Source organism: Alkalispirochaeta americana (genome assembly GCF_900156105.1).
In the GTDB taxonomy this organism is placed as follows: Bacteria; Spirochaetota; Spirochaetia; order DSM-27196; family Alkalispirochaetaceae; genus Alkalispirochaeta; species Alkalispirochaeta americana.
Genome location: NZ_FTMS01000004.1, coordinates 57672 through 173014 on the forward strand (window position 1 = coordinate 57672; position 115343 = coordinate 173014).

Here is a 115343-nt window from a genome sequence, read left to right on the forward strand (position 1 = left end):
ACATTCGGCTTGACAAAGCTTGGTCCGGCATCAACTGCATGGCGAAGGGCCGCCCCGCTGGTGTCGAGTGCCGTACGACAGCCCTGGTCGCGCGCAATTCGCACGATATCGGCGTAGATCGTTTCCGGCACTCCCGGTGGAATGCTTCCGGTGACTACAATCCATTCACAACTCCGAACAATTTCACGTACGACTCCATGAAACTCATCGAGTTCCCTGAGTTCGGGGGTGAGGCCGGGGTAGTTTATGTCTGTTGTTGTTCCGGCGACGGAGTCCACAATCTTGATTCCCCTCCGGGTGCTTCCAGGAATCCGAAGGAAGTGATCCTCGATCCCCTTGGTACTCATGAGAGTGCGAAAGATCGCATCGTTCTCGGTCCCCAAGAAACCGGTGGCGCAAACGGACACTCCATAATCGGCCAGTGCCGCTGCAACGTTCACACCCTTGCCCCCGGCATGGCTCAGGCAGGTGTTAACCCGATTAACCGCATCCGGCCTGAAGCCGGGAATCTCTACCGTTTCATCGATCGCTGGGTTGATGGTGACGGTTGCTATCATGACGTACCTCCTGGGGTGGGACTCACTCGCTAATCTCCGATACCGGCCACTCGACAATAGGCGACCATGCTAGAACCAGACCTGATGCGCTGTCAAGCACCCTCCGACGACAAAAACCGGTTCTTCCGGGTATCGAGAAACCAGGACTGACCTGGTTTTCCCGAGAACCAGGGGATATTCTTCTAGCACGGTTTGTCGAGAAAGATGAGGAGTATTCAATCCAATCGGCCAGGGCGTCCCCTTCGCCTGACCTGGCCGTATCCCAAAAAAGCTTGACATATCGAGTTCCGGGGGGAAGACTGATATGGAAGGGAAGATAAAAATGGTTCGATCTACGTTACTCCTGGTCTTTGCACTGGGAGTGTGCCTTGCCGCCTTTGGCGAGGCCCCCGAATGGACGCGGAGAACACCCTTCTCCGACGATGCCTACTACGGAAAAGGCCGGGGATCCTCCCGGGAAGAGGCCCTGGAATCGGCCCGGCAGGAGATTCTCCGCCAGTTGCGTGGCCAGGTCAGAACGGGAGCCACCGTAATCGGCGCAACAGATCCCCGTCTGCTCGAGACTCTGACCCTGATGTCCTCCTTCTTTGAGGAAAACACCCTCCGGGGAGCCGTGGAAACAGAGATCCTCTCCCTGGGCGAGACCACCTGGGTCCTTCTGGAGTACCCCAAACCCTACGGTCTTCATTTGATCCACGCTGCAGCAGTACGCTACGCCCGGGAAAGCCAATACAACCCGGAGGATCTTCTTCGGACCATTCAGAGCCGGGACGTGGTTGAAGCCCTTCGGTTCCAGTGGCGGCTGAGCGAGCTCAACCTGGAAAATTACGACGGCGACAACATTCAGGTGGTCCAAACCCCCGAAATGATGCATATCACGATCTTCCAGTTTCTGCCCGAGACGGCTCAGCTCTCGCGAGCACACCAGGTAGCGCTCCGGTCCCTGAGCACTACACTCTTTCAGGAGCTCCAGACCTTGTCCTACCGGGCCGTGGATGTTCTGGGTCACGCCAACCCCACGGGAGCACCCGGGGAAGAGGCAGAGCTGCAGGAGCTCTCCCTGCGGCGGGCGCGCATCATGGCCGACAACCTGCGTGCGTCGGGTCTTGAAATTACCACTCTTGCAGGAGCCGGAGGGGATCAGCCCCTGGCCGACGGATCAACCCCCGAGGGGGGAGGGAGAAATCGCCGTGTTGAAATATCGATCCACTTTGAATAAGCACTTCTCACCCGGGGTTGCACTCCGGGCGTGGCCCGGGCCACGATCTTTCGTGACCGCCCTTCTGGCCGGAGCAGTTCTCCTTCTGGGGGCTTGCGCCACCGCTCCGGAAGCCCCGGAAGAGCCCCCTTCAGAAGCACAACTGGCCCGGGTTGCCCATGAGAGCTATCCCTCCTGGGTCGATACTCCGCCCCGGGACGATTCACCGGCCGAAAAATCGTATTTCTTCGGCCTGGGATCCGGCTCCACCCGGGCGGCAGCCGAGGAGCGGGCCAGCCGGGATATCGGTCTGCAGGTGAGCAGAGCAATCCGGGCACATCTCAGCCTTCAGACCCGGGATCCTCACAGATTTTTTCTGGACATCGCCGAACACTTTCAGAGTCCCCACCTCTATACCACTGAAATCCGGGAACACCACCAGGACAGCGCCGGCAACCACTGGGTTCTGGCTGCCGCCCGGACCGACGGCCTTCTCGATGTTGCCGAGGCAGTTCTCCGGAGCTATCGCCGTCCCTTCGGGTTGTCCCATCAGGGCATAAACAGAGCCGTAAGCGGCCTGGAGGAGACGCTGATTCACCGTGACCAGTGGGTTCTTGCGGCGGAGCAACCCTGGATCAGCCCGCTGGGTTTTTCCTTCAGGGAGGTTCCCGCCGGTACCTTTCTCCGGGACGAAACACCTTCCGGGGAGATCCATATCGAGCGATCCTTTCTCATTGGCACTGTTCCCGTAACACAGGATCAATTTTCCCTGATCATGGGGGTAAACCCCAGCCATTTCGCCGATGCACCGGAAGCCGGAGAGCACCCCGTGGATCAGGTGAGCTGGTACGATGCGATCGCCTTTGCCAACAAGCTCAGCCTTGCCGAAGGCCGCAGTCCCCTCTACCACGTAGAGGGAGTAGACTTCGAGACCCTGACCTACCAGGATATTCCTGTCGACCCCCACGAGGCTTGGGATAATCCCACCGTGGACTGGTCCGGCGACGGCTACCGCCTGCCGACAGAAATGGAGTGGATGTGGGCTGCCCTGGGGGCCGATGCCCTGAATCCCCGGGAAGTGAATAGCCAGGGGTATCGCCAGCGCTTCGCCGGTGAGGCGGGAGCGCCGGAAGACGCCGGGGGAATGGCCGATTACGCCTGGTTCAGCAGTACCAGCGGAAGAACAACCCGTCCCGCAGGAACCAAACTGCCCAACCAGCTGGGCCTCTACGATATGAGCGGGAACGTCTGGGAATGGAGCTACGATTTCTGGGAACCTCTCCCCTCGGCCTTCCGAACGCTCCGAGGCGGCGGGTGGATGAGTCTCTCCACAAACCTGGCCGTAACAAACCGGAGCGAGGGGGTTCCCCACTACCGCTATTACGGCTATGGCTTTCGCTTGGTGAAACCCTAGGGGCTTCATTCCCTGAATGGTTCTGTTGGCGGGCGGTGGTGAAACAAAAGCCGATTGTGTTATTCTGGGGGGCACACACTGTACCAGGAGATACGCACCATGACCGCCGACACGAATCTGCCCAATGCGGCCCATTTTTTCGCCCGTGCCCTTACAGAGTCCCCGGAGTACCAGGAGTACCTGGCCGCAGCCGGGGCGTACCAGAACGATCCCGACGCCCAGCACCTGCTGAACCAGCTTCGGGCAGTCCAGCAGGGTAGTTGCGCCAGCGCCGGGAGTTGCAGCTCCTCCAGCTGCGGCGAAGCGCCTCCTTCCCTGGAAGCGGAAACCCTCCAGGAGGAAGTTGACGCCAATCCCACCCTCTCCCGCTTTTTCACATCCCAGGAGCAGCTGGTTGCCCTTGTCCGTTCCGCCAATGCACGCCTGACCGAGCGCCTGGGTTTTGACCTGGCGGATCTTACCAAACAGACCGGCGGCTGCTGCTGACCCTCCACAGAAAGGATACACCCCATGAACCAGACCATGACCCACGAACTGGACCAGGCAACGGAAGCCCTGGCCGAAGCACTGGAGCAAGAGGCCCTCGTCCTGGAATACCAGAAAGCATCCCGGGAGTTCGAGACAAACCAGGACCTTCAGGCTCTGCGCCAGAAGTATACCCGGCTTGCCCAGGACCTCCACAGCAAACAGATCGATGGGACCCTGACGCAGGAGGACATCACCGGAATTCGTTCGCTCCAGTCAGAAATGCAGAACCATCCGGCCATGAAATCCTTTCTTGAGGTTCGGGAAAAGACGGTGGAGCTTCTCTCTGCCACAACCCACACCATAAGCCAGGTGGTGGGCTTTGACTTTTCGGCAACCGCAGCTCCCCCTTCGTCCTGCTGCGGATAACGCTGTCGACACCCTTCAGGCACAGGAGGCACGCAGAATGCACACCCTTATCAAGAAAGAACAGCTTTCGGAGCAGGTCTACCGCTTCGAGCTCCAGGCTCCCCTGATCGCCCAGGGGAGAAAACCGGGCCAGTTTGTTCTGGTTCAAACAGACCTGGAGTTTGGCGAACGAATTCCCCTGACCATCGCCGATGCGAACCCCGAGGCGGGCACAATCACCCTGATCTTCCAGGCTGTGGGCGCCACCACGCAAAAATTGGCAACCCTCCAGGAAGGTCAGGCTATCCCGGCTATTCTGGGACCTTTGGGCCAGCCCTCGCATATCGAACGGGTGGGCCATGTGGTCTGCGTCTGCGGAGGGATCGGTGCCGCCCCCATGTACCCCATCGCCCAGGAGCTGCGGCGTCTGGGGAATCGCCTCACTGTGATTGTCGGAGCCCGTTCTGCAGAGCTCCTTATCCTGGAGGATGAACTCCGGGCCCTGGCGGATGATCTTCTGGTGGTAACCGACGACGGAAGCGCCGGGCGAAAAGCTCTGGTAACAGAACCGCTTGAAGAGTTGTGCCGGGAAAGCACGCCCCCCGTGGATCAGGTCTTTGTGATCGGCCCCCCCATCATGATGAAATTTGCCGCCGAGACAACCCGTCCCTTCGCGATTCCCACCGTGGTGAGCCTGAACACCATCATGGTGGACGGTACCGGCATGTGCGGCGGGTGCCGCGTTACCATCGGGGAGGAGACCCGCTTTGTCTGCGTGGACGGCCCCGAGTTCGACGGCCACCTGGTCGATTTCGATAACATGATGAAACGCCTCCAGAGCTACAAACATCAGGAGGCGAACGCCCGCGATATCTGCCGCCAGGGAGGCACCCCATGAGCCACAAACCCTCTGAAGAACTTCATAACCTGGCCCGCACCCAGTGGGCAGCGCTTCAGGAAACACTCCAGGAACGCTCCCTGAAGCCAAAGGAACGCCTGGCCTTGCCCCAGCAGGAAATGCCCTCCCAGGATCCTCTGGAACGGCGATGCAACATGCACGAGGTTGCCCTGGGATACACCGAAGAGCAGGCCCGGATCGAGGCCGAGCGCTGTCTCCAGTGCCCCACCGCGCCGTGCGTTGCCGGGTGCCCCGTAGCGATCGATATTCCCCGGTTTATCCGCGAGATAACCGAAGGCAACTATCAGAAAGCCCTGGGGGTTATCCAGGAAACAAGCCTTCTCCCCTCGATCTGCGGCCGCGTCTGCCCTCAGGAGGTGCAATGTCAGGCCCCCTGCACCGTAGGAAAGGCCCTGAAGGATACCTTTGCCTCGGTCTCAATCGGCCGTCTGGAGCGATTTGTGGCAGACCGGGCCGCAGGCAGCTCCCCGGCTCCCCAGGTAAAACCCGAGACGGGGCGCCGCGTGGCGATCATCGGCAGCGGTCCCGCCAGCATCACCGCTGCCGCCGATATCCGGCGCGAGGGCCACGCCGTTACCATCTTCGAAGCCTTCCACAAACCGGGGGGGGTTCTGGTCTACGGCATCCCCGAGTTTCGGCTCCCCAAGCGGATCGTTCAGGACGAGCTGGCAACCCTGGAAGCAATGGGCGTCTCGATCGTCCCCAATTTTCTGGTAGGACGCACCCGCACCCTGAAGCAACTTCTGGAAGAGGACAGCTTCGACGCGATCTTTATCGGGAGTGGCGCGGGTCTGCCCAAGTTCATGCACATCGAGGGGGAGAACCTGGTGGGTGTCTTCTCGGCCAACGAGTTTCTCACCCGAAGCAACCTCATGAAAGCCTACAACCGGGATGAGGCGGCTACGCCGATCTTCGAAGCGCCCGTCGTGGCCGTTCTCGGAGGAGGAAACGTCGCCATGGATGCCGCCCGCACGGCGGTACGGCTCGGTGCTCAGGAGGTGCATCTCTTCTACCGTCGAACCCGGGCAGAGATGCCCGCCCGGGCCGAGGAGGTAGACCACGCCGAGGAGGAAGGCGTGATCTTTCACTTTCTCCGGAGCCCCACGCGCATCCTGGGCGACCAGGACGACCGGGTCCAGGCGATCGAAGTCCTGGAGTACGAGCTGGGAGAACCCGACGAATCGGGCCGACGCCGCCCCGTGGCAGTTCCCGGCAGCGAATATACCGTCCCCGTGAACGCCGTGATCGTCTCTATCGGCAATGATTCGAACCCCCTTCTGACAGCCACAACCCCGGAACTGGAAACGAACCGCTGGGGAAACATCGTCGCCGACGAAAGCGGACAGACCAGTATGGACCGGGTCTTTGCCGGGGGTGATATCGTCCTGGGAGCAGCCACGGTTATTCTGGCCATGGGTCAGGGACGAGCCGCAGCGCAATCTATCAACACCATGCTCTGCGAAAACCACCAGACCTGACGCCCGGGGCACAGCCGAAGCGCTGCCCCTTCTGCCGAGCCCACCTGCCGGCCAACCTCCAATCTGCGCCGTGTGTTTGACCTTTTTCCAAAAGAGGCCTACACTCGGCGCAGGAAACCTTTGGCATGGAACCATTCAACAATCCTGCCTTTTTTTATCAACTCTTCCAGGGAATATCCGAGGCCGCCGCAGTTCTGGACGGCCAGGACAGGATCATAACGGTAAATCGCCGTTTCGAAAGCTTCTACGGATACCACCGCGACGCGATAACAGGACGCTACATAAACGATCTCATCGTCCCCGATGCGCAGGCCCGGGAAGCTGAAGCCTATTCCCGAATCGTCCTCTCCGGAACCCCCCTCTCGGTGAACGCCATCCGGCGTCACGCCGACGGCACCCCCCTGGAAGTTTCCATCTCGGCCCAACCCATCTTCCTGGAAGGGAAACAGGAGGCGCTCTTTGTCATGTACCGGGATATCACCGATCAGGTGATCCTCCTGGACAGCATAGATATCCACATCTGGTATCTTGCCCGTCCCGATACCTACGGGGCCGTCAACGATGCCCACGCACGCTTTCTGGGACGTTCCAAAGGGGAGATCCAGCACCAGCCCATCGAACAGCCCCTCTTTCGTGAAGGAAACCGGGAAGTCTTCTCTTCGGGCACGGAAACCACGGAAGAACGCTGGGCCGAGAGAGCCGATGGCGCCCGGCGGCTCCTGAAAATAACCAAGAAACCCCGGTTTGACCGGGAGGGACGCATAAAATACGTGGTGTGCACCGCCCGGGACACCACCGAGGAACGGGACCAGGAAAACTCCCTGCGGCTTCTCTCGTCCATGGTAGAGCGAAGCGCCGACCCCATGGTCCGAACCGATGTGAACCACCGTATCACCTACATGAACCCCGCTGCAGAAACTCACTTTGGCTGGACCACCCGGGAGGTAGCGGGAAAGAGCCCGGCCATCTTCAATGCCGAAGAACAGGCCGAGGCGATCCAGCAGGAAATTCTCGAGACGATCAAGTCGGGGCAGACCTACCAGGGGCGGCTGCGAAACCGCCGCAAGGACGGCAGCACCTTCATGGCCCACATCAAGATCTCTCCCATCACCGATCGCCAGGGGGAGATCATCGGCTTCGTGGATATACAACGCGATATCTCGGCCGATCAGGAAGAGCTGGAGACCAGGGACCTCCTGCTCAAGGAGGTACAACACCGGGTCAAGAATAATCTGGCCACCGTGGTGAGCCTTCTTTCGCTCCAGGCAACACAGCAGGACGATTCCTCCGTCACCGGTGCCCTGGAAGACGCACGCCGCCGGATCGAGGCGGTTCTCACAGTCTACGAATCGCTCCACCAAAACCCGTCGACAGAGACGGTGCACCTTCCTTCCTATCTGGAACAGATTATCCAGAAGCTGAAGGAGTCTTTTGCTTCACCCCTGTCTTTCTGCTTCCGCTGGGACGAACAGGACGTGATCGTAGACAGCAGCACCGCTATCGCCCTGGGAATGATCGTGAACGAACTTCTGACAAACGCTGTGAAACACGCCTTTCCCCGGCAAAACCAGAACAACCACACCGGCGCCGTGGAGGTCTCCCTGGAAACACCCCCGCCCGGCACCAGGCATCTCCTGCGGGTAAGCAATAACGGAGACCCTCTGCCGGATCACCTGGAGCCAGGCGGCCCCGGTTGCGGCCTGGGCCTTACCCTGGTCCATAGCCTTGCGCAGAAAGTCCGGGGGGTTCTCTCGATCCACCGGGAGGAAGAGACCTCTTTCTCCGTGGCCTTTCCGGCCCAACCTCCCGGAACCTCTCAGGCCCCCCTTCGCCAGGGGCGATCGTAGGGGTCCAGAGGGTATTCCCGGGCAAGCTCCCGGTACTCATCCTCTCCAAAACAACCCTCCCGGGCCAGAGGGTTCGGGCGGAGCACATCCCGGGGCAGATCAAAGACCTCCCGGACCATGCCGCCCGTGATCGCCTCGAACCGCTCCGGTGACACCAGACCCCGCAGGAGCTCCTCGGCAACACGGCGAAACCCGGGAATCCCCGGAAGGCCCGCTGCTCCCCCGGCCTTGTCACGGGCCGTGTGAGGCGCATGGTCGCTTTCGAGCCAGGCCAGATCCCCCCGCACCAGAGACTGCACCAGCTCGCTCCGGGCCTTCTCGCTGCGCAGGGGAGGGTTCACAATCTGCCGGTCCTCCCGGGTAAGCATCAGATGGTGCGGTGTGGCTGCCCCGGTGAGACGGAAGGGCAGCCCCCGTCCTTCGGACGCGATAATCCGGGCCGTTTCAGGAAGGGTCACGTGAGCAATATGAAGCGTTCCCCGAAAACCAGCTGCCTCGGCCAGGGCGATCTGGGTCTGCACCGAGGCGATCTCGGCTATGCCAGGCCGCGCGTCGGACCAGGTTTCAGGCTGATCCCGGCTGAACCGCTCTGGTTCAAGCAGATCTTCCCGTTCGGCATGAACCACCACTACCCCCCGATATCCTCCACGGGCCAGAGTTTTCCAGACCAGCCACTGCTCGGCCACGGTGATTACCCCCATCCGGCCCGTGCTGTGGCCCGCAAAGAGTTTCAGCCCCACCATCCGGGGAAAAAGCTCATCCCGGGCCGCTGCAATATGCCGCACCTGGTCGGGGTCCGCCGTGATTCCACCGTAGATCCCGTGAAAGAGCCCCCCGCCCTCGGCGCTATCCAGCGATTCCAGGGCCCGATCGGCGTCGGCGATACGCCTCTGCACGGTCTCCCGGGTGGTCATGGCCGGGTTGGTGTTGGGCATCTCGAAGACTGCCGACAGGCCTGCCCGCCAGGCTACACGAAATCCGTGAACCAGGGTCTCTTTCTGCGACTGCTCCCAGTCGCGAAGATGCACATGGGGGTCGATCACGGCGATGCTCCTTCCCGATATTCCCCGTATTGCCCGCATTCCCCGTATTCCCAGTATTGCCGGGCCGTTACAAAGGTACCGTACATACAGGTGAGCGCTCCCCCGCACTGACACGCCCCGCAGAGACCTACCCCGCAAAGCATGGTCTGCTCCAGCGACAGCCAGACCCTGTCGGGCGATATCCCTGCCCCCTCTGCCTCCCGGGCGGCCGCTTCCATAAAGGGCTCGGGTCCCACCACGTAGCAGGATAGCCCCTCCGCTCCACCCAGGGAGGACACCTCCCGCCCCACGTCCCGGAGCACCCTGGCCTGCTCTCCCTCGTCCCGGACGATCCGCAGATCATCCTTGCCGGAAAGAATGGCCTGGAAGGTCTCGGACAAAGGTTTCTGCGTATCATCCCGGCGAAGCCCCACGAGGATTCGCAGAGGAACCTTCCGATCTGCCAGCTCCCGTGCCAGAGCAGGCAGCACAGCCGTGCCGCTGCCGGCACCTATCAGAAGCGCCGCCCGGGGAGTCTCCCGGGGAAGTCCCTCGCCGTAGGGACCGCGAAGATATACCGTATCTCCCGCCTCAACCTGCCCCAAAGCCCTCGAAAAAGGCCCCCGGCGATGCACCAGAAACCGCAACGGATCGGCATCGGCCGGCGAGAACGGCTTCTCTCCCACCCCGGGAAGCCACAGAAAACAGACCTGCCCGGCCCGATACGACAGGGACCCTTCCAGGGTTATCTCGCAGAGAGCATCGTCCAGATCCTTCCGGTGAGCCACCGTGAAGGGAGTAAAGGCCATCCCCGCTGCTTCTTTTCCGGGGGGAAGCTCCGCCCCCGGGACCCCTGCAAGGGACCGGAAAAGCTCCGGCCAGTCCCGCTGGTGATACCGGGCCAGAACACTGCCAACTCCCACGGCAGTGGCCCCCAGGGACATCAGGGCACAGACGTCCTCATGAGTTTCCACCCCGCCCATACCGATAAGCGGGACCTCCGGCCCCAGGGCGCGACGGATCTCGGCCACGCACTCCCGGGCACGCTCGCGAATCCAGCGGCCACTCTTTCCTCCCCGTCCTCCCAGAGGGTTCGAGAGGATCGACGCCCCCGAGTGGGGCTCGCGGTAGGCCTGGGGGTCTGCCGTATTAATCGCCACAATTCCCCGGGCGCCCCCCTCCACCGCCGCCCGGGCGATCCTGCCCGGATCGGGCGCATCGGGGGTCAGCTTGGCGTAGACGGGCACCGAACCCGCCTCGGCGCAGACCGCCGCCGTATATTCCCGCACCAGGGCCGGGTCGCTCCCGATAGCTGCACCGTAGCTCCCGCGTGCGTGGGGACAGGAGAAGTTCAGCTCCAGCATGTCTGCAAAAGGTGCCAACTCACGGGCCAGCAGGGCAAACTCTTCGGCAGAACCTCCCGCCAGGGATATATTGAGGCGACACCTGGCAGGCCAGCTTTTCCGGCGCGGTGCCAACTCCTGCAGTTCCCTCACCGTCTCGGCCAGCCCGGGGTTTCGGAGCCCCACGGCGTTGCCGAAGGATCCCGGCTCGGGCTCGGTCAGGATCGGCTCCCGGTTGCCCGGGTTGGGTTCCACCTGGATACTCTTGGTCGTGAGGATCGACACGACGGTGTTCCGGGCAAACCAGTCGAGCATGGCGGGGTTCGTTGAGGCCACGCCGCTCACCGTGGCCAGAGGCACTTCCCGGGGACTCACTGCAGGGCCTCGCCGTCCCGGAGCGCCAGGGCCTGGTGCATCGATCGATACGCTTCAGCCAGGGCATCCCGCCGTTCCCTTCGGCCCCGGGGCGCCTCGGCAGGAACCCAGGGAAAGAGTATTCCCCGCGATGCGTTCACCCGAACCAGCTCCAGAGGGTAACCGACAGAGCGAAGCACCTCCAGGGTCGCCTCGGCGGAGCCGCCCTGTTTTCCCACACCGGGAATCAGGAGTGGCACCGGAGCTGATGCCAGGTACGCCACAATCTCGCCCAACTCCTCCAGAGCCGTGGCACCAACAACAATCCCCACACCAGGGAAGGTCCTGCTCCATTCCTGAACAACCCGGACCACCTCGCGGAACAGCGGGGTTTCTCCCCGGGAAGTTACAACCGGAAGGTTCTGGAACCGCGCCGCTCCGGGGTTGCTTGTCCGGGCCAGGGCGTAGACTCCCCGGCCCTCCATGAAAAAGGGGGTCACCGAATCGTCGCCCATCCAGGGCGAGACCGTCACCGCCTGGGCACCCCAGACCTGAAAGGCCTCACTGGCGTAGTTTTCGCTGGATCGGGCAATATCGCCGCGCTTGCTGTCCAGAATCACCGGAATTCCCCGTTGCCGCTCCTGAAGAAGATCAAGAATCTTTGCCAGCGTGCGCGACCCCTGGTATTCCCCCTGACGGGGACGATCCAGGGCATGAAAATATCCCAAATTCGGCTTGTACGCTCCCGGCAGAAGCCCCGAGTGATCCACCACATCGAGGAAATCCTGTAGATGCTCCAGGATCACCTCTTCCGGCGATGGCCCTCCCAGCTGAGGTTCCTCCCGGCCGTAGCCAAGCCAGTCCATAACAGGGTCTATCCCCACACACAGAAGAGATCCAGCCCGCACCGCCGATTCCCGGAGGGTATCACGATAATTGTTCATCGCCCTTCTCCCCACCCGAAAGGATCCTGTCGCCACCGGCGAATCGTCTCCATATCCTCCTGGCTCAAACCGCCCTGTTCAGCCGCAACGCCCAGAAGACACTCCAGATCAAAGATCGTCCAGAGCGGACAGGGCGTGGCGAGGCGCGAGAAAGCCCGGGGAGCCTCATCGAAACCGTAGGAAAAAATGGCTCCGCACCCCACAAGATCAGCCCCCGCCTCCAGGAGCGCCTCGGCCGCCGCCACAGCGCTCCCACCGGTGGAGATCAGATCTTCCACCAGAAGAATGCGGCGACCAGCCAGCGGCTTGGCAAGAAGCCCCTCTTCCCTGCTGAGACCCTCGATCTTTCGGGCCAGACCATGACCTTTCACGCTGGAACGAACGTAGTAAAAATCGGTACCCAAGGCCTCGGCCAGAACCGCCGCAGGAGCAATTCCGGCGCTGGCCGTCCCGGCCACACCCTGAATATCACCGGCCTCACCCAGTCCGGAATGCCCGAGAAAACCAGCCCGCACCAGGGCCCGGCCCCGGGGGTACCGCATGAGCAACCGGTTGTCGTTGTAAATCGGCATGCGATACCCCGACGCCCAGGTGAAGGGATCCTCCGGGGAGAGCCGCACTGCCCCGATTTCCAGGGCAAAGGCAGCAGCCTCGCGCCCCACCGTTTCAGCATTTTGCTCCGGTTCACTGTGATCACATCTCATTCTTTCGTCTCCCTCGTTGTGTCCGCCCCTTCTGCGGATAGATCATTTCCATATTTCCTGAAAGCTGTGGGTTTTGCTGCAATAGGCGCAGGCATACCGGTCCGTGCCGGTACGCCGAAACCGGGGAATAATGTGCTCTCCATTGGCAGGATGGGTAATACACGCCTCGTTCCGGCAGACCAGTTCGGGCAGCTCCTCGATACGCGGGGGAAAGCCCAGGCGAATCTTCCGCTGTACCTCGCCCCGGTGAATCACGTTCACCGTAGCACCCGGAATAACGGCGGCCAGTTTGCGAACCGTCGTCTCGTCAGGATCGGGATACCCCGGGCGGAAGAGGATTCCCTTGGTCCCACTCTGCTCTCCCGTGGAGACCCACTCTCCTCCCGTGCCGTGAAGTTCCATCACCCGAATCAGCGTTGCCAGATGCTCCCTGATCGCCGGGGCCGAATCTCCGGCGCAGATGTGATCCAGCACCAGGCCATCCCGAATTGGACGGATACCCTCGGAGTAGCGCTTGGGGCCGGAACCTGCCAGAGGAAGCTCGGTAACGCAGTCCTCATCGTCCTGTGGAACAGAACCCAGGGGTCCCTGGTAATCATCACCGATCTTTCCTCCCAGCATGGCCAAGAGAACGATTCGCACAATCCAGCCGTTGGAGGATTGCCGTTCCCAGCCGTTCCATTCGGTATCGTCCAGCGCCACAGGAATCGTGGGATGTTCCCGGTGCCTCGGCAGGGGGTGATAAAAGCGTGTCCCCCGAGGCAGTTTTACCGTATCCGCCGGGTCAAAGGTGATCGCCGCCCGGAGTTCGCCCTGACGCCGCAGAATCCTGTCTCCCATTCTTTCCAGCTGGGGCCGCGTGAAATACCACTGGGGAGCCACTCCGCCGGGATCGCACCCCAGGGAGAGATACTCTTCAATTGACCGGTACTCGCGCACCTGGAAGCCCTGGCTGCGCATCTCCTCCACGTAATGCGCGGGCATGGAGAGTTCCCGGGGCGCAACCAGATCAACCTGGACCTTCTGAAAAAGCCCCAGACCGCGTACCTTGGAGTGAACCGTCCGACCGTGATAGAGGTCTCCCACCAGAGCAAGGTGGATTTTTTCGTGCGACCAATTCAGATCCTCAAGGAAGGTAAACTCGTCCAGCAACTCCTGGGTGGGATGCTCGTGACGGCCATCACCGGCGTTGATAAAGGAAACCGGCCAGGACAAGCCATGGCGTCGCCGGTATTCCTGCAATCGCTCCTCCAGATGCCTGCACACCCCCTCGAGTTTGGTGCGCACCACAAAAATACGGTTGCCGTAGCCCACCAGGTTTGAGAAAGTATCAACATAGCTCTCGGATTTGTTGAAAGACGAACTCTCGGCGTTAAACTCGGAAAACTTCATGCGGTGAAAATGGGCTGCGTTCTTGAAGGACTCCCGGGTACGGGTGCTGTCCTCCAGAAAGACTTCATAAAACCCGAAGTCCGGATCATTTATTCTGAAGCGGTCCAGTTCCGCTTTATTCCCCGTAGCCATTGCCTCTTTCAATCGCCGGGCTTGCCCGTAGAGGTAGAGCCGTTCCTGGTGGTTCAGGTCTTCAATAACAGCCAGGGTCCGCCCGAGAAAGGGTGCCTCTCTGCTCATTGATCACCCCCTCTGGCCAGCGCCGCCTTCGGCCAGACCCGAAAACCCTCCGGGAAAAAGCGCAAAAAAAATGGCACCGGAAATTCCGGTGCCACCATTTCAATAGGAACAGCGAGGTCGCCTTTGGACCGCCGCCGTTCCGAACAATACTCTGCATACCAACCCCGCCAGGGATTTTCAATCGTTGTCATATTGAGACCTGAGGCTACCCGGGCTTCATGGGGCTGTCAAGCCCTCACAATCCCTCGTTGCCCACCTCGGTCTCGTCTTCGGGATTCTGGGGCTTGTTACTGCTGACAAGTGCCGCCAGGGGATCATCCGTTGCCAGAATCTCCCGGATGCGGAAAAACCGCATATTTTCCCGATCCTGCTGTTCTTCAGGAGAAGCCCGCAGGTAATCCTGGTAGTTTTGCAACTCGCCGTAGAGGCGTGAGAACCGATCATGCCAGGTAAGGGCTGCTTGCTGGTGGCGGGCCAGGTAATTCAGAAGTTCTGCCCGGTCCACCTCCTGGAGCCGCGCCTCGGCCTCCTGGGGCGTGTCATAGACTCCCACCAGCAGAGTGTGCCAGAGGGAGAACCAGACAAACTGGGGTTTTCGGTGATCGGATCCTGCGCAACCCGGACAGTACAACTCTTCCCGGATTACACCGCTGAGAATGGGCGATCCCTGCACGAGATCCCCCACGTGATACTCCCGAAGCCCCGGCTCAAAAACCTTGGTCTGAACCTCGGTGATAGCGGTTTCGCAATTTGCGCATGCCCGGGGAGGGTCAAACCGCACGGTGTCAAAAATACCCATGCCTCTATGGTAGTACGCCTTCGTCAGGACCGCAAGATCCCTTTGGCGTGTCCCCTTCTTCTGCCCCCGGGATCACCCCGTCGGTCCCGCATCCAGCCCCGGTTTCAGTCTCTTGTAAAGAGATCCCTGGTGTAGACCTTTTCCCGCACATCTTCGAGTTCCGGATGCATCCGGTTCGAGACAATCACGTCGGAGATCGCCTTGAATTCCTCGAAATCTTTCACCACAGGACTGTTATAGAATTCCTCTTCCTGCAAGGCCGGTTCATAAACCACAACGGGAACACCCTTGGCCTTAATCCGTTTCATGATACCCTGAACTGCGCTGGCCCGGAAATTATCGCTGTCGGTCTTCATGGTAAGTCGATAGACCCCAACTGTTTTTGGTCCTTTGGCCAGAATCCGATCGGCCACATAATCTTTCCGCGTCCTGTTGGCATCGACAATGGCCTTGATGATGTTATTGGGCACAGCATCGTAGTTTGCCAGGAGCTGTTTGGTATCCTTGGGCAGACAGTAGCCCCCATAGCCAAAACTGGGATTGTTGTAATGATCCCCGATCCGCGGATCAAGCCCCACCCCCTCGATAATCTGCCTCGCATCAAGACCATGGGCCTCGGCGTAGCTGTCCAGCTCGTTAAAATAGGCAACCCGCAATGCCAGATAGGTGTTGGAAAAGAGCTTCACCGCCTCAGCCTCGGTGGAATTGGTAAAGAGGATGGATATATCCTGCTTTGCTGCCCCCTGGGCAAGAAGATTCGCAAACCTTCGGGCCCGGTCGGAATCCTCGCCCACTATTATTCTGCTGGGGTAAAGATTATCGTAGAGCGCCCGGCCCTCCCGCAAAAACTCCGGGGAAAAGATAATATTCGTCGTTCCAAAACGCTCGCATACATCCCGGGTATAGCCCACAGGAACGGTGGATTTGATCACCATGACCGCTTCCGGATTTATATCCAGAACATCCTGAATCACGGCCTCCACCGTGGAGGTGTTAAAGTAGTTTGTTCCGGGATCGTAATCGGTGGGCGTGGCGATAATAACGTACTCCGCACCGGTATAGGCGGCTTTTTTATCCGTCGTGGCCGTGAGGTCCAGCTCCTTCTCCGCCAGGTACGCCTCAATTTCTGCATCGACAATGGGCGAACGCCGGGTATTAATCAGCCGCACCTTTTCTTCAAGAATATCCAGGGCAACCACCGTATTATGCTGCGCCAAAAGCACCGCATTGGAGAGACCTACATAGCCGGTCCCGGCAACTGCTATTTTCACTGCTTTACTCCTTGGAAAAATCTCCTGCCCCGCAACCTGAGCACTCATCAAAGCTGGAGGCTATCTCTCCAAAGCCTAGCGCGAACGCCAAAAGAAGTCTATCGATATTCTTTTATCATTCCTGGCAGGAAGGACCCTTTCATACTCCCCTGATCCTGGTATAGTCTGTTCCCATGAGCTTTCAGGAACTGGTTCAGCTGCGACGCAGCCTTCGATCCTACTCATCCCGACCGGTCCCGACCGAGGCAATCCAGACGTGTCTTGAAGCAGCGCGCCTGGCTCCCTCGGCCTGCAACGCCCAGCCCTGGCATTACCTGGTGGTCACCGAGCCCGAGAGGGTGCGCACTCTGGCCCTGCTCACCCGCGCCCCCGGAGGAAAACTGAACAATTTTGTCGAGCAAGCCCCGGTGATCGTGGCAGTAGTGGCAGAGCGGCCCAACATCAGCTCCCGCGTTGGGGCCTTTCTCAAACGAAAACCCTTTTATCTCCTGGACATCGGCATATCGGCTGAGCATTTTTGCCTTCAGGCAGAGGAACTGGGGCTGGGAACCTGCATGATCGGCTGGTTCCAGGAACGGGCGGCAGCCCGGCTCCTGGGTGTGCCCCGGTCACGACGAATCGCGCTCCTGATCACCCTGGGCTATTCTGGCGGTGACCCCTCACCCGAGGGCAATCCCCCGGGGATCAGACCACCAAAGAAGCGCAAACCCCTGGGGCAGATTGCCAGCTCCAACAACTACGGAACCCCCTGGCAGGAGCATGCTATAATTGCCGCCCCCTGAAGACAGGGTACAGTTATCCGGACTTCATCGTTCTCACCCGCCAGAATCGGCAGGATCTGTTGATCGGGAACAATTTCAGCACGGCTAATCCTGAATTTCCCCCGTGGACGCAGTGTAATTGTCAGGTCGTGCAGAGGAACCACATCTTCGATCACATCCAGAGAACGGCCGCGCCTCTCTGGAACATAATAAAGAAGATGTACCAGGAGACATCGCTTTTCCGGATGATACCGAACGGTACTGATCAAACCTGAAGGGCCATCGTGACTGCACACATCCTGACCGATCAGTTCCTCCACAGCGTTTCGAACCAGCAATTTTACCCATCGGGGGCTCCGTTCACAGTAGGTGGTGAATAGGGGGTGGGCAAAGTACAAAGACCGGTCCGTGGATATCACCGCAGGTAACCCCGTGCGGGACCTATCGGGGGGACTCTGCTGATGCGAGCAGTATCGTCGGGGTGAGCGGTCAAAGAAAGACGGTGTGATCGAAAGCTCCACCCGCCCCTTCTCTCCGGGAATTACCTCCCGGCCCCTCAGGTACATCACATGGGGCGTTTCAGGCAGATCCCTTCCAAGAGGCCCCAGAGGTACAAGATAATCAGCAAAATCATTCCTCTCATAGACCCTTCCGTGAGGATCCTCCCCTGTACCATCGCAAAGATGCTGCGGTGCAGAAACAACACCAAGTGTTGGAAACGTAGCATCGAACGTTGCCAGCACCCGTCCGCCACCCGCCAAAAATGAATCAACAAACTCCTTGGTCCGGGACGTCACCGGAACTTTATCGGGAAAAATCAGCAACTCGTAGGGCGTCGTATCCGATGCAAGATCGATCACGGAAAACTGAAACCCACACTCCTGGAGAATCCGCACAGCACCAATCATTTCCAAAGGCTGTTCTGACTGTGACCATTCTTCTGTCGTGACCAGGGCAATTCTGCCAAGCGGCCTGGTTCCCCGCACCCAGGGTTCCACCGCCTGGACCCGTTGGAACACATCCCCGATGAGCTCATAGGCATGCATATCGAGCTTTCCCGAGGGAACCAGTTGATCCCCCACAGAGCAACCCGCCCCGTGGGCAAGCATTTGAAAACACTCAAACTCCAGGGCTGCTTTATTTTTGTATGAGTGAAAATCACCCCAGTAGGTATGAAATCTACCGGTCATGCCAATCATTTCTTTCCCCAGCCCCTGGGCGTAGCGGACAACATAGGGGAAATGGGTGTACCCCCACCCTCCCGAGGGAAGAGACTCAATCTCCAGATGAGAAAAGCTTTCGAGAGACGAGCGAAGTCTCGGCGCCACGTGAGAGGCATTGTAAAAAACGGCGCACTCAGGATTCGTCCTCCTGATCATTTCGGACATCTCCAGCCGAAACCGGTCCGCCACGTGCCGTGCAAAAATCATTCTGTCTTCTTCATTCCAGGGGTCCAACCCTTCTTGTTCCATTCCTGAGAGACACCAGGGACACAGGCACGGAACATCCCTCACGATATCAAAAAACAGACCCTGGGGGGCGAACCGTTCCAGAAGCTCCCGGGTATGGTCAAAGAGAAAATCCCGGTAGGGGGTGTTCACACAGAGCGTCGCATAGAACCCCGCCTCCAGCGGTCTTTGCCCGTGCCATCCTCCGTGCTCATCCTGACAACACCATTCGGGATGCTCTCGCATCATCCATCCATCCCACTGCACCGTGGTATAGAGAGGAACCCTTATTCCCCGCTCGCGAAGGGCGTGAATCTGTTCGTCCAGAAGATTGGTCCGTTCCAGATGCGGATGGATAAGATGCGGATGTTTTTCCGATTGATAGTAAAGATATCCGTGATGGCACCGGGCAAAACAGGTGATCGAATCAACATGGGCCGTCGCCAGTCTCTCGGCAAATTCCTCGGGATCAAAGTCTGCACCGACCCCTCCGATATGACCGCTTGTATGAAAGTCCAGGTGAACCTGGCGAAACGACAGATGGCTCTGTCCAGGATTACTGTAGGTCTGATCTGTCATGGCCTTTACTCCTTCAGGGCGCCCGCCGCCAAACCATGCTCAATTCGTTCCTGAAAGAGCATATAAATTACAATCATGGGTATGATCGCCACCGTCACCGCAGCAAAGACAGGTCCCAGCTCAATGTGCCAGGATCCCTGGAATCGCAAAAGCGCCAGGGAGATCGTATTCATTCTGGGGCGATTTATAAAAAGCAAGGCAAAAATCAAATCGTTGTAGATCCCCCGAAAGGTAATGATTCCCGCTGTGGCAAGAGCCGGTGTACTCAGGGGAAGTACAATCCGAAAGAGCACATGCCCTGGCCTGGCTCCGTCGATAATCGCGCTCTCCTCCAGCTGCGCCGGGATTCCCCGCATAAACCCGGTGATGATTAACACCGCCAGGGGAACACTGAACCCGCTGTAGAGAACAATCAACGAAGAATAGCGATTTGCCAGGCCTGCCCGGTTAATCATGCGAACCAGGGGTATCAGGGTTGAATGGATCGGAATCATGATTCCCAACGCAAAGAAGAGAAACACCCAGGGCAGATATCGCAATCGGTACCGCGCCAGAGCAAAGGCGGCCATACTTGCCGTCACCAGCACCAAGGCGGTTGCTCCTATTCCGAAAAACAGACTATTCCCGATTGCCAGAACCATGTTGTGGCGGCCAAAGGCAGCAGCATAATTTCCAATCCGCCAAATCTGCGGCAAAGCAAAAGGGTTATAATAGATCTCGTCGGTGGATTTGAAGGACGAGAGAATGGAAAAGACCAGGGGATACAGGGTGAGCAATGCCCATATTCCGGCAAAGCAGTACCCGCCCAGACGTCCTGCCGAGAGAAATCTCCTGGAGCCACAGGTCTGAACGATCATAGATCCTCCCTGGGGGCGAATAATTTCTGAAGCACACCCGTCGCAAGCAGACTCAGGAGTAACACGATAACTCCGATAGCGCTTCCAACACCAAAACGGGAATAATTAAAGGCCTGATAATAGAGCATCGTCACAGGGACATCGGATGCGCCATTTGGCCCCCCACCGGTCATCACGAAAATCATGTCGAAAACCTTCAGTGAGCCCGTCACCATCAGGATGAAATAGAGGCGGAAGCTTTCCCGCATCAGGGGAACCGTAATGTGAAACAGCGCGCCCAGATATCCCACTCCGTCAATGGCGCCGGCCTGGTATAACTCGTCGGGAATTGAAACCAGACCTGCCGAAAATATGATCATGTTCAGCCCCGCAAAAACCCAGGCGCTCACGAAGGCCACCGAAAAAATTGCCATCTGGGGATCTCCGAGCCAGTTTTGAGCAAGACCGGAGAATCCCGCAGTCCGAAAGAAGGTGTTTATGGCCCCCGTGGCTGGATTCATGATGTGTTTCCACAGGATGCCCACGGCCGTAACCGGAAGAACCACGGGCAGGAAATACGCAACCTTGAACAATCGGGCACCCCGAAGCGTCGACGTAACAACCAGCGCCAGGACAAAAGCAAGAGGCCCCTGAAAGAGAACTCCCTGCAATAGAAAGACCCCCACGTTTCGCAGGGCCACCCGGAACTCCTGACTCTCCAAAACGAACCGGTAATTATCAAACCCCCGAAACTCCAAAGGAGAAACGGGAATACCGTTCCAGGTATGGAAACTCAAATGAATCGCATCAACTATTGGGTAGACCATGCAACCCACGTACAAAAGCACCGCCGGCATCAGAAAACAGAGGGTGGAAAAAACCGGCCTGGCCGACCTGGACTCCATCATCGGGGACCTCCTCGCTCAAGCCCTTGACTTACCGGCCACCCCGGTCCACTTCCTGCTGAATCTCCCGGGCAGCTTCTCGGGGGGTCTGTCCTGCAAACATCCCCTGAATGCTGTTCCTGAGACGATCAGTCATCTGCGGAAGAGAATCGTAGGAATCCAGATCGGTTCGAAGAGCCTGGGCGTCTGCAAGTGCCTGCGCATGCTCCGCTGTCAGCCGGTCTACGGCGTCAGAATCCACCTCCAGACGAACCGGGTAAACTCCACCACCCACAGCCTCCTGAATCGTGGCAAAAGCCTCGGGAGAAGTCAGGAACTTCAACAGGGAAATAACAATCTCCTGCCGTTCAGGCGACATGGTCCCTGAAAGAGAAAGACCCCCGGCAGCACCTCCCATCCAGACCCTTCGGTGCTGAGGATAGTCAGCAAAGGAAGGAAAAGGAATAAACCCTATATGCTCAGCCAGAGGCGAAGCATTCGCAGAACCGATGTACCAACTTCCGTCCATATGCATGGCAGTATCACCACCATGAAAAAGCGCTACTTCTTCGTTGTGAGAGGCCGTCACCACGTTGTCCCCAAAAAACCCCCGCCTGTGCCAGTTATCAATCAGGTCAAGCACCTCGAGCACCTCGGGACCATCCCACCGAATCGATCGATCGGCCAGACCGTGGGCAATCTCCGCTCCATGGCGCTTGAGCATCAGATTTGTAAAGAGATGACCGCCCCGCCAGATCGCATGGTTTCCAATCGCCATGGGAACAATCCCTTTTTCCATGAGGGCCTCGGCCACTATCTCGAAATCTTCAACTGTCCTCGGAGGTTCAAGTCCCAGGTCCCGGAAGATCTGCCTGTTATAGAATATTCCCACCCCATATGATTCGTAGGGAACACCATATACTCCCTCCAGATCTTGAAACTGCCAGTTTTCAAAAAGGGGAAGAAAGAAATCCTGCCATTCCGGATCTTCCGTCAAAAAAGGTTCCAGATTCAGATAGACCCCGTTTTCTGCGTATTGCCGAAAAGCAGCCCCTCCCAAGGTATAGACCACGTCAGGAGTATTCCCGGTAGCAATCGCCGTTCGCAGCCGATCGTTGAAAGAGATCTCATTTCCCACCGATTCATCGACGACTCTCACATTCTCGTGAAGATCATCGAAATCCCGTAACAGTTGCTGAAACGCGGCCTCATGGGGAGCATCACTGGCCCAACGGGTTTGAACACGAATCTCCTGGCGGCCTCCCTTTCGTTCTCCAGTACCGCCAGCACGGACATCACCGGAAACACCGCAAAAAAAGAGAGAAACCATTACAACAGCAATCCCGGTCCGAATTATTCGCATACCAACTCCTTTCGTAATTCCAGATCGCGGCATGCATCTGGCCTGCTGGTATTGTCCACCGCCTTTTTCGTACCGTGAATGGATTCTTATTGGAAGATTTCGGATTTATTTTGTCTTTTGTCGAAATCGCCGGAGAACGACCGAGGGAGCTTCGCCGTAGTGACGCTTAAAGCAACGGCTAAAGTAGTAAGGATCCTGGTACCCACAGGCCGAGGCAACTTCCCCCAGGTCAGAAGCACCCTCACGCATAACCGTAAGCGCGTGTTCCAGCCTTCGAGCGGTAAGATACTCTGTCACAGATTGCCCCGTTTGTTGCTTGAACAGCGTGGAAAGGTAACTTGGATTCGCCGCAGCTCCCTGAGCTATCTCATTCAGGGACAAACGGGAATCGGCAAAGCGTTCTTCCATAACCTGCCGCGCAGCATCGACATGGCGCAAAGCGGGCGAGCAAGGAGAAGATAACCGGGAAAACTCTCCAGTCAGTCGTTGTACAAGCTGACACCGGGCATCTTCCAGATCACGGGAGTTTCCGAGAATCTCGGCAACCTCCCGAGGAAGAACCCTATCCCTTCCCCGGGTATCGTACGCAAAAACATACAAAAACAGATCGGCCAGAACATGTTCCAGAACACGATACGACGGGAGCCGTTCCCCCAGCAGGGTAAAAAGTTTTTCCAGAAACTCTCCAACCAGGTGAGCATCGCGCTGCATCAAGGCGGCAAAGATCTGAACCTGAATTCCCCGAATCATATCAGGTTCAACCGCACCAGCAGACCCAACAGCTTCAGCCGAACACGATTGCTCCAGGGGAGCATCCGGAAAAAACCGTCTCGTCAACGCCCTCTCTTTTGCCAAGGTAGCCCAGATCTGAGCCGCAGAACGGTCGAAATCCTCCGTTTCAACCTCGCCCAGAACAACACCGGCACACAGACCCTGACGAAGATCCTCTGCCGGGTTCAAAAGGGCAGTGATAGAGGAATATTCAATTGTCTGGCCTCGGAAAAACAAGACCACTCCCGCGGCATCACATTCCTGACCGAGCAAAACCTCCTTCACCGGGAGGCCGGGAAAAAGGACTTTTTCCACCCAGAGGAGGACTTCGCGGCTGAGCAGGCTCGGTGAATCGGGAAAGAGACCAAATCCTTGAACCGCCACGCATAGAACCCTCTCCCCCTGGATCAAAGGAGATGGTGTAAACCAGAGCCGTTCTGAAGGATCCTTCCTTTTCTGGGACATAACCACTTCTCGCACTGCCCGAAGGAGCTCCTCTGAATCCACCGGTTTGAGCACATAGTCCCGCACACGGGATCGCAAAGCCCGACGCGCAAAGGAAAAGTCATCGTGTCCCGTCAAAACGATTACCTCTCCCTGGTACTCCTCTCGACGAAGGGTTTCCACCAGTGATAAACCATCAAGACGAGGCATAACGACATCGGTTACGACCAACGAAATGGTCTCTTCGCGACAACACCGAAGTGCTTCCGCCCCATCACAGGCCAGGAGAATACGCGAGAAACCTGCCTCTTCCCAAGAGAAAGCACCCCGAAGACGATCCAGCGCCAGAGGTTCGTCATCCACAAGCAGAACGGTTTTTTCCTCTCTCACCTGTTCTCCAGACCTTCTCTTAATCGCGGGTATTTCCCTGCCCGGGGAATCAGAAGGCAGACCTCCGTTCCCTCACCGGGCTTTGAATGAACCTGAACAAGACCGGAGAAGCCAAAAGCCGTCTCCAGCCGTTCGGTTACACTGGACAAACCAAACCCTTTTCTGTGACTTCCGGGAGAAAACCCTGCACCATCGTCATGAACCCGTATCAAGGCCCCCTCAATTTCTGAAGTGGCCCTTATGGTGCAAAGCCCTCCTCGGGGAGAAGGTTTCAGGCCATGCAAAATCGCATTTTCCACCACTGGCTGGAGCAGCATCCTCGGCAAGGGGACTTCAGAAATCAGCGGATCCGCTTCTATCTTCCATGCGAAAGCCCCCCGATACCGAACCTGGAGTAGTTTCAGGTAATCATCGCAGAGAGCGAGCTCCTCGCCTATTGTGGAAACGCTCCGGCCCCCACCCAGAACCCGACGATAAAATCGACACAGCGTCTGAATAAAGGACGGAATATCATGAGCCGCCCCAGTTTCGGCCAGACCGGCCACGGTATCCAACGTGTTGTAGAGAAAGTGTGGATTCATCCGCAGCCGCATCGCCTCAAGAGCCTGTTCCCGCTCCGCCTCATGACTCTCTCTGATTTCTTCCAGAAGAGACGAAATTCTGTCCAGCATTTCATTGAACGTTCGGGCCAGATGTCCCAGCTCGTCCCGATTTGTTATCTCCACCCGAACTTCCATATCCCCAGCGGCAACGTCGTTCATCGTTTCTGCCATGGCACGAAGGGGCTGAGAAAACCAGGAAGCAATAACTCTGGCCGCCACAATGGTAACCAACACACCCAGAAATCCCAAAAACCCGAACGTCAAAAGCGCCGGGAAAAGATCCCGGAAAACCAATCCACGGGGAATTGCACCTGCTACAGCCCACCCTGTGGCCGGTATCGTCTCAAAGAAGAAGAGAGACTGCCCCCGGGAAACCTGAACCTGGCCAGAGCGAAATGATTCGAGACGGGTAAAAAGTCGATCCTTGTTTCGAGCAGAAATAATCACGCCCTGGCGATCAATCAAATAGATCTCACTTCCAGGGCCCAGAGAAACCTCCTCGTAGAAATCAGCCAGGGTGCGCTCGGCCAGGTAAATTTCAACAAATCCCAGATGATTTCCGGTGTTCCAGTCGTAGATTGCCCGAGCCAGTGAAAGAAGCGGGAGAGGTCGCCCGTCACGAGTATGATTTCTGCTATGGGTAGGACGCCAGAGCAGTTCTCCCCGGTTTTCCAGCAACCACAGGCGAGCGTCTCGAGGAATATCCTCCACTGCCGACAGAAAGCCTGAAGCAAAACGGTAGCCTTCGCGATCATGAATTATCAAGGAATCTACCTTGGATCGAGGATAGACAATGCTGTTCATGGGACCGTGTACGCGTCGTGTCATTTCAAACGAGGGAGGTCCCGAATCACCTTGTCGTTCCCGCAGAGCCTCCTGAACCGTCGGAGAAGCACTGATAAGTCGGGAGTAATGCTCGATACTCTCTCCGAGAAGTTCAATTTTTTCCCGAACCAGCACCAGGCTTTGTCTGGTACTTTCCAGGCGCTGTACCCGAAGTCTTCGATAGGCCTGATGACCAAGAACTACCGTCACCAAAATGATAAGCGTTGCTGCAAAGATAGAAATGACCAAACGGACCTTGCGTTCAATCGATACCGTACTCCAGCCGGGCCATGGCCACCTCATAATGGCCACCAGTATAGCAGACCCGGGGAAGAATGCTATAATCAAACCATGATGAAGACGATTCTCGCGGGCGCTCTCTTTATCCCTGTTCTTTTTGTGGCATTCCCGTTCTTTTTTCGAGCCGCCTCCGGTCCCGCGCCGACAGGATCCCCTGCAGAAGGGCACCCCCTGTATACCGTTCCGCTCCCGGAAGATCTTCCGCCCCGGGATATCCTTCTCCACAACCCCTATCAGGAAATCGACTGGTCCAGAGCAACTCCCCACAAGGCAAATCTCCACACCCACACCCGTTACAGCGATGGCCTCTACTCACCCCGACGCATGATCCAGGAATACCAGCAGCGGGGCTACACCATCCTTGCCATTACCGATCACAACCACGTGACCTGGCCCTGGCCCGATCCCGATCACACCAGCCAGGAAAACTACCCGGAAATGATCCGAATTATGGGGAACGAGATATCCGATGTGCACCATCTGGGCAGCTATTTTACCAATTACAACATCGCCGGCCGCCGCTACCGTCCCATTGTGGGCCGTCTTGGACAACGCCGGGCGGAGATCACCATCCAGGATGTGCTGAAGCAGATCGGCCAGCGCCAGGGCGCGGCCGTTCTCTTTCATCCCGGCCGCTACTCTCACTCCCTGGAATGGTATTACGATCTCTTCCTCGAGTATCCCCATCTGCTGGGTCTGGAAATCATAAACCGGAATAACCGATATCCCCAGGACAGGTATCTCTGGGATTCCCTTCTCTCGGCCCTGATGCCCGAGCGGCCCCTCTGGGGATTCGCCTCGGACGACGCCCACCGGCTGGGCCACATCGGCTACGCCTTTTCTGTCTTTCCCCTGGAAGAAGCAACACCCCGGACGGTGCGCTCTGCCATGGAACGGGGAGCCTTCTACACGTCCCACACTACCACGGCCACCTCAGCTCCGGACATCACCCACATCATCCACGACCCCCGGGAGGGAACCGTGACCATTCGTTCCAGTGAGGAAGACCTGTCTCTGCGCTGGATATCTCTGGGGCGAGAGGTCCACCGGGGAGAGACCCTTCCCTACCGGGATATTCCGGGAATCGATCGCTACGTCCGGGCAGAACTGCATCGGAAACGATCCGACGGAATCACCTTCACCAACCCCTTTCCGGTCTCGTCCCGGCCGTAAGGCCGCCCTCGCAGGCGTCGTCTACCGCAACGGAACACGAACCTCCAGGCCCAACCCCTCCTCATCCAGAGTGGGAGCCAGCTGGAAGGGCGCCTCGGTATTTCTGCGGTGCAATGCTGGAACAAGCCAGCCCACGGCGCTTCCCCAGACCATTCCCGCAGCAACATCGGTAATGAAGTGTCTCCCTGCCGCCACACGGGACACAGCGACTCCCGTGGCAAGCCCGTAGGAGGCGGCACTCACCATATACCGGGTCCTGCGCTCCATCTCCAGATCGGCCATGATAACCGTTGCAAAGGTCGCTGCGGCAAAGGTGTGGGTGGCATGTCCCGAAAAGAAGGATTTCCGGGATCCCTGATCGGTCATGTGCTCCTTTGGCGTATCATCGTAATAGGCATGGGGCCGGTAGCGCGGGAAAAAATGGAGAAGTGTCTCCTTGGATCCGTAGGAAAGAAGCAGGGTCTGGCCGTACATCATCCCCAGGGTAAAAAGTTCGGAGAAGTTGCGATTTGCCGCTGCAGGGAACGGTGCCAGGAGGGCCACAAAAAAGAGGGCGTGCCCCGTAACCTGCAGCGTCTCGTTGTACCGATTCACCACCAGCCGGTCCAGGGGGTTGATGTCACTCTTGTCGAGCCGTTCGGGCCCGTATTCCGCCGCCGTGGTATGGGGATTTGTCTCTTCCAGAAGATAACTGAGACCGGTAAGACCCAGACCGGTAGCGGTAATCGCCACCTCGCGGCGGAGCGAGAGTTCATAGGGAAAAGCGGGCGAAACCTCGTACCAGTCCCAGGGAAGAGCCCCCAGAGGGCCCCCCGAAACAACCAGGGCCGCAACCGCAAGAAAAGAGAAAAACTTTTGTGCCATGGAAGGCGGATCATATCAGGGATCGGACTCGCAGAAAACCGCCCCAGAGGAAAACCTGTACCACCCGGGACACGAGACTAGAACCGAACTCCCGCAAAAAGCCGGAGCAGCAGATCTTCCTGAAAAGCACCGAACTCGCTGTCGGCGGCCCCGCTGGTCCAGATGATCTCGGCCCCCGCCTCAAAGGGAAGGATCCCCAGAAAGAGGATCTCCTGTTCCACCAGCATACTCTGATCGTCCAGGTTCCGCGTGACCCGGTGTTCGCTTCGCCAGCGCGAAGATCCCTCCAGACGAAGCCTCATCTGAAGGTAGTGTTCTCCGGGGCGCAGAAAGGCGCCCGCTCCATCGCTGGTTACCTGAAAGGGAGGATCCTGGCTCGTGTGGTTCAGGGCAAGACCGTTATAATGATACTCTCCCGTCAGTTCCAGATAGCCCCCCTGGGGAAGCTCCTCCCGGAACCCACCGGAGAATCCCGCCAGAACACGGGGTTGCCAGTCCTGCTCGTGGGGGTTGTAACACTCCAGGGCAATTTCTGTCCCTCCCAGAAAGCGTTCCCCCCCCCGGGAGGCATACACACCGGGTCGCACCATGGTGTCTCTCTGCATCACCACCGTTCCACCCCACCGAAGTTCTTCCGAGAGAGCCCTCTCTGCCGTGAACGCTCCCCGGACCAGGCGCCAGGGCGTGTCTGTCCCCTCGGTATCGTCAAAGGCATCCTGAAACGCCAGGGCGGCTGAAAGAAACCGCCGGGAATCACCACCGAACCGAAATTCCACCCCGTCAAAACCGGGATTTCGGTCCCGCAACGCCCCCCGGGGGTGCAATCCGTCGGTAACAGAGAAAAACAACCCCGCCGGGTTTCCCTCTTCCCACAGAATCTGTCGGCCCGCAGTAAGCTCAGCCCCCGGGACCAGGGAAGACCTCAGGAAAGCCTGGTATATTTCATGGGATATCTCGGCCCGGGCCGGATTCTCCGCTCCCGTTCCACCCGTTCCTGTCCGGGGCCAGCTTCTCGGTGCGGGATCGTAATAGATGCCGTGATCAACCAGAAAAAGAGCGCTCTCCGAAACAACCCGGTGCTGCGCCAGAACCTCCCCGGCAGAACCGGATTCCCAGGTATCCCGTTTATCCTCATCCACCACAGCCAGGGAATCCCTCCTGTGACCGGTCTCTCCGTATATTCGAACCGTTGCTTCCACCGAATAGGGCAGATCTGCCACGAGCGGAACCGCACAACCCAGCAAAAGAAGCCCCGCAAGCACCCCTCTTCGCATTGATTCTCCCTCTTCAGATATGCATACTCTACCACTCTCAATGAACGGCGTCATCCTGGGGCGTTTTATGCCCCCCCACAACGGTCATCTCTTCCTGGTCGATTTTGCGCGTGCCATGGTGGACCACCTCTATATTCTGGTCTGCACCCTCTCGTCGGAAATAATCCCCGGTGAAACACGATTTCAGTGGATGCAGGAGCTTGCTCCCCACTGCACAGTCCTCCATATCACCCAGGAAATCCCCCAGGCCCACCGGGATTCACCACAGGCCCCGGCCCTCTGGGCTCAGGCGATCCATCAGGCTGTGCCCGGGCAGATCGATCGCGTCTTTGCCTCGGAACCCTACGGCCACGAACTGGCCCGACATCTGAAAGCCCAATTTATCCCCCTGGACCCCTCGCGGAGCAATATTCCTGTTTCGGCATCGATGATCCGGGAAGACCCCTGGACACACTGGGAACATCTGCCCCCGCCGGTACGGCCCTGGTTTCTCCGGCGCGTTGCCGTCATAGGCAATCCCGCCCTGGCAGAGAGCCTCGCCGCAGCACTCCGTACCGTTACGGCCCATCCCTACCAGGAGTTTCTCCGCACCTTCGGGAACTCCCCTGCCTTCGAAGAATCCCTGTCGGAAGACGACTGCGCCCGGGCAAACCAGGCAACCCTCGCAGCCCTGGCACGCCGCGCCAGGCGGGTCATCTTTCAGGCACTTCCCGCCCCGGAAGATCTCGAAAACCTTCCTTCCCAGGCCCGGCCCCACCTCATTATAGCCGATCAGCCACTTTATCACTCCGGATCCGCTTTTCTCCAGACATCAGAGGCCACGGCCGAAACGGTAGAGCGAATCCTGATCTCACACAAACTCCTGGCCTGACACTGAAGGGTTGCATAACCCGTGAGCGCGTAGCGCGCATCGGGTTGATGCAGTTGTTAGTCGAATTCATTTCATTAATTTTTTATACAAAATATCCTGCAGATTTCTGCGGCCATCGATTACCATGATAATTATTACATTTTTTTCTTCCAAATTATAGATGACACGCCATGGATATACTAAAATTTCCCTATACTTATTATTTTCATACTCCAATAATTCTGGAATAAACCTTCCCTCATTTGCGAAATATGATAATCTTTTTACTTTTTCTTCAACCAAAGCCATTTTTTTCAGCGCAATTTCAACATTATCTTTTGCAATGTATTTTCCTATCTCAAGCAAGTCTTTTTCTGCAGAAGATGTCCAAAATACTTTATATTCTGGATTCATTTCTGAAGTTCTTCCCTTAGCGCAGAGAAAACCTCTTCAGTTGATTTTAAATTTCCTTCTTGTATATCCTTCTCTGAGATTCTAATTAATTTCATCATTGCCATGGTATTTTGCATTTCTTGATAACTTTCCACATCAAGCATAACTGCTTTCGCTTCGCCATTCTGTGTAATAATTATTGGACTTTGTTTTTCCGCCAGATACTTTAGCATATCTGCTGTATGGCTTTTTACGTATGAAACCGGCTTTATATCATGTGCTATATCAAACTGCATATTAATCTCCTGTCTTTATATGATACTGTATTAAGACAGATTTTACAATTTTTTTCTGCGCGAAGCGTCCCCCTAACGGACACTGGCCGGCCCCGCATACCCCGCCGGATCGTTCCCCAATCCGCCAACCTGAATTGACACCGCGTCCCAAGACACCTACAGTAGTATTCTATGGACAGTGCAGTCTGGGCCGTTATGGGAGGGCTGTTGTTGCTGGCAGAGTTCGGCTTTCCGGAGTTCATCCTGGTGTTCTTCGGCCTGGGAGCCCTGCTCAACGCTCTGGTGATCGCGCTCTCTCCCCATCTTCAGGGAGCCTACCATCTCCAGATAATTCTCTGGGCAGCCACCAGCTGCCTCAGCCTTCTGGCGTTGCGGCGATACCTCTCGGCCTGGTTTTGCGGAGCCCCCGGTGAGCCCCAGCCCGGCCCGTTCGAAGAAGATCTGGGCGCCACCGCCGAAACAATAGAACCAATCAGCCCGGAACACCCCGGCCGGATCCGTTTCCGGGGAACCTCCTGGCAGGCAATCTCTGCCGGCGAGGCGATCCCCCGGGGAACTACCGTAACAATCCTGGGCCGTGACAACGTCACCTACCTGGTCACCCCGGAAGAAGAACACGAACCAACCCTGAAGGAGCAGGACCCACATTCCTCCGCCGAAGGCGGCGGAGATCACCCCCCCAACTAAGGAGCGTTACCATGTCTATCTTCGCCGCGTATATCAGCTCGGTTCTCTTACTGCTGCTGGTCTTCACCATCTTTTTCAAGCTGATCCGGATCGTCCCCGAACAGCAAGCCTGGGTTGTAGAGCAACTGGGAAAGTTCCACACCATCCTTGGTCCGGGACTCCACCTGGTTATCCCCGTAGTGCAACGGGTCTCCTACAAGCAAATCATGAAAGAAGAGGTTATCGACGTCCCGCCCCAGCTGTGCATCACCAAGGACAACGTCCAGGTATCGGTGGACGGAATCCTCTATCTGCAAGTGGTGGATCCGGAAAAAGCCAGTTACGGTATCGATGACTACCGCTTTGCCACGGCCCAGCTTGCCCAGACCACCATGCGTTCCGAGATCGGAAAAATCGAGCTGGATCGAAGCTTTTCCGAACGGGACCAGATCAACGACGCCATCGTCCGCAGTGTTGACCTGGCCAGCGATCCCTGGGGCATCAAGGTGACCCGCTATGAAATCCGGGATATCACCCCCTCCGCCACGGTCATGGAAGCAATGCAGCAACAGGTCCGGGCAGAACGGGAAAAACGGGCCGAGGTTCTTTCCAGCGAGGGAATCCGCGAAGCCAGAATCAACAGCTCCAAGGGAGACCGCCAGCAATCGATCAACCTCTCCCAGGGAGAACGGCAGCGGCGGATCAACGAGGCCGAGGGCCGCGCCCAGGCCACGGAAATCATCTCTGCAGCCACGGCCGAAGGAATCAGCCTGGTTGCCTCGGCAATTGACCTGCCCCAGGGAAAATCAGCTGTAGCCGGCCGGGTGGCCCAGCAATTTCTGGCCAGGCTCGGCGATATCCTCCAGACAAGCAATACCGCCGTACTGCCCGCAGATCTTGCGCAGCTCCGGGCTGTTCTTGATTCCCTTCGATCCAATACGACCCCAGGAGGTGTTTCGTGAATCCTCTCTTCCCCTTGCAAGTCGTTCTGACAGCCCTCTCGGTGGTGCTGGTCGTGTCCATTCTCCGCAGCCTCCGGGTGGTACCGGCAAAATCTGTTCTGGTCATCGAGCGCCTTGGCAAATATGCCAAGACCCTTCACGCAGGGTTCCACATTCTGGTTCCCTTTCTGGACCGCGTCGCCTATACCCACAGCCTGAAAGAGCAGGCAATCGATGTTCCCACCCAGCCCTGTTTCACCTGGGATAACGTCAAGGTCGATGTAGACGGAGTTCTCTACTATCGCGTGGTGGATCCCAAAAAAGCCAGTTACGGAATCACCAATTACGAGTACGCCACGGTTCAACTTGCCCAAACCACCATGCGCTCGGTCATCGGAAAACTGGAGCTGGACAAAACCTTCGAGGAACGGGACAGCATTAACGCCGCCATCGTGGCTGAAGTAGACGCTGCCGGCAGCGCCTGGGGCGTGGAAGTGACTCGCTACGAGATCCAGAACATCGATGTCCCTTCAGAGATTCTTCAGGCCATGGAAGCCCAGCTCCGGGCAGAGCGGGAGAAACGCGGACAAATAGCACGATCTCTGGGAGAAATGGAGTCAAAGATCAACCACTCCGTGGGAGAAATGGAAGAGTCCATCAATCGTTCCGAGGGTGAAAAGGAAAAATGGATCAACGAGGCCGAAGGTCAGGCCGCAGAGATCAGAGCCCTGGCCTCCGCCACGGCAGCCTCGCTTCGGGAGATTGCCAAGGCCCTGGAGGCCCCCAGCGGTGACGAGGCCCTCTCGTTGCAACTGGCAGAACAGTATCTGGGAGAACTCCGCCATCTGGCCCGCAAGGAAACCCAGGTCATCCTTCCTCTGAATCTCACGGACATGGAGGGAGTTCTTGACTCGGTCCGGGCACTGATCAAGTCCTGATACGTTCCTCGGCCGTGCCGCCCCTTGGAAGGAGCGGCGCGGCACGGCAGACCGGGGGTTAGTAATCCATCCGGTCGTCGGTGTCGCCCGACCCCTGGGATTCCTCTTCTATGGTTCTTCCCTCCAGCGAAAGCCCCCTGCCGGGGTTATCCCGGTATCCCCGGAAAAAAGAGCGAAAAAGATTGATAATTCCCCGGCGGTCAAAGACCTGTTCCACCTGGTGCACCTCAAGATCCATGAAGAAGGGCTTCTTCTGGTGAATTATCTGGCTTGGATAGACACTCACATGGCCCACCACAAGATACGCCACTGCGCAGGCCACGGCAGCATAGCTCCCGGTGGCCACCCCGAAGAGCTCCATGGCCATCATGATCGCCGCGATCGGTGTGTTCGCAGCGGCTGCAAGAAAAGCCACCATGCCAATCGCCGAGAACATGCCCACGCTCTGCCCCAGAATCTGCGCCCAATAGTTACCCGAAGTGGCCCCGATAAAAAAGATCGGCCCCAGGATTCCTCCACTTCCCCCTGACCCCAGGGTAAGGGAGGTGGTGATGATCTTGAAAAACGGTGCAATTCCCCGAAAAGCCTCTCCATCCAGGGCAGCATCGACAACACCCGTGCCAACGCCCAGATAGTTGGTTGTTCCCGTAAGAAAAACGATCCCCACAAGAACCAGCCCGGCCAGCGCCCCCTTCAGGGGTTTCCAGAGGGGAATACGCTCCACCAGGTGCTCCGTTCGGGTCAGACCGGAGACCAGCAAAATCGCCATGAGCCCCAGAAGCGCTCCGAAACCAATCATATGGAGCAGCATGATGATCTCCGTCTCGATCTGAACAGGCACGTTATAGCTCAGGTGGCTGACCCCCAGCACACGGGTAACTATGAGAGCCGAGTAGGAGGCGATCAGGGAAGGAAGAAAGCGATTGTAGGAAAACCGGCCGATGTGCAGCACCTCCGCCGCGAAGAGTGCTGCGGCGATGGGCGTACCAAAGACACCGGCAAATCCCGCACTGATCCCGCACTGGACAAAGCGCTGTCTGTCGATGGGTGTCATGCGTAGCATCGAGGCAACCCCCGAGGCAACCCCCGCCCCGATCTGGGCACTGGGGCCTTCTTTTCCCGCAGACCCTCCCAGGATCAGGGTAATCAGCGTGGCCACCATCTTCACCGGGATAACCCGGAGGCGCATCATACCCTCTTTTTCGTGAAGAGCCTCGATCACCTTTTCCGTGCCGTGGCCCTGCGCGTCAGGTGCAAGCCAGTTCACCAGAAAACTGCTCAAAAAGAGCCCCAGCGGAACCAGAAGAAAATACCACTGCCACTGCCGCACCGCCCCCGAGCCGGCATCCAGCAGGAGCAAAAAGGCCGCCACGGGGATCCCCACGATTACACCAGCCAGAGCTGCCAGAACAATCCACTTGCCCGTAGTGAGCAGGATCAAGGTTTGCAATACCGCAAAGCGCACCCATCGATTCATCATGACGATATCATCTACCAGAATCATCATAAGATCAAGAAAAAGAGCAGATATTCAGATAATGTGATAATTTGGCGCCTCGAACTATCGTCCCCCCGGTACCCAAGAGACATCCCGGCGGAACCTGTGATAGTCTTGGATTTCTACAAGATTTTAAATATGCGGAGAACCACCTTGGAACGAGTATTTGTTGCAGGACACAAGAATCCTGACATGGACAGCACCTGTGCAGCCCATTGCTACGCCGCACTAAAGCAACGCCTGAACCCGGGCTTTACCTATCTGCCCATTCGCAGCGGTCCTCTGAGCGATCAGATCCAGGAAGTCTTTGCCCAGGCCGGGATTTCCGTTCCTCCCCACTACGATACGATCGCTCCCACAGTGGGGCTCGTGGCACGCCGAAGCCCCGTACTGATCGCTCCCGACGATCCAGTGCTGGAGGTTTTCAACGCCGTCAAGATACGAACCATCAGCTCCGTCCCCGTTATTGCCCAGGACTCAACCTTTGCAGCCATGGTAGGCGTAAACGAGATCACCTCCTACGTGGCGTCTCAAAACCAGGAGCACCGTCCGATCTATACCTTTCTTGTGGAAAACTTCGAGAAGGTCCTGCCGGGAACACTCCTTCAGCGGGGCGCACAAAACCGCTTTGATGCTTCACTGGTCACCTCGGCAATGCCGGTGGAGCAGTCCCTGAAACGCCTGAAGCGCATGGAGTCGCCTCCGCTACTGGTGGTGGGCCACATACCGGAGATTATTGCCTGCGCCGTGAAGAATCAGTTCCCTGCGATCGTTCTCACGGGAATAACGTCGCCCCGGGAGATTGAAAAACTGATTAAAGGATACAAGGGATCCGTTTTTCTCTCCGAAACCGATACAGCCGAGTCGATCAGGATGCTTCGCCTGAGCTCACCGGTCTCCACCATCATGGACACTCAGGTGCCCCGTCTGCAGGCAGATATGCCCTTCGATGAGGCAAAAGCGCTCCTCCTGAGCTCCTCCTACCGGGGGCTTCCCGTCTTTGAGGGGGAGGAGTTTATCGGTATCGTGAGCCGCCGGTCCTTTATCGAACGCCCCCGGCCAAAACTCATCATGGTGGATCACAACGAGCTCTCTCAGGCCGTGGACGGCGCGGAGCAGGCGGAACTTCTGGAGATAGTCGATCATCATCGTCTTGCCCCTCCCTCCACAAACAGCCCCATCGAGGTGACAACCCGTGTTGTGGGCAGCACCTGCACGCTTATCTACGAAGAGTTCTCGGCCCGAGGATTTGCCATCGAACCCGATATTGCCCTGCTCCTCCTGTCGGGTATTATCTCCGATACGGTGAATCTTCAGTCTCCCACCACCACCGAAGCAGACCGGCGGGCCATTCTTCGTCTTGAGACAATCACGAGCATCTCCGCCGCAGAGCACGCCCAGAAACTTTTTGCCCAGATAAAAGCCCTGGGCCAGCGGGAACCCCAGGAGATCATCCTCTCGGACTTCAAACTCTACGAGCAAAAGGGCATTCCCTTTGGTATCGGACAGGTGGAGGTAACCACCTTGAGCGACTCCGCCTCCTATCGTGATCGACTGCTCCAGGCCCTGGAGGATGTGGCCAACCAGAAGCGTATCGACTGGGCCATGCTCATGGTAACGGACGTGATCAAACGGGACAGCCTGCTTCTTTCCAGCGGCTATCCTGCGGGAGAAACACTCCTCCCCTTCCGGAAGCAGGCAGAACGAACCTTCGATCTTTCGGGAGTCCTCTCCCGAAAGAAGCAGCTTCTGCCGGAAATCATGCGGGTTCTTTCAAAGGCCGGGGCTCAATAGCCCTGGCCTCAGGCTAGAGACCCACAATACCCAGGTTTTCCACAAACATCTCAACCCCGCCCAGGAGCATCTGCACCGCCATGGTGGTAAGGATCATGCCCATAAGCCGTTCCACCGCAGCCAGCCCCCGACGGCCCAGAACACGCCGCAACCCTTCGGCCGAGAACAGCACCAGGGCTGCGCAAAGCCAGGCCACAAGAAGTGCCAGAAACCAGTCCATGATCCGATCCGGGTGCTGCGTGGCCAGAAGAATCAGCGTGGCCATGGTGGAAGGACCGGCGATCAAGGGAACCGCCATGGGAACCACCAGAGGTTCCTCGGCAGATTGTGCTCCGGGAGTGCTGTTCCCCTCTGTGGCGGGAATAACATGGTGGGGAAAGATCATGCGGAGGGCGATCAGAAAGAGGATCACCCCGCCGCCGATGCTCAGGGCGGGCTGGGATATATGCATTCCCTGGAGAATATATTTTCCGAAGAAGAGAAAAGCCGAGAGGATGGCCAGGGCAATGACCATCTCGCGCAGAATGATTGCCTTTCTCCGGGCGGGGTCCACGTTACCCAGGAGTCCCAGAAAAATCGGGATGTTTCCCAGGGGATCGACCACCAGAAATAGCGTGACCGCCGCTGCGTAAATACTCATAGGAACACCAGACTACCAGAAAAACCTGGTTCTCATGAACCCCGCGGGGGTGCGCCTCAGGGACGCACCCGTTTTCGGTCCCGGGGAAAGAGCGAGGCCTCCTTCACGTTCTGGAGACCCAGTATTTTCTGGGTAAGCCGCTCCAGGCCGATTGCAAACCCCCCGTGGGGCGGACAGCCGTACCGGAAAACGGAGCAATAATCGCCAAGACCCTCTTCGGTAAGACCAAAGCGGGGAAGCGTATCCAGAAGCTCCTGGTAGCGGTGAATCCGCTGTCCCCCCGTGGTAATTTCCAGTCCGCGAAAGAGGAGATCGAAGCTTCGGGTTTTCATTCCCTCCGGATAGGTGTAGAAAGGCCGCTTTTTGCGGGGAAAAGCCGTTACAAAGACCGCCTCCACTCCCTCCTCGTCCAGAGCCCACTGGCAGAGCTCGCGTTCTCCCTCGGGGGTAATCTCAAAAACACTCTTTCCGGTACGTTCTTTCAGGATCTGCCGTGCCTCGTCGTAGGTCACCCGGGGAGTCTTCTGGAACTCCTCCGCCCCGGGGACCCGCGCTCCGTATTCTTCCAGGGTTTTTCCGTGATTCTCTGTCAGGGACTGAAACATCTCGCCCAGAATCTCCGTCTCCAGATCCATCAGATCCGAGTCGGAATCGATAAAGGCCATTTCCACGTCCAGTGAGACATACTCGTTCAGATGGCGGGCCGTATCGTGTTTTTCGGCCCGGTAGGCAGCACCGATCTCAAAAACCCGTTCCAGGCCGCTTGCAACCATAGCCTGCTTGTAAAACTGGGGGCTCTGGGCCAGATAAAGGGTCTCACCAAAATAATCCACCGAAAAGAGCCCCGTGCCGCCCTCGGTACCGGAACCGATGAGCTTGCTCGACTTTACCTCCGTAAATCCCCGTTTTCGCAGGGCCGACGAAAAAGCCGCCAGAAGCTCTGACTGGACCTCGAAAATGCGCCGTATTCGGGGATTTCGCAGGGACACCACCCGATGGTCCAAAATCGTCTCAAGACCAACCTGATCCAGCTCCTTGTTCACCGGCAGGGGTAACTCGGCGGCAACAAGGCCCAAAACCTCCGTAGATTCAGCCCGGATCTCGTACCCCCCAGGCGCCTTTTCACTGGCCCCCACGGTGCCGCGAACCCGAACCACCGTCTCCTGACCGAAGGACGGCTCTTCATCGTAGACCAGCTGCACCATGCCGGAACGGTCTCGCAGAAGCACGAAGGTGATACCCCCCAGATTCCGGATCCGGTGAACCCATCCGCAAACCTCTGCGGAATCTCCTTCCCGGGAAGGTATATCGCAAGCAAGTACTCTCATGGCTCTCTCCTTTTCTATAACTTCACCAGCCCCAGGCCCTGCATCAGACGTCCATCAGGGCCAGAACACCTTCGCGCTGGGCCTCCCGGGATTGGGTCTCGCCCTCGCAGAGCACCTCAAGCTGGGCCACCACCAGGCGCGTGAAGGCACTTTCCGTGGTCAGCCCCCCCATGGGAACAGCCCCTTCCCGCCAGAGAGCGTGGGCCGTGACGTACTCGGAAAAGTCCACCACACCCTCCTGCTGGGAGGTGCAGAAAAAGAGGATCCCCCGCTCCCGTCCCTGCTCCAGAGCACCGCGAAGCGAGAAGGGACCTTCCCGGAGGCTTGCAGTTCCCCTGTCAAAGATCTCCAGCACAAAAGCCCGAATACCGGCATCCATCAGGGTTATCAGGATATCACCCCGCATTCCCGGGTAGACCCGAACAATACAGGTCTGGCCCAGGACCTCTTCCAGGAGCCTCGTCAAATCCTCACAGGAAGAGCTTCGCGCCACCGGGGCCAGCGATGGACCGCTGCGCGTGAGATCCTCGGGGTTCCAGGTACGAAACGAGTTGGCCCCCCCGGAATCAATCCGCTCGAACCTGAGATTGAGAGGCAGAAAGTCGTCGTCACCGTAGACTACATGAACCCCGGCGCTGCCACCGGCGGCACAGATCACAGCCGAGCGCAAGTTGGCCCCGGATCCTCCCGGAGAATTCTCCTCGGGCGGACCTTCACCCGCTGTAAGCACGATCGGTACCGGTGTATCAGCAAAAAACCAGTGAACCAGGCTGGCCGTGTACGCCAGGGTATCGGTACCATGGGCGATCACGATCCCCTGAACACCGCCACGATCAAGCGTCTCGGCGATACGACTCACCAGGGCAGCCCAATCGGCAGGGGTAATCTCTTCGCTCAAAAACTGCCCCAACCGGACCTCGTCAAAGACAATCGAATCGGGCAGATCCGGATCGGCCTCAAAGAGCCGGGCCAGGCTTACCAGATCCCCCGGCTCAATGAGCCCGTCCTCCCGGCGTACACCCGCTATGGCCCCACCAAAGGAGAGGACCTGAATCGACGACACCCTGCGGGGAGCGTTGATCATCTCCTGCAACAGGGCCTGGGCAGCGCCCGGCTCTGCCCTGCCGCCGGTAGCCTTCATCACCTTCCCCATGAGAAATCCCAGCGGTTTGGTTTCTCCCTGGCGAATCTCCTCCACGGGGAAGAGGTTTTCCTTCAGAACCTGTTGCAGAAATGGTTCCAGCTCCTCCCGAGTCGAGAGCTGTTTCCAGCCCCGTTCCTGGATGATGACCAGCGGGTTCTTGTCCTCCAGAAAAACCTGCTCCAGGGTCTGCTTGGCAATTTTTCCGTGAATCGTCCCCTGGGCAAGGAGGTTCAGAAGTTCTGCCAGTCGCTGTGGCGTCAGGGGCGAGGCCGAAAGGGTCCCGCCCGTTCGGTTCAGAATTTTCCGGACATCCCCGGCCAGCCAGACCAGGGCCTGATCGGGAGCTCCGCCGGCATCCACAACTGCCTCAAAAAAATCGGCGGTGCTCTTCTCGTCGCAGAGAAAATCGGCCTGGCTTGCCGAGAACCCCCACCATTCGCGAAAGCGGGCCCGCCGCACTGCGGGAAGCTCCACCAGGCGATCCTGAAGCCCCTCAAGAAAATCCTCATCGGCCCGGAACGGCGGGAGATCCGGCTCGGGAAAGTAGCGGTAATCGTGGGCGAGTTCCTTGCTGCGCATACTCGAACTCTGATCGCGATTCTCGTTCCAGAGACGCGTTTCCTGGGTCACCGTACCACCGCGATCAAGAATCTCCTGGTGCCGGGCGATCTCGTAGGTCAGAGCCTTGCGAACAAAACGCGAACTGTTGAGATTTTTTATCTCCACCTTTTGCCCCAGGCCCTGTCCCCGGAGATTCACCGAAACGTTGGCATCGCAGCGAAGCGACCCCTCCTCCATATTGCCGTCGGAGACCCCCAGATACTGTACGATCCTGCGCATTTCCTGAAGCAAGAGCTCAGCCTCCTCGCCGATCTCCAGATCCGGCTCGGTGACGATCTCCAGAAGCGGGGTTCCGGCCCGGTTGTAATCCAGCAGCGACATATCGCCGGCGTGGATCATCTTTCCCGCGTCCTCTTCCAGGTGAATCTGATGGATACGAACCCTCTTCTTCTTTTTCCGAAACTCCAGATCGATGTATCCCCCCGTCCCCAGAGGCTGGTAGTACTGGGTTATCTGATAGTTCTTGGGGAGATCGGGGTAAAAGTAGTTTTTCCGATCGAAGGATGAAACCGGAGCAAGCTGGCAATTCAGAGCCCGGGCAAGAAGATACCCCAAAGTAATCGCCTCCCGGTTCAGGGACGGCAAAACCCCCGGATAGCCCAGGCAGACGGGGCAGATGTTGGTGTTTGGCTCGTCACCGAACGTGACGGGACACTCGCAAAAGACCTTGGTCTTTGTCTGGAGCTGTACATGAATTTCCAGGCCGATAAAGGACTGATACATCAGGAACCTCCCTGAGCTGAATCCCTGCCCTGGTGCCACTCGGCAAAGGAACAGGAGGAATCGGGGAATTCCGGCGGAAAAACCGCCGAGAGCTCTTGCGCCACCCCGCAGAGATCCTCTTCCGAGAAGGCCGGACCCATGAGCTGCATTCCCACGGGAAGCCCCTCCTCGAGCCCCGTAGGAACGGCAAGAGAGGGCAGACCCGCCAGGTTTGCCGTACAGGTAAAGCGGTCGGCCACCTTTTGCTGGAAGGAATCCATTCCATCAGCCGGATCCCGCAGAAAGGCCTGGCGGGGAAAGACCGGCATCAGCAGGGCCTGCACTCCCTGGTACACCCGATCCAGTTCCTGGCGAATGAGGGTTCGGATTTTCTGGGCCCGCAGATAAAATTGATCCTGAAAGCCGCTGCGCAGGACGAACGTTCCCAGGAGTATCCTCAGTTTTACCTCGTCGCCAAGAGCCTGGCTTCGAGCTTTCCGCATCAGTTCCTCGGGGTTTTCCGCAAAAGCCGGCTGATGGCCGTAGCGGATTCCGTTATACCGCGCCAGATTTGCACTTGCCTCGGCAGTCGCTATGGTGTAATAGGCCGGTACAACATAATCCAGAGTAGAGAGACGAACCGGCTCCAGACGATATCCGAGATCAGTCAGGGCCTGCTTCGTGGCCTGGTAATTCCGTTCTACCTCGGGGGAAAGACCCAGATCTCCCTGAAGTACGCCTATCGCCCCTGAAGAACCTCCAGCGCCGGTGGGGCCAGCTTTGGAGTTCTCCTGGTGGGGCCAGGCCCGCGAGGTCTGATCCCGGGGATCTTCTCCCCGAATCGCCCGAAAAACCGCTGTGACATCCTCTATGCGGGCACCCAGAACACCGATGGTCTCCAGAGAGGAGGCGTAGGCCGTTAAACCAAAGCGGGAAACAGCTCCGTAGGTGGGCTTGAGTCCGTAGACACCGCAAAAAGCCGCCGGTTGACGCACGGACCCTCCCGTATCGCTCCCCAGAGCAACCGGAACCAGCTGTTGCGCCACGGCAGCGGCAGATCCTCCGCTGGACCCGCCGGCGACCCGGGAATGATCCCAGGGATTCACCGTTGTACCCAGAGGTGTGTTGGCCGTGGAACTTCCCATACCGAACTCATCCATGTTGGTCTTGCCCACCACCAGAGCCCCTGCCCTGACCAACCGCTCCACAGCCGTCGCCGTATAGGGGGCATTCAGGGACTGAAGCATTGAAGAACCGCAGGTGAGATGATACCCCTCGACGGCGATGTTATCCTTCACCGCCAGGGGAAAGTCAGTCAGATCGGAGCCGGTCGCCCCGGAGGCGCAGTCCCAGACCTCGGGGACTCCTATTTCCAGAAAGGATCCTGTCCTCTGATCCTGATCCTCCAGAAAGGAACGATACCTCTCGCGCGGAAGCGCTTCTGTTTTTTTGTTCATGACAATGTTCTCTGGGCCGGTACGGGGTACCTGGCCTTACAATACGTTGGGGATAGCGATCAGGCGATCTTCAAGATCGGGCGCCTGTTCCAGCACAGCGTCAGCAAGATTGGCGGGATTATTATTGTGCGCCCCGTCAGGGCGCAGGCGATTGGAAGCGGCGAGAATTTGTGTTGTGGGCTCCACATTTTTCACATCAATTGCCGCCATGGTGGTAAAATACTCAAGCATTTGGTCTACCGCACCGGCCAGCGCGGCAACCCCCGATTCATCCAGCTCAAGCATGGCCATGGCGGCGGTTATTTTGAGCTCTTGGGGATCCATGGAAAAAACTATGCCGATGTGGTATAAGCGTGTCAAGTAAATCCATAGGTTTTATGGATATCTCAAGCGGTTTGACTTATGATTCAGGGTGCGGTACGTTCTATCCTTCCCTTCGGGTTCCTTCCCCTCGGGCAGTAGCTATATGTGTATAGTCAGGAAATTTGTGTAATCGGGAAATAACAGCGTGGTCAAAAAAGAGTTTCCAACAGTACATTTTTACGATCAGGATTTTGTAGATCTCTACGAACAGACCTGGGCATGGGTGCGGGATTACTGGCGCGATCCGGCCGAGCAGAATGGAGAAAACCCCTTTGGGGTTCGGTTTTTTGTGGATCCGCAATCAAACCGGATCAACCAGTTTGATGCCATCTTCTCCACCTTCTTTCTGGTCTACAGCAACCGTCTCTACCCCGCCTCAAACCAGCTTGACGGGTTCTATAACCGCCAGGAAGAAAACGGGGCCATCCGCAGCGACTACTGCCTGGAGACGGGCGAGCCCCTCCTGTCGCCGGAAAACCCCCAGGGAGCAGCACCGCCGCTCTTTGCCTGGGCGGAGTACAACCTCTATCACAAGGTGGGGAACAAAAAGCGGATCAAGGAGATCATGCCCATCCTGGAACGCCACTATCAGTGGCTGGAAGAGACCTTCAAGGACGAAACAGGTATGTACCACGTCCCCCTGGAAGCCACCGGCATGGTGAACGCCCCCCGGGAGGAGGCCTATTATCCTGTCGACTTCAATACCCAGCAAGCCATGAACTCCTCCTTCATGGCAGAACTCGGTCACGTCCTGAACGACAAGGACATCGAGTTTCGGTACCGTCGACAGTATTTTTCTCTCAAAACCCGAATTAACCAGCAGATGTGGGACGAGAAGAGCGGCTTCTACTACGACCTCAACAAGGAGCAACAGCGGGTGGGCGTCAAGACCGCCGCAAGTTTCTGGACGCTCCTCACGGATATCCCCAACGAGGTCCGCTCCAACAGCATGATCGAGCACCTGAAGGATTCCTCCGGTTTTGCCACAGAGAACCCCTTCCCTACGGTGGCCGTCTCGGAACCCTCTTTTTCGGAAAACGGCGAGGGCTACCGAGGATCGGTCTTTCCTCCCTATACCTTCATGATAATCAAGGGCCTGGAAAAACAGCACCAGTGGGAAATGGCCCGGGAGTACGCGATCCGCCACCTCTATTGCATGCTGGATACGCTCCATCCCGAAGGAAACAAACGAGGCAACGTCTACGAAGCCTACCGGCCAAACCGGGAGGGAAAAGCCTCCTGGACGGGAAACCCCGAGTTCCCCCGAGCCATGCATCTGCCCTTTGTGGGCCTCTCCACAGTTGCCCTGATGATAGAGAACGTCATCGGCCTCTTGGTGAGTCTCCCCAGAAAGACCGTACGCTGGGTTGTCCCGACCCTGGAGATCATGGGAATCGAAAACCTGAATCTCCGGCGCAACACGATCACCATTCTCAGCAAGAAGAGCGGCCGGGGATGGGAAATTCGTCACGAATCGGAAAAACTCTACTATTTCACCCTGGATCTGCTTGACCAGGGCAAGGAAAAAACCCTTCCTATCCCCTCGGGCAAGTGCTCCATGCTGGTAGACAAAATGTAACCTTCCGGGGCGGCCCGGGTGCCGCCCCGAGCTCCTATTCCTTCCCGGGTTCCTGCTTTGTCTTTTTGATCTTCTTCTGGAGTTGGACGATATGCTTTGCCGGATAGACCCCTGTGGGGCATACCTGGCTACACGCCAGGTGGCGATCGCATCCCCACACACCCCGATCGGAGTCTACCTGGGGAAGCAGCTCCCCCGACCGTTCGGGGTGCTTCGTTACCTCCCGGTTATAGGAGGCAAGCCCGGCAGGCCCCATGAAATCCCGCATCGTTACCACGGGACAAGAGGAAACACAGAGGCCACATTCAATGCAATTCTCAAAACGTTGGTACTCGGCGATTTCCTGGGGAACCTCGCTCCCCTTATTTGCCTCGCTGGGGCGCAGATAATCGGCATCACGGGGAAAATCCCTGAAAAGGCGAGCAGGATCAACCGCCAGATCGCCCAGATGATCCATTGTCTGCAGGGGACGAACCTCGATGGCAAAGGATTTTCGATCCTGCCCGGCCGCCTCGGCTTCCTCCACCAGATCCATCACCCGGGTGGTGCAGGCCAGGGCCTGGTTGTTGTTCACAATCATCCCGCAGGTTCCGCATGATCCGTGATGACAGGAGTGACGGAACATCAGGGTCAGGTCTATATTGCTCTTGATCCATTCCAGGGCATCCACCAGAGTGGTGTGGCCTTTCACGGGCACCACGTACTGTCCCCACTTCTCTTCCCGCTGGGGCCGGGCGATTCGAAACCGCACCATTCGCACCGGTTCACCCGAAAGGGTCTGAAACTCCTGGGGCTGATCGTTGTGTTGAGAATCGTTCTGCGGGGAATCGCTCATGAGGCCGCTCCTTTCGTGACAAGATCGGAATTATAGAAGGCCCGGTGCTGCAAAAGGGGTGTTTCGGCGGTGCGGCAGGGTTCCTGGACACCAACAAGATCACAAATCAGATCGACTGTTTTTTCTCCCATGGCACGCAGGACCGTTGCTTTTCCACCGATGATCGAGATAAACCCCTTCAATCCATCGGACCGGCCGTGATCGATGGCAATAAAATCCCGGGAGAGCTTTCGCCCGTCCTCAATATTGCTCGAGGCTCCCGCCAGGGGCCTGCTGGCAGACCAGGCTGCATGGAAGGGCGTCTCTCCGAAAATTGGCATCAGTTCCGTGGCCCGGCGCGTCAGGTAGTCGATATCGGCCCGGGGAACCTCCACCGTATCGGGATCGTCGGTTTTCCACTGGGTGGACCCGATGATGGACAGCCCCCGCTGGGGAACAATGATATCGCCGTCACCGGCAGGATGGAGATGGCTCACCACCATGTTGTTCAGCCGCTTTTTTACCGCCACCATCGTTCCCGGCGCAGGCGTAACGGGTATATGAATCCCTGCCAGGGCCGCAACCTTTTCTGCCCAGGCTCCGGTGGCACTCACCACCAGATCGGCAGCTATATCGGATTCTTCCTGAGTGGCGTGGTTTAGCACCCGCACCCCCGTGACCACGCCGGCCTTGCTGTGAATACCCACCACTTCCGTAAATGTTCTGATATCGGCACCCGCAACACGGGCGGTGGCAAAGAAGTGAAGCGGCAGACGCCAGGCATCGATTGTGCCATCGGGAACCTGCACAGCCATCTTGATCTCCCGATTCAGATGCGGTTCCATTCGGAAGGCCTGCTCCAGCGGTATTTCCCGAACAGGTATGGTTGATTCCTGACAGGCCTGGACAAACTCGGGAGCAAAAGCCAGATCTTCCTCGTTCAACGCCACAAAGAGCCCGTAGTTCATTTCCAGGGCCTGGGGAGCGATCTTTTGAAGTATCCGGACCTCGTCCATACACTCCCGGGCAATCTCCCGATCTCCCACGGCGTAGCGTGCACCGGAATGGAGTTGGCCGTGATGCCTTCCCGTGGTTCCGCTGGTAAGTTCTCCCCGTTCCACCAGGGTCGCTGTGAAACCCCGCTGTATCAAATCATGGATGATCGCGGCACCGGTTCCGCCGCCGCCGATAACCACTACGTGCCCGTGTGACATGCTGGTCCTCCTCGGAAAATCTCGGAAATAATGATAACTCGACTTGTCAGGATTAGCAACTGTAAATTAAAGACATTACGTTTGTTCATCGACGTAACAGATGCTGGAGATCCTGGGGGGTACCATAGTCGCTGACAAAGCGCTCGATCAGCCGCCGGGCAATGCTGTATGCGTCGGGGATTTCCGGGGGAATCTCCCCCGGAGCAAACCAGTCTGCCGAGACAATCTCATCATCCTGGAGAGAAATTTCTCCTCCGGCGTATTCCGCCGTGAAAGCAGCCATCAAGGCCGTGGGAAACGGCCAGGGTTGGCTTGCCAGGTAGCGAATATTCTTTATGGCAATGCCGCACTCCTCCTGAACCTCCCGGGCCGCCGCCTGCTCCAGGGTTTCCCCCGCCTCAACAAACCCTGCAAGAACACTGTGCATCTTTCCCTGATGACGATGAGAATGAGCCAGGAGAAGTTTTCCCTGGCGGACAACCGCCACGATCACGGCAGGAGAAATCCGGGGATAGCTCGTTGCCCCACAGGCGCTGCACTGCTTTGCCATCTCATCGGGGATCATCTCCATGGGGGCGGCGCAGGTGCCGCAAAAACGGGAGGACCGGTCCCAGTACGCCAGATGAAACGCCTGGTTTGCAATGGTGCATTCCTCGGGATACATCGTGTCCGGAGCGTTGCGCCGACTGATCAGAAGAAACCGTTCCCCCTCCTTCGTCCGAAAGGGCCGATCCACCAGGGGAGCAAGGTGCTGGCGGTCGACGAAAAACCCCTTGCCTCTGACGGGAGAGTTTCCGGGAAAATCCAGAGCTGAAGCAGGAGAAACGATCCCCAGATCCCGAAGTTGCTCCTCCCGGGGGAGCTCATGACAGGGGTGGCAGGGTTGGTCACGGGACGCTGTCTTCCGTTCCAGAACCAGAACACTCCAGTTATCCGGAAAAATCGCAAGGCGGCGCTCTTCCCGAGAAGTCACCGGCGAGCCCTCGATTTTGCCGTGACCATGAGAAGCAGAAGTTCAAGAATAAAAAAGACCAGGAATACCATCACCAGAGCCGTGTACAGGGGCGGTCCGGGAATAAGCCAGAGACCGGTCAGGTAGAGGCTGCCACCGGCACTCCAGGCGAGAGCCCAAAAGAGGACAAGAAAAACCGGGTGCTTTACCGAGGCGAGATACCGGTAGGCCACAGACCGACGCACCGCAAGAAGCGTCACAACCCAGGATACTCCCGCAAAGGCCAGAAGCACGCGGGGAACCCCGGGATCCCCAAGATCCCCCCCCCGAAGAATGTAAAGAACCACCAGTGCAACCAGGAACGCAAAGGCCCCCGTGCTCACCTGGACCATCAAGGCATAGCAATGGCACCAGGGACTGCGCCGGCCATCGTAAAATCCGTGGACAGCACCCAGCCCCAGGGCAAGAAGGGGAAGGAGAAAAAAAGGAACCAGCGCCCCCAGCCCAAAAGAATCGAGGGTCAAAAAAATAGTATCGACGGTCATGACTGTTCCGAGTATTGTAAACGACTCTAGGGGGGCAGGCAACGGATGAATTCACATATCCTTGGACAAACGGCGGCACTCGCCACAGCGTTTTGCTGGGCAATAACCTGTCTCTCCTTTGAAGCTGCGGGAAAACGGGTAGGATCCTTGCAAGTCAATCTGCTGCGCCTTGGTTTTGCCCTTCCCATTTTCACGGCCTACCTGATGGTTCGCCAGGGTCAACTCTTTCCCCGGGACGCAGACTGGCACATCTGGATCTGGCTCTCCTCTTCGGGAATTGTGGGGTTTTTTCTGGGAGATCTTTTTCTCTTTCAAGCCTTTGTCGACGTGGGAGCCAGAATGGCCATGCTCATCTACGCCACGGTCCCTCCACTGACAGCGCTTATGGGGTGGCTCATTCTGGGAGAACATCTGGAGCCAGCCCAGTTTGCCGCCATGGGAATCACCGTAGCAGGAATAATCCTCGTCACCACCGGGAAGCCGTCGGCTCCCCCAAAATCAGCGGCACCGTCAACGCCCATACACATTCACACGGTTCGGGGCATCTGGTTTGCGCTCCTGGGAGCGCTTGGACAGGCCCTTGGGCTCGTTCTCAGCCGGTTTGGTGCCCCCGACTACGATCCCTTTGCAGCAACCCAGATTCGGGCTCTCGCCGGTTTCCTTTCATTTCTCCTGTTCTTTCTCTGTACCGGCCGAATCCGCCGCGCCCTGGCAAGCTTTCGTGACCTTCCAGCCTGCCGCCACATCCTGAGAGGCGCCTTTTTTGGGCCCTTTCTCGGTGTCTCGCTGGGCCTCCTGGCCGCGCAAAAAACCTCCACGGCGATCGCCTCAACAATTATGGCCACCGTTCCGATCCTGCTCATTCCCATCGCCATCATCGGCTTTCGCCAGACTGTGACGATGAGGGAAACGGCAGGAGCCCTTCTGGCTGTGGGCGGGGTAGCACTGCTTTTTCTGGGGTAGGAACAAGAGCCGGTCAAGGCCCCGCTCCCGGGGGTCACTCTGTTTTGGAGGCCTCCGCCTGGGCCCTGCGGGCAACTTCCAGGGCCACCTCTACCATCTGGTGAAAGCCGGTCTGCCGGTCCTGGGCGCTCAGCTCCTTTTCCTGCACAAGACTGTCGCTCACCGTAAGGAGCGCCAGGGCCTCACGTCCATGACGGGCAGCCAGGGTATAGAGCTGGTTAGCCTCCATCTCCACGGCAAGAACACCATGGCGGGCCCAAACCTTCCACTGGGAGGGATCATCGTCATAAAAAGTGTCGCTCGAGAGGATGCTTCCCGCATGAAAGGGTATTCCCTCCTCCTCCACCACAGCCAGGGCCTTTCTCAAAAGATTCCAGCTGGCCGTTGCTGCGTAGTCCATTCCGCCAAATCGACTGCGATTCATGGCAGAATTCGTGGAGGCACTTACTGCAAGAATGAGTTCCCGCAAGGCTATTTCTGATTGCATCGATCCGCAGGATCCTATCCGAATCAATCGCTGAACCCCGAAAAACCGCATCAACTCCGTAGCGTAGATCGCCATGGAGGGCATTCCCATCCCGGATCCCTGGACGGATATCCTCTCCCCCTTCCAGAGCCCGGTAAAACCCAACATTCCCCGCACGTTGTTATACTGGTGAACGTCGGAAAGCCAGTTCTCTGCGACAAACTGCGCTCTCAAAGGATCTCCCGGCATCAAAACCGTTTCAGCTATTTCTCCCGGTTGTGCCCCTATATGAGTACTCACGAAAATCTCCTCCTTCTGTTCTATGGTGTACCAAATCTGTGCCTGCAATCCTGCTATTGCTCCGCCCGATACCGCGAAGAACCTCATCGCAGCGCATACCCAGGAGCGATTCCTTCCTGAAACGCCGAGGATCGCTGCAGTGTACCATGATATGCCGGATTCTGCCCTCCTCGATAACAAGCTCGGCGGTTCCCTTTTCCCTGCTGTGTTTCAGCTCTTTTTCCGGTTCCGGCTTTTCCTCTTCCAATGGATCCATCTCGCAGAGGTATTCTTCCAGGTGCGACAGGGGAATTTCCAGAACGAACTCCGGCGTTGCGCCATAACGCCACTCCCAGGAGAGCATCTTCCTGTAGTAGGCATCAACCTCGGGAAACGCAGCAAGACTGCTCCGGTCAAGGTACTCCTCCCTGCAGGCTCCCCCGTAAAAGGTGGCGAAGGCCTCCTTCAGCGCCGCTGCCAGGGTATCGTGGGAGATCGTCTTGCAGAGATCCGCCAGATTCGCCACAGGAGAGGAAACAGATCTGGACCCCCGGGCCCGGAGGGGCTTCTCCGACGGAAGAAGGTACTCCTGAAGCCGCTCCAGGTCGGCCTTGATCAAAAGGGTTCCATGATGGAAACACCGCTGACGGGTATGTTTGAAGGCGTTTCCCGAAATTTTCCGCTTCCCCTGATCTGTTGCAACCAGAATATCGTTGCGGTCCGACCGCTGCACCTGGAGACCGAACCAGGAAAGGGCCTTCAAGACAATCTGAAAGTTATGGTCCTGCTGGTAGGAATCGGCGGGAGAAATAAAGGTAAAGTTGGTATTTCCCCGATCATGATATACCGTACCGCCCCCGCTCTGGCGACGCACCAGGTGAACCCCGACAGCATCCATAGCGGGGACATTGCACTCCACCCAGGGATTCTGGTACCGGCCAATCACCACGGAAGGGTCGTTCCGCCACAGAAAGAGAGTTTGTGTCCCCGGCGGGTTGCTTCGAAAAAGCCAATCCTCCACGGCCAGATTGAACCAGGGATCCCCCGAGGGTGAATGGAAGACACGCACATCCGGTCTCATGGTACTCTACTTACTATGAAGCAGAGATCTCGACAACCGTCTTTCCCGAGACTGATCGTATTTCTGGGAAATCCTGGAAACGCCTACACCCGCAGTCGTCATAATTTTGCCTGGATGGTGATGGATTCACTTTTTCCCGATCAGCAGGGATGGAAGGAAAAGTTTCACGGCCGGTTTCTCCGCCAGGACAACCTGGTTTTTCTGAAACCTCTGGCGTTCATGAACAACAGCGGAAAAAGCGCAGCAGCGGCGCTTCATTTTTTCGGCTGGCCCCTGGAGGAGCTTCTGGTTGTTCACGATGACCTGGAAACACCCTTTGGAACGGTTCAATGCACTTTTGGAGGTGGTCATCGAGGCAACAACGGCCTGCGCTCAATCATCACCCTCTGCGGAGGAAATGATTTCTGGCGCTTCCGCCTGGGAATTGGCCGTCCTCCCGGGGGCAGGAAGCCGGGAGACTGGGTGCTGGAACGGTTTTCCCCCCACGAAGAAGCACTCCTTCCTGAAATCACAACAGAATCAGCCAGGTTCCTCCTTGAACAGTGCGGGAAACCTCAAGAAAAGAAGCTGGTTTTTGCGTGACACAAACCGGAAATATGCTATTATTCGCGAACATTTTAAGATACGTTTTGGAAATACATTGAAACCTGACAGGTATACCATGAAGATACATTTTTTTTCCCGCTCCTTTCTCACAGCCCTGGGGCTTCTTTTTCTTGCAGGAGCCCTTCCCGGCTTGTCGGCAGAGGAGGCAATGCCCCCGGCCGCACCAGAATCAACACAACGGGAATCCCCGGGACCGGAAGATCCAGATCAGGCAACTCCGATAGCTGACCAGAGGCCCCTGGTAATCCACGATATTTCCTGGACGCTTCAGGGAAGAACCCGGCGCTGGGTTCTGGAACAGCTTCTGGATATAGAAAAGGGTCTCCAGTTCCCCTCCCTGGAAGCACTTGAGGCGTTCCTCCGGGAACAACAGCAGCTCCTCACCAACCAGAGAGAGCTTCAAAGCAGCTCCGTAACCTACGAGATCCTCCCCCCCGATTCTCCGGATGACGATGACCCTCTGTCCCCGCAGCGCCTCCACCTGACGGTGGAAACCCAGGACACCTGGAACGTAATCGCCCTTCCCTACGTTCGCTACGACTCCAACGACGGGCTATTATTGAGCTTCCGCATCAGGGACTACAATTTTTTTGGCACCCTCCAGGATCTTCGCATCGACCTGGATTACGAGTTTACCGATGACGATGAAAACATCGTAACCCTTTCATCGGAGATCAAACTTCCCTTTCAGGCCTTTCAGCGAGACTGGGCTCTGGTGATGGAGCAGTCTCTCTCTCTGGAGGAAGACGAGTTCGATCTTGAACTCGGCATCGGTCTGGAATACTACTTCTCCTGGCTCAGACGGGACTGGACCCTGGGATTCATGCAGGAGTACCGCTATCTCACCGATGACGACGAGGACGATAACGACTACTTTACCAACTCCCTCACCCTGGGAACGGGGATCGATCTTCCCGTAGTCCTTCCCGGTTTCGGCCAGCTTCGGTACCTTCCCTCGGTGAAGGGTGAGGTAAAATACCGCCCGGGCGGGATCAGCGAGGAACGCAAAGGGACCACGGCGGGCTTTGAACACGGCCTGCGAGCGGGCCGGGCAAACTGGGAGGGGAACTACCGCCAGGGCCTGACCCTTTCTCTGGAAAACGAAAACACCTACAACATCACCACCGAGTCCTGGGAGCAGGAGATCACCACCCGCGTCTCGGGATACCGGGCCTTCCTCCGGGGAGGACGCGACGGGTGGCCCCGGCTGGGAATCAGCGGGAGTCTCTCTTCGTTTTATCTGATTAATGGTGCCGACGATGACCAGGACGATGCAGCAAAAGATGCCCGGGGCATCCTGAACGACAAGATGAACGGAGACCTGGGAATATTTCTCAATCTTGATGTGCTTCTCACGGTCTGGACCCTCAGACCCGTCTTCGAGATGCAGATCGGCCCCTTCTTCGATATCGCTTACGTCCGGGACACCCGGGGAGATTTCCACGAGTCCTCTTCCTTCGATCGCCACCGCGATATCCAGTATAGCGCCGGCTTCTCGGTGATCGGCTTTCCCCTCTTTGCCCGCAGCCTCTTTCTCAGGGGAACCTACGGACTGGACCTGGAAGAGATCTACAACGGAACAAGCCCGCTTGACGGGAACGCCCGGGTCATCTTTATCGGGCTGGGACACCACTACTGAGAGCAACTCCTGCCGGGGCCAGAGGCCGCGGCAGGATCACCCCCTACAAGCGGTAGCTCTCGAGCCCCAAGTTTCTGCAAATATGGATTGTGGACCAGGAATTATTCAGCGTATAGAGGTGAACACCGGGCACATCACGGTTCAGAAGATCCGCCACCTGAGCCGTTGCCCAGTGTGTACCCACCCGGTTTACCCCCTGATCGTCGTGAGTACGCTCCACCGCCCGAAGGAGCGGAGCGGGAAAACGAGCCCCTGCAGCAAGCTCGGCCATCCGCTGCATCCCTTTTCTGGTTGTAACGGGCATGATCCCCGGAACAACGGGAAGACTGATCCCGGCTAATTTCAGACGCTCCACGTAATCAAAATAATCCCGATTATCAAAGAAGAGCTGCGTCACGATATAATCGGCCCCGGCCTCCACCTTCCGGCGCAGATATTCGATCTCCAGAAGACGGTTTGGCGTATCGGGGTGCCCCTCGGGAAATCCTGCAACCCCGATAGACGCCTCGGGCATATGATCGCGAATAAAGGAAACCAGCTCGGCGGCGCAGGAGAACTCTGTCTCTCTGCCCGAGGGGATGGTTCCCTCCTGGGGATCTCCACGAAGGGCCAGGATATTGAAAACCCCCGCCCTTCGGTATTGATCAAGAATACCGGCAATTTCCTTTCGGGAAGACCCAACGCAGGTAAGATGAGCAACAACGGTAAGGTTAAATTCGTTTTGTATTCTCGTAACCAATCGATGGGTATATTCCCGTGTGGATCCCCCCGCACCGTAGGTAACACTCACATAAGCCGGCTCCAGAGGCAACAGGTCTTCACCTATGCTATGAAAGAGCCTGCTCCACCCCTTTTCAGTCCGGGGAGGGAAAAACTCAAAACTGAAGAGCGTTTTTCCCCGGCTCAAAAGATCCGATACCCGTTCAATTGCCATCGCCGGAAGACCCCTTACCCCGCCGCCTGCTGAAGGTCTTTCACGCGGTCGGTCTTCTCCCAGGAAAACTCAGGACGGCCAAAGTGCCCGTAGGCTGCTGTCTTTCCGTACAGCGGCCTCAGCAGATCCAGGGTCGTTATAATCCCCTTGGGGGTAAGATCGAAGGTCTTTTCCACAGCCTTCTCAATGGTACTCTCGGGAATCGTGGCTGTGCCGAAGGTCTCGACCATAACACTTACCGGAAAGGGAACACCGATGGCGTAGGAAAGCTGTACCTCACATCGTTCAGCCAGCCCGGCGGCAACGATATTTTTTGCAACATATCTCGCCATGTAGGCAGCGCTGCGGTCAACTTTGCTGGGATCCTTCCCGCTGAAGGCCCCCCCGCCGTGGCGCCCCATGCCACCGTAAGTATCAACAATGATCTTTCTTCCCGTAAGCCCCGAATCGCCGTGGGGACCTCCAATAACAAAGCGCCCCGTGGGGTTCACCAGATAACGGGTCGACTCATCAAGAAGCCCCGTAGGATTCAGAACGGGTTTGATTACCTGCTCCACCACGGCCTGGCTAATTTCCTCATGTGATATGTCGGGATCGTGCTGGTGGCTCACCACCACCGTATCTATCCGTTTGGGCGCCATCCCTTCGTACTCAATGGTAACCTGACTTTTTGAATCGGGTCTCATCCAGGAGATCTGCTTGCTTTTTCGCAATTCCGCAGCCTTCTGAAGAATCTGGTGGGAGAACATAATCGGTGCCGGCATAAGCTCGGGTGTTTCCTGGCAGGCGTAGCCGAACATCATTCCCTGATCACCGGCGCCTTGCTGCCCCTGGTACTCTTTCAACCCCGATCCGCTTACTCCCTGGGATATATCGGGGCTTTGGGAATGAATGGCGTTTAAAACGCTCATGGACTCATAATCCAACCCGTAGGAGGGATTGGTGTAGCCAATATCTTTTGCCACTTCCCGAGCTACCTGTTGAACATCAACGTATGTTGATGTTGTTATCTCCCCCCCCACCAGCACCAGGCCGGTGGTAGTGAAGGTTTCGCAGGCAACCCGGCTCTCGGGATCATCGGCAAGGCAGGCATCCAGAATTGCATCAGAAATCTGATCGGCCAGCTTGTCCGGGTGCCCCTCGCTCACGGACTCCGAGGTAAAAAGGTACCGGCGTCCCGCCGATACACCTTGTGCGTTCATACTTCTTTGCTCCTTCAATACTTCAATACCGGTAGGCCTCGGGCTTAAAGGGACCCGAAAGAGGCACACCAATGTAATCAGCTTGTTCCGGCGTCAGCCTGGTAAGTTCGACCCCAAGTTTTTCCAGATGAAGTCGGGCAACCTCTTCATCGAGTATTTTATCCAGAACACGCACACCCGGCTTGTAGTCCGCCCGGTGGCTCCAGAGATCGAGCTGTGCCAAAACCTGGTTGGTAAAACTGTTACTCATGACAAAACTGGGATGGCCCGTGGCATTCCCCAAATTCACCAGTCGTCCCTCGCTCAGAAGATAGATGGAATGGGGCAGAATGGGGTTGCCTGCACTGTCAGGGCCACCCCTCCAGGTATACTTGTCCACCTGGGGTTTAATATTTTCCCGAACCACCAGATCCGAGGCATTCAGGCGTTCCACCTGGATCTCGTTATCGAAATGACCAATATTTGCCACAATCGCCTGATCCTTCATCCCCTGGAGGTGTTCCAGAGTGATAATATCCCTGTTCCCCGTGGTGGTGACAAAAATATCTCCCTGGGAAAGAACCGTCTCCAGCCGTTTTACTTCGTAGCCTTCCATTGACGCCTGGAGTGCACAAATGGGATCAATCTCGGTTACGATCACCCGTGCCCCCTGATTTCGGAGGCTCTGGGCACATCCCTTGCCAACATCACCATAGCCGCAAACCACAGCAACCTTTCCAGCGATCATGACATCGGTTCCCCGCTTGATTCCGTCAATCAAGCTTTCACGACACCCATACAGGTTGTCAAACTTGCTTTTGGTGACACTGTCGTTGACGTTGATCGCCGGAACCAGAAGCGTTCCCTCCAGGGCCATGCGGTATAACCGATGGACTCCGGTTGTGGTCTCCTCGCTCACACCGCACCATTCAGAAACAAGACGCTGAAAATACTGGGGATCCTGGCGATGAACTTTTTTCAGGAGCGCCTTGATGACCCCTTCCTCGTGGCTACCCGACGGTTCTTCCACCCAGGTATCACCCTTTTCCATCTGAACGCCCTTGTGAAGCAGCAGTGTTGCGTCTCCACCGTCATCAACGATGAGCTGCGGACCCTTGCCCCCGGGAAAGGAGAGCGCCTTAAGAGTCATATCCCAATACTCTTCAAGAGTTTCTCCCTTGAAGGCAAAAACCGGAACACCTCGAGGTTCTTCCGGAGTCCCTCCCGCGCCGGGAGGACCCACAGCAATAGCCGCTGCAGCGTGGTCCTGAGTAGAAAAAATATTACAGCTTGCCCAACGAAGATCGGCACCAAGCTCTGCCAGAGTTTCAATAAGAACCGCTGTCTGAACGGTCATATGGAGGGATCCGGAAATACGAACACCCGCAAGAGGTTTCAGAGGGCCGTATTTTTTCCGTGTTGCCATGAGACCGGGCATCTCATACTCGGCGATAGTCAATTCTTTCCGGCCCCACTCGGCCAGAGAGAGATCGCGGACATGATAATCGGACGGGGAAAGGGGTGACGTTTTCATGTGTTCTCCTTCGTTCGGTCAACAGGAAACGTACAACGATACCCTCCTACAGTCAACCGAACGAGAAAACGCCCCTTATCGGGAGGGCTTATGAAGGTTCGTCTTTACAGTCCCTCGGTGTAGGTTTTGTAGGTGGCACTATCCATGAGATTCTCCACCTCGGCGGGATCATCAAGTTTTACTGTGATAATCCAGCCCTCACCAAAGGGGTCTTTATTAATCGTTTCGGGAGTATCCTTGAGAGCTTCGTTGCACGAAAGAACCTTACCGCTCACCGGCATATAGAGATCGCTGGCAGCTTTCACGCTCTCCACAACACCCAGAGGCTGACCCTTCTTGAGAGTGCTTCCCACTTCGGGAAATTCCACAAAGACAACATCACCCAGCTCATCCTGGGCGTAATCGGAAATTCCGATGGTTGCCGTCTCTCCCTCGGTTCGAACCCATTCATGGCTGTCCTGATACCATACTTTCTCATCGAAGGTCATAGCGATACTCCTATCGTTTTCCACAACTTATCCACATTGCGTGGACAAATAATCACCCCCCCCAGGGGGGAAAATACCCTAAAATATCACAATTATTGTAGAAATATTTCTATTTTTGCGGAATCTGCGACGCTCTTCTGCCCCGCTTCGGGATACATCTTCGAAGGTATCCAAAAGTTATCCACAACGATTCCACAATGTTTCCTCTTTCGCGGACGATTTTTATTTGCTTCCGCGATAAAAAATTCGCACCTGCTTATAGAGGCCTTCGCCTTCACTTTCGGTGCCGATATCTTCAATATCGTTCAGTGTAGTATGAATGAGCCGCCGTTCAAAGGGGTTCATCGGTTCCAGCAACTTGCTTCCACGATTTCGCTTTACCTGATCTCCCACTTTGTGTGCAAGCTGGATCAACTGTTCTTCCCGGCGCCCCCGGTATCCCTCGGTATCAAGGATAACCTTTATTTCAGAATCAACAAAACGTCCCGAGAGAACGTTTGTCAAAAGCTGCAGGGCATCCAGATTTTTTCCCTTGCGGCCGATCAGGATATTTGTGTGTTCCGAGTCCAGACGGATTCCAATTTTATTCGATTCCCGAAAAGTAATCGATATTTTTGAGGGGAATCCCATTTTTTCCGTGACCGTCGTAACAAAATCAACCACGGCATGCTCAAAATCTGTCTCGGGGCGAAGGGGCTCACCTTTTCCGTGAACACTACCTGCGCTGCTTGCAGGAGTTGCGGCATTTCGCTTTTCCCTGGGAGCTTCTTCCTTTTCGGAATAGTGGACGGCAATCCGGACCGCCTTGTTCCGGCCAAACAAGCCGCCGCTTCGGGTTGATACGATCTCCACCTCAAACTCGTGCGATTCAAGCCCAAGCGCTTTCACAGCAGCGTCTATTGCGTCCTGCTCTGTGCGCCCTTCAAATTCTTGTACCATTATCTACTCCGTCACCTGGTGTTTTCGCTTCCCTGTAATGTATGCCTGCTGTGCCACTGTAAGAATATTTGAAAAAATCCAGTAGACCAGCAAGCCGCTGGGCATGTTGTAAAGGATGAAAAAGAACATCAGGGGCAATCCGTATTGCATCATTTTCATCTGACTATTGCTGGTTCCTGCAGCAGGGTTCTGCATCAGTTTACTCGATAAAAGCTGACTTGCAACAAATAATATCGGCAGCAACCGTAAATCGTTCCAGCCAAGAAGGGGAAGAACGAAATCGCCAAAGTTCCAGATCGATTCCGGGGCAGAAAGATCCGTTATCCATCCGGAAATGAAGGTGGCACCACGCAGATCAAAGTGGTTATTAAAGACACCAAACATGGCGATGAAAAAGGGAAACTGCACCAGCATGGGCAAACACCCGCCCAAGGGATTGACGCCCTCTTTTTTGTAGAGTTCTCCCATGGCCTGGTTCATTTTTTGGGGATTATCCTTGTGCTTTTCCCGAAGCTCCTGAATTTTTGGGTTCAGGATCTGCATCTTGCTGGTACTCTCAAAGCTCTTGTGGGTAAGAGGAAAAAGCAGAATTTTCACGATAATCGTGAGAATAATGATCGCAGCTCCATAATTGGGGACAAAACGATAGATAATCTGCATGGCGAACTTCAGGATATTTTCCAGCCACCCGAAGAGAAGGCGATTATCTTCAATTTTCCCGAAATCCATGTTCTGAAGACCCAGGGCATTGTCACCGGACCGATCGTACCGGTTCAGCACTTGGGTAACTTTTGGCCCCACATAAAACCGTTGAACGTCCCGATTTGCCGCACTTCGAAAAACCGGTCGGGACAGATACAGGGCAGCCCCATCATCAAGCCCGCGAGGGGTCTCACTGGAGAAGGTCCATGTATAGTTTGCAGATCCCGGAACAGCGATAACAGCGAAATATTTCCCTGCTATCGAGGCCCAGTGAAGTCGGTCCGTTTTCTGGTTTCGATCTTCGTTGCGTAGCCGGATTTCCCGCCGACGCCCTCCATCGTAATAGAAAAACTTTCGGTACTCGTTTCTTCCGTCCAGTTCCGCGTAGGAAGGACCAATTTGGGGTCCAAAGGAAACGCTATAGGAGCTCCCTGCGTAGTCCAGGGGAATTACCTGGTTTACCGAGTTTGTTATCTCGACAATCGTCTCGATCACATACTCGCCAGGATAAAACCGAAAGGTCCGGCGCACTTCAAAGGGTTGGCCAGGAGTCCCTTCGATGTAGAAATCCCGGCGAAATACCATGGTATGAGGATCATCGGTGTAAACTTTCTCGAAAAGAGCTTCCACAGGGGGAGCCGTTTCATTTCCAAAATGAAACTCCAGAGCTCCCCTGTTGGTTTCTCCCCGCTTGATCATCTCCACAGGCTGATCGCCATCGGCATAGGAGAGGAGTTTGAGCGAAATGATCCGAGCTCCCGCAGGGTCAAACACCACACGCATCGTCTCGTTTTCGTAGGTTACAACATCACTCGACAAACCATCCTGAGGCACTTCGCGCACAGGATTGCCCAGCACGGGACGCTCCGAGAGAGTAACCTCTTCCCGTGGTGGCAGTTCCTGCTGGCTCTCACCCTCTGCCCTCGAGGGGGGGGCGGCATCCCGGGAATCGATTCGTTCTGTGGTCTCTGCGACAGGTATTGGCTCCGGGGGATACAGTATGTTCTGCACCGTAAAACCAATTGTAATAACTATGACCGACAGAACAACCGCAAGAAGGGTGTTCTTTTCCATTATTGTTCCTTAGCTCTGAGGAATCGCTTCCGCCCGGCGAAGCAAGGTCTCTACCTGCAAAAACCGGTCGGAAAACTCATACAATCCGGGATAAAGGACAAAAGCCATATCGTAGTGGCCTCTTAGTTGCCCTTTTATCAGCCGGTATACTTCGCGTACATGTCGTCGTGCCCGATTCCGGGCTACTGCCCCCCGGAACATCCGGGGCGTAGTGAATAAAACACGGCTCCATCCCAGATCATTCTCGACAATCCGAAGATGGAGCCCCTGCGTGCGATACACGACCTTACTGGAAAAAACGATTGATATCTCCGGTTTGCTCCGAAGAATTTCCGCTTTAGTAAGGTTTTTTCTCATCCGCAACCGAAAGCTTCTTTCGTCCCTTTGCCCGACGGCGCTTGAGCACAAGACGCCCACCGGCAGTTTTCATACGGGCTCGGAAGCCAAATTTCCGGTTACGTTTGACGCGACTCGGTTGATAGGTTCGCTTCATGGGGTATTCTCCTCGTCAGTTCGTAACAGGCGCGCAGTATAACGGCCGTGATCACCCTATGTCAACGTGAATCGTCCCGTTTCCGCAAGGCCTCTTCAAGTCCCTTCAAGTGACTCATGAAATCAGGATCCCTATAGGCGCTGTCCAGATCTTCCTGATACGCCTCCTGAGAGGCCTCTTGCAGGGAAACATCTTCGTTTTTTTCTGGAAGGGGCGGTTCGGGATTTTCCCCGGGAGGAATCCCTTTTGGCTCTGTCGAGAAATCAAGTGAAGAAACAACCATGAGATGAAGATTTCGAACCCCCAGGTCAGGAAAGGTTCGTTGAATCGATGCCACGATCTTTCGTTGTTCCAGGTGCATTCGCTGAAGCCACCCCGGATGATCAACTCCGACACGAACAGAACCGTTTTTTACATCGAGAACACGGGAATGAGCCGCAAAATCGGTCCCAACAATCCTGGGCCAGGCCACAACGAAGGGAACAATGCCATTTTCATCTTTCGCGCCCAGGGAATCCACTAGCCGAACGATCAGATCGCGGGCGCTACTCTCGTTGAAACCTTCCATCCGAAATAGTATATACCATTGTCTCCTCGGTACGATAGTCCCGAAAAATATTTCCCGGAAGGAATGTAAAGAGTCGCTGCTCTGCCGGGGGAAGCCTCGAAATAAACCTGTCCCGGCGAAGCCCATCCAGCTCCAGAAGAACATCGTCCAGGAGTAAAAGCGGAAGGCGTCCCGTTTCTTTCAAAAAAAATCTGGCCTGGGCAACACGCAGAATGAGTGAAACCAGACGAACTTGCCCCGTTGAAGCGAGGGACAGAAAATCACGGTCGCCATAGCGAAAAAAAAATTTATCCCTATGTGGCCCACTCGTTGTTGTTCGAAGAACTCTCTCGCGGGCATGATTCTTTGCAAGAATTTCAAGAACATCCTCGATGGTTTTACAACCCTTCCAGCTAGCCTGATACTCTATGGTAAGATCTTCCGAAAGACCTGCAATATAGCGGAACTCTTGGGAAAAAACATGATTAAATGATCGTAAAACGTCTTCCCTCCGTCGTTGAAGAGAAAGTCCTGCTTCAGCCAGGTGGTAATCATAAACAGAAATCATCTCGTAATCATGACTTTTCAGGAGTTGATTCCTGTTTTTGAGAATTTTTCGATATCTTCGAAGATCATCGATATAGAGGGGATAATTCATGCTCAGGGTCTGATCAACAAACCACCGCTGTTTTTCCGGAGATCCACTGACAAAGTCCATATCACCGTGACGAAAGACAACCGTTGGAATAAGAGAAACCATGTCTTTTCTGTCCTGTATGGTTTTTCCGTCCCGATGAAGGGTTTTCCGGGATTCTTCGTAGCGGACTTCCATACGAAATCGATCTTCCCGGGAGGTAAAAAAACCGTCCAGGGCCATTTGATCTTCCCCGTGACGGCATACCTCCTGGTCATGGCGCGTGCGAAAACTCCCCCCATAACTCAAATAGTAAAGAGACTCAAGAAAGTTGCTTTTTCCCTGGCCGTTTTCCCCTATCAAAAAAACCTGGGGAGCAGCAATATCGATTTTTCCATCTCCCAAGTTCCGGAAATTGAATAATCGAACCCAATCAAATCCCACAATCGACCGTATTCCGTTACTGAAGCTGCATGGGCATCACAATGTGATAATACCGGTCAAGAGGTTCCGAATAAATTGTAAGGGCCTTGTTCGGCTCAGTAAAATGGAGAGAAATTGTATCAGTATTGATTACACGAAGAGGATCCACCAAATACATATAATTCAGGGCAATTGTTGTATCGGGACCTTCAAATTCGACAGATACACTTTCCCGTGCTACACCTACTTCACTTTCTTCGCTCCGAATCTGAATTTGCCCCGATGAGATATCAAGGTAAATCCTTCGGGATTTTTCTACCATCAGAGCAACCCGCTTTAAGGCCTCGGAAAAAACTGCTTTTTCCAGTTGAACACTGTAATGCTGCGTTTCGGGAATTACCCGACGGTAATTTGGAAACTGTCCCTCGATAAGGGATGAAGAGATGTAATGATTTTCAAAGGCAAAGAAAATGTGCTTGTCAGCAATTGCCATCTGAAGCATTCCCTCTCCCGTTGAAAGACGCCGAACAAGATTAAGTACCTTTGGTGGAATGATTACTCCCTCAAACGATTCGAGCCCTTCAGGTATTTCGTGAGATATCAGAGACAATCGGCGACCATCGGTTGCAACCATGATCAGTTTGTCATCATCAGTCTCCAGATATACCCCGTTCATGAAAAATCGAGTCTCGTCGTCAGAAACAGCAAAAGCAGTTTGTGTAACCATCTCGGCAAAATCAGCCTGGGGAAAATCGAAGTACCCCGAATCGATGTGCGTCTGAAGTTCGGGAAACTTGTCGGCAGGAATACTGCGAAGACGAAAATCAATTTCCTTGAACTTCGGGCGAATTACGAAATTCTCCCCTGTTGTTGCTGATCCCTGCTCAAACTCGATTTCTCCTTCGGGAAGAGAACGCAAAATGCCCTGGAGTTTGTCGCAGAAGACGGTGGTGATTCCCGGTTCGGTGACAATTACAGGAATTCTCGTTTCGAAACTTACCTTGAGATCAGTTGCCCGAACGATGAGCTCTCCATCGGCTGCATGAAGCAAAACATTCGAGAGAATAGACATGTTTGAACGGGAGGCAATAATCTCCTGTGCGATCTGTACCTCACGAAGAATGAGGTCTTTTTCTACGGTGAACTTCACTTTCCAGAACTCCTTTCCCCATAGGGATTATATATGTATATCAGTAGTAGTAATAGCAGAGACGGTGGATTTGTGGAAAACCCACTCAATCTCATATGCTGTATATCCTTAGCGGGGGGATAACCCGGTCATGGTTATCCCGGTGTTATCCCCTTATCCACAGTCCGTGAGGTTTTCCCCCGGTTATCCCGAGGATACACCCCGGTTATCAGGCTCGGCTGCCCTCCTCTTTTATCTTTCGGATAAGGGTCTGGATAATGTCTTCTATGGTGGGATCGGTGCGCATTCGACTGCTTATTCGCTGACAGGCGTGCATGACCGTGGTGTGATCTCGCCCTCCAAACTCAAGACCCACATCGGTCATGGATGCTTCAGTTATTTCCCGGGTGATATACATTGCCATTTGACGCGGAAATGCCACTTGTCGGGTTCGTTTCTTTCCCTTCAGTTCGTTGGCAGAAAGGTTAAAGTAATCGGCCACAACCCGCTGGATGACATCTACGGTAATATTATTCTGGGTGGGGCTCGAGAAAAAGTCTTTCAGTTGTCTTTGAGCTACTTCCAGGGAAACTTCCTTGTTCACCAGTTCCGCGTAGGCAATGATCCGCGTAAGAGCAGCTTCCAGATCACGAACGTTGGTGGTTATTTTCTGACAGATCAGGTTGATTACATCGTTAGCAACGTAAACACCTTGTTTCTCGGCTTTCTTTTTGAGAATAGCCACGGCTGTTTCCATTTGAGGTGGCTGAAGATCAACGGTTAGTCCTCGGGTAAAGCGGTTCTGGAGTCGTTCCGTAATATCCTTGATTTCACTTACAGGCCGGTCAGAGGTAAAAATCATTTGTTTTTTTGCATCAAAAAGAGCATTGAAGGTATGGAAAAGTTCTTCCTGGGTTTCGTGCTTCTTTTGAAGAAAGTGAATGTCGTCAATGAGTAGAACGTCAGCTTTTCGGTATTTGTTTTTAAAGAGGTGAGTTTTATTTTCCTGGATTGATCGTATGAACTCATTTGTGAAATCTTCGGCTGTTACATAGACAATTTTTGCATTGTCTTTCTCTTGCCATACGGAATTTCCGATCGATTGCAGGAGATGAGTTTTTCCTAATCCCACTCCTCCGTAAATGAGGCAGGGGTTGTAGGTTGTTCCGGGGTTTTTTGAAATTGCGATCGCTGCGTTTGCAGCAAAGCGGTTATTATCACCCACCACAAAGTTTGTAAAGGTATATTCTTCGTTCAGCCCCGGGGCAGGTAAGGAATTTCCAGGGTTTTGTTTTTTTTCTTCCGATGGGGACTGGTCGTTTCTTTTTTGGGTATCGTCCCGTGTTTCCTGATAGGTTTTTTCCTGAACCATTTCAGTTTTTGCAATACTGAAATGAATTTGAAAGGATCGGCCTGAAAGCTGTCTCAGGGTCTTCAGGATCAGATCAAGGTACCTCTGTTTTACCTGATCCCGATAAAATGATGAAGGAACAGTGACGGTGATAGAATCTTCATCAGATTCGGTATATTCGATTTGCTGGAACCACATTACGTGTTCCTGCTCCGAAACTTGTTGCTGTATTATTTTCAGTGCTTCGTCCCAGAATACTCTGTTACCTTGCCATTCGCTCATGCTAACCTCAAATTATCCACATATTATCCACATATTGGTACACTATTTATCCCCAATGGGGAGGCCCATAATACCACAGGGAGAGATCGTTTCCAGTGGGTTCGGCCCGGATTTTCCTGGTTTTTGCCCCTATCCATCATTATTTGAGGGTATTCTGAAAAAGAGCTCTCTTTTTCCACAATCAGATCCACAAATTATCCACATCTTTTCCACTTAGCTGTGTATTTAATGTGGATAATTTTCGGTGGTTTACGTTTACTCCATAAGTACGTATAATGGCCGAACTTCGCGAAGGAAAAACATGCCTGGAAACTATTCTGCAGAAAACATTCAGATCCTGACGGGTCTGGATCCAGTCCGTAAACGGCCTGGAATGTATATCGGTAGTACCGGATCAGACGGACTGCATCACCTGGTATACGAGGTTGTCGATAACAGTATCGACGAGGCTCTGGCTGGCCACTGTGGCACGATAGCAGTGGTCATAGAAAAAAATAACGTTATCACTGTGGTGGATGACGGACGGGGTATACCTGTCGATCATCACGCAGGGGAAAACGTCAGTGCCCTCGAAATTGTCATGACCCGCCTCCATGCGGGAGGAAAGTTTGACAAGGACACCTACAAAGTCTCGGGAGGTCTTCACGGGGTTGGTGTCTCCGTGGTAAATGCCCTTTCGGAGTGGCTTGAGGTAGAGGTTTACCGGGATAACCGCATCTGGCATCAACGGTACGAGCGTGGTGTAGCTGGAAAAGCGGTCGAACCCATCGGAGAAACCCGGCTGACAGGTACAAAGGTTACCTTCAGGCCCGACGAGGAGATTTTTGAAACTGTAACGTTCAGTTTCGATGTACTATCACACCGGTTGCGCGAACTTGCTTTTTTGAATAAAGGAGTTCGTATAACCATTGAGGACAGACGACTTCCCCAGATCAAGAGTCATGATTTCAAGTTTGACGGGGGCCTGAAGGAATTTGTCCAGTACCTGAACAAGAACAAGACTGCTATCCAGTCTGAGCCGATCTGGTTCGAAGCCTCCCGGGATGACGTGGAAGTCGAGATTTCCATGGAATACAACGATGGCTTCAATGAAATTCTCTTTGCCTTTGTAAATAACATTAACACCCGTGAGGGAGGAACCCACGTTACAGGGTTTCGAGGTGCCCTGACACGGACCTTCAATGATTACCTGAAGCGTTCAAAGTTTGCAAAAAAAATGGACGAGAGCTTCAGTGGAGATGATGTCAGGGAAGGTCTCACAGCGGTTATCTCCGTAAAGGTAATGAACCCTCAATTTGAGGGGCAGACCAAGGCAAAATTGGGTAACAGCGAAGTTCGGGGAATCGTAGAGAGTCTGGTCAATGAAAATCTGACGGCCTATTTCGATGAAAACCCGAAAATCGTCGAGGCAATTCTGGAAAAGAGTGTTCTTGCTGCCAGGGCTCGCCAGGCTGCGCGACGAGCCAGGGATATGACCCGGCGCAAGAGCTTTCTGGAGAGCTCCGGTCTTCCCGGAAAACTTGCCGACTGCAGCGAGCGAAATCCCGAACACGCTGAAGTGTATATTGTTGAGGGAGATTCGGCAGGTGGAAGCGCAAAGCAGGGAAGGGATCGTGAGTTCCAGGCGATTCTTCCGCTGTGGGGAAAGATGCTGAACGTTGAGAAAACCAGAATCGACAAGGTTCTCTCCAACGAAAAACTTCAGCCAATTATTGCTTCTCTCGGGGCCGGAGTAGGGAACGAGTTTGATGTAACGAAAGTGCGGTACCATAAAGTGTTCATCATGGCTGACGCCGATGTGGACGGATCACACATCAGAACGCTTTTGCTTACCTTCTTTTTCCGGTATATGCCACAGTTGATTGAGGCCGGCTATGTTTATATCGCGATGCCTCCCTTGTACAAAATAAGCTACGGAAAAGAGATAGCCTATGCTTATAACGAGGCCGAGCGTGAACGGATTGTGGGAGATATAACGCAGCGAAAGAGCGTTGAGGAAGGGAAAATCGGAATTCAGCGGTATAAGGGTCTGGGTGAGATGAATCCTGATCAGTTGTGGGATACCACGATGAATCCCGAGACGCGGAGTATCATGCAGGTTCGTCTGGAGGATGCTGTGGAGGCTGATTCGGTCTTTACCACGCTTATGGGCGAACACGTTGCACCACGGAGAGAGTTTATCGAAGAAAACGCACTCTACGTGAGCAACCTTGATGTATAAAACAGGAGTACAGGGTGTCTGATAAACAGGCGGCTGCGCGGATTATACCCGTTGCTATTGAGGATGAAGTAAAAGAGTCGTATCTCAATTATGCCATGTCCGTTATTGTGAGCCGGGCCTTGCCGGATGTGCGGGACGGATTGAAACCGGTACACCGCCGGATTCTCTACGGCATGCACTCCATGGGGCTCCGATCGGACCGGCCCTTCAAAAAAGCTGCGCGCATTGTGGGAGATGTACTGGGAAAGTTCCATCCCCACGGTGATCAAAGTGTCTACGACGCATTGGTGCGGCTTGCCCAGACCTTTTCGCTTCGTTACCCCGTGGTGAACGGCCAGGGAAACTTCGGGTCTGTCGATGGCGACCCTCCTGCAGCGATGAGGTATACCGAGGCAAAGCTGCATAAAGTCGCTGAAGAAATTCTTCGCGACATCAATAAAGAAACAGTAGATTTTGGACCAAATTACGATGATTCCGATGAGGAACCCCTGGTATTGCCCGGAGCGTTTCCTTTTCTCCTGGCAAACGGGGCGTCAGGAATCGCTGTGGGTATGGCTACGAACATTCCGCCGCACAATTTGCGGGAGATTGCCAACGCCGTGGGAGCAATGCTGGACGATCCCGATATCTCCGGTGAAGCTCTCTGTGATCATATAAAAGGCCCCGATTTTCCTACGGGAGGCACAATTTATGGCTACCGGGGGATTCGTTCAGCCTACTTGACCGGCAAGGGAAGGGTTGTTGTCCGCTCCTGTTTTACCATAGAGGAAAACAAGCGGGGCCGCGATGTGATCGTGGTGAACGAAATTCCCTACATGGTAAACAAGGCAAATCTGATTACTCGCATCGCCGATCTTGTGAGAGACCGGAAAATAGACGGGATCGCCGATCTGCGGGATGAGTCGGACCGGAACGGCATGAGAATCGTGATAGAGCTGAAGCGGGATTCCAACGTAAAGGTGATCCTGAACCAGCTCTTTACCCATACCCAGATGCAGGTTAACTTCAACGTGAACTCTCTGGCCCTTGTGAATGGTCGGCCGCAGGTTCTTACGTTGCGGGACATGGTGCGCCATTTTATTGCTCACCGTCACGAGGTGGTGGTGCGGCGCACGAAGTTCGATCTTCGCAAGGCTGAAGAGCGGGAACACATCCTGCTTGGCCTCAAGATCGCTCTGGACAATATCGACGAGGTAATACGCATCATCCGGGAAGCTGCCGATGTGGAAACGGCCCGAGGAGCTCTGATGAGCACCTTCGAGCTCTCGGAAAAACAGGCCCAGGCGATCCTCGACATGCGGTTGCAAAAGCTTACGAGCCTTGAGACAAAAAAGATTATCGATGAGCTTGAGGAAGTGCGGGCAATAATTCGTGATCTCCGGGAATTACTGGGGAGCGAGCTCAAAATTCGGGAGCTTATCAAACGGGAAACCTACGAAATTGCAGAGAAGTTCGGTGACGAACGGCGCACACGGATTGAACCTCATGAGATCGAGGCAATCGATATCGAGGATTTGATCCAAAAGGAAACGATGGTAGTTCTTTTGAGCCATCGCGGTTTTATTAAGCGCCTTCCCTACAGTTTGTATAAGACCCAGGGCAGGGGGGGCCGGGGGCTCAACTCCTCAAGCAATCTTCGGGAAGATGATTTTATCGAGCACGTTTTTCTGGGATCCACCCACGATCACGTCCTGTTCTTTACAAGTATCGGGAAAGCCTATTACCTGAAGGTCCATGAGATACCCGAGGCATCACGCCATGCAAAAGGAACGCACGTAAAGGGACTCCTTGAGATATCTGCCGATGAAGATATCGCCTCGGTGCTTCCCTTGCGGGATTTCGACCCTGCTATTCATCTCTTTTTTGCCACAGCCCGGGGCCAGGTGGTCAAAATAAAGGCAAACGCTTTTATCAACGCCCGTCGGCGAGGTATCCGGGCGGTGAAGCTCGATGAGGGAAATCGCCTGGTGAGCGTTCTGATTACCATGGGGGACGATACGATCCTTCTGGTGAGTCGTCAGGGCCGGGGACTTCGCTTGAGCGAGACCGATGTCAGACCAATGGGGCGTAATACCGGTGGCGTTCGCGGGTTGAAACTTCTTCCCCAGGATGAGATTGCAGGTGCCTGTGCTGCCCCCGACGATGGCCAGGTTCTTCTCCTTACGGAATACGGGGCTGGAAAGAGAACCCCCTGTTCCGACTTTACCCTCCATGGTCGTGGGGGTCAGGGAATGAAGGCCTTCACCGTTGTTCCTGGAACCGAAGACGCTGCGGGAACGGGCGAGGTTGTTGCAGTCCTTCCTGTTTCGGAGGGAAACGAGTTCATCGCGGTCTCTTCCCAGGGTCTTACGGTACGGCTTCGGGCCGAAGATGTCTCCCTTCAGGGACGCACCGCCCGAGGTGTGAGTGTGATGAATGTGGAGCCCCCCGATTATGTGGTGGGTGTAGCCACAATCGATGCTGACGCCGATGCTGAAGAGGCGACGGAACAGCCCCAAAGGGTTCTCCAGCGGGTTGATGAGACTTCCGCTGACGATTCCGGGACAACCGATGAGGTGAAGGAGTAGCTTCTTTCCGGGAAGGGCCTATGGACATTCCGGTTTCACCGGTTCGAACGGAGACTGAAATCCGGCGATCCCGTTTTATTACCGATCTTGAAATTGTGTCCGATCGTTCCCAGGCGGAGGATCGGATACGGTTTCGCCGTGTTGAGCATCCTGGGGCAACGCATGTGGTGTATGCCTTTGTTGTGGGGCCCGCACGGAGTCAGCAATGGGGAATGAGCGATGATGGTGAACCCAAGGGAACGGCGGGTCGTCCGGTCCTGGAAATTCTCAAGGGAAGCGGCCTCACAAACGTTCTTGCCACGGTGGTTCGTTACTACGGGGGAATAAAGCTGGGTACGGGCGGGCTGGTTCGGGCCTACGGAGATGCCCTGCGCCAGGGCCTGGCCCTGGTGGAACGCCAGCCGCTCCGGGAGCTTTCGCTAAAAAACATTACCTGCTCCTACGATATGCATAACCCTGTGAGAAGCACCCTGGAGCGATTTGGCGCAGAAATCCGGGATGAAGCGTTTTCCGAGACCGTGAGCCTTCTTTTTGCGGTGGACCAGGAGCACCTGGATGCTCTTGGCGAGGAACTTCGCGATGTTTCACGTGGAACAATTTCGATTGGAAAAACCTAGAGGTTGTGTGCCTGCCGAAAGGCAGCAACCGCCTGGAGATACCGCTGTTTTAGCTCGCTCTTCTCTGTGTCGGGAAGAAAGGCTCCTTCCAGGGCATTCATGTTGAGGGTAACCAGGTCATCCACGGTAAGATCAAAATAGGTGCAGGCCTTCACATAATCATCGGTGAGATCGGTATCCTGTATTGTGGGGTCATCAGAATTGATGGTAACAGGAACCCCTGCCCGAAAGAGCCGTCCCAGGGGATGATGTTTCTCGTCGACCCAGGAACCGGTCTGGTAGTTTGAGGTGATGCACTGCTCCAGAACCACCCCTTCTTCGATCAGGCGTTTCTGCAGGAGGGGGTCGTCAATGGTGGAGGTGCCGTGGCCGATACGTGTTGCGTGGAGAAGATGAATCGAGTCCCAGACCTGTTGTGCCGGTGATACTTCTCCGGCATGGATTGTTGTTCCGTAGACGCCATCGTTGCGGACAGTCTGAAAGAACTCGGTAAATTGCTGTGGCGGGAAGTTTATCTCATCGCCGGCCAGATCGATGCCCACGATTTCGGGAATCTGCAAACCTCTGAGGTCCTGGTAGAGAGAGATCATCTCGTATTGATTCTGTTTTGCCCGGTTAAAGGTAATAAGGTAGCGAATCAGAACGCCCGTCTCCGCGGCTGCCTGATTTGCCGCATCCACAATGATCCTTGTTACCTCAAGGCGGTCGAAATTGTTGTGAAAAGCAAAGTGCTCGGGGGAAAAGCGAAGCTCGATAAAAAAGAGCCCGTCTTCAGCAAAAGCGAGAACAGAATCCCGAACGATATCGCGTATGTCCTGGTGAGACCGATACCAGTCATTTTTGAATTTTGAGAGAAAAAGGAGAAAGTCAGGCTCGGCATCGCGAGGAAACTGGACCTCTTTCTGAAATCGGGAAAAATCTTTTTCGTAGGGGAGCCCGTTTTTGAGTGCGATGCGATGCAGCGTGGGTAACGCAAAAGTTCCCTCTAAATGCCGATGCAACTCAACCTTTGGAAACCTTCGCAACGTAGTGCTGTCAATTATCACCTTATTTGCCATCGTCCTAACTCTATTTAAAAAAATTGGGATACGCAAATTTTCCCGTTTACCAGCGCCTGATATCTTTAGACTATCGGCAGAAAGGGTCTATTTTTTTACAAGAGGGAACGAAAAAAGAAAATGGATGGATATGCAATGACAGTCCGGGTGAAAATAGGGTATACTGGGGCCTAACATCATGGGAACAGTTATCACCTTTGCAAACCAGAAAGGCGGTGTTGGAAAAACCACTACTGCCGTTAACCTTGGGGCTGCGATTGCTGGAATGGGGAAGAGGGTCCTCCTGGTTGATTTTGATTCACAGGGTAATCTTTCCAGCAGCGTCGGTGCTGACAGATCGCGTCCTGGAATATATCAGGTGATCAGTGGTTCTTCTTCCTCGGCTGAGGCTGTCCAGGAGACACCCCAGGCTGGCCTGTCGATCATTGCCGGCGGGGGGGAGCTCACAGGGGCGAGCGTGGAGCTGGTAAATCAGGAAAAGCGGGAGTTTTTCCTGCGCGACGCTCTGGAGCCGTTGCGCCAGGAGTACGATTACATTTTTGTCGACAGTCCTCCCAGTCTGGGTCTTCTCACATTAAACGCTCTCGTGGCAGCCCGGGACGTGATCATTCCCCTGCAGTGTGAGTATTTTGCCCTGGAGGGGCTCACGCAGCTTCTTCAGAATATCAAACGGGTTCAGAGCGGCTTTAACCAGGACCTGGAACTCTTCGGAATTCTTTTTACCATGTACGATTCCCGGACACGTCTTGCCAACGATGTGGTGCAAGAGGTGATAGGCTATTTTGGAAAGCGGGTGTTCCGCACGATTATTCCACGAAATATTCGCCTTTCCGAGGCCCCATCCCACGGAATTCCCGTTAATCTCTACGATCCGTCGTGCGTGGGAGCCCGGAGCTACCAGAAGCTCGCCGAGGAGGTTGAACAACGTGTCAACGCAGCGAAGACTCGGTAAGGGGATAGAGGCGCTCCTGCAGAACAATGATCTGCCCCAGGAGCCGCTGGATTCCACCTCGGTGATAACCGTTCCTCTGGACAGGATACATCCAAACCCCGATCAGCCCAGAAAGACTTTTCGGCAGGAAGCTCTGCAGGAACTTGCCCAATCCATTCAGGAACGAGGTGTTATTCAGCCTATCCTGGCGGAACAGCGGGAAGACGGTGATTACCTCATTATTGCTGGAGAGCGTCGATGGCGGGCTGCTCGCCTGGCGGGCCTCGCGACGATTCCTCTTCTGCCTGGGGTATTTAGTTTAGAAGAAAAGCTTGAAATAGCGCTAATAGAAAATATTCAGCGGCAAGACCTTTCTCCTCTGGAAGAGGCCCAGGCCTACGCTGACCTTATGGAACGGACGGGGATCAGTCAGGATGTGCTGGCCCGGCGGTTGGGAAAAAGCCGGCCTGCCATCGCCAACAGCTTGCGCCTGCTCAAGTTGCCTTCCGCCGTTCAGGAGAAGGTTTCAGCGGGAGACCTCTCGGCGGGACACGCCCGGACACTGCTGAGCCTTTCCGATGATGCTTCCGCGACGATGGACGAGGTTGCCCGCCACGCCCTTGACGAGGGCTTCTCGGTTCGCAATCTGGAGCGCTTTGTGGGGCTTCTGAACCGTGGCTTGCCTGTGAAGGAAGCGCACCGGGAAATTGTCGGGGGAGCGGTCACGCTTCAAGGATCAGAAGGGGCTCCTTCCGGGACATCGCCGGGGGATCTTCAGAAGACTTCGTTCTCGCAGGGAGCCGTACAGAGTTCGCTCCCGTCGAGGGGGGGAAGGAAATCGGTGGAGATGAGCCAGCTCGAGGAAAAGCTTATTCAAACCCTGGGTACGCGGGTTCTTCTGGCGGGTTCGGAACAGCGTGGAAAAATAGAAATATCCTATCTCTCCATGGATGATCTGGAACGAATAGCCGAGATTATCCTCGGGGAAGGAGCCCTCCCGGGATGATTCTCTGCGGCACAGACTCTGTGGATCCTGTCAGCTCCTTTGGCATTGATGTTCCCATTACCGGTTCCAATGCCGAGAGAACCCTGAGGGCGCTTCTGGCTCAGGAGGATCTGGCCCGAAGCAGCGGCCAATGGCTTCGAAAAGAGCCCCTTCTTCCGCTTTCCAGGGAAGATCTGCGTCTGGTTCATGATGAGGCTTATCTGGATCGGCTCCTGGCAGATGACGAACGGTGCGACCGGGAGATGGAACGGACTTTTGAGCTGATTCTTCCCGACGGTTCCTTTCACCGGTATGATCCGGTTGGGGCAGATCGGCCCTTGCGGGATCTTCGCGATCAGTGTCTTCGTGCTGCCCGAGGTACCCTTCAGGCTGCCCGATACGCCGTAGCCGGGCCGGAGCGGTTCTGGTTTTACTGCGGGGGAGGGATGCACCACGCCCTCTCCTCCCGGGGAAGCGGCTTTTGTCCCGTGAACGATGTGGTCGTCGCTCTGAGGGTTCTGCAAGCTTCCGGGCAGATCAGGTCTGCCTGGGTTCTTGATGTGGATGCTCATAAGGGAGATGGTACTGCCGCTCTTACCGAGGGGGACGAGACGATCCGCACCCTGAGTGTTCATATGGCGCGGGGGTGGCCCCTGGACCAGCCAGAAGTGTTGGCCGATGGAAGCAAGAATCCCTCCTGGGTTCCCAGCGATCTTGATCTTCCCCTGGAAGAGGGTGAGGAGTCCTTTTATGTACCGCGCCTTGCCGGGGCCCTGGAAACGATGGAAGAGCGCTTTGGGCTTCCCGATTTTGTGCTGGTCCTGGCCGGAGCAGATCCCTATGATAGAGACCAGCTTCCTTCGGCGGAATTGCTCCGGCTCTCTGCTGCCCAGATGCTGGAGCGGGACACCCTCCTGTACCGGTGGTGCCGTCGGAAGGGGTTACCTGCTCTTTTTGTGATGGCCGGGAACTACGGCTATCATTCCTGGGAGGTCTACACAGCCTTTCTTGAGCGGCAGCTCCGGGGAGATCTTGATAGCTGAGAAATAACTGAGCCCGGACACAATCGGGAAGAGAGAAAGGCCCAGAAGGGCCTCTTCCTTTCTTGACAAGGGATCCCATGATTTGTATAGTAGGGATCTTGCTGGAGAGGTGTCCGAGTGGTTTAAGGAGGCGGTCTTGAAAACCGTTGTGCCCTCGCGGGTACCGTGGGTTCGAATCCCACTCTCTCCGGTCTCAGACAGTTTTTGCGGGGGCTCAGCAGCCTTCCCGGAAAAACACACAGGTTAATTTGGAGGGGTGCGAGAGTGGTTGAATCGGGCTCCCTGCTAAGGAGTTGTGCTCTATCCGGGTACCGAGGGTTCGAATCCCTCCCCCTCCGTGATTTGATATAACAGATGCGCTACGGCGTTTCTTTTTGTGCCCATAGCTCAGTTGGATAGAGCGTTAGATTGCGGATCTAAAGGCCGGTGGTTCGAGTCCACTTGGGCACGCGATCAGCGGGGATCGCCTCAGAAGAGGTGGTCCCCGCTTTTTTTTGGGGGGGCCCCTCGGGGCAGATCCTGAAATTATCGGTTGAGTCCTGTCTGATCCTGTCCGAGTGGCCGGGCCTCTTGATTATCCTGGACAGTTCGGGGTAGTATTCGCCCTGCGTTATCGCAGGAGAGTTGCGAGAGTGGTTGAATCGGGCGGACTCGAAATCCGTTGTACAGTTCTGCTGTACCGAGGGTTCGAATCCCTCACTCTCCGGTAGCGGTCCCGCATTCCGGAGCCCGCCCACGATCCTGTTGGAGAGGTGACCGAGTGGCCGAAGGTGAACGCTTGGAAAGCGTTTGTACCCTAACCGGGTACCGAGGGTTCGAATCCCTCCCTCTCCGTTTTTGCCCCTTCAGTGATGAAGCCCGGGCCCTGTGCACGTCGTTTTCACCCAACCCCGTCAGGTCCGGAAGGAAGCAGCGGTAAGTGACAAACGGCGGTGCCGCAGACCGCTTGGGTGGAGCTGGAGGGGTTTTTTTTACCGCCAGGGGATAACCGATCATGAGCTATGAAGTAACCGCAACGCGTCGCCGCCCCCGAGGGTTTGATCAGCTGATCGGCCAGGACTTTGTGGTGGCAACCTTAAAAAACAGTCTTGCTTCGGGCCGAATTGCTCCGGCCTACCTCTTTGCGGGGCCGAGAGGTGTGGGAAAGACCAGCGCAGCCAGAATTCTTGCCAAAGCCCTGAACTGTCCTGAAGGTCCGGGCGCGGAGGGGTGCGATGGCTGGGAGGGGAGCGAAGAGATCGCCCGGGGAAACTCCCTGGATGTGATCGAGATCGACGGCGCTTCCAATACCAGCGTAAACGATGTGCGGCAGATCAAGGACGAAGTCCTTTTTGCTCCCAACAGCTCCCGGTACAAGATTTATATTATCGATGAGGTTCATATGCTCTCCAACAGCGCTTTCAATGCTCTGTTGAAGACTATAGAAGAACCCCCTCCCTATATAATTTTTATCTTTGCGACCACGGAAATTCACAAGGTTCCTGCCACGATACGAAGTCGGTGCCAGCAGTTCAACTTCCGTCTCATTCCCCTGGAGGAGATTCGCGATTGTCTGGCCGCGACGGCTCGCGAGCTGGGCGTCCAGGTGGAGGAAGACGCTCTGGGCTGGATTGCACGCCAGGCCACGGGAAGCCTTCGTGACGCCTACACGCTTTTTGATCAAGTTCTTGCCTTTTCTGGCGACGAGGTGACACTGGATCTGATACACCAGAAACTGGGATTGCTGGGGATGGAGCGGCTGAATGCTCTCTTCCAGACTGTCGTGAACGGTGACGGCCAGGGTGCTCTTGAAATAGTGGAGGAGGCCCTTCTCGCTGGTGTCTCGGTGGAGCGGTTCATTCTGGACTTGGCCGATTACCTGAGAACGCTCTTGCTGATCAAAAACGGAATTGTCCGGGAGGGCATTCTTGGTATCAGTCTGGACCGGGTTCCCCAGGAGGTACGCCAGGGACTCTCCCGGGAGCAGCTGGAACAGGCCAACGAGATCGTCCTGCAGTTGTATCGGGACGTGCGCTATTCCGTGAACCAGCGCTTTGATCTGGAGCTTGCTGTGAGCAGGATTTCCCATCTCCGCGCCTATACCACCCCCCAGGAACTGGTTGACCGGATTGAGGCCCTGCAACACGAGCTGATTCATTCCGCGGCCCACCATCTCCGCACGGACAATTCGAAGCCTAGCGATGCCCAGGTTTCGGCCGAGACAGCCTCTCCTCCGGAGGAGAGTTCTCCCCCTCCCGGAGAGGATGCTCCCAAAGAGGAAACCACACCCAGAGCAGAATCAAGGCAGGATGCCTCGGGAAAACCGGAGATTTCCGAAGAAACGGCTCCGGAAGAAGAAATCGATTCTCTTCCCCAAGATCAGGACCAGGACTCCCGGGACCTTCCCGTGGAACGGCAGGGAATATCCGAAGAGGAGACCGAGGCCATTATCGCACGGTTCCGGGCAAAGCGAATCAGTCTTGCGGCGCTCCTGATGAGTGCGCGCTCCTGGAGTCGCAGCGAGGGAAAGCTTGTTTTGGGATTCAGTGATAATTTTGGGGCTCACACGCTGGAGCAGGATCGCACGGAGATTCAGGAGGCTGCCCGGGCTGTTCTGGGTGATGCTCTCTTACAGCTTGTGATTGTTGTGCAGGGGATGGAATCAGAAAATGAGACCTCGGAACCAGTCAATCAGCATCTGGATATGGTGCGACGGGTTTTCCGTGGAGAACTGCTGGAGGAACAGGAATGAACCCGATGGACATGTTCAAAAATATGGGCCAGTTGCAGGAAAAAATGCTGGAAGCCCAGACGAGAATGCGAAGCATTACCGCCACAGGTACGGCTGGCGGTGACATGGTGAAAATTTCCCTGAACGGTGAGTTTCAGATCCAGCACGTGGAGATATCTCCCGAGGCGGTGGATCCAGAAGATCTCTCGTTACTTCAGGATCTGATCCGGGCTGCACACAATGATGCCGTAGCAGCGGTGAAGGAACGCCTTCGGGAGGGATTTTCTGATATGGCGGGGGGACTGCCCTTTTCTCCCGATATGTTTGGCGGCGGATCGTAGGGAAACCATGAATAGCCTGGAGCGCTTGATTCAGGAGATTTCCCGCCTTCCCGGGTTGGGAAAGAAGAGCGCCACCCGCCTTGCGTACCATCTGCTTTCTGGAGACGCTGTGGACGCCCAGCGTCTGGGAATACTTCTGCAGGGCCTTCACGAGGCAATACGCCCCTGCTCCCGGTGTGGATCGTTCACCGAGGACGATCCCTGTCCCCTCTGCAGCGATCGCGGACGCGACCATACCACAATATGCGTGGTGGAGCATCCCCAGGATGTGGCGGTCATGGAGGCAAGTCGTGAGTTCCAGGGGGTCTACCATGTTTTGGGGGGGGTGATTGCCCCCATTGAGGGAGTTGGCCCCGGTGATCTGACCATAGGAGCTCTTCTTCGAAGGGCTCGGGACGAGAAGGTTCGGGAGGTGATCATTGCCACCAACCCCACCGTGGAGGGCGACACGACCGCTTTGTACGTGGCACAGCAGTTGAGAGAGCTCACAAAGGTGTCCGTGACACGGCTGGCCCTGGGGCTTCCTGTGGGGGCAGACCTGGAATACGCCGATCGCCTGACTCTGGCCCGGAGTTTGCGGGGCCGCACTCTCCTTGGAGAGGACACCTGAAAATGGCCCTGCAAGAAAAAAGCCAGGAAAATTGCGATTTATGAAAAAAACGCTTGCCAAACTATTGAAAAGGAACCACAATGCAGTTGGTACCGGCTGTAGGATGGATCGGATGGATACGTTGACCTGCCTTGTTTCAGATAAACTCCCCTACCGACTGATCACGACGGACCGATTATTTTATTGAAGGGGTGGATAGTAGTCCCCGGCGTGCCTCAGACGCAGTTCGTCGTGAGAATCAACCGGATTCAGTTACTGTTCTCCCAGGAGGAAGGATCCAAATGTCCAAGACATTGTATGTAGGCAACCTGAGTTTCCGCACCGAAGAAGAAGGGTTGCGAGCCGCATTCGCCAACTTTGGCACTGTGACCGACGCACGAATCGTGATGGACCGTGATACCGGTCGGAGCCGCGGTTTCGGATTTGTAGAGATGGAAGATGATAGCGCTGCCGATTCTGCCATCGAGCAGTTGAACGGCTCAGACCTGGACGGTCGGCCCCTGCGCGTAAACGAAGCTCAGCCCCGCACTGAGGGTCGCCGTGGCGGCGGCGGTGGTGGCGGCTACGGTGGCGGCGGTGGTGGTGGTCGTGGCGGCTACGGCGGTGGTCGTGGCGGTTATGGCGATTACTGAGCTGAATGGCGCGTAATAACTATAGCGGGGAAAAACGCCGCCGTGAGCTGAATAAAAAACGGAAGCAAGAGCGGAAGAAACGCGAGAAAGCCGAGCGGGTCGAGACCGGGGCTGAGGATACTTCGTATCTGGAGTATCTGAATCCAGGAGGTCCTCAGGATGACCGCTTCATCGGAGACGATGAAGAGGGCGAAGAGGATGACCAGGAGTCGTCGGACGAGACCTGACGCAGGCTGGACCGGGGGAGACCTCGGTCCTTGTTTCCAGCCGCCGGTGGGGAGCTCTTTTGCTCCCAAACCGGCGGTTTTTTTTGTGCATTTGATTTCTCCGTTCAGGATCATTTTGGTAGCAGGGTGTATCTGTGGTAAAATCCCTGCCCATGGATATAGCGATTCAGTCTTTGAGTACGGTGCAGACTGATCTTCGGCAAAAACTCTCTCAGGGTGCGCAGAAGATCTTTTGGGATACCGCCGAAGTGAAAAACTTTCCTTCCGAAGCGGAACGGCAAGTCTTCATCTACAAATACTTTTCATACTATCTGGAAACAAACCCGGACCTCTTTATCTGTGCCTTTTTGGGAGAGCAGGTGTACGGCTATATTTGCGGTGTGGCTGATACGCGAAAACACCGGGAGTTATACCACTGTGCCGATCACATACCCATCTTCGATGATCTCTATGAGGAGTATCCAGCCCACCTGCATATTAACCTGGCAGCCGAGAGCCGGGGCATGGGTCTTGGCGGCCGACTGGTTGCAGCGCTGGAAAAGGTTCTTCGCCGTGAAACGGAGGCCTGCGGTTTACACCTTGTTACCAGCGAAGGGGCGCGGAACGTGGGGTTCTATCGGAAAAATGGTTTCACCCGGGAGGTTTCCCGGGGTATTTTGCCCGAAGAACCGCGGATGCTCTTTATGGGAAAGCGACTCTAGCCTATACTGGGAAATATGGTCTCAGTCTTTGGCATTGGAAATCCCCTGATTGATCTGGTCTTTCGAGCCTCCGATCAGGATCTGTCGGCCCTTGGTCTGGATAAGGGAATCATGCATCTGGTTTCACAATCGCGGCAGGAAGAGATTCTGCGCTATTTTACGGGATCCCTGCCGGAGTATCGTCCCGGCGGATCCGCTCCAAACACGCTTGTTGCCCTGGCGGGGCTGGGTGTTTCTGCTGTAGTCGCCGGAAAGATCGGAAACGATTCCTTTGGCGAGATTTATCAGCAGCAGGTTGCATCCTGCGGAATAACATCACGGCTTGTTGAGGGAGTCGGCCCCACGGGATCCAGCATCATTCTGGTGACGCCCGACGGCGAACGCACCATGAATACGCATCTGGGAATGTGCCAGAGTTTTTCTGTTGCCGATCTGGATGAAGCTCTTCTGAAACGTTCTGCCCTTGATGGAGGGTACCTCTATTTTACCGGCTACATGTGGGACACAGAATCCCAGAAGGCAGCAATCCGTCGGGCCATAGAGATCTCCCGGGATGCCGGGGGCAAGGTGGTTTTTGATCTGGCCGATCCCTTTGCAGTTGAACGGTACCGTGAAGATTTCCTCAATCTTCTGGAGCATCATGTCGATGTTGTTTTTGCAAACCGACGGGAAGCAGAGATCCTCCTGGGAAACGCAGCTGGAAAGGGTGATCCTCGGGAGATGGTGCAAAGTATTGCACAAATGGTTTCTGTAGCTGCTTTGAAAGTGGGAAAAGAGGGATCCTTTGTAGCGGATTCGCAGATTCGGAAAATAGACGCCCGGGTTGTGAAGGCTCTGGATACAACCGGGGCCGGTGATATGTACGCAGCGGGTTTTCTTGCCGGTCTGGTCGCTGGAGCAGATCCCGGGCAGTGCGGGGAGATTGCCGGATATCTGGCGGAAGAGGTGATTCAGCGCGTGGGGGCTCAGTTCGGCATCGATGAAATGCGGACTCTCCGAAGCTCTTTACCGGGATTTCTCTCTCTGTGAGCTGTCCCGCCATGCGCCGCCTCTTTGATAGTTCGGTGCTCCAGCTCCAGCGGGGAGCTTCATCATGGATTCCGACCGGTTAGCAGGTAAAACAGGTGAAGAAGGAAAGATAATGTCAGACGAATCATCGTTGCTCGTGTTTGATTACGAAGGATTTTTTGTGAGGGTCATGGCTGACCAGGAGCTGGCCAGGATGATTGCTTCAGCTTTTCTGCAAGACACGCCTGGATTGATCCAGAAGATGGTGGAAGCTCTGGAGAGGGATGATTACGAGACGATCCTGCGCCAGGCCCACACGATCAAAGGTGCCTCTGCCAATGTGGGCGGTCAGGTTCTGTGCTACGTTGCCCAGGAACTGGAGCACAGCGCTCGAAAGGCCCGGCACGACGACTGTGTGACCGCTCTGTGCGAGCTCCAGGACGCCTGGACTGCCCTGGACAAGGAAATCCGCAAAAACCTGGACCTTTCCTGACGATATCCCGGGAGCGCTAGAGATAGTCGAGCCAGTTGCTCCCGTCGTGATATTCTTCAACCAGGGTTGTTCGGGTTTTTCCTGTGTAGACCGCAAGAAGGACGTGGATCTCTTCTTTGAGTACCGCCACGGCGTTATCGATCAGGTCCGGCCGATAGCCGCGGTCACCCAGGGCAAGGACCTGATTGAGACAGATGATTCTTCCCAGGGCTCGACCCAAGGCAACGCGTTTTCTCTGATCCATTGCAGGAGATGGCGAGAAATTGAGAACCTGTCCAAGGTCGGGAGTAGCAGCGGCGGTGAGCGGGTAGGTTCCCAGAAAACGACCCAATTGGTGTTCTCCCGATTTTTTCAGCGCTTTAAGTATCGCCTCGGTTATCTGATGGTAGAGAATATCGTTGGATCCTTCGAAAATCTGGAAGGGCCGGCTGTCCACCAGGGCCTGCCCGGCGATGTGATCCTTGCGGTAGCCTGTTGCGCCGAAGAGTTGCAGTAATGACTGGGCTCCCTGCTGCATCATATCGGTGACGACGGTTTTCACGGCGTTTGCGGCGATCCCGTCGGAAGAGCAGTCTCTGCTCACCGAGGCCGCTTGGGAGCTATAGACGCACAGAGCGGCAGCGGTGGTATGGAAGGCCTGGATCTCTGCCAGCCTGTCTTGCACCTGATCGTACTGCATGAGCGACCGGCCTCCTACCTGACGGTTTCGGGTATGGAGGATTGCCTCGTCCAGGAGCCTGTGGAGGAATCCCAGTGCCATACCGGGAAATTGCAGGCGACTGCGGTGGAGAAGATCCAGAAGCATGACCAGTCCGCTTCCCGGTGAATGAAGGCGGTGGGATTCGGGTACCACCGTATCGAGGTGGTTTCTTCCGTAGGGTATCATGGACAGACCCAGGTTGTTATAGCGTTCTTCCACGGTGATTCCCCCGAAAGACCGTTCCCAGACAAAAAAGCTGATACTCCGTTCCAGATCTCCCCGGGGGGTCTCGCCGCGGGCTGTGAGAAGCCAGAAGTCAGCTTGCCCGGTGAGCCCGCCCCAGTGCTTTGTTCCCTGAATCCGGAATCCTTCACCTTCACGGCGGAAGCGGGTCTGCATCTGAAGCGCCTCGGACCCGAAGAGCGGTTCGGTGATCATGAGCCCGCCCAAAACAGGTTGGGTCATGAAGCGGGAAAAGACCGATTGCTGAACCTCCGGGGGACCATATTTGGAGAGGGGCTGCAGAAAAAGAGCTCCGTTTATTCCCAGGGTAAGCGAAAGAGGTAGTGAGTGGTACGATGCGGTCTCCAGCATGGCCAGCGTTTCTGATACCTTCTGGTCCCGCCCTCCGAAGCGAGAGGGAACGAAGACCGAGAGGGGATTCGTTTCCAGTACTGCTTCAATAAACCCCTCTGGCATGCCTGGGGAGAGGACACTTTTTCCGGTATAGGTGGTGGAGAAGAGCTTCTCCAGGCGGCTTTCAAAGCGGCTGATGAACTCGTGAAACGATTCGGGCGAATTGAGGCTACTCATGAATCACATAATACATTATAAAAACGATAAGGTAAAGAATGAAAGGGCTCTTTCCGGTGCCGGGGTGGTTCACCGGCCCGGAAGGAGCCTCGTCGGGCCGGATATCTGCCATCCGGGAACCGACGCTGGCGTCTTAATGGGTGACCGAGAGAATCTCCACAACCCAGGTGGTATCGGGAGCCTGGCATTGTACTTTGGTTCCTGCAGACTCGCCGATCAGCGCGGCACCCAGGGGTGCCAGAACCGATATGTTTCGCTTTTCTGCATCAGCCTCGACAGGAAAGACAAGGCGTGCTTTCTCGGTGGTCCCGGAAAGGGGGTTGTGGTATTCAACGGTAGATCCCATGCCCACAATATTTTCGGGAATATGACCCTCGGGGACAATCACTGCATCTGATAACTCGGCCAGGAGTGTCTTCAGGTGGAGTGCTTTGAGATTGCCCTTGGATTTCATCGATTTGAGAATTCCCGTGAGTTTTTGATGCTCAGTACTCGAAAGATGAATGTTCTTGGTTGTAGTCATGCGGATCCTCCTTGATGTCCGTAGAATGGAAAAAAGCCGATCGCCGTAGCGATCGGCTCCCTTGGGCGCGGACAATGAGCTGGTAACCGATGATAGTGTAGGTCCGGAACGGCACCCCTTCAACCAGCAATAACCTTGTACGATCAGTGCATGTTATATACAAGGTTATTTCCAGGAGATGTCGCTTTTTGATGTGCCATGGGCAAAGGTGCTGGCGGTATTTCTGAGAAACGAAGCCAGGTGGACACTTTCGCAGGATATACCGGCTTTTTTTCGAATGTTGTGACGGTGGCGCTCGATTGTGGAGCCCGTGATGCCCAGGGCGTGAGCTATCTGTTTTGTCGAGAGGCCCGATGCGATCAAGTCGGCTATTTCCTGTTCTCGCGGACTCAAACGGAGCGAGAGTTCCCGATGACGGGAGGTGCGGGGAGCGCCGAATTGCAACAGGGCGTTGCGGAGCGCTGCGCCGAGGGCTTTTTCGGCAGGACCCGTGAGAAATGATTCCAGCCGTGAAAGAATCGGGAAGATCCGGCTGTTCAGATCCTGCTGCAGATCTGTTTGATAGTGATGCTGCTGCTCTTCGATTTGGGCAAGAACTTCCGTCAGAGCTACGGTTTTCCGGTTTTCGGCGGCCATGGCCTCTGTCAGCTCAGCTTCTGCCTGGCGTTGTTCTGCGTTATTGGCGAGAAGTGCTGCCACAGCCTCGGCCAGACGCGCTTCCTGGGGCAGCAGGGAATGGGCTGACCCCCCGATGATGTGAATCTCCCCCAGGGTTCCGTTCCTGGAGACGATCGGGGTGGTTTGATGGTTTTCCGGTTCTTGCGAAACCGGGGGAGTCTTTCCTGTGGGGCCGGGACCGGGATACCAGTATTCACTGGTATCAAGGAGGATTCCTACGGTCATTGTCTCGGGGTGGGCCAGGGCCTGGTGAAGTGCGCGGGCCACATCGGAGAGGGTTTTTTCAAGAGCTTTTTGGGGGCTGAGGTCTTTTGTAACCCTGTAGATGCAGGATAGTTCCTTTTCACGTTCCTGCAGTTCTCCGGGAAGGTCCATGGTGAGAATCTATCGACCCCGTCTGGTTCCGTCAATGCAGATTTTTTTGGGGTCTTATATCCGATTATGCTGATTTGTGTGGGGAAATATGGATTGTTGTTGACGAGCGAAAGAATTGTTTTGATAATGCAATTAGACTAATTTACCATACAAACGCACCAGACACACAAAAAGGGGATAAACATGGCTCGCACAGATGATACTGCACGAGAGGAGATCGTCTATTACAGCAAAAAAGTACATGCTTCAGGTCTGGTTTGTGCCACCGATGGAAATCTTTCGTATCGCCTTGATCAGGACCGGTTTTTGATCACCCCTTCGGGCGTACGGAAGGAGGATGTTTCGGGAGAGATGCTTCTGGTGATGAATATGGAAGGGGCCGTGCTGGAGGGTGAGGGTCGCCCCTCGACGGAATACAAGTTACACCGTGAGGTGTATCGCCAACGGCCCGATGTGACGGCTGTGATTCATGCGCATCCCCCGAAGGCCGTGGCCTTCACCATAGCAGGAAAGCGGCTCAATACAGGGCTTCTGCCGGAGTGTGTTGTTGCGCTGGGAAATGTTCCTCTTGCTCCCTATGCGCTTCCTGGTACTGAGGAGCTTCCTCGCTCCATGGCGGAGTTAATCTGTTTAAGCGACGTGGTGTTGCTTGCGCGGCACGGGAGCGTTACCGTGGGATCTTCCCTGGGGGAGGCGTTCAAAAAACTGGAGAAGCTCGAGCACTGTGCACAGATTCAGTTATACGCCGAATTGCTTGGGGGCCCGCAACCTTTTTCAACCCGGGAGATATCTGATCTTGAAGGTCTTCGTGGCCATTACGGGATTAGCAACAGAACAATGCCGTTCAGGGAGGTGTAAGTGCTGGCTGTAGAGCGACGACAGGAGATATTCGAACTGCTTCAATCCTTTGGAAGTGTTACCGTTTCTGATCTGGCCCTGCGATTTTCTGTGAGCGAGGAGACGATACGTCGTGATCTTTCCAGGATGGAGCGCAAGGGATTGCTTCAGAAAACCTATGGGGGGGCCTTTCTGAACACGGGGATGCATCGGGAAATCCCCGTTACAGTGCGGCAGCACGCGGCGGTGGAGGGAAAGAGTGTGATCGGTTCCCTCGCGGCACAATTGATCAATAACGGGGATACCATATTCCTTGATGCCAGTACCACGGCTGTTCACATTGCAGAAAACATTCTGGAGAAAACAAATCTCGTTGTTATTACCAACGCCTTGCCAGTTGCAGAAACTCTGGCGCGGGCAGAACAGATCAAGGTGATCTGTGCAGGAGGAACCCTTCGACCCAAGGCGCTGTCCTTGGTGGGAAAAACAGCGGAAGGATCTATTGCTTCGTTTTTTGCTGATAAAGCGTTTATTTGCTGTGATGGGGTGCATCTGCATCACGGTGTAACCGATTCGAACGAGCAGGAAGCAGAGGTGCGAAAGCAGATGATGCGACAGGCGCTCAGTTCGATCCTGGTCTGCGATGCGACCAAGTTTGATCGTACTTCCTTTGCTAAACTGGCCGAGTTGGAGGCTTTTGACGCTGTTATTACCGATCAGGAGCGTTCTCCGGAATGGGTAGATCGTTTTATCCAAAGTGAGGTGGAGTATATTTGCGGATCATTCCAGGAAGAAATTCCCGAACCCACGGTATCGTAACTTACCTCTATCGCGACAGGAGAAAGAATGGACAACCAAAGAGAAATGAAGCAGGGCGACGCCGAGAAGGTGAAGAGTATTCTCTGGGAGAAGGAGCAGCTTTTTTTGCTGGATCAAACCCGTCTTCCCGGTGAGGTCCTCCTGGAGGAACAAAATTCCGTTGAACAGGTCTGGGATGCAATTAAGCAACTCAAGGTCCGGGGTGCTCCCGCCATTGGTGTTGCAGGTGCCTATGGCCTGGTCGTCGCCATGCGGGAACAGACCAGCCTTGACCGTACCGCCTTTGTTGCGGAGCTCAGAAAGCAGGCGGCCTATCTTGATAGTTCCCGTCCGACTGCAGTTAACCTGCACTGGGCTCTTACCCGTGTCGTGGAAAGTGTCGAGAGGTCCCGGCTTCAGAGTGGTGGTGACCTTTTTGCTGTGCTGCAAAAAACGGCTGAAGAGATACACGCAGAGGACATTCAGTTGTGCCGGAGTATTGGAGAGCACGGTGTCTCGCTGATGAGGGAGGGCATGGGCATTCTTACCCATTGCAATGCCGGGCGTCTTGCCACGTCTGATTACGGGACTGCCACAGCGCCCATGTATCTGGCTCATGGACGGGGCATGGGCTTCAGGGTGTACTCCGATGAGAGTCGCCCCCTGCTTCAGGGATCGCGCCTGACGGCCTGGGAACTACAGCAGGCAGGAATTGATGTTACGACCATTACCGATAATATGGCAGCCTTTGTGATGCAGCAGGGTTTGATAGATATGGTGATCGTTGGAACCGACCGCGTGGCGGCAAACGGTGACGTGGCAAACAAGATAGGAACTCTTGGTGTTGCGATTATGGCAAAGCATTTTGACATACCGGTATACGTTGCCTGTCCCGCATCTACGGTTGACCTTTCTACTGCAACAGGCGAGCAGATTGTTATTGAAGAGAGGGAAGCAGAGGAAGTTACCCACTTCGGGTTGCGACGCACCGCTCCTGAGGGAATAAAGGTACGGAATCCGGCTTTCGATGTTACGCCCCACGAGTTGGTTACGGGGATTATCACGGACCGGGGGATTATCAGGCCTCCCTTTTCAGAGACCCTGAAAGCGGCTTTTTGTCAGTGATGGTTCTTTCGCCCGCACTCCCGGAGAAAGGCCTGAAAGAGGTGCTGTGAGGGTTTGTCTTTTTCGGCCATCATCTCGGGGTGCCACTGAACGCCTGCGATGAAGCGCTCTCCCGGGGATTCGATCGCCTCGATAACCCCGTCGGGAGCGTGGGCGGTGGCCCGGAAGGTGGGAGAGAGTTCCCTGATTGCCTGGTGGTGGAAGCTGTTCACCTCGATTTCCCCGGTCTGGAGGATCCCTTCCAGCCGGCTCCCCGGGAGAAAACGCACTCTGTGGGCGGGAGCATCGAAGGGATAGATGCCGAAGAGCATGTGCTTGAGCGTTCCCGGTTCTTCCCGTTCCCGTTCCAGGTCCTGGTAGCAGGTGCCTCCGCCGTGGACGTTCAGCATTTGCATTCCCCGGCAAATTCCCAGCACAGGAATGGAGGACCGGTTGAGAACGTAGTCCACCAGGGCCAGTTCGTGGCTGTCCCGCCCGGGGAGCGTTTCTTCGAGCCCCTGTCGTGGGGGCTCGTTATAAAAGGAGGGATTGATATCGGCCCCTCCCGAGAGGATCAGCCCGTGCATGGCAGTGAGGACGGGCCGCAGGGAAGGCAGTTCCTTCACCACGGGGATGATCAGGGGCGATCCTCCGGCATCGGCCACGGCCTGAGCGTAGCCGTCGATGAAGCCCGTGCGGTTTGTGTTTGTTATTCCTATGACAGGTCTCATTGTTCCTCCAGAATGCACCGTACCAGACGGTTTGATGAGTTTTCGAGAAGTTCCACGGGGCGTCGGCACTGATCCTGCCCTTTGGGACAGCGTCCGTAGAACCGGCAGATCGGCGGCGGGTCCACGGGGCTGGGTACATCCCCCTGGAGAATGATCCTCTTGTGGTTCCCCCGGTTTTTCACGCGGGGTATGGCCGAGACCAGGGCTTCCGTGTAGGGATGGCGGGGGGAGCGGATCACCTCATCGGCAGATCCCATCTCCACGATTTCTCCCATATACATCACGGCTATCCGGGTACTCACGTGGTGGACCACCGACAGGTCATGGGCAATGAACAGATAGGTCAGGGAGAGTTCCCGCTGAAGTGTCTCAAAAAGGTTGATGATCTGCGCCTGAATAGAGACATCCAGGGCCGAGACGGGCTCGTCCAGGACAAGAAACTCGGGGTTCAGGGCCAGGGCCCGGGCTATTCCTACCCGCTGGCGTCGGCCCCCGTCCAGTTCGTGGGGGTAGGAGTTGATCAGACGCGGGGCGATTCCGGCGTACTCCATGAGTTCCCGTATTCGCTGTTGCCGTTCCCGGCGGCCGGGAAAGAGGCGGTGTACGCGCAGGGGCTCTTCAATGATTTCTCCCACGCTCATTCGGGGGTCCAGTGAGGAATAGGGGTCCTGAAAGACCATCTGGACCGTTCGGGAGAATTCTCTGGCCTCCTGTGCTGTCTTCAGGGAGGTGATATCCCGCCCCCGGTAGAGTATTCGCCCGGCTGTGGGGGCGAGGAGACGAACCAGGAGCTTTCCGGTGGTTGATTTTCCGCAGCCGCTCTCACCCACCAACCCCAGGGTCTCGCCCTGCCGGATTTGCAGTGATACCCCGTCTACCGCTTTGAGCGTTCCCTCTTTGGTGGAAAAATGCTTCTCCAGGTCCGAGAGTTCAACCAGGGGATCGGTCATGTCTTGCTCCTTGTCTGGTCGTAGAGGAAGCAGCGCACGCTGCGTCCCTGGTCAGGAAAAAAGGAAGGGGGCTTTTCCTCATGACAGATTGGCATAACCCGGGGGCATCGGGGAGCAAAACTGCAGCCCCGGGGCAGGTCCATGGCGTCGGGCATCAGGCCGGTGATGGGACGCAGGGACTCTCCTTTCGGGGCATCGATGTCGGGAAGAGAGTCCAGAAGTCCTGTTGTGTAGGGGTGGCGGGGTGAGTCAAAGACCTGGTCCACGGTGCCGGTTTCCACGATATCTCCGGCGTACATGACCGCCACCCGGTCGGCTACGTCGGCCACCACGCCCAGGTCGTGGCTAATCATGAGCAGGGAGAGACCAAATTCATCCTTGAGGTCGTGGAGAATTTCCAGAATTTGCGCCTGGATTGTCACATCCAGAGCCGTGGTGGGTTCATCGGCGATCAGCAGGGCGGGGTTGCAGGCCAGGGCCATGGCGATAACCACACGCTGTTTCATGCCACCCGAAAACTCGTGGGGATAATTGCCGCTTCGCGAGGCCGGGATTCCAACCCTGGTCAGCATTTCTCCGGCTTTGCGGAGCGCTTCCTTTGGGGCGAGGTTCTGGTGAAGGATCAGGTTTTCTGCGATCTGTTTTCCCGCAGGAAAAAGAGGATTCAGGGAAGTCATGGGATCCTGAAAGATGATGGACATCTGGTTTCCCCGAAGGCGGCGTAGCTCCTTTTCGCTTTTTTCAAGAAGATTCTCTCCCTGAAAGAGGATTCTTCCCCCCAGGATTTTTCCGGGAGGGCGGGGGACAAGCCCCAGCAGGGCCAGGGCGGTGGTGGTCTTGCCTGCACCGGTTTCTCCCACCAGTCCCAGGGTTTCTCCCCGGTGAAGGGAAAAATCGATTCCGTTCACGGCGCGGGCTGTTCCGTCGTCGGTCGTGTAATGAACATGGAGGTCTTGTACCTCCAGAAGGGGTGTATTCATGACAGGATTTCCTTTCTTGGGACGGTTCACGATTTCAAACGGGGGTCCAGAGCGTCCCGCAGGCCGTCACCCACAAGATTGAAGGCCAGAACAGTTATCATGATGGCGATACCCGGGAAGGTAGCCATCCACCAGGCGTCCCGCAGGTATTGACGGCCCGCCGAGAGCATCGCTCCCCATTCGGGAAGCGGGGGCTGGGCGCCGAGTCCCAGAAAGCTGAGTCCTGCAGCGATGATGATCGTGTCACCGATCCGTAATGTGGCCTGGACAAGGATGGGGGCAAAGGCGTTGGGAATAACGTGTTTCACAATGATCCACCCGTTGCTGCAGCCGAGGACCCGGGCCGCCTGGATGTACTCTTCTTCCTTGACCGAAAGAACTGAGGACCGGATGATTCGGGCAAAGTAGGGAATAGAGTTGAGCCCCACGGCGATCATCAGGTTCAGAAGGTTTGGACCCAGGGCTGTTACCAGGGCCACGGCAAAGATGAACCCTGGTATCGCCAGGATGATGTCCATGAACCGCATGATTACCTGGTCCTTGTTGCCGCCGTAATAGCCTGCGATAGCTCCCAGGGATCCTCCCGCCACGAGGCCGATCGAGGTGGTGATAAAGCCGATGGAAAGGGAGAGCCGTGATCCGTGGATGATTCGGGAGAGGATATCCCTGCCCAGGTTATCTGTTCCCAGGATGTTTTCTCGTGAGGGAGCCTGAAACCGTCGGCCCAGGTGCTGATCATCCAGGCCCTCCGGGGCGGCCAGGGGAGCTGCCAGGGCGATTCCTGCCAGCAGGAGGATGAGAACGGAGCCCACGATGGCTCCCTTGTTTTTCCGGAACTGCCGCCAGGTATCTTCGAGGCGGGTGCGTCGTCGAGGGGCAGAACGGGCAGTTTCATTTTGCGGTGTATTCATAGGCAGGCTCTCCGGTATTACCGGTAGTGACTCCGGATGCGGGGGTCTATCAACCCGTAGACAAGATCTACCCCCAGGGTTACCAGGCTGAAGATGATCGCGTAGGTGAGAATAATTCCCTGGACCACAGCGTAATCCTGGGCCCGGACTGCGTCGATCAGGAGGCGCCCGATGCCGGGCCAGGCAAAGATTCGCTCTGTTACCACGGAGCCGCCCAGCAGGACGCCGAAGCGGAGCCCCACGATGGTGACCACCGGCAAGAGGGCGTTGCGCAGGGCGTGGATTGTCACGACCCGGAAGGGGCTGAGTCCCTTGGCTCGGGCCATGCGGATGTAATCCTGGCGGAGGACCTCGAGCATGGAGGAGCGGGTTATTCGGGTTACAAAGGCGGCGTGGGCGGTGCCAAGGACGATGGCGGGCATGATCATGTGCTGAACGGTTCCGTATCCCGAGGCGGGCAGGAGAACGCTGCCAAAGCGTCCGGCCCAGAAAACAGAGAAAAAAAGTATCAGCATAAGGCCCAGCCAGAAATTGGGCATGGACACTCCCAGCAGAGCCGTTACCATGGCGCCACCGTCCCAGAGGGTATACTGCCGAACGGCGGCGACGATTCCTGCCACCAGGCCGATGATCACCGCTACAACCAGAGAGGCTGTGGCAAGTTGCATCGTGGCGGGAAGGCGGGATAGAACCAATCCCGCCACGGGTTGACCGCTGCGGAAGGAGGTGCCCAGATCACCCCGGACAATTCCCTGCAGAAATGAGCCGTACTGCACCAGAAAGGGACGGTTCAGCCCCAGGCTTTCACGCATTAGGGCGACATCCTCGGCGGAAGCATCCTGAGGGAGCAGGAGCACCGCCGGGTCGCCGGGGGTCAGATACATGATCGCAAAAACGATGAACGAGGCCCCCAACAAGACCGGTACCAGAGCCAGAAGACGCTTGAGCAGAAAGGTGATCATCTTTCTTCGGGCCTCCCGGGCCTCCCGGGCCTCCCGGGCATCGCCGTGCTTCGGGCGATGCCCCTGGTTCTGATGTTATTCGGCAAAGCCCACTCCGTGAAAGAGGTGATACCCCGACGGGGAGGGCGTAAAACCGCGCAGGTTTGCCCTGATCCCCACGGCCTCGCGGTCGTCCGAGACGGGAATGATCGGTGCGTAGCGCGAGATGATCTCCTGGGCTTCCCGGTAGATCTCCAATCGGGCCTGGGTGTCCCCTTCGGTTACACCTGCCTGCAAAAGAGCATCCAGCTCGGGGAGATCTGTGTGGGACCGGTTTGCAGCCCCGATGTTACCTGAGTGGTAGTTGGGATAGAGGGCGTGGTGGGGGTCGCCTGTACTGGCAAGCCAGGCAAGCTGAGCCATCTGGTGTTCTCCCGCAGCGGTCCGCTGGAGATAGGCGCCCCATTCCATAATCTCGATACTCATGGTGATGCCCAGCTCGCGCAGCTGGTTGCCCAGGATCTCCGCCAGGGTTCGCCGGGCGGCGTTATCGTCGATTGTCATGGTCACGGAGAACCCGTCGCCGTACCCGGCCTGTTCCAGGAGCTGCCGTGCCTTTTCCAGGTCCTGATCGTAGCGGTAGACCTTGGGGTTAAAGGCCCAGATGGAGCTGTTCATGTACCCCCTGGCGGGTATCCCGGAATCGCCGTAGGCCACCTCGGCCAGCAGGTCTGTGTCCAGGGCGTAGCTGATCGCCTGGCGTACCCGGAGATCATCGAAGGGGGGCCGTTGGGTGTTGAAGAGAATGTAGTTGAGTCGCATCGACGCATACTCGTGAAGGTCTGTGTCGGAGTTTTCCCGGATTCTGCGGAGATCCGTTTCGGGAATTCGCTGCGCCACGTGAACACCTCCCGTTTCAAGCTCGATGGTGCGGCTGGAACCTTCGGGTATTCCCCGGAAGGTGAGTTTTTCAACCCGGGCAGGTCCACGCCAGTGCTGATCAAACCGTTCCAGGTGAACCGCTGTGCCCCGGTCCCAGCGGGCAAGCTTGAACGGGCCTGTTCCCACGGGGGTGGTTCCGAAGTTCCTGCCTTCTTCCTCGGCAGCAGTCTTGTTTACGATCAGGGCCGAGCTATGGGCAAGGTAGGTAAGAATCGCCGCGAAGGGTTCTCGTGTGGGAATCCGGATTGTGTAGTCGTCGATGATTTCGATTCCCTCTACGTCGATCATGGCGAGTCTGGAACGCCCTGCAAAACCCGCTTCCGGGTCCAGAAGGGTTTCGAAGGTATACTGCACATCCCGGGCGGTGAACTCCTGGCCATTATGGAAGAGAACCCCCTGGCGAAGCTGAAATTCCAGAGTTCGTTTGTCCAGGAAGGTCCAGCTTTCTGCCAGGGCCGGTTTGACTCCCATGTCGTCGGTTCGCTGCACCAGGCCATCATAGATCTGGTTATTGATCCAGTGGGAGGCGATATCCTCGACGGCCCGGGGATCCATCGTCTGGGTTTCGGCAAAGTTTGCCACGATGAGGTGGTTTTCGGCATCGGCCCTCTCCTGGCCGGAGGCTCCGCAGGAGAAAAGAACCAGCGATGCCGAGAGAGCAACCAGGGCGAGGGCGAGAAAGCGGAAAGAACCCCTGTTGTTGAGTGTGATCATAGAAATCCTCCTGCAGAGTAGAATGGCGGGTGGCGCGGGATTTCCCGGGACCACTCGATAATATCAGGTGATATATAGTACCGAATCAGGAGGCTTTTCGGCGATAGCTGTGGAAGGAAATTATGATAGAATTTGAAAGGAATTCACCCTCGGACTAGTTCCAGAGCTGGCCGCCCCAGAAAACCAGACTTCCCCTGTGGCGGGAGTAGAGGGTAATGAAGGCAATCCCCGAGGCCAGGGCGATCACATAGAGGAGATCCCTGAAGCCGAGGCGGGTCTGACGGTACCAGCTTCGGTTCCTGCCGGTGAAGGCTCGGGCTTCCATGGCATCGGCGGCCCGGCCGGCCCGGCGGATGCCGCTTACCAGGAGAGGGATCGTGAAGCGATAGCTTCTCTGGAAGACCCCCCGTGGACCCGGAAGGGACGACGTTCCTCGTACCTGGTGGGCGTTGCGGATCATGGCGATCTCGGAATGGAGGGTCGGTAAATAGCGGTAGGCTGCAAGAGCGCTGTAGGCAAGGCGGGGAGGAAGGTGCAGCTGGTGAACCAGGCTCAGAATAAAATCTGTGGGGTTTGTGGTTGCCACGAAAAGGAGTGAGTAGATACCAAACCCCAGGGAGCGGATACCAAAGCTGACCCCGTTGCGCACCCCGGTGCGGTAAAACCGGAGGGGGCCGAGAGTCAAAAGGATATCTGCGCCGGCTTCGGTTCCGTCGGCAAGGCGAGGCAGAAGGGCGTTCATCCAGAAGAAACCGATTCCGAAGAGAAAAAAGGGAATCAGTCCCCGCAGGATCAGCCCCGGGGGTATTCTTCCTGGCCCCAGGGTGAGAAGCAGCCCGAAAAGGGCGATACCAGTCAGGGTAAGGGGATCAAAAATCAGGGAGGTGAAGAGCATCACCACCACGCTGGAAAGAAGTTTTACCGCGGGGTTCAGGTGATGCAGCGGCGACGTCTCCTGGTAGTGCTCAAAGATGGCATGGTTCATAGTGATGACTCCTTGGGGACAGGGCTTTGTGAAGGTGGTAGCGCGAGGGAGGAATAAGCCCGCCCCGGTGAAGAAGTGCCTCCCGGGCGAAGACGTCCTCTGGCGTTCCCTCCAGGGCGATGACCCCATCCAGAAGCAGGGCAACCCGGTGCGCCCGGGACCAGATCAGGTCCATGTCGTGGGTGATAACCAGTACCGCTGTATTCCGTGAAGCTAGGAGATCCAGAAGATTGAGAAGTTCTTCCAGGGCCCGGGGGTCCTGGCCAAAAGTAGGTTCGTCAAAAATCAGGAGCTTTCGGTGCGCCACCAGCATGGAGGCCGCCGAGAGACGGCGTTTCTGGCCGAAACTCAGGGAAAAGGGGTTGCGCCGGGCCAGATCGCCAAGGCCCAGGGTGTTCAGGGTCTCCCCGGTGCGTTCCCTGATCTCTGTGTCGTTGCATCCCTGCTGACGCAGGGTGAAAGCCACCTCTTCAAAAACCGAATCGGTCACAAACTGGTGTTCCGGATTTTGAAAGACAAAGCCTGCCCGGCGGGAGCGCTCCCGGAGGGGAATCCGCGAAAGGTCGCGACCCTCAAGAAATACCCGGCCTTTTTGGGGAGGGATCAGGCCCATGGCTGTGGCGGCAAGGGTGCTTTTCCCGCTGCCGTTGGGGCCTGCCAGTGCGCAGAGTTCACCCGCCGCGAGGGAAAAGGAGAGATCCTTCAGAACGGGACCACCCGAGGAGGCCCGGGGATAGCTCACGGTTATCTTATCCAGGAAGAGGACGGGGTCGGGTTCTTCCGGGCTGCGGGGTGCGGGCTTTGCCGGCTGGCACCATTCCAGAAGGCCGGATCTGCCGGGCTGGTCCTGTTCCAGGGAACCCGCCAGCTTTTCCAGCGCCTCACGAAGCGGCAATTCTCCGAAGGAGGGCTCCAGCCCCGCCTGAAGGGCTGCGGCGCTTTCGGTGGGTATCCACACCTGGTGGCGGCGAAGCGTTTCGGCCCGGGACCCAAAGGCTTCCCGGGCGGGGAGATCCAGCGCGAGGCGGCCCTTCGAATCCAGGAGGAGTACCCTCGTTGCCAGGGAGGCCATCTCGTCCAGGCGGTGTTCTACCAGAAGGATCGCCAGCTCCCGGCGACGGCGGGAGATATCCAGCAAGAGCTTGCTCACCTCCCGGGCGCCCCGGGGATCCAGGTTCGCCGTGGGCTCATCGAGAACCAGCAGATCCGGTTCCATGGCAAGAATTGCACCGATCACCAGGCGTTGCTTCATTCCCCCCGAGAGCAGCTCTACGCGGCAACTCCGGTATTCGCCAAGGCCCACCTGCTCCAGCGCTGTGGCAATGCGGTGGTCCATCTCTTTCGGAGGTATCCCCAGATTTTCCAGACCAAAGGCGATCTCTTCTTCCACAGTAAGCATCGTCAACTGGCTGTCGGGATCCTGAAAAACCACACCGACCCTGTGCGAGAGCTCTCCCGGGGAAGAATGGATCGTCGGGAGGTTCTGCACCGCGATGTGGCCCTGAAGCTCCGCCTCGTGGCTGTGGGGAATCAGGCCTATGAGAGAGGAAACGAGGGTGCTCTTTCCGCTTCCGCTGGAGCCCAGAAGAAGAACCCGTTCTCCCGGGGCCAGACGAAAGGAGATATCCCGGAGGACCTGCTCCGGCTCCTCCCCGTAGCGTACCCCGAAGGATCGTGCCTCAATCATCGGATGACGGGGCACCAGAAGAAGGAGCACCAGAAGAAGGAGCACCGGAGGATCGCGAGACGGCAAGGCCCGTGGTGACCCCCGTACGGACCACCGCCCGGGCCAGGTACCAGGCCACAACTCCCCCCAGGAGGGCGCCGCTGATCACCCGGACTACCAACATGGTCACGACCAGGGAAGGGGCCAACTGGTGGTAGCTGAAGCGGAACCAGGTGTAGACGAAACTGAAGAGCGCCGTGGAGATGCCGCAGGCGATCATCATGGGCAGGGAGTAGCGCTTCCATCTGGTCAGGGCCAGGGGAACCTCGCAGCCTGTGCCCTGGACCAGCCCTGTGAGAAGCATGATCGCTCCCGAAGGATTCCCTGCCAGAATCTGAACGGTCACCGACAGGAGCGCCGTCAGGAGTCCGGCAAAGGGTTTGCGCAGCAGATAGGCGGCGAAGATCGAGCTGCTGTACCAGAACCCCATGACGATATCCATTGCCAGAGGCCCGATGAAGGACTGGAGGATGAGCCAGACCTGTACCCAGGCCAGGTGGAGAAAGGCGAAGACCACGCTGATCACGGCGAGAACGACGGTTTCGCGCATGGTCCAGGAGGGCCTGGCCCGGGAAGGCTCGGTCCGGAAAGAAGCGGAGGTCGAAAATCGGGGCGAAGGGTGTTCAGTTTTGTTCACGGGGTGACTCCTGAGTGGTTTTTTTCGAGGGACTCCCCTTGGACGCAGTCAGGTGAAGGACCACGTGGGGCGTACTGGCGGCTGCGGTTTCGAAGGTTTTGAGAATCGACGAGAAGACCTTCGAGAGATCGCCCTCCAGGCGGGTGCAGAAATGCTTGGCCCCGCCAAAGACTCCATCGTCCTGTACCGAGGAGATTGCCCGGGCGATGGTCGTCATGTAGCCGGGATCACCCAGAGGATAAAGGGAGAAGTGGGCGCTCACGGGGATGCCCTGGTCCGGGGACGAAGGGTGATCCTCCCCGGGCTGATTCCGGTCTGGATCAGGGGGATGACATAGGGGATCGTCGGGTTCTCCCGGGCATCCCCGGGAAAAGAGCGCCGAGAGTGTCACGTGACCTCCCCGGCGGCAAGCCTCGGCGTAGACCGTCTCCACGGCCTGGAATACGCGCCGGGGCGGGCCGATGACGAGGGTCGAAAGATCGTCGGTCTCGATACGAAGGTCCTGGGGTTTTCCCAGGGCCTTGATGGCGTCCAGGATTACCGGAACGAAATTATCGCTCATGACGGAAATCGAAAACTGGCACCCGGAAAAAACCTGGTGCCCCGAGGACGAAGGCGATTCGGAACGCATTGATACCTCCCTGCAGAAACATGTGATTACGTCGGGAGAGATGCAAAAAAAAGCGTCCCCTTTCGGAGACGCCTCGCTGTTTTACCGGGACACACGGCCCCGGTATCGTCTCCCTACGCCGGCATTACCCGGATCAGGTTCTTCGGGTCGAGAGGTTTGCCCCTCTCATCTCAGCTCGCGGCGTTATAGCGAGCCCCCCGTTGTGTCTGTCAGACCCAAGCTACCGCCGATGGTCCGGGAGCGTCAAGTCTTCCTTTCCTGTTATGCGTTTCGCCAGTTACGGGGCTCCTTGGGGCGATTCTGAAGAACCTCCTCGATCGCATCGATAACCCCCCGATCCAGCTTGGGAAGGATATCCAGGGCCTTCATGTTTTCCGTGACCTGCTCTGGCCGGGATGCTCCGGTGATAACCGTGCTGACCTGGGGATTTTTCAGGGTCCAGGCGATCGCCAGCTGCGCCAGGGAGGCTCCCAGATCAGAAGCGATGGGGCGAAGCTTCTCTACCTTCTCTATTCGTGATCGTCCCTCGTCGGATTCGTAGATTTTCCGGAGCCATTCGTAGCCGGGAAGGGTGAGACGGCCATCGGTTATTCCCTGGCTGTATTTCCCCGTGAGGACCCCCGAAGCCAGAGGACTCCAGATGGTGGTTCCCAGACCGAAATCCCGGTAGAGCGGGGCGTACTCCACTTCCACCCGATCCCGGTGGAACATATTGTACTCGGGCTGTTCCATGGTGGGCGGGGTGAGTCCCAGACGATGAGCGGTTTCCCAGGCCTGGCGAATTTGCTCGCTGCTCCACTCGCTTGTTCCCCAGTAGAGAGCCCAGCCCCGGTCGATCACATGGTGCATGGCCCGGACCGTCTCCTCGATGGGGGTTTCCGGATCGGGGCGGTGGCAGAAGATGAGGTCCACGTATTCTACCTGGAGCCGCTCCAGGGCCGCCCTGGTTCCTTCCAGGATATGTTTTCGCGAGAGGCCCTGATCGTTCGGGCCGGAACCGCCCCAGAAGATCTTGGTGGAAACCAGATAGTCCTTTCTGACCAGCCCCAGTTTCTTGATGGCCTGACCCATGACGATCTCGGACTGTCCGTTTTCGTAGACCTCGGCGTTATCGAAGAAGTTGACGCCCTGATCCAGGGCAGCTTTCATCTCTTCGGCGGCCAGATCGATATCAACCTGCTTGCCGAAGGTTACCCAGGAGCCAAAGGAGAGGGCCGATACCTTCAGCCCCGATGATCCCAAACGTCGGTATTCCATAGTGCGAACCCCTTTCATGCGGTGTTTTGGCTAATGTGCTCCGGGACCGATTCCCGGATACTCATCATAACATACGAATCGGGATGGCCTGGAGGCTACCGGAAAACGAAGCAGAAGGGGGGTTGCCGAAGGGCCGACGGGGTGGTAATGTATGAGCAGGCGATCATATGAATGAAATTAAAACTTTTCGCGTGGCGGGTCTGTCCTGCTCGAATTGCGCTGCCCTGATAGAAGAGGCAGCGGGAAAGCTTCCCGGGGTGGCTGCTGCCTCGGTTCATATTGGCACGGGAGTCCTTCGCCTTGAAAAGGCGGAGCAGCACAACCGGGAGAACCAGGCACCATCCTTTGATCAGCTTGATCGGCTGGTACGTTCAATAGAACCGGGGGCATCGCTTCTGAGTCCCTCCGGGGAGGACGATCAGGCTCCGGTAGCCGAGGGGGCACCCGGGGATGCACAGAAAAAACATGGCTTTTCTCTTCGATCCCTGGACAGCCAGAGCCGGGTGCGTTTTGCCTTGACCGGGAGCGCGGCGGGTTTTTTCCTGCTGGGTTTTCTGGTTGATCAGCCTCTGCTCTTTGTTGTTGCCTACGTTCTTGCGGGATTTTCCGTGATCCTTCGGGCGGGCCGGACGCTTTTGGCTGGACGGCCCTTGGATGAGAGCATGCTCATGACTGTGGCAACCCTGGGCGCCTGGTTTCTTGGCGAGGGAGCCGAGGCGGCGGCGGTGATGGTTTTTTATCAGGTGGGGGATACCTTGCAGGCCGCTGCGGTCCAGAGAAGCCGGGGTGCGGTGAAGTCTCTTCTGGACCTTCGGCCTGCCACGGCCCGGTTGCTCCAGGGGGATGAGGAGAGCCTGGTGGCTGCTGGCTCGGTTCGGGAGGGAGACTTGCTGGTGTGCCTGCCCGGCGAGCGGGTTCCTGTTGACGGGGTCCTGGAGCAGGGATGTTGCGCGGTGGATACCTCGGCGATTACCGGGGAGTCCTTGCCCCGGCGTCTTGATCAGGGCGATGCCGTGAGAGCCGGTTCGGTCGTGACCGATGCACGGGTGGTGATCAGGGCCGTTGCGGAGGAATCGGAATCCACCGTGGCCAGGATGATCTCCCTGGTAGAAGAGGCTGCCTCGAGGAAGGCCCGGACAGAACAGATCATGACTCGTCTTGCCCGGGTTTACACCCCTTTGGTGGTTGTCGGGGCGGTGATTCTGGCGGTTCTTCCCCCTCTGGCGGGTTTTGGTTCTTTTTCCCTCTGGGGATACCGGGCGCTGGTCTTTCTGGTGGTCTCCTGCCCCTGTGCGCTGGTCGTTTCCATTCCTCTGGCCTACTTCGCGGGAATCGGGGCAGCCTCCCGCAGGGGTATTCTGGTCAAGGGAGGTTCTTTCCTGGACGTGCTGGCAGGGCTTACCCGGGTGGTCTTTGACAAAACAGGAACGGTTACGACCGGTTCTTTTGCGGTGAGCCAGGTCGTTCCCGCTCCGGGGGTTGATCGCCAGGAGCTGGTGGAGGCAGCTTTTCGGGCTGCCCGTTCGTCGAATCATCCTGTTTCCCGGGGAGTGGTTTCCTTTATTACTGCTGCCAGAGATATTTCTGTTACCACGGAGGATCTGGAGACCCGGGCTCGGCAGGACGAGGTTCGGGAGACTCCCGGCCGGGGAACCACGGTTTTTCCGGGGGAAGATTCGGTGATTCAGGAGGTTATCCGGGGCGGTTCAGCAAGGCATCTCAGGGAGGAGGCGGGGCTTGAATCCGGCGGAGAGGGCGATCTGGAGGGGTCTCCTTTCCACGTGGCCCGGGGAGATCGCTATCTGGGGTATCTGCTTCTGAACGATGAGTTGCGCCCCGGGGTGGTTCAGGCGGTGGAGCGGTTGCGGAGTCAGGGAATCGGGGAGATTTTTCTCTTCAGCGGGGACAGCAGGAAAGCTGTGGAGCGTGTTGGTTCCCTCTTGGGGGTCGATCGTGCCATGGGAGAACTTCTGCCCCACCAGAAGGTCCAGGAGATGGAAGGTCTGGTGGAAGAGGGTATCCCCGGGGGGATCGCCTTTTTGGGCGACGGGATCAACGATGCCGCTGTGATCGCCCGGGCGGATCTGGGGGTCTCCCTGGGTGGAGCAGGGAGCGATGCCGCCGTGGAGGCTGCTGATCTGGTGCTCATGGGGGACGATCCGGGACTTTTGTCCGAGGGAATCGGGATAGCCCGCCGCACCCGGAGCGTGGTGTTCCAGAACATCGTGGCAGCTCTGGGGATCAAAGCTGCCGTTATGGTTGCTGCCGCGTTGGGGGTGGCCTCGCTCTGGATGGCCGTCTTTGCCGACGTGGGTGTCACGGTTCTTACCGTCCTGAACACCCTGCGGATACTTCTCAGGCCACGCCGTTGATGTACATGGTGCGGGCTATCTCGTTGACCACGGTTTCTACGGTGGTAACGGTTTCTTCCAGGACGGCTGCCTGCCGGGAAATTCCCCCGGTCCGTTCCTGGAGCGCCCGGGTGGAGGCGTCGATGCTCTGGATCGCCTCGACCATGCGCGCCCGCCCCTCGTTCATCTCCCGGGAGGCTCCCGAGACTTCGTCGGTAATTGTTACCATGTGGTGCAACGCCTTGGTCACCTCGGTGCTGCCCGCTGCCTGTTCGCTCATGGCTCCGTTTATCTCCTGCTCCCGGTTTCGCACCTCCTGAATGAGTTCGTCCAGACGGAGGATCGTCTCTTGCGCCTTTCCGCTGGTGTCAACGCAGTGCCCGATCTTGGAGCGAACCGATTTGAGTCGGCCCGAAATGGTTTTTGCCTGGGTTGCAGAGTTTTCGGCCAGCTTGCGGATCTCTCCGGCCACCACGGAGAAGCCCTGGCCGAACTCTCCTGCGTGGGCCGCCTCGATAGCGGCGTTCATCGCCAGAAGGTTTGTCTGGGAGGCGAGAGCTGCGATGATCCCGTTGGCCTCGTTCAGAGCGATGGAGTCGCTGGATATCTCCTGAACGATGGTAACCACCTCCTGCATCATGGTGTTCCCCGTTTTGGATCGCTGGTCCAGCTCGGAGAATCGCTCCGCGTTGGAAGCAAGAAGTTTTTGCAGGGAGAGGATGTTGGCCACCATTTCTTCTATGGCGGCCGAGGCCTCTTCTACCATGGTGGACTGATCCTGGATCTGAGAAGAGAGAGACTCGATGGACCGGCTCATCTGCTCCACGGCGCTTACCGCTTCCCGGGTATCGGTTCCCTGGGTTTCTGTGGCCTCGATCATGGCCGTCACCGCCTCGGCGATGTATTCTGTGACGGCTCGGGTTTTTTCCACGTTCGTCTCGAGCTGCGTCCGGGACGAGAGAAGCTCCTTGAGAGAGGAGAGCATTTCCCGCATATTGCTTTCGGCGGCGTAGACGCTCTGGCGGATTTCTGTGAGATTTGTGGACCCCGGGTTCTGGGGGTCGATCACCAGGGGCGTGCTGGGAGGAAGATCCAGCAGGTTGGGGAAGATCTTCCGGGTGGTGCGCAGACGTATATCCACGCCGCAGACCCCCAGGATTTCCCCCTCCCGGAAGATGGGGGTAGCCATGGTAGTCATGAGCACCTGCTCACCCTTCAGGTCGTACTCGAAGGGCTCCAGTAATTCCAGGTGTCCGCTCTTTTGGGGAAGGATAAAAAAGTGCTCTTCCTCGATGTTGGGGAGTTGCATCTCCAGGATATCTTCTCCCTCCCGGTAGAGGTAGGGACAGTGATGGCCGTGGGAAACTTCCCGGAGCGTTCCCGGTTTCAGGGCAACCCACACTCCGAAAAAGCTGGTGTTCGAGAGGAGCATCGCCTCGAGGTGTTTTCGAATCTGCCCCGTGGCGGTATCGCTGGTCCATTTTCCGGCTTCTTCCTGAAGACTCCCGGTTGCGGTTACGGCTGTGCTGATCACGCCGTAATCGGGAATGAGATTGTCCCGGATGAAGGAGGCGATTTCCCTGAGCTCCTGCCGGTGAATCCGCCTGGTGCGAAGGCCGACAACGAGGAGAAGCAGAGCAATCCCGAAGGACACCGCAGCAACGAGAAAGGCGGATATTGTCAAAAGAGTCATTGGTTTGTACCTCCCGATAAAGTATGGTGCGTTCCGGGAAATTATTCCAGGTTCGGAAAACCAGGCCGGAGAGGAAGAACTGGATTGCCGCTATCCTTCTTGCTAGAATGTGCCCCATGAACCACATGAAAGAGATTGGCTGGATCGGTACGGGAATCATGGGGGCCAGCATGGCCCGCCGGCTCTTGCAGACGGGGCATCGCCTGATGGTGTATAGCCGAACCCGTGCCAAGGCCGGGGAACTCCTCCGGGAGGGCGCGGTGTGGTGTGATTCGCCTCGGGAGGTGGCTCGCCGGAGCGAATGCGTCTTCTCCATTGTGGGGTATCCCTCGGACGTGGAAGAGGTGGTCCTGGGAGAGGAGGGGACTCTGGCTGGTGCCCGGGACCGGATCGATGCGGGTGAGGAGGCTCCTGTTCTGGTTGATATGACCACCTCCCGGCCCACGCTGGCCAGGGAGATCGCCGAACTGGCAACCCGTCAGGGGATCGCCGCCCTGGATGCTCCCGTTTCCGGCGGAGATGTGGGGGCCCGGGAGGGAACCCTGGCGATCATGGTGGGAGGGGAGCGGGCCGCCTTCGATCGTGTTTCGCCCTTGTTTGCCGTTCTGGGGAAAAATATCCGCTGGATGGGGCCTGCCGGAGCGGGCCAGCATACCAAGGCGATCAACCAGACCTTGATCGCCTCCACCATGATCGGGACGGTGGAAGGGCTGCTCTACGCCGAACGGGCCGGTCTTGACCTGAAAGAGGTGATCGGTGTGGTCGGGAGCGGGGCGGCGGCGAGCTGGTCCGTGAATAATCTGGGTATGCGGATTGCTTCGGGCGATATGGCCCCGGGCTTTATGATTCGCCATTTCGTGAAGGATCTGGGGATTGCCCTGGAAGAGGCCCGGCGCCTGGGAATTGCGCTGCCGGGGCTGGCTCTGGCAAACCAGTTTTACCAGGCCGCCCTGGCTGAAGGGCTTGCAGAAGAGGGAACGCAGGCGCTCTACCGGGTTTTTCAGCGGTTGAACAGCCCTCCCGGTGAATCCCGGCCCCGGTAAGCTGTTCCGGCCTGCCGGGGCTATCGGCGGTTGAACGCCCCCTAGCGCAGCCGCTGAAACCGGACGGTGGGAGCGTACTGCCAGCGGTCCCTCCCGGGGTCTGCCCGCAGGAGGGTGAGAAAGACCTCGCTCGCCGGAGGGACCTCGATTTCCAGGGGCAGGGTTGCCTCGGCCCGCATGTGGACCAGGTTGAACCCCACAGTAGCGCGGATTGCTTCGGGAAAGCCGTTTTGCAGGTAGATCGCGTGAGTCAGGTCGTATTCCTCGGTCCTGAAGGAGACGCTGTGGGTGACCGGCACCTCCTCCAGGTGATCGGCAAAGTCCTGGTTGCGGAGATCCTCGCCAAAGACCACGGGAAAATCCTCCCCGCCGGGGTGGCTGGCGTAGTAGAAGTGCCCCTCTTCGGGGGAGATGGCTTCTCCCTGGAGGCCGCGAAACAGAAAGGGAACAGACTGCATCGTCCCGTCCCTCTGGGGCAGGCGCACGTCAAAATGGAGGTGCGGGCCGCTGGAGATTCCCGTGTTTCCGCTGTAGCCGATATGATCCCCTGCTGAAACGGTGTCTCCCGGTTGTACCCGGGACCCTCGAAACCGCAAATGCACGTAATTTCCAAAACTGCCATCGTCGTGGGCAATAACGATCACGTTGCCGTGATCGGCGTAGGCCGGAGAGGGGCCGCCGGCCCGGCCGTCCTGCTTGACGTGGACGACCAGTCCCCCTCGGGCGGCGTAGACGGGGGTGCCCTCGGGCATATCGAAATCCACGGCGTAGCGGTTCTCGCCAAAATGGGAGAAAGACCCGCCAAAGCCCTGGCTGAGACGTCGCTTTGTCCCGTGCTCGAAGGGAAAAAGGTAGAGGTGATCATCGTGGTGGCTGGCTGTGGCCGGGTCTCCCAGAGCGGCCTGGTATCGCAAACTGTAGCCGATGCGGCCCCGCTGGGCGGTCGGAGTGAGCGAGAAGAGCGGTCGTGTATCTCCCGGGGGGATAGCGCCCCGCCAGGGCAGGTTGGTCTCTGGCGCAAGGTTGACGAGCTGATCAAAATCAACGCTAATGTAGATCGGGATGGAGTGGTCGTTCCGGGCAAAGAGGTCAAAGCTGTTATCGTCGTTCTGAACGGCGTAGACCTCGAGGTGCGCCGTGGCTCCCGAGGTCTGAGCCGTTACGGGGAGAGACGCCGTTCCCAGAAAGAGCGTTCCCAGGGACAGAACCAGGGTAAACAGATGCGGAGCACCAGGGATAACGGAAGCTGATCGTTTCATCACCATGAGAATATAGTTCTTTTTTCGCGTTTCCGGCAGGCGGCGCGGGCCAGGGACGCGAAAAAATGCGACCGGAGCTTCAACAGCACAGCGGTTCAGAAGATCAGAAGAGGAGAAACCACGATGGCACACGAAATAGTTCCTGCGGCGGAGGAAATCCTGGACCAGGCCTTTCCCGTTCTCGATCACGGCTTTGTCCGGCTGGTAGACTATTGCGGGGGAGATCAGCGGATCGTCCAGGCGGCCCGGGTTTCCTACGGAGCTGGTACAAAATCCTACCGGGAAGACCGGGGGCTCATCCATTATTTATATCGGAACCTTCATACCTCGCCCTTCGAGCAGGTCTTGCTTACCTTTCATGCCAAAATGCCCATCTTTGTGGCGCGCCAGTGGGTCCGTCACCGCACGGCGCGGCTCAACGAGATCAGCGGTCGCTACAGCGTGATGAAGGATGAGTTCTACCGTCCCCGGGGAGATGTGATCGCGCCCCAGGCTCAGGATAATAAACAGGGCCGCTCTGCTCAGGGTTTTTCGGAGGATCAGCAGCACGAGATTGAGGAAGCCCTTGCCCGGGAGCAGGGTCGCTCCTACCAGGCCTATGAGGAGCTGCTCTCGAAGGATGTGGCCCGCGAACTGGCGCGGATAAACCTGCCCCTCAGCACCTACACCGAATGGTACTGGCAGATCGATCTGCATAACCTCTTTCATTTTCTGGCCCTCCGTCTGGACAGCCACGCCCAGTACGAAATCAGGGCCTACGCCGAGGTCCTGATTGATCTCGTTCGTCGGGTCTGTCCCCTGGCGACGGAAGCTTTCGAGGAGCACCGCCTGGGAGGGATCCGGTTCTCCAGAAGCGAGTTCGCTGCGCTCCAGGCGCTGCTTGAAGAAGCGGCGATCACTCCCGGACAGCTTCAGAAGACCGCCAAAGGGGCTGGCCTGGCCGATCGCGATGTGGAGCGGTTTGTGGAGAAGGTCCAGAGGGGAACCATGCGGTAGAGTGCGTCCCGAATTTGCACGCTTCTGCCGGGTGGATTACTATAGGACGAAGAGAGGTGCGCCATGAGTGATGACGTTCACAGGGACGAACGGAATGAGTATTTGACTTTTACCCTGGCCGATGAGCAGTACGCCGTGGGGGTCTACGACGTAAAGGAGGTTTTGGAATACACCACGGTTACCCGGGTTCCCCGGACACAGGATTTCATGCGGGGTGTGATCAACCTGCGGGGGAGTGTTGTTCCCGTGATTGACCTGCGGCTCAAGTTCGGCATGGAGGCCACGGAACGAACAATCGATACCAGCATTGTGGTTCTTGAGGTGGAGCTGGGCGGGTCTGTTGTGACCGTAGGAGCCCTGGCCGATAGCGTCCAGGAGGTTATCAGCCTCGAGCCGGAAAACATCGAGCCTCCGCCGCGAATTGGAACCCGGATCAACACCGATTTTATCCGGGGCATCGGCAAGCAGGATGAGAAGTTCATTATTATCCTTGATATCAACCGGGTTTTTTCGGAGGAAGAGCTTGCTGCGGTAGCCGAAGAAGCGGAGGCCCGTTAGACTCCGGGCATGCAGCAGCGACAGGATTACTGGTTTAGACCCGCCGCGCCCCATACCGATCTGGCGTGGCAGCAGTCGGCTGACGGGTGGTTGCGCCTGGCGGTTACTCTTGATGGGACGACCCGGAGCGGTCGGAGCTCTGCCCTGGACCCCGATACCGCACCGGCCCGGGATTGGTACGATGTCACGTCGGTGCCGCCCGGGGGGAGCGGGCCGGAGTTCTTCTCTGACCGTATTCATCGCCTGAACGATATGGCCACCCAGGGAGTTGCAGCCAACGACAATCCCCACGAAGACACGCGGGGTCTTGAGGCAGTTCCTGTGGAAGGCCTCCGCTACGGCTTGCCCCCGGGGTTTCCTGCCACGATGGGTGTCTCCCGGTCTCGCGACGGAATTCTTCTGGACATCCCCCTCTCGACACCCCGGGGCGAGGACCTTCACGTTATGGGGCTGGGCGAGAAAACCGGCAGTCTGGACAAACGGGGACGAACCTGGGTGATGTGGAACTGCGACGAGCCCGTCCACAGCCCGGAAAAGAGCGCCCTCTACCAGGCCCATCCTGTGGTGTATCTCTGGACTCCCGGTGGTACGGTTACGCTCTTTATCGACACCATGGCTACGGTCTGGTTCGATGTGGGAGAGGCCGAACCCGGCCGCCTTCTGATCGAGATCTATGACAACCGTTTTGATTGCTACCTCCGCACCGATGAGTCCCTGCCCGAAGCGGTAGAAAGCTACAGCGCACTCACGGGAAGAATACCCCTGCCGCCCGAATGGGCTTTGGGGTTTCAGCAGTGCCGCTACAGCTATTTCCCCGAAGAGCGGGTCCTGGAAGTGGCGCAGAGATTTCGGGAAGAAAAGGTTCCCTGCGACGTCCTCTATCTGGATATTCATTATATGGACGGCTACCGCGTCTTTACCTGGGATCACCGGCGCTTTCCCGAACCCGATCGGATGGTACAGGGCCTTCGGGACCAGGGGTTCCGGGTTGTCACCATCGTTGATCCCGGGGTCAAGACCGATGTGGACTACCCCGTCTTTGCCTCGGGACTGGAAAAGAAAGCCTTCCTGACCCGTCCCGGGGGCGAGCTTTATGTGGGTAAGGTCTGGCCCGGCGACGCAGCGTTCCCCGATTTTTCCCGCCCCGCCACGCGGGAATGGTGGGCACGGTGGCACAAGACCCTCTTTGACGCAGGAGTGGCCGGAATCTGGAACGATATGAACGAGCCTGCCGATTTCACCGGCGACGAGATGCTCCGGGTGAACTTCACCGTTCCCGATGACCTGGTGGCGTATAACGAGGGAGAGCCGGTGAGCTTTGGCCGGGTTCACAACGAATACGCCAACGGCATGAACCGGGCAACCCGCGATGCCTTTCTGCAGTACCGGCCGGAGGAACGGGGCTTTGTCCTGACCCGGTCCGGGGGAACAGGGGTGCAGCGCTACGCCGCGATCTGGACAGGGGACAACCATAGCTGGTGGGAGCACCTGGCCATGATGGTCCCCATGTTCCTCAACGTGGGGCTCAGCGGGGCTCCCTTCGTGGGGGGCGACGCCGGAGGGTTCCAGTTGAACGCCGATGCCGAACTGTATCGGCGATGGATCGCGGCAGCAGCCTTTACGCCCTTCTTCCGGGCTCATTCAGCCCTGGATACCCGGGATCATGAACCCTGGAGTTTTGGCCCCGAGGCGCTGGAGACTGCCCGGCGATTTATCGGGATCCGCTACCGGATCATGCCGTACCTGTATACCCTTTTTGAGGAAGCCTCCCGGCGGGGAACGCCTGTGATGCGGCCCCTGCTCTGGGAGTTCCCCCAGGATCCCCGGGTTGCCTCCCGGGCAGACAGCTTCCTCCTGGGAGAGGCGCTTCTGGTGGCTCCCGTGCGCGAGCCCGGTGTGCAGGAACGGAGCGTCTATCTGCCCGCCGGGGTCTGGTACGATTTCTGGAGCGGTGAACGGATCGATGTTCCCCGCCAGCCCGATGGAAGCGGCACTGTGGTGGTGGGACACGCTCCCCTGGACCGGATTCCGCTCTACTTGCGGGGGGGCTACATCCTTCCCCACGAGGGGCTCCGGCAGCATACCGGCGAGGCCGGTGACGGGGTCTTGCGGCTTTTGATCGCTCCTGATGCCGAGGGGCGCGCACAGGGAACCTTCTACGGTGACGCCGGGGAAGGGTTTGGCTATTGCTCGGGCCGTTTCTGGCGAGGTACGTTCTCCTGGGACGGGACCGACCTTCGGGCGATTTCCGGGGAGGGAGAGAGCGGAGAGGATCTGCGCTGGACCAGTCTGGTCACGGCAGTATGCTCGGGGGCTTCGGGAGAGCTGAATCCGGAAGAGTCTTCTCTTCTGGATCTGTCCCATCGGGAATCTCCGCTTCCCTTGCCCTGGAACTGACTAGTGTAACGGGAGGAACAAGGAATGACCGATAACCAAATGCGGCTGGCGGTGTTGATCGATGCGGACAACTCCCAGCCGGCAATCATGGAAGGCCTCCTGGAGGAGGTGGCAAACTACGGGATTGCCAGTATCAAGCGAATCTATGGAGACTGGTCCAGCGATTCCATGCGGGGCTGGAAGGAAATCCTTCTGGACTATTCTGTCCAGCCCGTCCAGCAATATCCCTATACCAAGGGAAAGAACGCCACCGATATGAAGATGATAATCGACGCCATGGATATTCTCTATTCCGAGAAAATGGACGGCTTCTGCCTGGTCTCGAGCGATAGCGATTTCACGCCCCTGGCACAGCGGGTGCGGCAGCAGGGGCTCACGGTGTTTGGCTTCGGCGAGCAGAAAACGCCCAAGGCCTTTGTTCGTGCCTGTGACCGGTTTATCTACAACGACGTGCTTCGGCGGCAACAAGCTCCCGACACCAAAGATACTGCTGCAACAACCGGTACTCGTCGGCTCGGTGCCAAGGAACTCAAGCAGGATACCAAGCTGGTAACGATGGTCCGCAACGGGATTGAGGATGCCGCCGACGATACTGGTTGGGCTTCTCTTGGCGTGGTGGGACAGAAAGTTGCCAACAGCAACCCCGATTTCGACCCCCGCAATTACGGTTACAAGAAGCTGGGCGAGCTGATCCGGGCAATGCAACTTTTTGAGGTGGACGAGCGGCCCATGGAAAACAGTCCGGCCCACAATATCTATATCCGTGACAAAAAACGGAAGGGCTAGAGGATTTCCGCCGAGGGCCTTCCGCTGGTTCCGGCTGCTGCGGTTGCTCCGGCCCGGGGATTTTCTGATTTTTGCCGTGGCGGCCGCCGTGGTGGCGGGCTTTCTGGTTTTTGCCACCGACCGGGGAGGTGCGCCGGCCACGGTGGAGATCCGCAGCTTCCAGGGCGATCTGGTCTATCCTCTCTCGCAGGATCGGGAGATTCTGGTCCCCGGCCCCTTGGGTGAGACCCTGGTGGAAATCAAGGACGAACAGGTCCGGTTTGTTTCCTCGCCTTGCCGGGACAAGATCTGCGTCTACGCCTCGTTCCTCTCCCGGCGGGGACAGTGGGCGGCGTGTTTGCCCAACGGGGTTTTTGTGACGATTACTGGAGAGGATGCCGCCGGTGATGGTCCTGCTGTGGACGCCAGCACGTTTTAACCAGGGCGGGTGCTCTCCGGCCTGGCCCTAACCCGGGCTGGTCCTGCTAGCCTGGCCGGGTTCCGCTAGTAGAGCCGCCGGGCCTCGCGAAAGAGATGACTCGAGAGCCAGCGCTCTCCCTCGGGGTCTCGTTGTCCCCGCATACGCATGGCGCTGTTCACGGTTGTGTCTTGGGGGCGCAGAAGATTCATCTTCTCCTCCACGATTCCCCGGCGATAGTTGTGGTGAACGTAGGAGATCGTTCCCTCCCCGTCTATGGCCGCCACGATCCCTGCGTGGGTGAGTTCATCATCCCAGAGGTTGTTCCGGTTTCGATCGTAGGTGTTATCCCAGAAGATGATATCTCCCGGAGCAATATCCGATTCTTCAAGGGGCGTTCCCAGCTTCCAGAGCCGTTTTACTCCGTTTCCCGTCTCCCCTGCGAAGGCTGGCATGAGGTCGATTCCTGCCTGATAAAAGATCGCCAGGATAACGCCGCTGCAGTCGGAGGGAAAGACCCGGCCCCGGATTCGCAGGGACCGTCGTCCTACCAGGGCTCGCGCTGCCTCGGCGATGGCCGGGCCTTCCTGTGGCCCTGTTGTTTGTGCTGCGGGATCAGACGGCGGCGGCGGTTCGGCCATGAAAACCGGTAGAGATCCGCAGCTTGCAAGAATGAAACCGATTACGAACAATAAAGGCGATCGCACAAGGATATATGTACCACGGCGGCATAGAAAAAACAGGTTAGTCCTCCGATCCGGGGTGTGCCGTTTCGTGGCGCCGGGGAAAGACCATTTCAAACACCTCGGGAGCGCCCTTTTCCCGGGGGAGTTCTCCTCCCAGTTGCTCGATCAGGCCGTTGACGAGGTCCCGTCCCAGGTCGTCCCGGGCTGCGATTGTTTTTCCCCGGGGGATCGTGATGTCCCGGGTGGTCAGGGTCAGGGCGATTCTCTGATGTTTTTTGAGTTCGACCCGAACCGTGATGGTGCCCTGATTCCGGTCCGAACAGGACCAGCGAAGGCAGTTGGAAATGACTTCGTTCAGGAGCAGCGCCGCCGGGACCGCCTGGGTGAGAGAGATGGTCAGGGAATCAAGTTCCAGCAGAATTCTGGGGTGCGTCTCGCCGGTGCAATAGGTGCTCAGGAGATGGTCTGCCAGGCGGCGGGCATAGATGCTGATATCGATCTGATCAAAGTGATCGCTCTGGTAGAGATACTCGTGGATGAGCGACATGGACTGGATCTGGTTCTGGACGTCGGTGAAGCGGCAGAGCGCCTGGGGGCTCGAGATCGCTCCCGCCTGAAGATTAAGGAGACTCGAGATGACTTGCAGGTTGTTTTTTACCCGGTGGTGTATCTCCGAGAGGAGGGCTTCCTTCTCCTCCAGGCCCTGTCGCAGGAGCTGGTCTGTCTCTACCCGGTGGGTTACATCCCGGATGATCCCCACCGTGCCGGGATGGTGAGGGAGTTCCTCGGGAGAGAGAAATCCCGCAGCGTTAATTTCTCCGTAGGCCGTGACGGTGCCGTAGAGAGGTTCTTTGGTGACTCCGTTGCGGTGGGGCAGACGGATTTCGAGGTTCTGCGTGCGCCGGTCTCCCGTGCGGCGCTCATCAAAGAGCTTCGGGGCAGCCTCGGCTCCCGTGGTCGTTCCTGCCAGAGCGGGTAACACGTGGTCCCGGCTGACTCGTTGCACTTCTGCGGGATCAAGAAGAACGGAAAAGTGTTTTCCCAAAAGCTCTTCCGGTTTCCACCCCGTGACGGTGATGGAGTTGTTGATGAAGGTGATGCGACCCTGGTTGTCCAGGGAATAGACGATATCCGGTAGAGCCTGAACCAGATCGTAGAAGCGGCGTTCGGTGTTGCGCAGGGCCGAGTTATGGCGCTCCAGCGATTCCTGGGCGTTGAGGACCTTCCGCACCAGGAAAGGGAGCGCCTGGAGGTATTCCCGGGACTCGCCGCCACGGAAGAGGATATCCGTGGTGATTCCCAGGGGTGTGTTCGAGAGCTTCTCCAGGTCAGTTTTTTCGGCCAGGATCACCGTGGGGTAGTTCCAGAGAGAGAGCTCCTCCAGGAGTGCGCCCTTGTTGTAGGCCATGTCCGTCACAGCCACGTGAATCGTCCCTGAAGTGACCAGGGGGGAGGCCTCCCCGGGGTTTTCCGGGATATAGAGATTCCACCGGAAGTGGTTTCCCGGCATGCACCGGCGGAGAAACTCCAACTCCGCCGGGTCGGTGGAGGCAAAGAGCAGGTTGGTCATCACACCTTTAAAACTACACGGTCCCGGTGCCGTTTGCAACGGCACGAGGCTGTTTCCCGTGGATGCTTTTGAAGAGCCCTTCGGAAAGGCCTGCAGGTGAAGCGCGGTTGCTGCAGAAGGGAGAAAACCCGCACATTTTTCGTGACGAAGGGCAGGTTTACCGATAGAATGATCATGCAATGATAGATACTAAAACGTCCCTGGCCCAGAAGGTTGCTGTTCTTTTTGTGGTAATGCTGCTGGTCTTGCTGGCAGTGATTGGCCTCCTTGTCTCGCGCGGGCTGTCCCGGGCCACGCGGGGTGCCCTGGAATACAATCTTCAGGGCCAGGCCGCGCTGGCGGGGAAACTGACCCAGGAACTGGGAGAAAAGGCCCTGCAGGTTGCCGCCGTGGTGGCACAGCAACAGGAGGTTCGCCAGGCCTATCGGGATCCCGACGAGACAGCGGGGCGGCGCCGTCTTCAGGAGTATGCGCGGCCCCTGGCGGGGGCCCTGGCCGAGGCGATTGGCGAGGACGAGTTTCGTCTGCACTTTCACAAGGCTCCGGCCGTGAGCTTCCTCCGTACCTGGACAGACGAGACAGGGGATGATCTGTCAGATTTCCGCAAGACAATCCTTGAGGTGGCCCGCACCCGACGCCCCCTGGTGGCAGTTGAACACGGCCGGGGTGGTTTTGTGGTGCGTGGTATCGCCCCCATTCTGGACAACGGGGAATATCTGGGCAGTGTCGAAGCCTACTACCCGGCGGCGTCGATCGTCTCGTTTCTCGATTCGGCCCTGCGCACGGGGGTGATCCTCCTGGTCAACGCCGATGCCGCCGACGTGCGGGCCCTGGCGGGGGATGCGGCAGACCGCCTTCGGGTGGGAGAGAGCCTGGTGGTGGCCGTTACCGATGACTGGCTTGACCCGGAAGCAATGATCGATCCCGCTCTCCTTGAGGCGGTGAGCGAAAGCGGCGAGACCAGGGTCTCCTTCAGAGGGCATCACGAGTTTGCCTATAGCCCAATCCGGGATTTTGCGGGTAACACCACGGGTCATGTGGTGACCGTGGTGGATGTTCTGCCCCTTCGCCGGGCAGCGCGACAGCAAGGGCTTCGCCTGGTTTTGATAGCGCTCGTTCTGGGGTGTGCGGGGGCTCTTTTTACCCTGGTGGTGACCAAAATGGTCATCTCCGCTCCCCTGACAGCCACGGCGGACCGGCTGAAGGAGATCGCCGTGGGAGATGGTGATCTGCGAGCACGCCTTCCTGAAGACCGTCGCGACGAGATCGGCCGGGTGGCGCGGTATTTCAACAGTTTTGCCGGGAAACTCACCGAGACGGTGACTCGCATAAAGGCATCCACCGCCGCGATGGAGGAGAATGCCCGGGAGCTGGATAAAAGTACGGAGAACGCCACGGCCTCGGTCGATTCCATAGCGCAGGTGGTCTCCCGGGTTGCCCAGGAGATTGTCAGCCAGGATGCGAGTATCGGTGAGTCCTCTTCGTCGGTGGAGCAGATTACGGGAAATATCACGTCCCTGGAGCAGGTGATCCAGCAACTCACCACCAGCATCGACGATTCTGCGGCAGCCGTGGAAGAGATGGCGGCCAACATATCCTCCATTACGCGGAATCTGGAACACGTGGATCAGTATGTGGATAAGCTGGTGGACGCATCCGACCACGGACGAAACACGCTCTCGCAGGTAACGGAGCGTATTACCGAAGTGGTGGATCAGTCGGAACAGCTCCAGAAAGCAAACCAGCTGATCGCCTCTGTGTCGGCCCAGACCAATCTGCTGGCGATGAACGCAGCCATTGAGGCGGCTCACGCCGGTGAATACGGGCGGGGATTTGCCGTGGTAGCCGAGGAGATCCGCAACCTTGCCGAGAACTCGGCGAAGCAGAGCAAAATAATCTCGGGAGAGCTGAAGAAAACCCGCGAGTATGTCACAAACGCCGCCCAGGCCTCGTCCCAGGCCGACGAGGCTTTCACATCGATGCGGAAAATGGTGGATACCGTGAACGATCTTGAAACCAGTGTCCGGGACTCCTTGCGCGAACAGGAAGAGGGTGGCCAGGCGGTGCTGGGCAATCTTCAGGAGATGCGGCAGCTGGGTTTGCAGGTGAACGGGGGAATCGGCGAGATATCGGCGGGCTCCCGCACGATTCTTGAAGAAATGGGCAAACTCGTTGAGATCAGCCGCCAGGTGAACGCCCTCATGCAGGATATTTCCGGAGGAACCGCCGTGATTGGGGAGGCGGTCTCCAGTATCCACGAGCTGAGCGGCCGGAACGAGGAGATGTCGCGAGCGGTCCGGGAGGCCTCGGACCGCTTCAAGACGTGATCGTTTCCGGCGGCTTCTAGCGCCGGGGGCTCCTTCTCCAGGGGGCCGATTCCAGCCATTCCAGAGTGGTTCCACCCAGACGGAAGTAGACTGTCCAGTCCTCGCTGGTGTCGCTTCCGGGGTGGGGCAGGCGGCGAGCTGCCCCCAGGGTGAGCCGCAGGGGAATCATGTTGAAGACAACGTCCTTTGTAAAATCTGCCCCCACCACGGAGGATGCCGTGGGCGCTATCCGGGTATGGGAGAGGGCCGCGCCCTGTTCCAGATAGAGGGCCAGCCCCGACCCCATGGTGCCGATTCCCCGCCAGGCTGCGTCGGAAATACGGAGCGGCAGAAGGACTTCGGCCCGCGCCAACAGTGCCGTGTCGGCGCTGTCGGGTTGTGCTCTGCTGCCTGTAGTTCGGCGGTCGTCGAATCCCCCCGATCGGTAGGGGAGCCGTCCCAGGGCATCCCCGTCGGTGCTGGTTGTGATGTATCCCGCAGGGGCAAGCTGGATCGCTCCCGCCATACCGGAGATCCTCCGCAAGGGTTGCCACCGGAAGTGGGCCAGGGAGGTGCTTTCCAGCCGGGCCGGATCGGCGTCAAGAAGATCGGGGACCAGGGAAAGTTCCGTGGCGAGGAGCACCTTGGGGGGGCCAAAGAGATCCCGCGAGGCCCCCGGTCCCGTTTTGAGATACTGAAGGCCCAGGATACCCTCTATCTCTCTTGTGGTGGTCGTTGAGTCGGGTCGCTCTTCTTCTTCCAGCTGATATCCCAGACCGATTTCCCCGGTGAGGACCCGCACCGATCCCGGAGCGCGACGGACTCCGAGGAGCCGGCTGGCCCGGCCGGCTATTTCGGTGGTGCGGATAATGGTGTCCTCCTTGTCCAGTTCATACTGACGGTCCGTCTCCAGAGTCCACTGTGACACCCCCGGAGAGAAGGTGTAGGCAAGACCTCCCGATGGTTCCTGCTCGTCGGGGTTGTAGAGGGCGTAGCCCTGCAGGGTGTGGCGTCCCAGGTTGCTGGAGGCGAGGAAAAATACCCCCAGGTCCAGGGAATCTCCCTGATCCCCGCCTCGCTGGGCCGATGCCAGGGGCGTCCACAAAAGAGGACGCAGAGTGTCACGGTAGGGCCTGGGAGAGGCTGGAATCGTTGCCCTTTCGCGGTGGCTGCCTCGACCTTGATCTTGATTGGCATCGGCACCGGCACCGACATCGGCATCGGCACGGGTGACCGGCGAGAAGGTGTTTTTCGGCGGCAGCGTTTCTGCGGGCTCCTCGGCCCGGGACTCGCCCAGTTTGAGGTTTTGGCCGTCCGAAGAATAGCTGCCGTAGAGGATTCCCGTCTCTTCGGAGGTGGCTTCCCTGGACATGGAGGGCTCCCCGGACGCGGGGAGCGGGAAGCCCCCCCAGGCGCCCACCTGATCGCGAAGCATTCTTTGGGGCGGCGTGAGACCCTGGTCTGAGAGAACGCTCCGGTAGAGCGAGAGAAACCCTTCGGCGTCTCCGCCGTACCAGATTTCCAGGGGAGGGGCCTTTGGGGGGAGGCTCTCCCGGGAGGCTGCGTCCTCCGAAG

Annotated in this window: 106 protein-coding genes, 5 tRNA genes, 1 other RNA gene and 1 riboswitch (2 of these 113 cut by a window edge); of the genes, 49 read left to right on the top strand and 63 right to left on the bottom strand. The window is 56.9% G+C overall.

All coding sequences use genetic code 11. The annotated features are described in order from the left end of the window. On the bottom strand, positions 1–557 hold the 5' portion of the coding sequence (pfkB, locus tag BW950_RS04055) for a 1-phosphofructokinase (RefSeq protein ID WP_076488017.1). 415 nt of this gene lie to the left of the window's left edge; only the first 557 of its 972 coding nucleotides appear in the window; it begins with the start codon at positions 555–557; the stop codon falls past the left edge of the window. A 322-nt stretch (positions 558–879) separates the two neighbouring features. On the opposite strand from pfkB, the gene BW950_RS04060 reads away from it, so the two are divergent. From BW950_RS04060 to BW950_RS04090, 7 genes are all read left to right on the top strand, one after another. Further along, the gene (locus tag BW950_RS04060; RefSeq protein ID WP_159438715.1) at positions 880–1776 is read left to right on the top strand and encodes an OmpA family protein; all 897 of its coding nucleotides are present in this window, start codon (positions 880–882) and stop codon (positions 1774–1776) included. A 52-nt stretch (positions 1777–1828) separates the two neighbouring features. Further along, on the top strand, positions 1829–3169 hold the full coding sequence (locus BW950_RS04065; protein WP_076488019.1) for a formylglycine-generating enzyme family protein: 1341 nt from the start codon (positions 1829–1831) through the stop codon (positions 3167–3169). Between the two features lie 99 nt (positions 3170–3268). Further along, positions 3269–3655: a YlbF/YmcA family competence regulator gene (locus tag BW950_RS04070; RefSeq protein ID WP_076488020.1), complete on the top strand. Its 387-nt coding sequence runs from the start codon at positions 3269–3271 to the stop codon at positions 3653–3655. A 24-nt stretch (positions 3656–3679) separates the two neighbouring features. Next, positions 3680–4063, top strand: coding sequence for a YlbF/YmcA family competence regulator (locus tag BW950_RS04075; protein ID WP_076488021.1), 384 nt, complete (start codon positions 3680–3682; stop codon positions 4061–4063). Positions 4064–4100: 37 nt separating this feature from the next. After that, positions 4101–4940, top strand: a complete 840-nt coding sequence (locus BW950_RS04080; protein ID WP_076488022.1) for a sulfide/dihydroorotate dehydrogenase-like FAD/NAD-binding protein — start codon at positions 4101–4103, stop codon at positions 4938–4940. Next, positions 4937–6439 (top strand): NADPH-dependent glutamate synthase, encoded by a 1503-nt coding sequence (gene gltA / locus BW950_RS04085; RefSeq protein ID WP_076488023.1) that lies wholly within the window; start codon positions 4937–4939, stop codon positions 6437–6439. The genes BW950_RS04080 and gltA overlap by 4 nt, the downstream gene beginning before the upstream one ends. Positions 6440–6564: 125 nt before the next feature. Then, complete coding sequence (locus tag BW950_RS04090; protein WP_076488024.1) at positions 6565–8286, top strand: sensor histidine kinase; 1722 nt, start codon at positions 6565–6567, stop codon at positions 8284–8286. Here the strand turns inward: BW950_RS04090 and BW950_RS04095 are convergent. The 8 genes from BW950_RS04095 to BW950_RS04130 all read right to left on the bottom strand — a co-directional run bounded on the left by BW950_RS04095 (position 8256) and on the right by BW950_RS04130 (position 16355). Then, positions 8256–9329 carry an amidohydrolase family protein gene (locus BW950_RS04095; RefSeq protein WP_076488025.1) on the bottom strand — a complete coding sequence of 358 codons (1074 nt, stop codon included), beginning with the start codon at positions 9327–9329 and terminating at the stop codon, positions 8256–8258. The genes BW950_RS04090 and BW950_RS04095 overlap by 31 nt on opposite strands. After that, positions 9326–11026, bottom strand: a complete 1701-nt coding sequence (locus tag BW950_RS04100) for a hypothetical protein (RefSeq protein WP_076488026.1) — start codon at positions 11024–11026, stop codon at positions 9326–9328. Before BW950_RS04100 ends, BW950_RS04095 begins: the two co-directional genes overlap by 4 nt. Beyond that, positions 11023–11949: an orotidine-5'-phosphate decarboxylase gene (gene pyrF, locus BW950_RS04105; RefSeq protein ID WP_076488027.1), complete on the bottom strand. Its 927-nt coding sequence runs from the start codon at positions 11947–11949 to the stop codon at positions 11023–11025. Before pyrF ends, BW950_RS04100 begins: the two co-directional genes overlap by 4 nt. Continuing rightward, complete coding sequence (locus BW950_RS04110) at positions 11946–12653, bottom strand: orotate phosphoribosyltransferase (RefSeq protein ID WP_083943708.1); 708 nt, start codon at positions 12651–12653, stop codon at positions 11946–11948. The genes pyrF and BW950_RS04110 overlap by 4 nt, the downstream gene beginning before the upstream one ends. A gap of 42 nt (positions 12654–12695) precedes the next feature. Then, on the bottom strand, positions 12696–14285 hold the full coding sequence (gene pyrB, locus BW950_RS04115; RefSeq protein ID WP_076488028.1) for an aspartate carbamoyltransferase: 1590 nt from the start codon (positions 14283–14285) through the stop codon (positions 12696–12698). Further along, positions 14282–14476: a hypothetical protein gene (locus BW950_RS04120; RefSeq protein WP_076488029.1), complete on the bottom strand. Its 195-nt coding sequence runs from the start codon at positions 14474–14476 to the stop codon at positions 14282–14284. Before BW950_RS04120 ends, pyrB begins: the two co-directional genes overlap by 4 nt. 44 nt (positions 14477–14520) lie before the next feature. Further along, positions 14521–15084 (bottom strand): hypothetical protein, encoded by a 564-nt coding sequence (locus tag BW950_RS04125; protein ID WP_076488030.1) that lies wholly within the window; start codon positions 15082–15084, stop codon positions 14521–14523. Positions 15085–15188: 104 nt separating this feature from the next. After that, complete coding sequence (locus tag BW950_RS04130; protein WP_076488031.1) at positions 15189–16355, bottom strand: nucleotide sugar dehydrogenase; 1167 nt, start codon at positions 16353–16355, stop codon at positions 15189–15191. A 173-nt stretch (positions 16356–16528) separates the two neighbouring features. Between BW950_RS04130 and BW950_RS04135 the strand changes: the two genes are divergently transcribed. Beyond that, positions 16529–17137: a nitroreductase family protein gene (locus tag BW950_RS04135; RefSeq protein WP_076488032.1), complete on the top strand. Its 609-nt coding sequence runs from the start codon at positions 16529–16531 to the stop codon at positions 17135–17137. Here BW950_RS04135 and BW950_RS04140 read toward each other — a convergent pair. From BW950_RS04140 to BW950_RS04165, 6 genes are all read right to left on the bottom strand, one after another. Then, on the bottom strand, positions 17092–19143 hold the full coding sequence (locus BW950_RS04140) for an alpha-L-fucosidase (RefSeq protein WP_076488033.1): 2052 nt from the start codon (positions 19141–19143) through the stop codon (positions 17092–17094). The genes BW950_RS04135 and BW950_RS04140 overlap by 46 nt on opposite strands. 5 nt (positions 19144–19148) lie before the next feature. Next, positions 19149–20000, bottom strand: a complete 852-nt coding sequence (locus BW950_RS04145) for a carbohydrate ABC transporter permease (protein ID WP_076488034.1) — start codon at positions 19998–20000, stop codon at positions 19149–19151. Beyond that, positions 19997–20887 (bottom strand): carbohydrate ABC transporter permease, encoded by an 891-nt coding sequence (locus tag BW950_RS04150; RefSeq protein WP_076488035.1) that lies wholly within the window; start codon positions 20885–20887, stop codon positions 19997–19999. Before BW950_RS04150 ends, BW950_RS04145 begins: the two co-directional genes overlap by 4 nt. Positions 20888–20915: 28 nt before the next feature. Beyond that, positions 20916–22226, bottom strand: a complete 1311-nt coding sequence (locus BW950_RS04155) for an ABC transporter substrate-binding protein (RefSeq protein WP_076488036.1) — start codon at positions 22224–22226, stop codon at positions 20916–20918. A gap of 105 nt (positions 22227–22331) precedes the next feature. Continuing rightward, positions 22332–23831 (bottom strand): response regulator transcription factor, encoded by a 1500-nt coding sequence (locus tag BW950_RS04160; protein WP_076488037.1) that lies wholly within the window; start codon positions 23829–23831, stop codon positions 22332–22334. Further along, positions 23828–25561 carry a sensor histidine kinase gene (locus tag BW950_RS04165; RefSeq protein WP_083943710.1) on the bottom strand — a complete coding sequence of 578 codons (1734 nt, stop codon included), beginning with the start codon at positions 25559–25561 and terminating at the stop codon, positions 23828–23830. Before BW950_RS04165 ends, BW950_RS04160 begins: the two co-directional genes overlap by 4 nt. 48 nt (positions 25562–25609) lie before the next feature. On the opposite strand from BW950_RS04165, the gene BW950_RS04170 reads away from it, so the two are divergent. Further along, the gene (locus tag BW950_RS04170) at positions 25610–26731 is read left to right on the top strand and encodes a PHP domain-containing protein (protein WP_076488039.1); all 1122 of its coding nucleotides are present in this window, start codon (positions 25610–25612) and stop codon (positions 26729–26731) included. A 21-nt stretch (positions 26732–26752) separates the two neighbouring features. Here BW950_RS04170 and BW950_RS04175 read toward each other — a convergent pair whose 3' ends face one another. Both BW950_RS04175 and BW950_RS04180 read right to left on the bottom strand, forming a co-directional pair. Further along, positions 26753–27595, bottom strand: coding sequence for a phosphatase PAP2 family protein (locus BW950_RS04175; protein ID WP_076488040.1), 843 nt, complete (start codon positions 27593–27595; stop codon positions 26753–26755). A gap of 77 nt (positions 27596–27672) precedes the next feature. Beyond that, complete coding sequence (locus tag BW950_RS04180) at positions 27673–28869, bottom strand: hypothetical protein (RefSeq protein ID WP_076488041.1); 1197 nt, start codon at positions 28867–28869, stop codon at positions 27673–27675. Positions 28870–28888: 19 nt separating this feature from the next. Here BW950_RS04180 and BW950_RS04185 point away from each other — a divergent pair, with 19 nt between their 5' ends. Then, positions 28889–29740 (top strand): adenylyltransferase/cytidyltransferase family protein, encoded by an 852-nt coding sequence (locus BW950_RS04185; protein WP_083943711.1) that lies wholly within the window; start codon positions 28889–28891, stop codon positions 29738–29740. 66 nt (positions 29741–29806) lie between these two features. Here the strand turns inward: BW950_RS04185 and BW950_RS04190 are convergent, their stop codons facing one another. After that, a complete protein-coding gene (locus BW950_RS04190; RefSeq protein WP_076488043.1) occupies positions 29807–30133 on the bottom strand; it encodes a type II toxin-antitoxin system RelE/ParE family toxin in 327 nt (108 codons plus the stop codon). Next, positions 30130–30408, bottom strand: a complete 279-nt coding sequence (locus BW950_RS04195; protein WP_076488044.1) for a type II toxin-antitoxin system Phd/YefM family antitoxin — start codon at positions 30406–30408, stop codon at positions 30130–30132. The genes BW950_RS04190 and BW950_RS04195 overlap by 4 nt, the downstream gene beginning before the upstream one ends. A 171-nt stretch (positions 30409–30579) precedes the next feature. Here BW950_RS04195 and BW950_RS04200 point away from each other — a divergent pair, with 171 nt between their 5' ends. From BW950_RS04200 to BW950_RS04210, 3 genes are read left to right on the top strand one after another with little or no spacing between them, the layout of a single operon-like run. Next, entirely contained in the window at positions 30580–31095 is a 516-nt protein-coding gene (locus BW950_RS04200; RefSeq protein ID WP_076488045.1) for an NfeD family protein, read from the top strand. A gap of 11 nt (positions 31096–31106) precedes the next feature. Beyond that, positions 31107–32036: an SPFH domain-containing protein gene (locus BW950_RS04205; RefSeq protein ID WP_076488046.1), complete on the top strand. Its 930-nt coding sequence runs from the start codon at positions 31107–31109 to the stop codon at positions 32034–32036. Continuing rightward, complete coding sequence (locus tag BW950_RS04210) at positions 32033–32953, top strand: SPFH domain-containing protein (protein ID WP_076488047.1); 921 nt, start codon at positions 32033–32035, stop codon at positions 32951–32953. The genes BW950_RS04205 and BW950_RS04210 overlap by 4 nt, the downstream gene beginning before the upstream one ends. A 58-nt stretch (positions 32954–33011) precedes the next feature. Here the strand turns inward: BW950_RS04210 and BW950_RS04215 are convergent, their stop codons facing one another. Next, entirely contained in the window at positions 33012–34460 is a 1449-nt protein-coding gene (locus BW950_RS04215; RefSeq protein WP_083943712.1) for a chloride channel protein, read from the bottom strand. Positions 34461–34604: 144 nt separating this feature from the next. Between BW950_RS04215 and BW950_RS04220 the strand changes: the two genes are divergently transcribed. Further along, entirely contained in the window at positions 34605–36245 is a 1641-nt protein-coding gene (locus BW950_RS04220; RefSeq protein WP_076488145.1) for a putative manganese-dependent inorganic diphosphatase, read from the top strand. Between the two features lie 13 nt (positions 36246–36258). On the opposite strand, the gene BW950_RS04225 is transcribed toward BW950_RS04220, so the two are convergent. The 5 genes from BW950_RS04225 to gatC are packed head-to-tail and all read right to left on the bottom strand — an operon-like array spanning position 36259 to position 42497. Continuing rightward, the gene (locus tag BW950_RS04225; RefSeq protein ID WP_076488049.1) at positions 36259–36885 is read right to left on the bottom strand and encodes a MarC family protein; all 627 of its coding nucleotides are present in this window, start codon (positions 36883–36885) and stop codon (positions 36259–36261) included. A 56-nt stretch (positions 36886–36941) separates the two neighbouring features. Continuing rightward, on the bottom strand, positions 36942–38213 hold the full coding sequence (aspS, locus tag BW950_RS04230) for an aspartate--tRNA(Asn) ligase (protein ID WP_076488050.1): 1272 nt from the start codon (positions 38211–38213) through the stop codon (positions 36942–36944). Between the two features lie 43 nt (positions 38214–38256). Further along, entirely contained in the window at positions 38257–40701 is a 2445-nt protein-coding gene (gatB, locus tag BW950_RS04235) for an Asp-tRNA(Asn)/Glu-tRNA(Gln) amidotransferase subunit GatB (RefSeq protein ID WP_076488051.1), read from the bottom strand. Continuing rightward, positions 40701–42137, bottom strand: coding sequence for an amidase family protein (locus tag BW950_RS04240; RefSeq protein WP_076488052.1), 1437 nt, complete (start codon positions 42135–42137; stop codon positions 40701–40703). Before BW950_RS04240 ends, gatB begins: the two co-directional genes overlap by 1 nt. A gap of 36 nt (positions 42138–42173) precedes the next feature. Then, complete coding sequence (gatC, locus tag BW950_RS04245) at positions 42174–42497, bottom strand: Asp-tRNA(Asn)/Glu-tRNA(Gln) amidotransferase subunit GatC (protein ID WP_143559116.1); 324 nt, start codon at positions 42495–42497, stop codon at positions 42174–42176. Positions 42498–42645: 148 nt separating this feature from the next. On the opposite strand from gatC, the gene BW950_RS04250 reads away from it, so the two are divergent. Further along, positions 42646–44079: an MGH1-like glycoside hydrolase domain-containing protein gene (locus BW950_RS04250; RefSeq protein ID WP_076488054.1), complete on the top strand. Its 1434-nt coding sequence runs from the start codon at positions 42646–42648 to the stop codon at positions 44077–44079. 34 nt (positions 44080–44113) lie between these two features. Here the strand turns inward: BW950_RS04250 and BW950_RS04255 are convergent, their stop codons facing one another. The 4 genes from BW950_RS04255 to BW950_RS04270 form a co-directional block, all read right to left on the bottom strand. Further along, entirely contained in the window at positions 44114–44914 is an 801-nt protein-coding gene (locus BW950_RS04255) for a succinate dehydrogenase/fumarate reductase iron-sulfur subunit (protein WP_076488055.1), read from the bottom strand. Then, positions 44911–46107, bottom strand: a complete 1197-nt coding sequence (locus BW950_RS04260; RefSeq protein ID WP_076488056.1) for an FAD-dependent oxidoreductase — start codon at positions 46105–46107, stop codon at positions 44911–44913. The genes BW950_RS04255 and BW950_RS04260 overlap by 4 nt, the downstream gene beginning before the upstream one ends. An 85-nt stretch (positions 46108–46192) precedes the next feature. After that, positions 46193–47080 carry an NAD(+) diphosphatase gene (gene nudC, locus BW950_RS04265; RefSeq protein ID WP_076488057.1) on the bottom strand — a complete coding sequence of 296 codons (888 nt, stop codon included), beginning with the start codon at positions 47078–47080 and terminating at the stop codon, positions 46193–46195. Further along, positions 47077–47604, bottom strand: coding sequence for a hypothetical protein (locus BW950_RS04270; RefSeq protein ID WP_076488058.1), 528 nt, complete (start codon positions 47602–47604; stop codon positions 47077–47079). The genes nudC and BW950_RS04270 overlap by 4 nt, the downstream gene beginning before the upstream one ends. Positions 47605–47649: 45 nt before the next feature. Here BW950_RS04270 and BW950_RS04275 point away from each other — a divergent pair, with 45 nt between their 5' ends. After that, complete coding sequence (locus BW950_RS04275) at positions 47650–48567, top strand: DMT family transporter (protein ID WP_076488059.1); 918 nt, start codon at positions 47650–47652, stop codon at positions 48565–48567. Between the two features lie 34 nt (positions 48568–48601). Here the strand turns inward: BW950_RS04275 and deoD are convergent, their stop codons facing one another. Together deoD and BW950_RS04285 are read right to left on the bottom strand one after the other, a co-directional pair. Next, entirely contained in the window at positions 48602–49333 is a 732-nt protein-coding gene (deoD, locus tag BW950_RS04280) for a purine-nucleoside phosphorylase (RefSeq protein WP_076488060.1), read from the bottom strand. Further along, positions 49293–50393, bottom strand: coding sequence for a lipoyl protein ligase domain-containing protein (locus BW950_RS04285; RefSeq protein WP_083943714.1), 1101 nt, complete (start codon positions 50391–50393; stop codon positions 49293–49295). Before BW950_RS04285 ends, deoD begins: the two co-directional genes overlap by 41 nt. 15 nt (positions 50394–50408) lie before the next feature. Between BW950_RS04285 and pth the strand changes: the two genes are divergently transcribed. Both pth and BW950_RS14895 read left to right on the top strand, forming a co-directional pair. Continuing rightward, positions 50409–50975 (top strand): aminoacyl-tRNA hydrolase, encoded by a 567-nt coding sequence (gene pth / locus BW950_RS04290; protein ID WP_076488062.1) that lies wholly within the window; start codon positions 50409–50411, stop codon positions 50973–50975. A gap of 79 nt (positions 50976–51054) precedes the next feature. Further along, complete coding sequence (locus BW950_RS14895; protein WP_076488063.1) at positions 51055–52638, top strand: BamA/TamA family outer membrane protein; 1584 nt, start codon at positions 51055–51057, stop codon at positions 52636–52638. 43 nt (positions 52639–52681) lie between these two features. Here BW950_RS14895 and metF read toward each other — a convergent pair whose 3' ends face one another. From metF to dnaA, 12 genes are all read right to left on the bottom strand, one after another. Next, a complete protein-coding gene (gene metF / locus BW950_RS04300; protein ID WP_076488064.1) occupies positions 52682–53572 on the bottom strand; it encodes a methylenetetrahydrofolate reductase [NAD(P)H] in 891 nt (296 codons plus the stop codon). 14 nt (positions 53573–53586) lie between these two features. Then, entirely contained in the window at positions 53587–54774 is a 1188-nt protein-coding gene (gene metK / locus BW950_RS04305; RefSeq protein WP_076488065.1) for a methionine adenosyltransferase, read from the bottom strand. Positions 54775–54796: 22 nt separating this feature from the next. After that, positions 54797–56287: an adenosylhomocysteinase gene (gene ahcY, locus BW950_RS04310; protein WP_076488066.1), complete on the bottom strand. Its 1491-nt coding sequence runs from the start codon at positions 56285–56287 to the stop codon at positions 54797–54799. A gap of 104 nt (positions 56288–56391) precedes the next feature. Beyond that, positions 56392–56775, bottom strand: a complete 384-nt coding sequence (gene gcvH, locus BW950_RS04315; RefSeq protein WP_076488067.1) for a glycine cleavage system protein GcvH — start codon at positions 56773–56775, stop codon at positions 56392–56394. 222 nt (positions 56776–56997) lie between these two features. Beyond that, positions 56998–57714: an RNA-binding cell elongation regulator Jag/EloR gene (jag, locus tag BW950_RS04320; protein WP_076488068.1), complete on the bottom strand. Its 717-nt coding sequence runs from the start codon at positions 57712–57714 to the stop codon at positions 56998–57000. 3 nt (positions 57715–57717) lie between these two features. After that, positions 57718–59490: a membrane protein insertase YidC gene (gene yidC, locus BW950_RS04325; protein WP_076488069.1), complete on the bottom strand. Its 1773-nt coding sequence runs from the start codon at positions 59488–59490 to the stop codon at positions 57718–57720. A 9-nt stretch (positions 59491–59499) separates the two neighbouring features. Then, the gene (rnpA, locus tag BW950_RS04330) at positions 59500–59847 is read right to left on the bottom strand and encodes a ribonuclease P protein component (protein ID WP_076488070.1); all 348 of its coding nucleotides are present in this window, start codon (positions 59845–59847) and stop codon (positions 59500–59502) included. Further along, positions 59828–59983: a 50S ribosomal protein L34 gene (gene rpmH / locus BW950_RS04335; RefSeq protein ID WP_076488071.1), complete on the bottom strand. Its 156-nt coding sequence runs from the start codon at positions 59981–59983 to the stop codon at positions 59828–59830. The genes rnpA and rpmH overlap by 20 nt, the downstream gene beginning before the upstream one ends. 61 nt (positions 59984–60044) lie before the next feature. Continuing rightward, positions 60045–60551 (bottom strand): DciA family protein, encoded by a 507-nt coding sequence (locus BW950_RS04340; protein ID WP_076488072.1) that lies wholly within the window; start codon positions 60549–60551, stop codon positions 60045–60047. Then, the gene (gene recF / locus BW950_RS04345; RefSeq protein ID WP_076488073.1) at positions 60529–61608 is read right to left on the bottom strand and encodes a DNA replication/repair protein RecF; all 1080 of its coding nucleotides are present in this window, start codon (positions 61606–61608) and stop codon (positions 60529–60531) included. The genes BW950_RS04340 and recF overlap by 23 nt, the downstream gene beginning before the upstream one ends. 16 nt (positions 61609–61624) lie before the next feature. Next, positions 61625–62737: a DNA polymerase III subunit beta gene (gene dnaN / locus BW950_RS04350; protein ID WP_076488074.1), complete on the bottom strand. Its 1113-nt coding sequence runs from the start codon at positions 62735–62737 to the stop codon at positions 61625–61627. Between the two features lie 208 nt (positions 62738–62945). Further along, complete coding sequence (gene dnaA / locus BW950_RS04355; RefSeq protein ID WP_076488075.1) at positions 62946–64349, bottom strand: chromosomal replication initiator protein DnaA; 1404 nt, start codon at positions 64347–64349, stop codon at positions 62946–62948. A 301-nt stretch (positions 64350–64650) separates the two neighbouring features. Here dnaA and gyrB point away from each other — a divergent pair, with 301 nt between their 5' ends. The 3 genes from gyrB to BW950_RS04370 are packed head-to-tail and all read left to right on the top strand — an operon-like array spanning position 64651 to position 69754. Next, positions 64651–66570, top strand: a complete 1920-nt coding sequence (gene gyrB, locus BW950_RS04360; protein WP_076488076.1) for a DNA topoisomerase (ATP-hydrolyzing) subunit B — start codon at positions 64651–64653, stop codon at positions 66568–66570. Between the two features lie 14 nt (positions 66571–66584). Further along, the gene (gene gyrA / locus BW950_RS04365; RefSeq protein WP_076488077.1) at positions 66585–69137 is read left to right on the top strand and encodes a DNA topoisomerase (ATP-hydrolyzing) subunit A; all 2553 of its coding nucleotides are present in this window, start codon (positions 66585–66587) and stop codon (positions 69135–69137) included. 20 nt (positions 69138–69157) lie between these two features. Then, complete coding sequence (locus BW950_RS04370) at positions 69158–69754, top strand: YigZ family protein (RefSeq protein WP_076488078.1); 597 nt, start codon at positions 69158–69160, stop codon at positions 69752–69754. Here the strand turns inward: BW950_RS04370 and add are convergent. Continuing rightward, the gene (gene add, locus BW950_RS04375) at positions 69751–70812 is read right to left on the bottom strand and encodes an adenosine deaminase (protein ID WP_076488079.1); all 1062 of its coding nucleotides are present in this window, start codon (positions 70810–70812) and stop codon (positions 69751–69753) included. The two genes, BW950_RS04370 and add, sit on opposite strands and share 4 nt — an antisense overlap. A gap of 178 nt (positions 70813–70990) precedes the next feature. On the opposite strand from add, the gene BW950_RS04380 reads away from it, so the two are divergent. The 17 genes from BW950_RS04380 to BW950_RS04460 all read left to right on the top strand — a co-directional run bounded on the left by BW950_RS04380 (position 70991) and on the right by BW950_RS04460 (position 80493). Beyond that, entirely contained in the window at positions 70991–71764 is a 774-nt protein-coding gene (locus tag BW950_RS04380) for a ParA family protein (RefSeq protein WP_200796785.1), read from the top strand. Continuing rightward, complete coding sequence (locus BW950_RS04385; protein ID WP_076488081.1) at positions 71739–72749, top strand: ParB/RepB/Spo0J family partition protein; 1011 nt, start codon at positions 71739–71741, stop codon at positions 72747–72749. The genes BW950_RS04380 and BW950_RS04385 overlap by 26 nt, the downstream gene beginning before the upstream one ends. Further along, a complete protein-coding gene (locus BW950_RS04390) occupies positions 72746–73771 on the top strand; it encodes an arginase family protein (protein ID WP_076488082.1) in 1026 nt (341 codons plus the stop codon). Before BW950_RS04385 ends, BW950_RS04390 begins: the two co-directional genes overlap by 4 nt. Positions 73772–73874: 103 nt before the next feature. Further along, positions 73875–73961: transfer RNA gene (locus BW950_RS04395), tRNA-Ser, on the top strand. A gap of 60 nt (positions 73962–74021) precedes the next feature. Next, positions 74022–74109, top strand: a tRNA-Ser gene (locus tag BW950_RS04400). A gap of 38 nt (positions 74110–74147) precedes the next feature. Further along, positions 74148–74221 (top strand) — tRNA-Arg (locus BW950_RS04405). Between the two features lie 168 nt (positions 74222–74389). Beyond that, a tRNA-Ser gene (locus tag BW950_RS04410) sits at positions 74390–74477 on the top strand. A 40-nt stretch (positions 74478–74517) separates the two neighbouring features. Beyond that, positions 74518–74605: transfer RNA gene (locus BW950_RS04415), tRNA-Ser, on the top strand. A 22-nt stretch (positions 74606–74627) separates the two neighbouring features. Further along, an RNA gene (ffs, locus tag BW950_RS04420) (signal recognition particle sRNA small type) lies at positions 74628–74726 on the top strand. A gap of 39 nt (positions 74727–74765) precedes the next feature. Beyond that, positions 74766–76502 (top strand): DNA polymerase III subunit gamma/tau, encoded by a 1737-nt coding sequence (dnaX, locus tag BW950_RS04425; RefSeq protein WP_076488083.1) that lies wholly within the window; start codon positions 74766–74768, stop codon positions 76500–76502. Next, positions 76499–76822: a YbaB/EbfC family nucleoid-associated protein gene (locus BW950_RS04430; protein ID WP_076488084.1), complete on the top strand. Its 324-nt coding sequence runs from the start codon at positions 76499–76501 to the stop codon at positions 76820–76822. Before dnaX ends, BW950_RS04430 begins: the two co-directional genes overlap by 4 nt. Positions 76823–76829: 7 nt before the next feature. After that, the gene (gene recR / locus BW950_RS04435) at positions 76830–77432 is read left to right on the top strand and encodes a recombination mediator RecR (protein WP_076488085.1); all 603 of its coding nucleotides are present in this window, start codon (positions 76830–76832) and stop codon (positions 77430–77432) included. 281 nt (positions 77433–77713) lie between these two features. Continuing rightward, positions 77714–78064 (top strand): RNA-binding regulator, encoded by a 351-nt coding sequence (gene rbp, locus BW950_RS04440; RefSeq protein WP_076488086.1) that lies wholly within the window; start codon positions 77714–77716, stop codon positions 78062–78064. Positions 78065–78069: 5 nt separating this feature from the next. After that, complete coding sequence (locus BW950_RS14900; RefSeq protein ID WP_143559117.1) at positions 78070–78291, top strand: hypothetical protein; 222 nt, start codon at positions 78070–78072, stop codon at positions 78289–78291. A 134-nt stretch (positions 78292–78425) separates the two neighbouring features. Then, the gene (locus BW950_RS04450; RefSeq protein WP_076488088.1) at positions 78426–78992 is read left to right on the top strand and encodes a GNAT family N-acetyltransferase; all 567 of its coding nucleotides are present in this window, start codon (positions 78426–78428) and stop codon (positions 78990–78992) included. Between the two features lie 15 nt (positions 78993–79007). Further along, on the top strand, positions 79008–80021 hold the full coding sequence (locus BW950_RS04455) for an adenosine kinase (RefSeq protein WP_076488089.1): 1014 nt from the start codon (positions 79008–79010) through the stop codon (positions 80019–80021). Positions 80022–80133: 112 nt separating this feature from the next. Then, positions 80134–80493 carry an Hpt domain-containing protein gene (locus BW950_RS04460; RefSeq protein ID WP_076488090.1) on the top strand — a complete coding sequence of 120 codons (360 nt, stop codon included), beginning with the start codon at positions 80134–80136 and terminating at the stop codon, positions 80491–80493. Positions 80494–80509: 16 nt separating this feature from the next. Here the strand turns inward: BW950_RS04460 and BW950_RS04465 are convergent, their stop codons facing one another. The 3 genes from BW950_RS04465 to BW950_RS04475 form a co-directional block, all read right to left on the bottom strand. Further along, a complete protein-coding gene (locus tag BW950_RS04465; protein ID WP_076488091.1) occupies positions 80510–82006 on the bottom strand; it encodes an acyl-CoA dehydrogenase family protein in 1497 nt (498 codons plus the stop codon). Positions 82007–82139: 133 nt separating this feature from the next. After that, complete coding sequence (locus BW950_RS04470) at positions 82140–82529, bottom strand: GreA/GreB family elongation factor (protein ID WP_076488092.1); 390 nt, start codon at positions 82527–82529, stop codon at positions 82140–82142. Positions 82530–82694: 165 nt separating this feature from the next. Further along, a complete protein-coding gene (locus BW950_RS04475) occupies positions 82695–83582 on the bottom strand; it encodes a LuxR C-terminal-related transcriptional regulator (RefSeq protein ID WP_076488093.1) in 888 nt (295 codons plus the stop codon). 183 nt (positions 83583–83765) lie between these two features. Between BW950_RS04475 and BW950_RS04480 the strand changes: the two genes are divergently transcribed. Genes BW950_RS04480 through mtnA form a run of 3 tightly spaced genes read left to right on the top strand, consistent with a single transcriptional unit; the run spans position 83766 to position 86342 of the window. Beyond that, on the top strand, positions 83766–84440 hold the full coding sequence (locus BW950_RS04480) for a class II aldolase/adducin family protein (RefSeq protein ID WP_076488094.1): 675 nt from the start codon (positions 83766–83768) through the stop codon (positions 84438–84440). Further along, positions 84441–85238: a DeoR/GlpR family DNA-binding transcription regulator gene (locus tag BW950_RS04485; protein WP_076488095.1), complete on the top strand. Its 798-nt coding sequence runs from the start codon at positions 84441–84443 to the stop codon at positions 85236–85238. 27 nt (positions 85239–85265) lie between these two features. Next, complete coding sequence (mtnA, locus tag BW950_RS04490) at positions 85266–86342, top strand: S-methyl-5-thioribose-1-phosphate isomerase (protein WP_234969017.1); 1077 nt, start codon at positions 85266–85268, stop codon at positions 86340–86342. On the opposite strand, the gene BW950_RS04495 is transcribed toward mtnA, so the two are convergent. The 11 genes from BW950_RS04495 to BW950_RS04545 form a co-directional block, all read right to left on the bottom strand. Continuing rightward, complete coding sequence (locus BW950_RS04495; RefSeq protein ID WP_076488096.1) at positions 86336–87052, bottom strand: gamma-glutamyl-gamma-aminobutyrate hydrolase family protein; 717 nt, start codon at positions 87050–87052, stop codon at positions 86336–86338. The two genes, mtnA and BW950_RS04495, sit on opposite strands and share 7 nt — an antisense overlap. Further along, a complete protein-coding gene (locus tag BW950_RS04500; protein WP_076488097.1) occupies positions 87049–88002 on the bottom strand; it encodes an ABC transporter ATP-binding protein in 954 nt (317 codons plus the stop codon). The genes BW950_RS04495 and BW950_RS04500 overlap by 4 nt, the downstream gene beginning before the upstream one ends. Beyond that, complete coding sequence (locus BW950_RS04505; RefSeq protein ID WP_076488098.1) at positions 87999–88982, bottom strand: ABC transporter ATP-binding protein; 984 nt, start codon at positions 88980–88982, stop codon at positions 87999–88001. The genes BW950_RS04500 and BW950_RS04505 overlap by 4 nt, the downstream gene beginning before the upstream one ends. Before the next feature lie 26 nt (positions 88983–89008). Beyond that, complete coding sequence (locus BW950_RS04510; protein WP_076488099.1) at positions 89009–89893, bottom strand: ABC transporter permease; 885 nt, start codon at positions 89891–89893, stop codon at positions 89009–89011. A 17-nt stretch (positions 89894–89910) separates the two neighbouring features. Beyond that, complete coding sequence (locus tag BW950_RS04515; RefSeq protein WP_076488100.1) at positions 89911–90855, bottom strand: ABC transporter permease; 945 nt, start codon at positions 90853–90855, stop codon at positions 89911–89913. Positions 90856–90930: 75 nt separating this feature from the next. After that, positions 90931–92490: an ABC transporter substrate-binding protein gene (locus BW950_RS04520; RefSeq protein ID WP_076488101.1), complete on the bottom strand. Its 1560-nt coding sequence runs from the start codon at positions 92488–92490 to the stop codon at positions 90931–90933. 154 nt (positions 92491–92644) lie between these two features. Beyond that, a complete protein-coding gene (locus BW950_RS04525; RefSeq protein WP_076488102.1) occupies positions 92645–93475 on the bottom strand; it encodes an energy-coupling factor transporter transmembrane component T family protein in 831 nt (276 codons plus the stop codon). Continuing rightward, on the bottom strand, positions 93456–95162 hold the full coding sequence (locus BW950_RS04530; protein WP_143559118.1) for an ABC transporter ATP-binding protein: 1707 nt from the start codon (positions 95160–95162) through the stop codon (positions 93456–93458). The genes BW950_RS04525 and BW950_RS04530 overlap by 20 nt, the downstream gene beginning before the upstream one ends. Further along, positions 95155–95838: an ECF transporter S component gene (locus BW950_RS04535; protein WP_234969018.1), complete on the bottom strand. Its 684-nt coding sequence runs from the start codon at positions 95836–95838 to the stop codon at positions 95155–95157. The genes BW950_RS04530 and BW950_RS04535 overlap by 8 nt, the downstream gene beginning before the upstream one ends. Continuing rightward, positions 95825–96469, bottom strand: coding sequence for a YkoF family thiamine/hydroxymethylpyrimidine-binding protein (locus BW950_RS04540; RefSeq protein ID WP_076488104.1), 645 nt, complete (start codon positions 96467–96469; stop codon positions 95825–95827). Before BW950_RS04540 ends, BW950_RS04535 begins: the two co-directional genes overlap by 14 nt. A gap of 110 nt (positions 96470–96579) precedes the next feature. Beyond that, a riboswitch (TPP riboswitch) is annotated at positions 96580–96669 on the bottom strand. A gap of 61 nt (positions 96670–96730) precedes the next feature. After that, positions 96731–97726 carry a potassium channel beta subunit family protein gene (locus BW950_RS04545; protein WP_076488105.1) on the bottom strand — a complete coding sequence of 332 codons (996 nt, stop codon included), beginning with the start codon at positions 97724–97726 and terminating at the stop codon, positions 96731–96733. A 167-nt stretch (positions 97727–97893) separates the two neighbouring features. Here BW950_RS04545 and BW950_RS04550 point away from each other — a divergent pair, with 167 nt between their 5' ends. Beyond that, on the top strand, positions 97894–100098 hold the full coding sequence (locus tag BW950_RS04550; RefSeq protein WP_076488106.1) for a heavy metal translocating P-type ATPase: 2205 nt from the start codon (positions 97894–97896) through the stop codon (positions 100096–100098). Here the strand turns inward: BW950_RS04550 and BW950_RS15505 are convergent. Beyond that, positions 100082–101770, bottom strand: a complete 1689-nt coding sequence (locus BW950_RS15505) for a methyl-accepting chemotaxis protein (RefSeq protein WP_076488107.1) — start codon at positions 101768–101770, stop codon at positions 100082–100084. The two genes, BW950_RS04550 and BW950_RS15505, sit on opposite strands and share 17 nt — an antisense overlap. Positions 101771–101886: 116 nt before the next feature. On the opposite strand from BW950_RS15505, the gene BW950_RS04560 reads away from it, so the two are divergent. Continuing rightward, positions 101887–102813, top strand: a complete 927-nt coding sequence (locus BW950_RS04560) for an NAD(P)-dependent oxidoreductase (protein ID WP_234969019.1) — start codon at positions 101887–101889, stop codon at positions 102811–102813. A gap of 41 nt (positions 102814–102854) precedes the next feature. Here BW950_RS04560 and BW950_RS04565 read toward each other — a convergent pair whose 3' ends face one another. Continuing rightward, a complete protein-coding gene (locus BW950_RS04565; protein ID WP_234969020.1) occupies positions 102855–104072 on the bottom strand; it encodes a M23 family metallopeptidase in 1218 nt (405 codons plus the stop codon). A gap of 123 nt (positions 104073–104195) precedes the next feature. On the opposite strand from BW950_RS04565, the gene thyX reads away from it, so the two are divergent. From thyX to BW950_RS04590, 5 genes are all read left to right on the top strand, one after another. Further along, the gene (gene thyX, locus BW950_RS04570) at positions 104196–105068 is read left to right on the top strand and encodes an FAD-dependent thymidylate synthase (protein WP_076488110.1); all 873 of its coding nucleotides are present in this window, start codon (positions 104196–104198) and stop codon (positions 105066–105068) included. Between the two features lie 63 nt (positions 105069–105131). After that, complete coding sequence (locus BW950_RS04575) at positions 105132–105626, top strand: chemotaxis protein CheW (RefSeq protein WP_076488111.1); 495 nt, start codon at positions 105132–105134, stop codon at positions 105624–105626. Positions 105627–105635: 9 nt separating this feature from the next. Beyond that, positions 105636–108023, top strand: a complete 2388-nt coding sequence (locus tag BW950_RS04580; RefSeq protein WP_076488112.1) for a glycoside hydrolase family 31 protein — start codon at positions 105636–105638, stop codon at positions 108021–108023. Positions 108024–108047: 24 nt separating this feature from the next. After that, positions 108048–108809 (top strand): NYN domain-containing protein, encoded by a 762-nt coding sequence (locus BW950_RS04585; protein ID WP_076488113.1) that lies wholly within the window; start codon positions 108048–108050, stop codon positions 108807–108809. Then, positions 108787–109227 carry a NusG domain II-containing protein gene (locus BW950_RS04590; RefSeq protein ID WP_159438718.1) on the top strand — a complete coding sequence of 147 codons (441 nt, stop codon included), beginning with the start codon at positions 108787–108789 and terminating at the stop codon, positions 109225–109227. Before BW950_RS04585 ends, BW950_RS04590 begins: the two co-directional genes overlap by 23 nt. Positions 109228–109292: 65 nt before the next feature. Here BW950_RS04590 and BW950_RS04595 read toward each other — a convergent pair whose 3' ends face one another. Together BW950_RS04595 and BW950_RS04600 are read right to left on the bottom strand one after the other, a co-directional pair. Then, positions 109293–109847, bottom strand: coding sequence for an NlpC/P60 family protein (locus BW950_RS04595; RefSeq protein WP_083943720.1), 555 nt, complete (start codon positions 109845–109847; stop codon positions 109293–109295). Between the two features lie 103 nt (positions 109848–109950). Continuing rightward, positions 109951–111462, bottom strand: coding sequence for a histidine kinase dimerization/phosphoacceptor domain -containing protein (locus BW950_RS04600; RefSeq protein WP_076488114.1), 1512 nt, complete (start codon positions 111460–111462; stop codon positions 109951–109953). A gap of 179 nt (positions 111463–111641) precedes the next feature. Between BW950_RS04600 and BW950_RS04605 the strand changes: the two genes are divergently transcribed. Next, a complete protein-coding gene (locus BW950_RS04605; protein ID WP_076488115.1) occupies positions 111642–113789 on the top strand; it encodes a methyl-accepting chemotaxis protein in 2148 nt (715 codons plus the stop codon). Between the two features lie 16 nt (positions 113790–113805). On the opposite strand, the gene BW950_RS04610 is transcribed toward BW950_RS04605, so the two are convergent. After that, positions 113806–115343 carry the 3' portion of a TolB family protein gene (locus tag BW950_RS04610; RefSeq protein WP_076488116.1) on the bottom strand. It continues 1528 nt past the right edge of the window, so 1538 of the gene's 3066 nt are visible here — the last part of the coding sequence; the start codon falls outside the window, past its right edge; it ends in the stop codon at positions 113806–113808.

What these genes read in the sequence shown, in the direction of transcription:
- BW950_RS04200 (WP_076488045.1), top strand. Translation starts at nt 30,580, where the DNA reads ATGGACAGTGCAGTCTGGGCCGTTATGGGAGGGCTGTTGTTGCTGGCA.
- jag (WP_076488068.1), bottom strand. Translation starts at nt 57,714, where the DNA reads ATGGTACAAGAATTTGAAGGGCGCACAGAGCAGGACGCAATAGACGCT.
- rpmH (WP_076488071.1), bottom strand. Translation starts at nt 59,983, where the DNA reads ATGAAGCGAACCTATCAACCGAGTCGCGTCAAACGTAACCGGAAATTT.
- rbp (WP_076488086.1), top strand. Translation starts at nt 77,714, where the DNA reads ATGTCCAAGACATTGTATGTAGGCAACCTGAGTTTCCGCACCGAAGAA.
- BW950_RS04340 (WP_076488072.1), bottom strand. Translation starts at nt 60,551, where the DNA reads ATGGAAGGTTTCAACGAGAGTAGCGCCCGCGATCTGATCGTTCGGCTA.
- BW950_RS04455 (WP_076488089.1), top strand. Translation starts at nt 79,008, where the DNA reads ATGGTCTCAGTCTTTGGCATTGGAAATCCCCTGATTGATCTGGTCTTT.
- BW950_RS04080 (WP_076488022.1), top strand. Translation starts at nt 4,101, where the DNA reads ATGCACACCCTTATCAAGAAAGAACAGCTTTCGGAGCAGGTCTACCGC.
- BW950_RS04145 (WP_076488034.1), bottom strand. Translation starts at nt 20,000, where the DNA reads ATGATCGTTCAGACCTGTGGCTCCAGGAGATTTCTCTCGGCAGGACGT.
- BW950_RS04550 (WP_076488106.1), top strand. Translation starts at nt 97,894, where the DNA reads ATGAATGAAATTAAAACTTTTCGCGTGGCGGGTCTGTCCTGCTCGAAT.
- BW950_RS04060 (WP_159438715.1), top strand. Translation starts at nt 880, where the DNA reads ATGGTTCGATCTACGTTACTCCTGGTCTTTGCACTGGGAGTGTGCCTT.
- ahcY (WP_076488066.1), bottom strand. Translation starts at nt 56,287, where the DNA reads ATGAAAACGTCACCCCTTTCCCCGTCCGATTATCATGTCCGCGATCTC.
- BW950_RS04155 (WP_076488036.1), bottom strand. Translation starts at nt 22,226, where the DNA reads ATGCGAATAATTCGGACCGGGATTGCTGTTGTAATGGTTTCTCTCTTT.
- BW950_RS04070 (WP_076488020.1), top strand. Translation starts at nt 3,269, where the DNA reads ATGACCGCCGACACGAATCTGCCCAATGCGGCCCATTTTTTCGCCCGT.
- BW950_RS04125 (WP_076488030.1), bottom strand. Translation starts at nt 15,084, where the DNA reads ATGGGTATTTTTGACACCGTGCGGTTTGACCCTCCCCGGGCATGCGCA.
- BW950_RS04205 (WP_076488046.1), top strand. Translation starts at nt 31,107, where the DNA reads ATGTCTATCTTCGCCGCGTATATCAGCTCGGTTCTCTTACTGCTGCTG.
- dnaX (WP_076488083.1), top strand. Translation starts at nt 74,766, where the DNA reads ATGAGCTATGAAGTAACCGCAACGCGTCGCCGCCCCCGAGGGTTTGAT.
- gyrB (WP_076488076.1), top strand. Translation starts at nt 64,651, where the DNA reads ATGCCTGGAAACTATTCTGCAGAAAACATTCAGATCCTGACGGGTCTG.
- BW950_RS04565 (WP_234969020.1), bottom strand. Translation starts at nt 104,072, where the DNA reads ATGAAACGATCAGCTTCCGTTATCCCTGGTGCTCCGCATCTGTTTACC.
- recR (WP_076488085.1), top strand. Translation starts at nt 76,830, where the DNA reads ATGAATAGCCTGGAGCGCTTGATTCAGGAGATTTCCCGCCTTCCCGGG.
- pyrF (WP_076488027.1), bottom strand. Translation starts at nt 11,949, where the DNA reads ATGAACAATTATCGTGATACCCTCCGGGAATCGGCGGTGCGGGCTGGA.
- BW950_RS04515 (WP_076488100.1), bottom strand. Translation starts at nt 90,855, where the DNA reads ATGATCACCTTTCTGCTCAAGCGTCTTCTGGCTCTGGTACCGGTCTTG.
- BW950_RS04195 (WP_076488044.1), bottom strand. Translation starts at nt 30,408, where the DNA reads ATGCAGTTTGATATAGCACATGATATAAAGCCGGTTTCATACGTAAAA.
- BW950_RS04120 (WP_076488029.1), bottom strand. Translation starts at nt 14,476, where the DNA reads ATGACAACGATTGAAAATCCCTGGCGGGGTTGGTATGCAGAGTATTGT.
- BW950_RS04370 (WP_076488078.1), top strand. Translation starts at nt 69,158, where the DNA reads ATGGACATTCCGGTTTCACCGGTTCGAACGGAGACTGAAATCCGGCGA.
- BW950_RS04215 (WP_083943712.1), bottom strand. Translation starts at nt 34,460, where the DNA reads ATGATGATTCTGGTAGATGATATCGTCATGATGAATCGATGGGTGCGC.
- BW950_RS04380 (WP_200796785.1), top strand. Translation starts at nt 70,991, where the DNA reads ATGGGAACAGTTATCACCTTTGCAAACCAGAAAGGCGGTGTTGGAAAA.
- BW950_RS04575 (WP_076488111.1), top strand. Translation starts at nt 105,132, where the DNA reads ATGAGTGATGACGTTCACAGGGACGAACGGAATGAGTATTTGACTTTT.
- BW950_RS04180 (WP_076488041.1), bottom strand. Translation starts at nt 28,869, where the DNA reads ATGCGAAGAGGGGTGCTTGCGGGGCTTCTTTTGCTGGGTTGTGCGGTT.
- BW950_RS04595 (WP_083943720.1), bottom strand. Translation starts at nt 109,847, where the DNA reads ATGGCCGAACCGCCGCCGCCGTCTGATCCCGCAGCACAAACAACAGGG.
- aspS (WP_076488050.1), bottom strand. Translation starts at nt 38,213, where the DNA reads ATGAGAGTACTTGCTTGCGATATACCTTCCCGGGAAGGAGATTCCGCA.
- BW950_RS04090 (WP_076488024.1), top strand. Translation starts at nt 6,565, where the DNA reads ATGGAACCATTCAACAATCCTGCCTTTTTTTATCAACTCTTCCAGGGA.
- BW950_RS04075 (WP_076488021.1), top strand. Translation starts at nt 3,680, where the DNA reads ATGAACCAGACCATGACCCACGAACTGGACCAGGCAACGGAAGCCCTG.
- BW950_RS04545 (WP_076488105.1), bottom strand. Translation starts at nt 97,726, where the DNA reads ATGGAATACCGACGTTTGGGATCATCGGGGCTGAAGGTATCGGCCCTC.
- BW950_RS14900 (WP_143559117.1), top strand. Translation starts at nt 78,070, where the DNA reads ATGGCGCGTAATAACTATAGCGGGGAAAAACGCCGCCGTGAGCTGAAT.
- BW950_RS04140 (WP_076488033.1), bottom strand. Translation starts at nt 19,143, where the DNA reads ATGACAGATCAGACCTACAGTAATCCTGGACAGAGCCATCTGTCGTTT.
- BW950_RS04460 (WP_076488090.1), top strand. Translation starts at nt 80,134, where the DNA reads ATGTCAGACGAATCATCGTTGCTCGTGTTTGATTACGAAGGATTTTTT.
- thyX (WP_076488110.1), top strand. Translation starts at nt 104,196, where the DNA reads ATGGCACACGAAATAGTTCCTGCGGCGGAGGAAATCCTGGACCAGGCC.
- gcvH (WP_076488067.1), bottom strand. Translation starts at nt 56,775, where the DNA reads ATGACCTTCGATGAGAAAGTATGGTATCAGGACAGCCATGAATGGGTT.
- BW950_RS04510 (WP_076488099.1), bottom strand. Translation starts at nt 89,893, where the DNA reads ATGAATACACCGCAAAATGAAACTGCCCGTTCTGCCCCTCGACGACGC.
- BW950_RS04430 (WP_076488084.1), top strand. Translation starts at nt 76,499, where the DNA reads ATGAACCCGATGGACATGTTCAAAAATATGGGCCAGTTGCAGGAAAAA.
- BW950_RS04190 (WP_076488043.1), bottom strand. Translation starts at nt 30,133, where the DNA reads ATGAATCCAGAATATAAAGTATTTTGGACATCTTCTGCAGAAAAAGAC.
- BW950_RS04470 (WP_076488092.1), bottom strand. Translation starts at nt 82,529, where the DNA reads ATGACTACAACCAAGAACATTCATCTTTCGAGTACTGAGCATCAAAAA.
- BW950_RS04170 (WP_076488039.1), top strand. Translation starts at nt 25,610, where the DNA reads ATGATGAAGACGATTCTCGCGGGCGCTCTCTTTATCCCTGTTCTTTTT.
- BW950_RS04285 (WP_083943714.1), bottom strand. Translation starts at nt 50,393, where the DNA reads ATGAGACCGGATGTGCGTGTCTTCCATTCACCCTCGGGGGATCCCTGG.
- BW950_RS04270 (WP_076488058.1), bottom strand. Translation starts at nt 47,604, where the DNA reads ATGACCGTCGATACTATTTTTTTGACCCTCGATTCTTTTGGGCTGGGG.
- BW950_RS04390 (WP_076488082.1), top strand. Translation starts at nt 72,746, where the DNA reads ATGATTCTCTGCGGCACAGACTCTGTGGATCCTGTCAGCTCCTTTGGC.
- BW950_RS04240 (WP_076488052.1), bottom strand. Translation starts at nt 42,137, where the DNA reads ATGAACAAAAAAACAGAAGCGCTTCCGCGCGAGAGGTATCGTTCCTTT.
- BW950_RS04135 (WP_076488032.1), top strand. Translation starts at nt 16,529, where the DNA reads ATGAGCTTTCAGGAACTGGTTCAGCTGCGACGCAGCCTTCGATCCTAC.
- BW950_RS04225 (WP_076488049.1), bottom strand. Translation starts at nt 36,885, where the DNA reads ATGAGTATTTACGCAGCGGCGGTCACGCTATTTCTGGTGGTCGATCCC.
- gatB (WP_076488051.1), bottom strand. Translation starts at nt 40,701, where the DNA reads ATGTATCAGTCCTTTATCGGCCTGGAAATTCATGTACAGCTCCAGACA.
- BW950_RS04600 (WP_076488114.1), bottom strand. Translation starts at nt 111,462, where the DNA reads ATGACCAACCTGCTCTTTGCCTCCACCGACCCGGCGGAGTTGGAGTTT.
- BW950_RS04465 (WP_076488091.1), bottom strand. Translation starts at nt 82,006, where the DNA reads ATGAGTAGCCTCAATTCGCCCGAATCGTTTCACGAGTTCATCAGCCGC.
- mtnA (WP_234969017.1), top strand. Translation starts at nt 85,266, where the DNA reads ATGGACAACCAAAGAGAAATGAAGCAGGGCGACGCCGAGAAGGTGAAG.
- BW950_RS04585 (WP_076488113.1), top strand. Translation starts at nt 108,048, where the DNA reads ATGACCGATAACCAAATGCGGCTGGCGGTGTTGATCGATGCGGACAAC.
- pyrB (WP_076488028.1), bottom strand. Translation starts at nt 14,285, where the DNA reads ATGAGCAGAGAGGCACCCTTTCTCGGGCGGACCCTGGCTGTTATTGAA.
- BW950_RS04480 (WP_076488094.1), top strand. Translation starts at nt 83,766, where the DNA reads ATGGCTCGCACAGATGATACTGCACGAGAGGAGATCGTCTATTACAGC.
- BW950_RS04185 (WP_083943711.1), top strand. Translation starts at nt 28,889, where the DNA reads ATGCATACTCTACCACTCTCAATGAACGGCGTCATCCTGGGGCGTTTT.
- yidC (WP_076488069.1), bottom strand. Translation starts at nt 59,490, where the DNA reads ATGGAAAAGAACACCCTTCTTGCGGTTGTTCTGTCGGTCATAGTTATT.
- BW950_RS04255 (WP_076488055.1), bottom strand. Translation starts at nt 44,914, where the DNA reads ATGAGCGATTCCCCGCAGAACGATTCTCAACACAACGATCAGCCCCAG.
- dnaA (WP_076488075.1), bottom strand. Translation starts at nt 64,349, where the DNA reads ATGAGCGAATGGCAAGGTAACAGAGTATTCTGGGACGAAGCACTGAAA.
- gltA (WP_076488023.1), top strand. Translation starts at nt 4,937, where the DNA reads ATGAGCCACAAACCCTCTGAAGAACTTCATAACCTGGCCCGCACCCAG.
- BW950_RS04500 (WP_076488097.1), bottom strand. Translation starts at nt 88,002, where the DNA reads ATGACCGATCCCCTGGTTGAACTCTCGGACCTGGAGAAGCATTTTTCC.
- BW950_RS04175 (WP_076488040.1), bottom strand. Translation starts at nt 27,595, where the DNA reads ATGGCACAAAAGTTTTTCTCTTTTCTTGCGGTTGCGGCCCTGGTTGTT.
- BW950_RS15505 (WP_076488107.1), bottom strand. Translation starts at nt 101,770, where the DNA reads ATGACTCTTTTGACAATATCCGCCTTTCTCGTTGCTGCGGTGTCCTTC.
- BW950_RS04580 (WP_076488112.1), top strand. Translation starts at nt 105,636, where the DNA reads ATGCAGCAGCGACAGGATTACTGGTTTAGACCCGCCGCGCCCCATACC.
- BW950_RS04520 (WP_076488101.1), bottom strand. Translation starts at nt 92,490, where the DNA reads ATGATCACACTCAACAACAGGGGTTCTTTCCGCTTTCTCGCCCTCGCC.
- metK (WP_076488065.1), bottom strand. Translation starts at nt 54,774, where the DNA reads ATGAACGCACAAGGTGTATCGGCGGGACGCCGGTACCTTTTTACCTCG.
- pth (WP_076488062.1), top strand. Translation starts at nt 50,409, where the DNA reads ATGAAGCAGAGATCTCGACAACCGTCTTTCCCGAGACTGATCGTATTT.
- BW950_RS04605 (WP_076488115.1), top strand. Translation starts at nt 111,642, where the DNA reads ATGATAGATACTAAAACGTCCCTGGCCCAGAAGGTTGCTGTTCTTTTT.
- BW950_RS04540 (WP_076488104.1), bottom strand. Translation starts at nt 96,469, where the DNA reads ATGCGTTCCGAATCGCCTTCGTCCTCGGGGCACCAGGTTTTTTCCGGG.
- BW950_RS04505 (WP_076488098.1), bottom strand. Translation starts at nt 88,982, where the DNA reads ATGAATACACCCCTTCTGGAGGTACAAGACCTCCATGTTCATTACACG.
- BW950_RS04475 (WP_076488093.1), bottom strand. Translation starts at nt 83,582, where the DNA reads ATGGACCTTCCCGGAGAACTGCAGGAACGTGAAAAGGAACTATCCTGC.
- add (WP_076488079.1), bottom strand. Translation starts at nt 70,812, where the DNA reads ATGGCAAATAAGGTGATAATTGACAGCACTACGTTGCGAAGGTTTCCA.
- BW950_RS04165 (WP_083943710.1), bottom strand. Translation starts at nt 25,561, where the DNA reads ATGAGGTGGCCATGGCCCGGCTGGAGTACGGTATCGATTGAACGCAAG.
- BW950_RS04560 (WP_234969019.1), top strand. Translation starts at nt 101,887, where the DNA reads ATGAACCACATGAAAGAGATTGGCTGGATCGGTACGGGAATCATGGGG.
- metF (WP_076488064.1), bottom strand. Translation starts at nt 53,572, where the DNA reads ATGGCAATTGAACGGGTATCGGATCTTTTGAGCCGGGGAAAAACGCTC.
- BW950_RS04275 (WP_076488059.1), top strand. Translation starts at nt 47,650, where the DNA reads ATGAATTCACATATCCTTGGACAAACGGCGGCACTCGCCACAGCGTTT.
- BW950_RS14895 (WP_076488063.1), top strand. Translation starts at nt 51,055, where the DNA reads ATGAAGATACATTTTTTTTCCCGCTCCTTTCTCACAGCCCTGGGGCTT.
- BW950_RS04525 (WP_076488102.1), bottom strand. Translation starts at nt 93,475, where the DNA reads ATGAACCATGCCATCTTTGAGCACTACCAGGAGACGTCGCCGCTGCAT.
- rnpA (WP_076488070.1), bottom strand. Translation starts at nt 59,847, where the DNA reads ATGAGAAAAAACCTTACTAAAGCGGAAATTCTTCGGAGCAAACCGGAG.
- BW950_RS04260 (WP_076488056.1), bottom strand. Translation starts at nt 46,107, where the DNA reads ATGTCACACGGGCACGTAGTGGTTATCGGCGGCGGCGGAACCGGTGCC.
- BW950_RS04150 (WP_076488035.1), bottom strand. Translation starts at nt 20,887, where the DNA reads ATGATGGAGTCCAGGTCGGCCAGGCCGGTTTTTTCCACCCTCTGTTTT.
- BW950_RS04110 (WP_083943708.1), bottom strand. Translation starts at nt 12,653, where the DNA reads ATGAGATGTGATCACAGTGAACCGGAGCAAAATGCTGAAACGGTGGGG.
- BW950_RS04530 (WP_143559118.1), bottom strand. Translation starts at nt 95,162, where the DNA reads ATGATTGAGGCACGATCCTTCGGGGTACGCTACGGGGAGGAGCCGGAG.
- BW950_RS04495 (WP_076488096.1), bottom strand. Translation starts at nt 87,052, where the DNA reads ATGAGACCTGTCATAGGAATAACAAACACAAACCGCACGGGCTTCATC.